Annotated in this window: 101 protein-coding genes and 1 pseudogene (2 of these 102 cut by a window edge); 71 read left to right on the top strand and 31 right to left on the bottom strand. The window is 71.8% G+C overall.

The annotated features are described in order from the left end of the window. Together ACTFTM_RS19905 and ACTFTM_RS19900 are read left to right on the top strand one after the other, a co-directional pair. Positions 1-805 carry the 3' portion of an aminotransferase-like domain-containing protein gene (locus ACTFTM_RS19905; RefSeq protein ID WP_449561986.1) on the top strand. Its footprint begins 518 nt before the window's first position, so 805 of the gene's 1,323 nt are visible here — the last part of the coding sequence; the start codon falls outside the window, past its left edge; its stop codon occupies positions 803-805. After that, positions 802-2,154: a cation:proton antiporter gene (locus ACTFTM_RS19900; RefSeq protein ID WP_449561985.1), complete on the top strand. Its 1,353-nt coding sequence runs from the start codon at positions 802-804 to the stop codon at positions 2,152-2,154. Before ACTFTM_RS19905 ends, ACTFTM_RS19900 begins: the two co-directional genes overlap by 4 nt. 21 nt (positions 2,155-2,175) lie before the next feature. On the opposite strand, the gene ACTFTM_RS19895 is transcribed toward ACTFTM_RS19900, so the two are convergent. Genes ACTFTM_RS19895 through larB form a run of 3 tightly spaced genes read right to left on the bottom strand, consistent with a single transcriptional unit; the run spans position 2,176 to position 5,430 of the window. Continuing rightward, positions 2,176-3,474, bottom strand: coding sequence for a glycosyltransferase (locus ACTFTM_RS19895; protein WP_449561984.1), 1,299 nt, complete (start codon positions 3,472-3,474; stop codon positions 2,176-2,178). Further along, the gene (gene larC / locus ACTFTM_RS19890) at positions 3,471-4,781 is read right to left on the bottom strand and encodes a nickel pincer cofactor biosynthesis protein LarC (protein ID WP_449561983.1); all 1,311 of its coding nucleotides are present in this window, start codon (positions 4,779-4,781) and stop codon (positions 3,471-3,473) included. Before larC ends, ACTFTM_RS19895 begins: the two co-directional genes overlap by 4 nt. Then, on the bottom strand, positions 4,774-5,430 hold the full coding sequence (gene larB, locus ACTFTM_RS19885; protein ID WP_449561982.1) for a nickel pincer cofactor biosynthesis protein LarB: 657 nt from the start codon (positions 5,428-5,430) through the stop codon (positions 4,774-4,776). Before larB ends, larC begins: the two co-directional genes overlap by 8 nt. A 19-nt stretch (positions 5,431-5,449) precedes the next feature. Here larB and larE point away from each other — a divergent pair, with 19 nt between their 5' ends. From larE to ACTFTM_RS19860, 5 genes are all read left to right on the top strand, one after another. Next, the gene (gene larE / locus ACTFTM_RS19880) at positions 5,450-6,343 is read left to right on the top strand and encodes an ATP-dependent sacrificial sulfur transferase LarE (RefSeq protein ID WP_449561981.1); all 894 of its coding nucleotides are present in this window, start codon (positions 5,450-5,452) and stop codon (positions 6,341-6,343) included. Positions 6,344-6,411: 68 nt separating this feature from the next. Further along, positions 6,412-8,736 (top strand): HAD-IB family hydrolase, encoded by a 2,325-nt coding sequence (locus ACTFTM_RS19875; protein WP_449561980.1) that lies wholly within the window; start codon positions 6,412-6,414, stop codon positions 8,734-8,736. Then, positions 8,733-9,992, top strand: coding sequence for a zinc-dependent alcohol dehydrogenase (locus tag ACTFTM_RS19870; RefSeq protein WP_449561979.1), 1,260 nt, complete (start codon positions 8,733-8,735; stop codon positions 9,990-9,992). The genes ACTFTM_RS19875 and ACTFTM_RS19870 overlap by 4 nt, the downstream gene beginning before the upstream one ends. A gap of 50 nt (positions 9,993-10,042) precedes the next feature. Further along, positions 10,043-11,620 (top strand): NPN-dependent hydroxyacid isomerase, LarAH14/15/16 family, encoded by a 1,578-nt coding sequence (gene larAH / locus ACTFTM_RS19865; protein ID WP_449561978.1) that lies wholly within the window; start codon positions 10,043-10,045, stop codon positions 11,618-11,620. A gap of 13 nt (positions 11,621-11,633) precedes the next feature. After that, on the top strand, positions 11,634-12,560 hold the full coding sequence (locus ACTFTM_RS19860; RefSeq protein WP_449561977.1) for a lysophospholipid acyltransferase family protein: 927 nt from the start codon (positions 11,634-11,636) through the stop codon (positions 12,558-12,560). A gap of 184 nt (positions 12,561-12,744) precedes the next feature. Here the strand turns inward: ACTFTM_RS19860 and ACTFTM_RS19855 are convergent, their stop codons facing one another. Next, complete coding sequence (locus ACTFTM_RS19855; protein WP_449561976.1) at positions 12,745-13,197, bottom strand: hypothetical protein; 453 nt, start codon at positions 13,195-13,197, stop codon at positions 12,745-12,747. Positions 13,198-13,428: 231 nt separating this feature from the next. Here ACTFTM_RS19855 and ACTFTM_RS19850 point away from each other — a divergent pair, with 231 nt between their 5' ends. The 7 genes from ACTFTM_RS19850 to ACTFTM_RS19820 are packed head-to-tail and all read left to right on the top strand — an operon-like array spanning position 13,429 to position 22,185. Continuing rightward, complete coding sequence (locus ACTFTM_RS19850; RefSeq protein ID WP_449561975.1) at positions 13,429-14,967, top strand: aldehyde dehydrogenase family protein; 1,539 nt, start codon at positions 13,429-13,431, stop codon at positions 14,965-14,967. Further along, positions 14,964-16,094: an acyl-CoA dehydrogenase family protein gene (locus ACTFTM_RS19845; protein WP_449561974.1), complete on the top strand. Its 1,131-nt coding sequence runs from the start codon at positions 14,964-14,966 to the stop codon at positions 16,092-16,094. The genes ACTFTM_RS19850 and ACTFTM_RS19845 overlap by 4 nt, the downstream gene beginning before the upstream one ends. Before the next feature lie 8 nt (positions 16,095-16,102). Next, the gene (locus ACTFTM_RS19840; protein ID WP_449561973.1) at positions 16,103-17,386 is read left to right on the top strand and encodes an aspartate aminotransferase family protein; all 1,284 of its coding nucleotides are present in this window, start codon (positions 16,103-16,105) and stop codon (positions 17,384-17,386) included. Position 17,387: 1 nt separating this feature from the next. Next, entirely contained in the window at positions 17,388-17,876 is a 489-nt protein-coding gene (locus ACTFTM_RS19835) for an SRPBCC family protein (protein ID WP_449561972.1), read from the top strand. 2 nt (positions 17,877-17,878) lie between these two features. Further along, complete coding sequence (locus tag ACTFTM_RS19830) at positions 17,879-18,394, top strand: hypothetical protein (protein ID WP_449561971.1); 516 nt, start codon at positions 17,879-17,881, stop codon at positions 18,392-18,394. Beyond that, positions 18,394-21,174: an FAD-dependent oxidoreductase gene (locus tag ACTFTM_RS19825; protein ID WP_449561970.1), complete on the top strand. Its 2,781-nt coding sequence runs from the start codon at positions 18,394-18,396 to the stop codon at positions 21,172-21,174. The genes ACTFTM_RS19830 and ACTFTM_RS19825 overlap by 1 nt, the downstream gene beginning before the upstream one ends. 15 nt (positions 21,175-21,189) lie before the next feature. Then, positions 21,190-22,185, top strand: a complete 996-nt coding sequence (locus tag ACTFTM_RS19820; protein WP_449561969.1) for a phosphatidylglycerol lysyltransferase domain-containing protein — start codon at positions 21,190-21,192, stop codon at positions 22,183-22,185. On the opposite strand, the pseudogene ACTFTM_RS19815 reads toward ACTFTM_RS19820, so the two are convergent. Together ACTFTM_RS19815 and ACTFTM_RS19810 are read right to left on the bottom strand one after the other, a co-directional pair. Further along, positions 22,079-22,753: pseudogene (locus ACTFTM_RS19815) on the bottom strand (STAS domain-containing protein). The gene ACTFTM_RS19820 and the pseudogene ACTFTM_RS19815 overlap by 107 nt on opposite strands. Then, a complete protein-coding gene (locus ACTFTM_RS19810) occupies positions 22,750-23,106 on the bottom strand; it encodes an STAS domain-containing protein (protein WP_449561968.1) in 357 nt (118 codons plus the stop codon). The pseudogene ACTFTM_RS19815 and the gene ACTFTM_RS19810 overlap by 4 nt, the downstream one beginning before the upstream one ends. A 150-nt stretch (positions 23,107-23,256) precedes the next feature. Here ACTFTM_RS19810 and ACTFTM_RS19805 point away from each other — a divergent pair, with 150 nt between their 5' ends. The 5 genes from ACTFTM_RS19805 (at position 23,257) to ACTFTM_RS19785 (ending at position 26,548) form a co-directional block, all read left to right on the top strand. Continuing rightward, on the top strand, positions 23,257-23,946 hold the full coding sequence (locus tag ACTFTM_RS19805; protein WP_449561967.1) for a response regulator transcription factor: 690 nt from the start codon (positions 23,257-23,259) through the stop codon (positions 23,944-23,946). Then, on the top strand, positions 23,943-25,298 hold the full coding sequence (locus ACTFTM_RS19800; protein ID WP_449561966.1) for a sensor histidine kinase: 1,356 nt from the start codon (positions 23,943-23,945) through the stop codon (positions 25,296-25,298). Before ACTFTM_RS19805 ends, ACTFTM_RS19800 begins: the two co-directional genes overlap by 4 nt. Continuing rightward, positions 25,295-25,864: a GerMN domain-containing protein gene (locus ACTFTM_RS19795; protein WP_449561965.1), complete on the top strand. Its 570-nt coding sequence runs from the start codon at positions 25,295-25,297 to the stop codon at positions 25,862-25,864. The genes ACTFTM_RS19800 and ACTFTM_RS19795 overlap by 4 nt, the downstream gene beginning before the upstream one ends. Before the next feature lie 115 nt (positions 25,865-25,979). Beyond that, on the top strand, positions 25,980-26,363 hold the full coding sequence (locus ACTFTM_RS19790; protein WP_449561964.1) for a hypothetical protein: 384 nt from the start codon (positions 25,980-25,982) through the stop codon (positions 26,361-26,363). Between the two features lie 38 nt (positions 26,364-26,401). Beyond that, positions 26,402-26,548, top strand: coding sequence for a hypothetical protein (locus ACTFTM_RS19785; RefSeq protein ID WP_355048005.1), 147 nt, complete (start codon positions 26,402-26,404; stop codon positions 26,546-26,548). Positions 26,549-26,605: 57 nt separating this feature from the next. Here the strand turns inward: ACTFTM_RS19785 and ACTFTM_RS19780 are convergent, their stop codons facing one another. Beyond that, positions 26,606-28,105 (bottom strand): FAD-dependent monooxygenase, encoded by a 1,500-nt coding sequence (locus ACTFTM_RS19780; protein WP_449561963.1) that lies wholly within the window; start codon positions 28,103-28,105, stop codon positions 26,606-26,608. Between the two features lie 123 nt (positions 28,106-28,228). Further along, on the bottom strand, positions 28,229-28,849 hold the full coding sequence (locus ACTFTM_RS19775) for a TetR/AcrR family transcriptional regulator (RefSeq protein WP_449561962.1): 621 nt from the start codon (positions 28,847-28,849) through the stop codon (positions 28,229-28,231). A 203-nt stretch (positions 28,850-29,052) separates the two neighbouring features. On the opposite strand from ACTFTM_RS19775, the gene ACTFTM_RS19770 reads away from it, so the two are divergent. The 4 genes from ACTFTM_RS19770 (at position 29,053) to ACTFTM_RS19755 (ending at position 32,957) form a co-directional block, all read left to right on the top strand. Beyond that, positions 29,053-29,928 carry an endonuclease/exonuclease/phosphatase family protein gene (locus ACTFTM_RS19770; RefSeq protein ID WP_449561961.1) on the top strand — a complete coding sequence of 292 codons (876 nt, stop codon included), beginning with the start codon at positions 29,053-29,055 and terminating at the stop codon, positions 29,926-29,928. 72 nt (positions 29,929-30,000) lie between these two features. After that, positions 30,001-30,954 (top strand): cyclase family protein, encoded by a 954-nt coding sequence (locus tag ACTFTM_RS19765; RefSeq protein ID WP_449561960.1) that lies wholly within the window; start codon positions 30,001-30,003, stop codon positions 30,952-30,954. 216 nt (positions 30,955-31,170) lie between these two features. Beyond that, positions 31,171-31,881: a ThuA domain-containing protein gene (locus ACTFTM_RS19760; RefSeq protein ID WP_449561959.1), complete on the top strand. Its 711-nt coding sequence runs from the start codon at positions 31,171-31,173 to the stop codon at positions 31,879-31,881. Beyond that, positions 31,851-32,957: a Gfo/Idh/MocA family protein gene (locus ACTFTM_RS19755; protein ID WP_449561958.1), complete on the top strand. Its 1,107-nt coding sequence runs from the start codon at positions 31,851-31,853 to the stop codon at positions 32,955-32,957. Before ACTFTM_RS19760 ends, ACTFTM_RS19755 begins: the two co-directional genes overlap by 31 nt. A gap of 48 nt (positions 32,958-33,005) precedes the next feature. Here the strand turns inward: ACTFTM_RS19755 and ACTFTM_RS19750 are convergent, their stop codons facing one another. Further along, entirely contained in the window at positions 33,006-33,989 is a 984-nt protein-coding gene (locus tag ACTFTM_RS19750) for an NAD(P)-dependent alcohol dehydrogenase (RefSeq protein ID WP_449561957.1), read from the bottom strand. Between the two features lie 102 nt (positions 33,990-34,091). On the opposite strand from ACTFTM_RS19750, the gene ACTFTM_RS19745 reads away from it, so the two are divergent. The 6 genes from ACTFTM_RS19745 to ACTFTM_RS19720 all read left to right on the top strand — a co-directional run bounded on the left by ACTFTM_RS19745 (position 34,092) and on the right by ACTFTM_RS19720 (position 42,848). Then, positions 34,092-34,808, top strand: coding sequence for a TetR/AcrR family transcriptional regulator (locus ACTFTM_RS19745; RefSeq protein WP_449561956.1), 717 nt, complete (start codon positions 34,092-34,094; stop codon positions 34,806-34,808). A gap of 112 nt (positions 34,809-34,920) precedes the next feature. Further along, the gene (locus ACTFTM_RS19740) at positions 34,921-36,375 is read left to right on the top strand and encodes an alkaline phosphatase PhoX (protein WP_449561955.1); all 1,455 of its coding nucleotides are present in this window, start codon (positions 34,921-34,923) and stop codon (positions 36,373-36,375) included. Between the two features lie 213 nt (positions 36,376-36,588). Then, positions 36,589-39,165: a class III lanthionine synthetase LanKC gene (lanKC, locus tag ACTFTM_RS19735; RefSeq protein ID WP_449561954.1), complete on the top strand. Its 2,577-nt coding sequence runs from the start codon at positions 36,589-36,591 to the stop codon at positions 39,163-39,165. A gap of 5 nt (positions 39,166-39,170) precedes the next feature. Beyond that, positions 39,171-39,290, top strand: coding sequence for a SapB/AmfS family lanthipeptide (locus tag ACTFTM_RS19730; protein ID WP_013734295.1), 120 nt, complete (start codon positions 39,171-39,173; stop codon positions 39,288-39,290). A gap of 76 nt (positions 39,291-39,366) precedes the next feature. Then, positions 39,367-41,094, top strand: coding sequence for an ABC transporter ATP-binding protein (locus ACTFTM_RS19725; RefSeq protein ID WP_449561953.1), 1,728 nt, complete (start codon positions 39,367-39,369; stop codon positions 41,092-41,094). Then, positions 41,091-42,848: an ATP-binding cassette domain-containing protein gene (locus ACTFTM_RS19720; RefSeq protein WP_449561952.1), complete on the top strand. Its 1,758-nt coding sequence runs from the start codon at positions 41,091-41,093 to the stop codon at positions 42,846-42,848. Before ACTFTM_RS19725 ends, ACTFTM_RS19720 begins: the two co-directional genes overlap by 4 nt. A gap of 10 nt (positions 42,849-42,858) precedes the next feature. Here ACTFTM_RS19720 and ACTFTM_RS19715 read toward each other — a convergent pair whose 3' ends face one another. From ACTFTM_RS19715 to ACTFTM_RS19705, 3 genes are all read right to left on the bottom strand, one after another. Then, entirely contained in the window at positions 42,859-43,443 is a 585-nt protein-coding gene (locus tag ACTFTM_RS19715; protein WP_449561951.1) for a response regulator transcription factor, read from the bottom strand. Positions 43,444-43,552: 109 nt separating this feature from the next. Next, complete coding sequence (locus tag ACTFTM_RS19710) at positions 43,553-44,158, bottom strand: response regulator transcription factor (protein ID WP_449561950.1); 606 nt, start codon at positions 44,156-44,158, stop codon at positions 43,553-43,555. A gap of 199 nt (positions 44,159-44,357) precedes the next feature. Beyond that, positions 44,358-45,524: a hypothetical protein gene (locus ACTFTM_RS19705; RefSeq protein WP_449561949.1), complete on the bottom strand. Its 1,167-nt coding sequence runs from the start codon at positions 45,522-45,524 to the stop codon at positions 44,358-44,360. Between the two features lie 197 nt (positions 45,525-45,721). On the opposite strand from ACTFTM_RS19705, the gene ACTFTM_RS19700 reads away from it, so the two are divergent. Next, positions 45,722-46,156: a glutaredoxin domain-containing protein gene (locus tag ACTFTM_RS19700; protein ID WP_449561948.1), complete on the top strand. Its 435-nt coding sequence runs from the start codon at positions 45,722-45,724 to the stop codon at positions 46,154-46,156. A 73-nt stretch (positions 46,157-46,229) separates the two neighbouring features. Beyond that, positions 46,230-46,547 (top strand): hypothetical protein, encoded by a 318-nt coding sequence (locus ACTFTM_RS19695; protein ID WP_449561947.1) that lies wholly within the window; start codon positions 46,230-46,232, stop codon positions 46,545-46,547. Positions 46,548-46,617: 70 nt separating this feature from the next. Here the strand turns inward: ACTFTM_RS19695 and ACTFTM_RS19690 are convergent, their stop codons facing one another. Both ACTFTM_RS19690 and ACTFTM_RS19685 read right to left on the bottom strand, forming a co-directional pair. After that, entirely contained in the window at positions 46,618-47,703 is a 1,086-nt protein-coding gene (locus ACTFTM_RS19690) for a hypothetical protein (protein WP_449561946.1), read from the bottom strand. A 155-nt stretch (positions 47,704-47,858) separates the two neighbouring features. Further along, positions 47,859-49,364 (bottom strand): DUF1996 domain-containing protein, encoded by a 1,506-nt coding sequence (locus tag ACTFTM_RS19685; RefSeq protein WP_449561945.1) that lies wholly within the window; start codon positions 49,362-49,364, stop codon positions 47,859-47,861. A 189-nt stretch (positions 49,365-49,553) separates the two neighbouring features. Between ACTFTM_RS19685 and ACTFTM_RS19680 the strand changes: the two genes are divergently transcribed. The 16 genes from ACTFTM_RS19680 (at position 49,554) to ACTFTM_RS19605 (ending at position 64,039) form a co-directional block, all read left to right on the top strand. After that, positions 49,554-50,195: a TMEM175 family protein gene (locus ACTFTM_RS19680; RefSeq protein ID WP_449561944.1), complete on the top strand. Its 642-nt coding sequence runs from the start codon at positions 49,554-49,556 to the stop codon at positions 50,193-50,195. Between the two features lie 105 nt (positions 50,196-50,300). Further along, the gene (locus ACTFTM_RS19675) at positions 50,301-50,714 is read left to right on the top strand and encodes a DUF6069 family protein (RefSeq protein ID WP_449561943.1); all 414 of its coding nucleotides are present in this window, start codon (positions 50,301-50,303) and stop codon (positions 50,712-50,714) included. Positions 50,715-50,753: 39 nt separating this feature from the next. After that, positions 50,754-51,107, top strand: coding sequence for a YciI family protein (locus tag ACTFTM_RS19670; RefSeq protein ID WP_449561942.1), 354 nt, complete (start codon positions 50,754-50,756; stop codon positions 51,105-51,107). A 20-nt stretch (positions 51,108-51,127) separates the two neighbouring features. Beyond that, complete coding sequence (locus ACTFTM_RS19665; protein ID WP_449561941.1) at positions 51,128-52,327, top strand: RNA polymerase sigma factor; 1,200 nt, start codon at positions 51,128-51,130, stop codon at positions 52,325-52,327. Continuing rightward, on the top strand, positions 52,324-52,902 hold the full coding sequence (locus ACTFTM_RS19660) for a dihydrofolate reductase family protein (protein WP_449561940.1): 579 nt from the start codon (positions 52,324-52,326) through the stop codon (positions 52,900-52,902). Before ACTFTM_RS19665 ends, ACTFTM_RS19660 begins: the two co-directional genes overlap by 4 nt. Before the next feature lie 147 nt (positions 52,903-53,049). Beyond that, the gene (locus ACTFTM_RS19655) at positions 53,050-53,976 is read left to right on the top strand and encodes an NBR1-Ig-like domain-containing protein (protein ID WP_449561939.1); all 927 of its coding nucleotides are present in this window, start codon (positions 53,050-53,052) and stop codon (positions 53,974-53,976) included. Positions 53,977-54,151: 175 nt separating this feature from the next. Next, a complete protein-coding gene (locus tag ACTFTM_RS19650; RefSeq protein WP_449561938.1) occupies positions 54,152-55,009 on the top strand; it encodes a peptidoglycan-binding domain-containing protein in 858 nt (285 codons plus the stop codon). Positions 55,010-55,043: 34 nt separating this feature from the next. Continuing rightward, positions 55,044-55,928 carry a peptidase inhibitor family I36 protein gene (locus ACTFTM_RS19645; RefSeq protein WP_449561937.1) on the top strand — a complete coding sequence of 295 codons (885 nt, stop codon included), beginning with the start codon at positions 55,044-55,046 and terminating at the stop codon, positions 55,926-55,928. A 6-nt stretch (positions 55,929-55,934) separates the two neighbouring features. Beyond that, positions 55,935-56,858: a peptidase inhibitor family I36 protein gene (locus ACTFTM_RS19640; protein ID WP_449561936.1), complete on the top strand. Its 924-nt coding sequence runs from the start codon at positions 55,935-55,937 to the stop codon at positions 56,856-56,858. Between the two features lie 151 nt (positions 56,859-57,009). Next, positions 57,010-57,666, top strand: a complete 657-nt coding sequence (locus tag ACTFTM_RS19635; protein WP_449561935.1) for a GntR family transcriptional regulator — start codon at positions 57,010-57,012, stop codon at positions 57,664-57,666. A 99-nt stretch (positions 57,667-57,765) separates the two neighbouring features. After that, positions 57,766-58,554 carry an Ig domain-containing protein gene (locus ACTFTM_RS19630; protein WP_449561934.1) on the top strand — a complete coding sequence of 263 codons (789 nt, stop codon included), beginning with the start codon at positions 57,766-57,768 and terminating at the stop codon, positions 58,552-58,554. A 196-nt stretch (positions 58,555-58,750) separates the two neighbouring features. After that, positions 58,751-60,553 carry an allophanate hydrolase gene (gene atzF / locus ACTFTM_RS19625; protein WP_449561933.1) on the top strand — a complete coding sequence of 601 codons (1,803 nt, stop codon included), beginning with the start codon at positions 58,751-58,753 and terminating at the stop codon, positions 60,551-60,553. Between the two features lie 38 nt (positions 60,554-60,591). Next, positions 60,592-61,281 (top strand): biuret amidohydrolase, encoded by a 690-nt coding sequence (gene biuH / locus ACTFTM_RS19620; RefSeq protein WP_449561932.1) that lies wholly within the window; start codon positions 60,592-60,594, stop codon positions 61,279-61,281. Between the two features lie 8 nt (positions 61,282-61,289). Then, positions 61,290-61,982, top strand: coding sequence for a cysteine hydrolase family protein (locus ACTFTM_RS19615; RefSeq protein WP_449561931.1), 693 nt, complete (start codon positions 61,290-61,292; stop codon positions 61,980-61,982). A 12-nt stretch (positions 61,983-61,994) separates the two neighbouring features. Next, the gene (locus tag ACTFTM_RS19610; RefSeq protein ID WP_449561930.1) at positions 61,995-63,614 is read left to right on the top strand and encodes a regulator; all 1,620 of its coding nucleotides are present in this window, start codon (positions 61,995-61,997) and stop codon (positions 63,612-63,614) included. A 38-nt stretch (positions 63,615-63,652) separates the two neighbouring features. Further along, positions 63,653-64,039 (top strand): AtzH-like domain-containing protein, encoded by a 387-nt coding sequence (locus ACTFTM_RS19605; RefSeq protein WP_449561929.1) that lies wholly within the window; start codon positions 63,653-63,655, stop codon positions 64,037-64,039. A 108-nt stretch (positions 64,040-64,147) separates the two neighbouring features. Here ACTFTM_RS19605 and ACTFTM_RS19600 read toward each other — a convergent pair whose 3' ends face one another. After that, the gene (locus ACTFTM_RS19600) at positions 64,148-64,429 is read right to left on the bottom strand and encodes a hypothetical protein (protein ID WP_449561928.1); all 282 of its coding nucleotides are present in this window, start codon (positions 64,427-64,429) and stop codon (positions 64,148-64,150) included. Between the two features lie 1,420 nt (positions 64,430-65,849). Between ACTFTM_RS19600 and ACTFTM_RS19595 the strand changes: the two genes are divergently transcribed. The 3 genes from ACTFTM_RS19595 (at position 65,850) to ACTFTM_RS19585 (ending at position 70,388) form a co-directional block, all read left to right on the top strand. Next, positions 65,850-67,313 carry an endo-1,4-beta-xylanase gene (locus ACTFTM_RS19595; protein WP_449561927.1) on the top strand — a complete coding sequence of 488 codons (1,464 nt, stop codon included), beginning with the start codon at positions 65,850-65,852 and terminating at the stop codon, positions 67,311-67,313. Positions 67,314-67,484: 171 nt separating this feature from the next. Then, positions 67,485-69,269 carry a hypothetical protein gene (locus ACTFTM_RS19590; protein WP_449561926.1) on the top strand — a complete coding sequence of 595 codons (1,785 nt, stop codon included), beginning with the start codon at positions 67,485-67,487 and terminating at the stop codon, positions 69,267-69,269. A gap of 39 nt (positions 69,270-69,308) precedes the next feature. After that, positions 69,309-70,388, top strand: coding sequence for a glycosyltransferase family 2 protein (locus ACTFTM_RS19585; protein WP_449566676.1), 1,080 nt, complete (start codon positions 69,309-69,311; stop codon positions 70,386-70,388). Positions 70,389-70,405: 17 nt separating this feature from the next. Here the strand turns inward: ACTFTM_RS19585 and ACTFTM_RS19580 are convergent, their stop codons facing one another. Further along, positions 70,406-71,338: a hypothetical protein gene (locus tag ACTFTM_RS19580; RefSeq protein ID WP_449561925.1), complete on the bottom strand. Its 933-nt coding sequence runs from the start codon at positions 71,336-71,338 to the stop codon at positions 70,406-70,408. 102 nt (positions 71,339-71,440) lie between these two features. Further along, the gene (locus ACTFTM_RS19575) at positions 71,441-73,174 is read right to left on the bottom strand and encodes a cellulose binding domain-containing protein (protein ID WP_449561924.1); all 1,734 of its coding nucleotides are present in this window, start codon (positions 73,172-73,174) and stop codon (positions 71,441-71,443) included. 865 nt (positions 73,175-74,039) lie between these two features. Here ACTFTM_RS19575 and ACTFTM_RS19570 point away from each other — a divergent pair. The 4 genes from ACTFTM_RS19570 to ACTFTM_RS19555 all read left to right on the top strand — a co-directional run bounded on the left by ACTFTM_RS19570 (position 74,040) and on the right by ACTFTM_RS19555 (position 78,095). Beyond that, complete coding sequence (locus ACTFTM_RS19570; RefSeq protein ID WP_449561923.1) at positions 74,040-75,575, top strand: pectate lyase family protein; 1,536 nt, start codon at positions 74,040-74,042, stop codon at positions 75,573-75,575. Positions 75,576-75,777: 202 nt separating this feature from the next. After that, the gene (locus ACTFTM_RS19565; RefSeq protein ID WP_449561922.1) at positions 75,778-76,467 is read left to right on the top strand and encodes a TMEM175 family protein; all 690 of its coding nucleotides are present in this window, start codon (positions 75,778-75,780) and stop codon (positions 76,465-76,467) included. Positions 76,468-76,551: 84 nt separating this feature from the next. Further along, positions 76,552-77,310, top strand: a complete 759-nt coding sequence (locus ACTFTM_RS19560; protein ID WP_449561921.1) for a GNAT family N-acetyltransferase — start codon at positions 76,552-76,554, stop codon at positions 77,308-77,310. Positions 77,311-77,369: 59 nt separating this feature from the next. Continuing rightward, positions 77,370-78,095, top strand: coding sequence for a tetratricopeptide repeat protein (locus tag ACTFTM_RS19555; RefSeq protein ID WP_449561920.1), 726 nt, complete (start codon positions 77,370-77,372; stop codon positions 78,093-78,095). Between the two features lie 13 nt (positions 78,096-78,108). Here the strand turns inward: ACTFTM_RS19555 and ACTFTM_RS19550 are convergent, their stop codons facing one another. From ACTFTM_RS19550 to ACTFTM_RS19540, 3 genes are read right to left on the bottom strand one after another with little or no spacing between them, the layout of a single operon-like run. Next, positions 78,109-78,807, bottom strand: a complete 699-nt coding sequence (locus ACTFTM_RS19550; protein ID WP_449561919.1) for an NADPH-dependent F420 reductase — start codon at positions 78,805-78,807, stop codon at positions 78,109-78,111. A 28-nt stretch (positions 78,808-78,835) separates the two neighbouring features. Beyond that, on the bottom strand, positions 78,836-79,867 hold the full coding sequence (locus ACTFTM_RS19545) for an LLM class flavin-dependent oxidoreductase (protein ID WP_449561918.1): 1,032 nt from the start codon (positions 79,865-79,867) through the stop codon (positions 78,836-78,838). Continuing rightward, entirely contained in the window at positions 79,860-80,909 is a 1,050-nt protein-coding gene (locus tag ACTFTM_RS19540) for an LLM class flavin-dependent oxidoreductase (protein ID WP_449561917.1), read from the bottom strand. The genes ACTFTM_RS19545 and ACTFTM_RS19540 overlap by 8 nt, the downstream gene beginning before the upstream one ends. A gap of 108 nt (positions 80,910-81,017) precedes the next feature. On the opposite strand from ACTFTM_RS19540, the gene ACTFTM_RS19535 reads away from it, so the two are divergent. The 4 genes from ACTFTM_RS19535 to ACTFTM_RS19520 all read left to right on the top strand — a co-directional run bounded on the left by ACTFTM_RS19535 (position 81,018) and on the right by ACTFTM_RS19520 (position 86,848). Further along, positions 81,018-81,509: a MarR family winged helix-turn-helix transcriptional regulator gene (locus ACTFTM_RS19535; RefSeq protein WP_449561916.1), complete on the top strand. Its 492-nt coding sequence runs from the start codon at positions 81,018-81,020 to the stop codon at positions 81,507-81,509. An 83-nt stretch (positions 81,510-81,592) separates the two neighbouring features. Continuing rightward, positions 81,593-82,783 carry an MFS transporter gene (locus ACTFTM_RS19530; RefSeq protein ID WP_449561915.1) on the top strand — a complete coding sequence of 397 codons (1,191 nt, stop codon included), beginning with the start codon at positions 81,593-81,595 and terminating at the stop codon, positions 82,781-82,783. A gap of 79 nt (positions 82,784-82,862) precedes the next feature. Further along, positions 82,863-83,480 (top strand): VOC family protein, encoded by a 618-nt coding sequence (locus ACTFTM_RS19525; protein WP_449561914.1) that lies wholly within the window; start codon positions 82,863-82,865, stop codon positions 83,478-83,480. Between the two features lie 368 nt (positions 83,481-83,848). Next, positions 83,849-86,848: a glycoside hydrolase family 95 protein gene (locus ACTFTM_RS19520; protein WP_449561913.1), complete on the top strand. Its 3,000-nt coding sequence runs from the start codon at positions 83,849-83,851 to the stop codon at positions 86,846-86,848. A gap of 35 nt (positions 86,849-86,883) precedes the next feature. Here the strand turns inward: ACTFTM_RS19520 and ACTFTM_RS19515 are convergent, their stop codons facing one another. Further along, positions 86,884-87,546 carry a response regulator gene (locus ACTFTM_RS19515; RefSeq protein WP_449561912.1) on the bottom strand — a complete coding sequence of 221 codons (663 nt, stop codon included), beginning with the start codon at positions 87,544-87,546 and terminating at the stop codon, positions 86,884-86,886. Between the two features lie 16 nt (positions 87,547-87,562). Continuing rightward, the gene (locus tag ACTFTM_RS19510) at positions 87,563-88,690 is read right to left on the bottom strand and encodes a sensor histidine kinase (RefSeq protein WP_449561911.1); all 1,128 of its coding nucleotides are present in this window, start codon (positions 88,688-88,690) and stop codon (positions 87,563-87,565) included. Between the two features lie 144 nt (positions 88,691-88,834). On the opposite strand from ACTFTM_RS19510, the gene ACTFTM_RS19505 reads away from it, so the two are divergent. From ACTFTM_RS19505 to ACTFTM_RS19495, 3 genes are read left to right on the top strand one after another with little or no spacing between them, the layout of a single operon-like run. Then, on the top strand, positions 88,835-89,824 hold the full coding sequence (locus ACTFTM_RS19505; protein ID WP_449561910.1) for a carboxymuconolactone decarboxylase family protein: 990 nt from the start codon (positions 88,835-88,837) through the stop codon (positions 89,822-89,824). Positions 89,825-89,833: 9 nt separating this feature from the next. Then, complete coding sequence (locus ACTFTM_RS19500; RefSeq protein WP_449561909.1) at positions 89,834-90,286, top strand: DUF6220 domain-containing protein; 453 nt, start codon at positions 89,834-89,836, stop codon at positions 90,284-90,286. Further along, on the top strand, positions 90,283-92,022 hold the full coding sequence (locus tag ACTFTM_RS19495) for a multicopper oxidase family protein (RefSeq protein WP_449561908.1): 1,740 nt from the start codon (positions 90,283-90,285) through the stop codon (positions 92,020-92,022). Before ACTFTM_RS19500 ends, ACTFTM_RS19495 begins: the two co-directional genes overlap by 4 nt. Before the next feature lie 66 nt (positions 92,023-92,088). Here ACTFTM_RS19495 and ACTFTM_RS19490 read toward each other — a convergent pair whose 3' ends face one another. Next, positions 92,089-93,135: a glycoside hydrolase family 11 protein gene (locus tag ACTFTM_RS19490; RefSeq protein ID WP_449561907.1), complete on the bottom strand. Its 1,047-nt coding sequence runs from the start codon at positions 93,133-93,135 to the stop codon at positions 92,089-92,091. Between the two features lie 473 nt (positions 93,136-93,608). On the opposite strand from ACTFTM_RS19490, the gene ACTFTM_RS19485 reads away from it, so the two are divergent. The 3 genes from ACTFTM_RS19485 to ACTFTM_RS19475 all read left to right on the top strand — a co-directional run bounded on the left by ACTFTM_RS19485 (position 93,609) and on the right by ACTFTM_RS19475 (position 97,088). Further along, the gene (locus ACTFTM_RS19485) at positions 93,609-94,061 is read left to right on the top strand and encodes a Fur family transcriptional regulator (RefSeq protein WP_449561906.1); all 453 of its coding nucleotides are present in this window, start codon (positions 93,609-93,611) and stop codon (positions 94,059-94,061) included. Beyond that, positions 94,058-96,334 carry a catalase/peroxidase HPI gene (gene katG, locus ACTFTM_RS19480; protein ID WP_449561905.1) on the top strand — a complete coding sequence of 759 codons (2,277 nt, stop codon included), beginning with the start codon at positions 94,058-94,060 and terminating at the stop codon, positions 96,332-96,334. The genes ACTFTM_RS19485 and katG overlap by 4 nt, the downstream gene beginning before the upstream one ends. 139 nt (positions 96,335-96,473) lie before the next feature. Then, complete coding sequence (locus ACTFTM_RS19475) at positions 96,474-97,088, top strand: dihydrofolate reductase family protein (RefSeq protein WP_449561904.1); 615 nt, start codon at positions 96,474-96,476, stop codon at positions 97,086-97,088. A 67-nt stretch (positions 97,089-97,155) separates the two neighbouring features. Here ACTFTM_RS19475 and ACTFTM_RS19470 read toward each other — a convergent pair whose 3' ends face one another. Then, entirely contained in the window at positions 97,156-98,544 is a 1,389-nt protein-coding gene (locus ACTFTM_RS19470) for an extracellular catalytic domain type 1 short-chain-length polyhydroxyalkanoate depolymerase (protein ID WP_449561903.1), read from the bottom strand. A 276-nt stretch (positions 98,545-98,820) separates the two neighbouring features. On the opposite strand from ACTFTM_RS19470, the gene ACTFTM_RS19465 reads away from it, so the two are divergent. Both ACTFTM_RS19465 and ACTFTM_RS19460 read left to right on the top strand, forming a co-directional pair. Continuing rightward, positions 98,821-99,813: a PaaX family transcriptional regulator gene (locus tag ACTFTM_RS19465; protein WP_449561902.1), complete on the top strand. Its 993-nt coding sequence runs from the start codon at positions 98,821-98,823 to the stop codon at positions 99,811-99,813. 76 nt (positions 99,814-99,889) lie between these two features. Next, positions 99,890-100,708, top strand: coding sequence for an SAM-dependent methyltransferase (locus ACTFTM_RS19460; RefSeq protein ID WP_449561901.1), 819 nt, complete (start codon positions 99,890-99,892; stop codon positions 100,706-100,708). A gap of 36 nt (positions 100,709-100,744) precedes the next feature. On the opposite strand, the gene ACTFTM_RS19455 is transcribed toward ACTFTM_RS19460, so the two are convergent. Both ACTFTM_RS19455 and ACTFTM_RS19450 read right to left on the bottom strand, forming a co-directional pair. After that, positions 100,745-101,116, bottom strand: coding sequence for an ArsR/SmtB family transcription factor (locus ACTFTM_RS19455; RefSeq protein ID WP_422735372.1), 372 nt, complete (start codon positions 101,114-101,116; stop codon positions 100,745-100,747). 161 nt (positions 101,117-101,277) lie between these two features. Beyond that, positions 101,278-102,123: an SDR family oxidoreductase gene (locus tag ACTFTM_RS19450; RefSeq protein WP_449561900.1), complete on the bottom strand. Its 846-nt coding sequence runs from the start codon at positions 102,121-102,123 to the stop codon at positions 101,278-101,280. A gap of 99 nt (positions 102,124-102,222) precedes the next feature. On the opposite strand from ACTFTM_RS19450, the gene ACTFTM_RS19445 reads away from it, so the two are divergent. Continuing rightward, the gene (locus tag ACTFTM_RS19445; protein WP_449561899.1) at positions 102,223-102,690 is read left to right on the top strand and encodes a MarR family winged helix-turn-helix transcriptional regulator; all 468 of its coding nucleotides are present in this window, start codon (positions 102,223-102,225) and stop codon (positions 102,688-102,690) included. A gap of 16 nt (positions 102,691-102,706) precedes the next feature. Here the strand turns inward: ACTFTM_RS19445 and ACTFTM_RS19440 are convergent, their stop codons facing one another. Then, on the bottom strand, positions 102,707-104,173 hold the full coding sequence (locus ACTFTM_RS19440) for a PepSY-associated TM helix domain-containing protein (protein WP_449561898.1): 1,467 nt from the start codon (positions 104,171-104,173) through the stop codon (positions 102,707-102,709). Between the two features lie 306 nt (positions 104,174-104,479). Here ACTFTM_RS19440 and ACTFTM_RS19435 point away from each other — a divergent pair, with 306 nt between their 5' ends. The 3 genes from ACTFTM_RS19435 to ACTFTM_RS19425 are packed head-to-tail and all read left to right on the top strand — an operon-like array spanning position 104,480 to position 108,169. Further along, entirely contained in the window at positions 104,480-106,915 is a 2,436-nt protein-coding gene (locus tag ACTFTM_RS19435; RefSeq protein WP_449561897.1) for a molybdopterin oxidoreductase family protein, read from the top strand. A 3-nt stretch (positions 106,916-106,918) separates the two neighbouring features. Next, positions 106,919-107,377: a hypothetical protein gene (locus ACTFTM_RS19430; protein ID WP_449561896.1), complete on the top strand. Its 459-nt coding sequence runs from the start codon at positions 106,919-106,921 to the stop codon at positions 107,375-107,377. A 54-nt stretch (positions 107,378-107,431) separates the two neighbouring features. Continuing rightward, complete coding sequence (locus ACTFTM_RS19425) at positions 107,432-108,169, top strand: ANTAR domain-containing protein (RefSeq protein WP_449561895.1); 738 nt, start codon at positions 107,432-107,434, stop codon at positions 108,167-108,169. A gap of 51 nt (positions 108,170-108,220) precedes the next feature. Here ACTFTM_RS19425 and ACTFTM_RS19420 read toward each other — a convergent pair whose 3' ends face one another. The 4 genes from ACTFTM_RS19420 to ACTFTM_RS19405 form a co-directional block, all read right to left on the bottom strand. After that, the gene (locus ACTFTM_RS19420) at positions 108,221-108,802 is read right to left on the bottom strand and encodes a hemerythrin domain-containing protein (protein WP_449561894.1); all 582 of its coding nucleotides are present in this window, start codon (positions 108,800-108,802) and stop codon (positions 108,221-108,223) included. Next, positions 108,795-110,009 (bottom strand): hypothetical protein, encoded by a 1,215-nt coding sequence (locus ACTFTM_RS19415; RefSeq protein WP_449561893.1) that lies wholly within the window; start codon positions 110,007-110,009, stop codon positions 108,795-108,797. Before ACTFTM_RS19415 ends, ACTFTM_RS19420 begins: the two co-directional genes overlap by 8 nt. A 61-nt stretch (positions 110,010-110,070) precedes the next feature. Continuing rightward, positions 110,071-110,472, bottom strand: coding sequence for an STAS domain-containing protein (locus ACTFTM_RS19410; protein WP_449561892.1), 402 nt, complete (start codon positions 110,470-110,472; stop codon positions 110,071-110,073). Between the two features lie 279 nt (positions 110,473-110,751). Beyond that, entirely contained in the window at positions 110,752-111,798 is a 1,047-nt protein-coding gene (locus ACTFTM_RS19405; protein ID WP_449561891.1) for a polysaccharide deacetylase family protein, read from the bottom strand. A gap of 983 nt (positions 111,799-112,781) precedes the next feature. Here ACTFTM_RS19405 and ACTFTM_RS19400 point away from each other — a divergent pair. Next, positions 112,782-114,655, top strand: partial view of a PQQ-dependent sugar dehydrogenase gene (locus ACTFTM_RS19400; RefSeq protein ID WP_449561890.1) — the 5' portion only. The gene runs 193 nt beyond the window's last position; only the first 1,874 of its 2,067 coding nucleotides appear in the window; it begins with the start codon at positions 112,782-112,784; the stop codon falls past the right edge of the window.

Below are 114,655 nucleotides of genomic sequence, written 5' to 3'. Positions count from 1 at the left end.
CCCGCTGGGGATCGACCTGGCCGATCTCGCCCGGGTGGTGCGCGCCGCCCGGGCGGCGGGGCAGCGTCCCCGCGCGCTGTACCTCGTGCCCGACTTCGCCAATCCGGCCGGGGCGAGCCTGGACACCGACACCCGGGTGGCGGTGCTGCGCGCGGCCGCTGAACACGACCTGCTGATCATCGAGGACAACCCGTACGGGTTGTTCCACGCCGGCGGCGACCGTCCGGCCACGCTGAAGGCCATGGACGACGAGCGTCGGGTTGTCTATCTCGGCTCGTTCGCCAAGACCGGGATGCCCGGCGCCCGGGTCGGTTACGTGGTCGCCGACCAGCCGGTGGCCGGTCCCGCGGGAACGGGCCTGCTGGCCGACGAACTTTCCAAGATCAAGAGCATGGTGACCGTCAACACCTCGCCGTTGGCGCAGGCCGTCATCGCCGGCAAGTTGCTGGAGCACGACTGCAGCCTCGTACGCGCCAACGAGCGCGAGGCCGGCGCGTACCGGCGCAATCTGCGGCACGTGCTGGACGGCCTGGCCGCGCGCTTCGCGCCGGGTGCCGGCGTCTCGTGGAACACCCCGACGGGCGGCTTCTTCCTCGTGGTGACGGTGCCGTTCGTGGTGGACGACGCGCTGCTGGAGCGCTCCGCCCGGGACTTCGGTGTGTTGTGGACGCCGATGCACCACTTCTACGCGGACGGAGGTGGACGTCACCAACTGCGCCTGTCGGTCAGCCTTCTGCAGCCACCGCAGATCGAGCAGGGGCTCGATCGGCTGGCGGCCCTGATCACGGAGATGAGGCCGGTATGAACGCACCCGTCATGCCGTTGGCTGGCGGGCAGGTCGTGATCCTGCTCGTCCAGATCGCGTCCCTGCTCCTGTTGGGTCTCGCCCTGGGTCGGTTGGTGGCGCGGTTCGGGCTGCCCCCGATCGTGGGCGAGCTGTTGGCCGGCGTGGTGCTCGGGCCGTCGCTGCTCGGCCACGCGGCGCCGGCGGTGCACGACTGGCTGTTCCCCGCCGACCCGGCGCAGATGCACCTGCTGGACGCGGTCGCCCAGATCGGCGTCCTGCTGCTGGTCGGGGTGGCCGGCATCGAGTTGGACACCCGGATCGTCCGCCGCCGCGGCACCTCGGCTCTCCGGATCAGCCTGGGCGGCCTGCTCATCCCGATCGGCTTCGGCATCCTGATCGGATACCTCGCCCCGGCCGTCCTGGTACCGGACACCACCGAACGTCCGGTGTTCGCGCTGTTCCTCGCCGTCGCCATGTGCGTGACGGCGATCCCCGTGATCGCCAAGACGCTGGCGGACATGAAGCTCATCCACCGCGACGTCGGGCAGCTGATCATGACGTCCGGCATGGTTGACGACGCGGTGGGCTGGTTCCTGCTGTCGGTCGTGTCGGCCATGGCGACCGTCGGCGTACGTGCCAACCAGGTCGCGCTGTCGCTGCTGCTGCTGGTGGCGTTCGTGGTCGCCGCGATCGTCGTCGGCCGGCCGCTGGTGAGTGGCGCGTTGCGGCTTGCCGGCCGCTCCACGGAGAACGGACCGACAATCGTCGCGGCCGTGGTGATCGTCCTCGCCGGCGCGGCGATCACCCAGTCGTTGCACATGGAGGCGGTGTTCGGCGCGTTCGTCGCCGGCATCCTCGTCGGGCAGGTCATCCGGGATCGGCGGGCGGTGCTGGCCCCGCTGCGGACCATCGTGCTCACCGTGCTGGCACCGATCTTCCTGGCCTCCGCCGGCCTGCGGATGGACCTCGGCGTGCTGCTCGACCGCGACGTGGCGATCGCCGCCGTCGTGGTGCTCGCAGCGGCGATCCTGGGCAAGTTCACGGGCGCCTACCTGGGTGCGCGATCCAGCCGACTCGGCCACTGGGAGTCCCTCGCCGTCGGCGCCGGCATGAACGCGCGTGGTGTGGTCGAGATCGTCGTCGCCATGGTGGGGTTGCGACTGGGCGTCCTGGACATCGCCACCTTTACGATCATCGCCCTCGTCGCGATCGTCACGTCGATGATGGCGCCCCCGCTGCTGCGCCTGGCGATGTCGCGGGTGGCGCACAGCGCGGACGAACTCCTGCGCAAGGCCGACCACGAGCAGCAGTGGTCCACCGGACCGGTCGTCCGACCGGCGGGAACGGGCGCCCCGCCGGCCGCGTAGCGGGTCCGTCCGCCGGCCGCGTCATCCGAGGACGCCGGCGGGGCCGATGGGATCGGCCTCGCCGGCATCGTGCAGCGCCAGGATGGCCTCGGCCGCGTTCCCGGGCCCGTCGGTGGCCGCGTACCAGCGCCGGACCCGTTCGGCCGCCTCGCGGTAGGACGGGTCGGCCAGCATCTCCGCGGCGAGCGGGGCCAGTCTCGCGCCCACGTGTCTCGGCGCCAGCAGGCGTGCCGCGCCGATCCGTTCCAGCAGCGCGAGGTTCAGGTCCTGCTCCGGTTGGAGCGGAAAACCGAGCACCGGGGTGCCACCCGCCATCGCTGTCTGCACGCTGCCCTGCCCGCCGGCGGTGATCGCCAGGTCCACCTCCGGCATGATCAGGTGGCTGGGCAGCACGCCGCCCACCATGACCCGGTCGCCGGCCATGTCGTGCAGGTCGTGGTGGGTGCCGGCGACCAGCACACGCACCGGCAGGGCGGCGATGGTCGTCACCACGCGCCGCACGAAACCGACCTCCGCCGAGTTGACCGCCACGTAGACCACCGGTCCGGGCTCGGCGAGGAAGCGGGCGACCCGCTCGGGCAGCGGCAGGTCCAGCCGGGCGTAGAGCGGCCCGACACAGCGCAGTCGGGTGCTCGCCCGGTAGCCGGACCGGCCGTCCGGCCGCCAGTCGGCCACCTCCGTGGCGGACACGCCCAGCACCTCCGGAACCTCCGGGATGAGCGCCAGGTCGCCGAGGACGAGCGCGGCGAGGCTGGGCACGGGTGGTACGCCGAGGTCGGCGGCCAGTCGGTTGAACCCGCCGCAGTAGAAGCCGACCCGGGATGGCAGGGAGTTGGACAGCCACCGCAGCAGCGGCGCCGGCAGCAGGCCGAAGTGCGCCTGACTCGGCGCCGGCAGCATCCCGCGCTCGAACAGCGGCGGTACCCAACTGCCGGCGTGCTCGGTGACCAGCCGGGCGCCGGCCAGCCGGGTCGACAACAGGGTGGTCAGCGTGAAACCGGTGACCACCGTCCGGATGTCGTGTCGGCGGAAGTAGTCGGTCTCGGCGGTGACGTAGTCGCGCATCTCCCGGTCGGTGTACATGCTCTGACCGACGTACCCCATGCCGATCTCGTCGCGGATGAACCGTTCGCACCGCTGCGGCGTCATCCGCTCACCGACGATGTCGTACGGCACGCCGACGTCGCGGAGCACGTGCTCGTAGGTGCCGCCGTGCGTGGCGATGCGGGCGGTCACCCCGCGCTCGAGCAGCGCACGGTAGATCTCCAACATGCGCGAGGTGGCGGACAGGAAGCCGCAGTGCGGCATGAGACAGATCATGCGGTCGTCGCCTCCGGGAGCGGGCCGGCCTCGGGGGACGGGCCGGCCTCGGGGGACGGGCCGACGCCGCGGGCCACCGCGCGGACCTCGTCCAGCACCCGGGCGACCGGCACGTCGGTGCGCTGGGCGACCGCGAGGGCGTCGTCGTACTCCGGTTGCACGCTGACCAGACGGTCACCCAGGTAGCCGCGTTTGACCCGCACGGCGGTGTCGCCGTACGGCATGGCGATCTGGTCGCGCCGCAGCCGGCGTCGCTGCACGGTGGACACCCGCACGCCGAGCGTTCCCGTGTAGGTGAAAACCAGCCGGCAGACCAGGTCGAGCTGCGCCGGTGTGGCCAGCACGCTGAGCAGTTGCCCCGGTCGCCCCTTGCGCATCAGCACCGGCGTGCACCAGGCGTCCGCCGCGCCCACGGCCCGCAACCGCTCCAGCAGGTCCGGCCAGATCCGCGGGTCCACGTCGTCGATGGTCGTGTCGACCCGGTGCAGCGGTTCGCCCTGCCATCCCGTGGCGTCAGCCTCCGCAACGGCCGCGGCGCCCACCAGCACCCGCAGGATGTTCGGGTGGCCGGCGGGGTCCCGGGTGCCGGCGCCGACCCCCACCGCGTGGGGCACCAACGCCGGTGGTGGCCCCCAACCGGTGGCGAGCGTGGCGAGCAGGGCCGCGCCCGAAGGCGTGCACAGCTCCATCGCGGCCGGATGGGCGGCGATCGGGGCGCCCACGCCGGAGAGGATCTCCAGGACGGCGGGCACGGGTACCGGCATCGGGCCGTGCTCGGTGCGGACCACGCCGGAGCCCACCGCGACCGGGCCGACCACCCGGATCGGCGCGTCGAGCAGCCCCAGGTCGGCGAGCGCGAGCGCGCAACCGACCAGGTCGACCACCGCGTCGAGGGCGCCGACCTCGTGGAAGTGGATGTCCGCCAGGGGTACGCCGTGAACGCGCGCCTCGGCGTGCGCGAGGGTGGTGAACGCCGCGACCGCGAAGTCGTGCACCGCCGGCGGGAGCGCGGCCCGGGCGATGATCGCGGTCACCGCCGCCAGGTCGCGGTGGGTGCCGCTGTCGGGCGCCGTGACGATCAGGTGGGCGGCGCGCAGGCCGTGTCGGCGTACGCTCTCCAGCTTCAGTGTCACCGGCTCGACCGCGAGTCGCGCCACGCCCTGCTCGACGACGGACAGGCTCGCGCCCGCGTCGAGCAGCGCCGCCAGCAGCATGTCACCTGCGGCGCCGTTGCTGGGATCGACCCACAGGGCGGTGGTCGGCGCCGCCGGGCCGGTTCCGGCGGCCGTCGCCCGCGGCTCAGCCATGCGCGCCTGCGCGGCTCGGCGTGCGGCGGGCGATCCTGGCGGCGGCGACGCCCGCGCCGAAGCCGTTGTCCACGTTGACGGTCAGCACGCCCGGGGCGCACGAGTTGAGCATGCCGAGCCATGCCGTCAGGCCGTCCAGGTGCCAGCCGTACCCGACGCTGGTGGGCACCGCGATCAGCGGGCTGCCGATGAGTCCACCGAGGACCGACGGCAGCGCGGCCTCCATCCCGGCGATGGCCACCACGACGTCGGCGCGGGCGATGCGGTCCCGCTCGGCCAGCAACCGGTGCAGACCGGCCACCCCGACGTCCACCACGAGATCCGCCCTGGCGCCGAAGACGGCCACGGTGGCCGCGCACTCACGGGCGACCGGCAGGTCGCTGGTGCCGCCGCAGGCGATGGCGACCGTGCCCACGGGCGTGCGGTCGGGGCCCACCACCGCCGTCCGGGACACCGTGTCCACGACGTGGGCGCCGAACTCGTCGGCGCACCTCGCCATGGTGGCGTCGGTGAGGCGGGTGGCGAGGATCGGCGTATCGGGGTGGGCGGCGCGTAACGCGTGCATCGCCCCGGTCACCTGCTCAGGGGTCTTGCCCGCGCCGTACACCACTTCGGGGTCGCCGGTGCGCGACAGACGGTCCACGTCCATCCGTGCGAATCCTAGGTCGATGAATTCCGGTGCGGACACCTCACGCTCCTTCCAGTACTGTCGAGCTGTGAGACCTGATGAATGGGCCTGGGGGGCCGCGGATCAGCTCGTCGCGGAATTCACACGATACGGCAAAACGCTCGTCGCATTCTCCGGTGGCGTGGACTCCAGCGTCGCCGTCGCGGCGGCCGCGCGGGCTCTGGACCCGGCCGATGTCGCTGCGGTGACGGCGGTTTCGGCCGCTGTCCCCGCCGCCGAGGTCGCCGCCGCCCGGGACTTCTGCGCCCGGCTCGGCGTGGCGCACCACATGCTCGGCACCCGCGAGTTGGAGGTCGAGGGCTACCGCGAGAACGGCCCGCGCCGGTGCTACTTCTGCAAGAGCACGCTCATCGACACCGTCCGCGAGCTGGCCGACCGGCTCGGCTTCACGACAGTGGTGACGGGCACCAACGCCTCGGACCTGGCCGCCGGCTTCCGGCCGGGGATCGCCGCCGCGGCCGAGCGCGCGGCCCGTACGCCGCTTGCGGACCTCGGACTGGACAAGCCGGCGGTACGCGCGATCGCGGGGCTCTGGGGGCTCGACACAGCCGCCAAGCCGGCCGCCGCGTGCCTGGCCAGCCGGATCGCGTACGGCGTGCCGATCTCGCCGGCCCGACTGGCCCGGGTGGAGCTGGCCGAGCTGGCCGCCCGTCGCCTGCTGGACCCGCACGGGGTGGTCGACCTGCGGGTCCGTGACCTGGGTGACGGCGTACGCCTCGAGGTCGACGCGCCCATCGTGGAACGGGCCCGCGCCGACAAGGGGCTCGCGGCGGCCATCCGCGCGGCCGGGTTCCCCGACGTGCCACTCAGCGTGGAGGCGTTCCGGTCCGGATCGATGAACGAGCTGCTCGACGATCCGGACCGCTGGCGCTGACCGACGGCGTCGTTTTTTCCGCGCATCGGTGGGCTGACGCGCGGCCCGTTAGACGCTATCCTCAGCTGGTGAATTACAACCCGGGTGACCGACCCGCCACGCCGAACTGGTCTCTCGATGGTGCCCACGTCCTGCTCACCGGGGTGACCGGGTTCCTCGGGCAGGCAGCTCTGGAGCGGCTCCTCGCCGACCACCCCAACACCCGGGTGACGGTGCTGGTGCGTGGGCGCGGCGCGACGTCGGGCGCCGACCGCGTCGCCGGACTGGGGCGCAAGCCGGTGTTCCGCACGCTGCGTCGCCGGATCGGCGGTCCGGCCCTCACGCAGCTGCTGGCCGAGCGGGTCAGCGTTCTCGAGGGCGACCTCACCGACTCGGTCCCGGCGCTGCCGGACGACCTGACCGCCGTCCTGCACTGCGCGTCCACCGTGTCCTTCGACCCGCCGATCGACGAGGCGTTCGAGGTCAACGTCGGGGGTCTGGTCAACCTCTACGACGCGGTTGTCGCACTGCCGCGACGTCCGCACGTGGTCCATGTCTCCACGGCGTACGTGGCCGGCGCCCGCAAGGGGGTGGTGCCGGAGGCCCCGCTGGACCACGACGTCGACTGGCAGGCCGAGCTGACCGCCGCGCGGGCCGCCCGCGCCGAGGTGGAACGCGCGTCCCGCCGTCCCGAGGCGCTGCGCGCGCTGCTGGCCGAGGCCCGCGCCGAGCACGGCAAGGCCGGACCGCAGGCGACCGCACGGGCCGCCGAGGAGGCGCGGCGTCGCAAGGTGACCGAGCGGCTGGTCGACTACGGCCGGCTGCGGGCGCACAGCGTCGGCTGGCCGGACGTCTACACGTTCACCAAGGCGCTGGGGGAGCGGGTCGCCGAGCAGTACGCGCGCGACGAGGGCCTGCGCCTGTCCGTGGTGCGCCCGGCGATCGTGCAGAGCGCCCTGCGTCACCCGTTCCCCGGGTGGTTCGACTCCTTCAAGATGGTGGATCCGATCATCCTGTCGTACGGGCGCGGCACGCTTCCGGACTTCCCGGGCCTGCCCGACGCGGTGGTGGACATCGTCCCCATCGACCTGGTCACCAACGCCCTGCTGGCGGTCGCGGCCGTCGAGCCGGAGCCCGCCGAGCCGGTCTACTACCACGTGGGCACCGGCGCGCGGAACCCGCTCACCCAACGTCAGCTCGACGAGAACATCCGCAACTACTTCCGCCGTCATCCGCTGCCCGAGGCGGGTCGTGGGCACATCGCGGTGCCGACGTGGCGCTTCCCGGGCGCGAGTCAGATCGAGCGCAGGTTGCGCGCCGGCGAGCGGGCCGTGTCCCTCGCCGAACGGGCGCTGCTGCGGCTGCCGGCCTCGCCGCGCACCCGCGACTGGATGACGAAGGTGCACAAGGAGACCAAACGGATCGAGTCGCTGCGCCGGCTGTCCGACCTCTACGGCGTCTACACCGAGGTGGAGGCCATCTACACCGACGGCAACGTGCTGGCGCTGCACCGCCAATTGCCCGACGAGGTGGTCAGCCGGGGCAGCTTCGACGTCGCCGAGGTGGACTGGCCGCACTACCTCCAGGAGGTGCACTGCCCGGCCATCACCGCGCTGCTGCGGCAGTCGGTGAGCCGGCGTCCCCGCTCCGCCGGGCGCGGGCCACTGCCCGAGGGCCGCGACACCGTGGCCGTCTTCGACCTGGAGGGCACGGTGGTGGCGTCCAACCTCATCGAGACCTTCCTGTGGGCCCGCCTGTCCGACCGGCCGAAGGGCGGCTGGGCCCGGGAGTTCGCCGCGCTCGCCGGCGCCGCGCCGCGTTACCTGCGCGCCGAGCAGCGCAGCCGGGGTGAGTTCATCCGGACCTTCATGCGGCGGTACGCCGGCGCCTCCGAGGAGGCCCTGCGTGAGCTGATCCGTGAACGGATGGGTGACGCGCTGCTGCGTCGGGCGCTGCCGGAGGCGATCCGGCAGATCCGCGCGCACCGTGCGGCCGGCCACCGCACCATCCTGATCACCGGTACCGCGGACATCCTCATCGAATCGCTGCGGCCGCTCTTCGACGACGTGGTCGCGAGCCGGTTGCACGTGCGCGACGGCGTCCTGACCGGCTTCCTGGCCTCACCGCCGCTGGTGGGCGAGGCCCGCCTGGCCTGGCTCCGCCACCACGCCGACGACATCGGCGCGGACCTGCGCGGTTCGTACGCGTACGGCGACAGCTTCTCCGACCGATCACTTCTCGAGGGGGTGGGCAACCCGGTGGCCGTGAACCCCGATCCCAAGCTGTACCGCCACGCGAAGCGCCAGAACTGGCGCATCGAGGAGTGGGGCGGGCACACGGTCGGCGCGGTCGAGACCATGGTCGAGCTGACCGCCTCGGCGGCCGGCCCCGGCGCGCGGGGAGCGGCCCGATGATGCCGGCCCTGGAGTACCGCCAGTCGACTCCCCGCTTCCTCGCCGCCCGTGGCGCCAGCTCCACCAAGTTCGGCGGTCGGATGTCCGGGGTGCTCGCCAGCAACGTCGCTCCGCTGCGCCTGGTGCACCGGGCCGAGCCCACCCTGCCGGCGGGCGACTGGGTCCGGCTGCGGCCGTTGCTGTCCGGCATCTGCGGCTCGGACGTCAGTCTGCTGACGGGCCGCTCGTCGCCGTACTTCGGCGCGGTCGTGTCGATGCCGTTCGTGCCGGGGCACGAGGTGGTCGCGGAAACCCTGGACGACCTACCCAACCTGCCCAAGGGCAGCCGCGTCGTGGTCGACCCGGTGCTGTCCTGCGCCGTACGCGGTGGGGAGCCCTGCCGCTGGTGTCTCGCGGGGCAGCACAGCCGGTGTGACCGGGTGACCGCCGGTCGCGTCTCCGCCGGCCTGCAGACCGGCTACTGCACCGACACCGGCGGCGGCTGGGGTCGGCAGATGGTCGCGCACGCGGCTCAGCTGCACCCCGTACCGGACACGATGGACGACCGCCGGGCGGTGCTCGTCGAGCCGCTGGCCTGCGCGGTGCACTCGGTCCACCGGGCGCAGGTGCCGGCGGGGGCGGCCGTGCTGATCGTCGGCGCGGGCACGGTCGGCCTGCTGACCCTGCTGGCGTTGCGTGCCCTGACCAAGGCCGGTCCCATCTACGTGGTCGCCAAGCACGCGCACCAGCACGCCCGGGCCCGCGAGCTGGGGGCCACCGAGGTGTTCCAGCCGTCCCGCGCGGCTCGCGCGGTACGGCGGGCGTGCGGCGGAACGCTGGAGCAGCCCATGATCGGCGGCGACTTCCTGCTCGGCGGGGCGGACGTGGCCTTCGAGTGCACCGGTGCCGGGGCCGGCCTGGACATGGCGCTGCGGCTGGTCCGGGCCGGTGGCACGGTGCTGCTGTCCGGGATGCCCTCCGGCGGGGTGGACCTGACACCCGTCTGGTTCCGCGAGTTGAACCTCGTCGGGTCGTACGCCTCCAGCGGCAGCGCGGCGGCGAGCCCGACCGCCGGGCCCGACACCGACGCGCAGCAGTCCGACGAGCCTGTCGGCGGCACGTTCGCCGAGGCGATGGCGCTGGCCGCCGAGGCGCCCCTGGACGGCTACGTCGACGCGATCTACCCGCTGACGCGCTGGCGCGAGGCGCTCGGCCACGCCGCCAAGGCTGGGCAGTTGGGCGCCGTCAAGGTCGCCTTCGACCCCAGCCGCAACTGACCCAGCAGCCCGACGCACACGCACGAGCCGGAACGACGAAAGGACAATTCATGAGCAGACCTGGCTTCGTGCTCGAGGTCGACGAGCGTACGCCGCCGCTGCTCGTCCACCAGGGGGAGGGTTTCCTCCTCGAGCGGTTCCCGCTCGGCACGCGGGTGGTGTACCCGCCGGACTCGCTTCCGCCCATCGCCAACGTCGACGCCGCCATCCAGCGCGCGCTGCTGCACCCGGTGGACTCCCCGCCGCTGCCCGACCTGCTACGGCCCGGGATGCGACTGACGATCGTCTTCGACGACCTGTCGCTCCCGTTGCCGCAGATGCGCCCACCGGACATCCGGCAGCGGGTGATCGAGAACGTGCTGGAACTGGCCGCCGAGGCCGGTGTGGACGACGTCGAGCTGATCGCGGCGAACTCGCTGCACCGGCGGATGACGCCGGCCGAGCTGAAGCGGATCGTCGGCGAGCGGGTCTTCCGGGCGTTCTTCCCCAAGCACCTGCGCAACCACGACGCCGAGGACCCGGACGGTCTGGTGCACCTCGGCACGACGCCGCACGGCGAGGACGTGGAGATCAACCGGCGGGCGGCCGAGAGTGATCTCATCGTGTACGCCAACATCAACCTCACCGCGATGAGTGGCGGGAGCAAGTCGGTCACCGTGGGGCTCGGCTCCTACAAGAGTCTGCGGCACCACCACAACGTCCACACGCTGCGCCACTCGCGCTCCTTCAACGACCCGCCGAACTCGGCCATGCACCATTCGTACGACCGGATGGCGGAGGTGCTCGGCGAGGCGGTCAAGGTCTTCACGGTCGAGACCACGCTGAACCTCGACTCGTTCCCCAACCAGGTGGGCTTCCTGAACCGTCGGGAGTGGGAGTGGGGGATCGGCGACCAGCTCTCCTACCTGGCCGCCAAGCGTGCCAACGACCTGACGCCGGCCAAGCTGCGCCGACGCGTCTGGCAGAACAACGACGCGCCGTACGGGGTGACCGGGGTCAACGCGGGCCGGCCCGACTCGGTCCACCCGCTCACGCTCGCCAACGTGCATCGTCAGCAGCTCACCGAGGTGCAGGGTCAGAGTGACATCGGCGTCTGGGGACTGCCCTTCATCTGCCCGTACAACGTCAACTCGATCATGAACCCGATCCTGGTGATGTCGCTGGGGCTGGGCTACTTCTTCAACCTCTACCGCAACCAGCCCATCGTGCGGCGCGGCGGGGTCGGCATCTTCTACCACCCGATGCCCAAGGAGTTCCACCCGGTGCACCACCCCAGCTACATCGACTTCTTCGAGGAGGTTCTGCCGCAGACCACCGACCCGGCGGCGATCGAGGCGAAGTACGAGCAGCAGTACGCGCAGGACCCCTGGTACCGGCACCTGTACCGGACCAGCTACGCGTACCACGGCGTGCACCCGTTCTACATGTGGTACTGGGGGGCGCACGCGATGGAGCACCTCGGCGACGTGATCTTCGTCGGTGCCGACCGGAAGACGGCGGCGGTGATGGGCTTCCGGGCGGCCTCCTCGCTCGCCGACGCGCTGGAGATGGCGCGTGACACCGTCGGGTCGAGCCCGAGCATCACCTACCTGCACGCCCCGCCGGTGACGCTGGCGGACGTCCGATGACCCGGGAGGCGACGTGCGCCTGATCGACGAGGTGAGGCTGCTGCGCGGCCGTCGCGACTGGCGTGGCCGGGCGACGACGCCGCGCTCCGCCGAGCCGTACGAGATCCGCCGTGAGCGCTCCGAGTTCCCCACCGCCTGGGCGCGTACCCGGGCGGCGGGGGCGGTCCGTTTCGGTCTCCAGCGGGGTGTGCTCAAGTCGGTGGCCTGGACCCAGACCCACCCGGTCGTCCGCGGCACGGAATACCTGGACGGCTTGCAGGGGCCGGCCGTCTTCGTCTCCAACCACGCGAGTCACCTGGACACGCCGCTGATTCTCGGCTCGGTGCCGCGCCGGTTCGCGCGGCGGATGGCCGTCGGGGCCGCCGCCGACTACTTCTTCGACGCACGCTGGCGCGCGGTCGTGACGTCGCTGGTGTTCAACGCCTTCCCCATCGAGCGGCAGGGCGACCGGCGGCTGCGCAGCCTCGCCACGAAGCTGCTCGGCGACGGTTGGAGCCTGCTGCTCTTCCCGGAGAGCAGCAGGTCGACCGACGGCTGGATGAGCGGGATGCGGCTGGGCGCGGCGCACCTGTGCTGCACGCACGGGGTGCCGGCGGTGCCGGTCGCGCTGCGGGGCACGTTCGGCGCCATGCCGCGCGGACGGAACTGGCCCGTGCCCGGCCGGCGCACCGTCGTGGTGCGCTACGGCCGGCCGCTGTGGCCGCGTGAGGGCGAGGGGGCGCGGGCGTTCCACGAGCGGATGACCGCCGCGATCGGTCGGCTGTGGGTGGAAGAGGAGGTCGGCTGGTATCGCTCGCTGCGGACCGCGCCGGCCGAGGCGGTCGCGTCCACTGCCGGGCCGCAGGCCGCCGAGTGGCGGCGGTTGTGGGAGTCGACGCGCCCGCTGCCCGCGGCCGACGGCCGGCCGGCCCGCCGCATCTGGCCGACCAGCCGATCCTGACCCTCGGACGACTTCCGCTCGGACGGAGACCGATCAGCGTCGGGGTCCGCCCGCGCGGCCCGTCCGGCCGGGCCTGACGACGCCCGCCTCACCCGCGCTCGCTCGCGTCGACCGTCCGGGCGGTCCGACCGCATCCGGCCACGCCGCATGCCAGCGTCGACCGTCCTGGCGGTCGGCGTGCGGGCTACGGCCGTTCGCGCGGGAGATCGGTGGGTGCCGGCCCGGCGTCGGCGTTGCCGGCCGGGAGACGGTAGGCGGCGAGGAAGACCGCCAGCCCCACCACGACGGTGAGCGCCAGCAGGGCGTTCTCCGCGACGCTGTCGACGGTCGGCAACGCCTCGGCGTGGGCCAGATGGAACAGCAGGTGGGGTGTGTTCGCGACAATCGACGCGGCCGCTGCGGCGAGACACAACTCCCGCGCCGGCCGCGCGGCCGCCCACCCGAGGACGACCGCCAGCGCCAGGTAGGCGTAGCCCAGGTCGGACAGCAGGTGCTCGTTGTACGGGCCGCCCGCGGCCACCCAGCCCGCGCCGAACGGGAACCAGTCGAAGAACCAGCGTGGTGCCACGGACGCCGGCGCGCCGAGGGCGAGCAGCTGCGCGGCCAGTACCGCTGATCCGATCCGAATCCACCGCATGGGGCGTTTCCTGGGCGCTTGCGCGTCGTGTGTCGGCATGTTGCCTCTGCTCAAAGGTTCGTTGACACCCTTCAACGCGGGCATCTATCGTTCGACCGTTCCTCGGCCAATGAATTAGTAGCACAGACTCGCTCACGGGAGGGGGCTGCGACGTTGCGATCGTACGGGTCCTACATCGCAGGTCAGGACGTTCCAGCGGACAAGTGGGTACATTGCCTGCGCGCCTCGGCGGTGCTCGACGACATGCTGCCCCAGCTTTCTCTCAAGCGTGACCTGGACCGCGGCCGTCGCCACGACGGCGACGACCACGCGAGCGTCCTGGCCCGCTGCGCGGTGGCCGACGACGCCGTCGTCGAGCAGGCCATCCAGGCCGCCGCGGCCGCCGCGCCCGTCTGGGGCGCGATGCCTCTTCGGGTACGGCTCCAGGTGGTGCACCGGCTCCACGAGGAGCTGCGCCGGCGGCACGACGAGGTGGTGGAGGTCCTCGTCCACGAGGGACACCCCCGCGCGCTCGCCGAGTGGGAGCTGGCCGGGTGCCTGCACGGCACCAGCCCCGAGACGATCGGGCTGTGCGCGGAGCAGATGCACCGGGAGTACGAGGACGCGAACCGGCGTCTGCTGGTGGTGCGCAAGCCCGACGGGGTGGTCGCGCTGAGTCCACCGCAGAACGCGGCGGCGGTCAACTCGCTGCTCGGCGTGCCCGCGCTCGCCGCCGGCAACGCGCTCGTCGTGAAGGCGCCGCGCGGAAGCCCGTACGGCGTGATGTTCGTGCTCCGCGAGATCGTGGCCCCGATCCTCGACGAGGTCGGCGCGCCGCCCGGCACCCTGAACGTGGTCTGCGGCCCGCCCAAGCGGATCCTCGACCAGTTCCTGGCCAGCCCGCTCGTCGACGACATCTTCTACTTCGGCAGCAGCGAACTCGGCATCCCGCTCGGTGAGGAGGCGGTACGCCGGGGCAAGAAGCCGATCCTGGAGTTGGCCGGCAACGACGGTTGCGTGGTGTGGCACGACGCCGATCTCGACCGTGCCGCCGAGGCGCTCACCGAGAGCTTCTTCGGGTCCGGGCAGATCTGCATGGTCCCCAACTACGTGGTCGCCCACCCGGCCATCGCGGACCGCCTGCTGGCCCGCCTGATCAGCCACGCGCGCAAGATCCGACCGGGCTATCCCGAGGACCCGGATGTGCTGCTGTCGCCGGTGCTCAAGAGCGACCAGTTCGGTCGGTACGTCGAGCAGGCCACCGGGTGCGGTGGTGAGGTGCTCGCCGGTGGGAACCGGATGGAGCTGGACGGCTCGATCTCGTCCACTGGGGTCTTCGTCGAGCCGACCGTTCTCCGGGTCAACGGCCTGGCCGAGGCGCGGGCGGTGTGGGCGGTGGCCCGGGAGACCTTCTTCCCGCTGCTGCCGGTGGTGGTGCCCGACCAGGACCACGGCGACGGCCTGCTCGACGACGTCATCGCGTTCCTCAACGCCAACGAGTACGCCCTGCGCAACTCGGTCTGGACCGGCGACGAGGCCACCGTCGAGCAGTTCGTGGCCCGGGTGCACAACGGTGGCCTACTCAAGATCAACGATTCGCACATCGGTTTCGTCCCGTACCTGTCCACCCACGGTGGCGCCGGCCTGACCGGCGGTCCGCTGGGCGAGAGCAACTATCCAATGCTGCGGACGTCGCACCTGCAGGGCATCAGCATCGGCCGCGACGTCCAACCCCGGCGGGCGGCACTCGCCTCCCCGCTGCGTGCCGAGCGGGAGGGTCTGGCCGCATGAGTTTTCTCGACACCGAGCGGGACACCTGCGACATGCTGCTTCCGGGCCTGCTCAAGAGGCTCGGCGAGGTTCCCCTGATGGAGCTGGAGCGCCCCGGTGGCCCGGGCGTCGCCCTCTTCCGGGAGGCCGGCGGAGCGGGTCTGGTGGTGCCCAAGACGTACCAGGGGCTGGGCGCGTCCGCCCTCCAGGCCGTGCGCGTCACCCGCGCCCTGGCCGCCCAGGCGCCGTCGCTGGCGGTCGCCACCACGATGCACCAGTTCTCGGTCGCCGGGTTGGTGGCCCTGGCCCGGGCGAACGTCGGGTTCGAGTGGATGCTGCTTGAGGCGGTGGCCACCGATCGCCGGCTGGTCGCGTCCGGCTTCGCCGAGGGACACGCCGGTCGCGGCATCCTGACGCCGACCATGACGGCACGGCGGGACGGCAACAACTGGCGGGTCACCGGAGCGAAGCGACCGTGCAGCCTCTCCGCCTCGATGGACCTGCTGACCGCGAGCGTCGCCGTGCCGACCGAGGACGGCGGCACCCGCCTGGGGGTGGCGCTCATCCCGGCGGAGTCGCCGGGCATCACGATCGAGCCCTTCTGGGCGACGTCGGTGCTCACCGGCGCCGAGTCCGACGCCGTACTGCTCAACGACGTCGAGGTGCACCCGGACCTGTTCGTCTACCCGGAGGTCGCGCTCGACGGTCAGCTCGACGACCTGCAGACCATCGGCTTCGTCTGGTTCCAGCTCCTGGTGACCGCGTGTTACCTCGGGGTGGCGTCGGCGCTGGTGGAGCGCGCAATCACCAGCGGGCGGGGACCGGTCACCGAACGGGCGGACGTGGCGACGGCCGTACAGGGCGCGGCGATCATGTTGGACGGCGCGGCACGCAGCCTCGACGACGGCGACGGCGGCAACGACGCCCTCGGCCGGGCGCTCGTGGTGCGGTTCGCCGCCGCCAACGCGATCGCCACGGCGGTGCGCGGCGCGGTGGATCTGCTCGGTGGGATGGCGTTCATCTCCTCGCCCGAGGTGGCCTATCTCGCCGCCGCGTCGCACGCGGTCGCCTTCCACCCACCGTCGCGGGCGAGCACCGCGGCGGAACTGACGGCCTGGTTCGGCGGCCAGCCGCTCGTGGTGAGTTAGGGGGAGTGGTGACCACCAGCAGCGTAGAGACCGATCACCAGGTACGGGAGCAGGTCCGGGACAACTACCGTCGGTTCCTGTCCCGGGGCCGCGCGAAGCTCGGCGACATGTTCGGCGGGCACGTCGAGGTCGGTTCCGAGGGCGCGTGGGTGTACACGTCGGACGGCGACCGTTTCCTCAACGTCGGCGGCTACGGCGTGTTCCTGCACGGCGCGCGGCATCCGGCCGTGGTCGCCGCCGTCGTCGCGCAGATCCAGAGCCATCCGATCGCCACCCGGATGATGTTGGAGCCGTCGGTGGCCGAGGCCGCGGCGGCGCTCGTCGCGGTGGCGCCGCCCGGGCTCACCCGCGTGCACTTCGCGGGCTCCGGCGCGGAGGCCGTGGAGGCGGCCATCAAGATGGCCCGCGTCCAGGGCCGGCGCAGGCTCGTCTCGACCGTCAACGGCTACCACGGCAAGACCATGGGCGCCCTCTCCGTCACCGGGCAGGATCTCTACCAGCGCCCTTTCCGCCCGCTGTTGCCGGACGCCACGCACGTGCCGTACGGCGACCCCGAGGCCCTGGGCGCGGTGCTGGCGGCCGGGCCGCCGGCCTGCGTGATCATGGAGCCGGTGCAGGGCGAGGGCGGGGTGGTCATTCCGCCACCCGGGTACCTGCGCGAGGTGTCCCGGCTGTGCCGGCAGCACGGCGCGTTCCTGGTGCTCGACGAGATCCTCACCGGCGTCGGCCGTCTCGGTCACTGGTGGGGCGCCCTCCGCGAGGGCGTGACACCGGACGTGCTGCTGGCCGGCAAGAGCCTGTCCGGGGGCATCGTGCCGGTCTCCGCGGTGGTCGCCACCGCCGAGGCGTTCCAGGCCTTCGACAAGGACCCGTTCCTGCACACGTCCACGTTCTCCGGCGCGCCGATCGCGATGGCCGCCACCCGCGCGGCGATCGCGGCCGCCACCGAGGAACGGTTGGTCGAGCGCGCGGCGACCCTCGGCGACGACCTGCTGACCCGCCTGCGGGCGGTGGCCGCCGGGTACCCGCACCTGGTCCGCGACGTCCGCGGCGTCGGGCTGCTGATCGGCGTGGAGTTCGCCGGTCCGGGGCTGGCCGGCGAAGCCATCCTCGAACTCCTCAACGCCCGGGTGATCGTGAACCACTCGCTGAACGCCAGCGCCGTGCTGCGCCTCACTCCACCCGCGGTGCTCTCCGGCGACGAGGTCGCCCTCCTGGTCGACGCGTTCGACGGCGCGCTGCGCACGCTCGGCCACCGCTATCCGACAGCAGACCGGCTGGGGGTCCACTGACATGCGACAGGTCGAGATTCAGGCGTTCCTACCGGGTGGGGACGGCGGCGCGGTGTTCGACCAACTGGTCGACTTCGAGCGCTATCCGCAGCTGGTCGACGTGGTCCAGACGGTGACCGTACAGTCACCGGCCGACGCGCGACGGGTCGTCAGCTCCTGGGAGGTCCTGTTCCGCAACGGGATCCTCGCCTGGACCGAGGCCGACGACCTGGACCGCGATCGTCTCACGATCGCGTTCGACCAGCTCGACGGCGACTTCGACGAGTTCTCCGGCGCCTGGACGCTGCGCCAGGACCCGGACGGGGTGGCGATGACGTTCGTGGCGAGTTTCGACTTCGGCGTGCCCAGCCTCGCCAGCATCATCGACCCGGTCGCCGAGCGGGTGCTCACCGAGACGATCCACCACGTCCTTCGGGGACTGTTCCCGGCGGTCGTCATTCCGGACGGCGTCCTGGCGACCGCGGCGGCGGGCACCGGTGGGAAGGACTGACGATGGACCAGTTGAACACCTTCGACACGCCGACGACCGCCCGGCTGCACCGCGCGGAGTGGTTCGCCGGGCTCGCGCTGGCGAGCGGTCTCTTCATCGCGCACTGGGGCGAGATCCGGTGGCTGCCGGCGATCGGGCTGTTCCTCTACATCGACCTGATCGGCTACATCCCCGGGGCGATCGCCTACCACCGCAGTCCCGACGGACGGATCCCGAAGGCGTACTACGTCCTCTACAACAGCATGCACAGCCTGCTCAGCGGCGGACTCGTGGTGGCCCTGTGGGCCTGGCTGATCGGGCCGGAGTGGGCGCTGCTGGCCGTACCGATCCACCTGTTCGGTGACCGCTCGCTCTTCGGCAACCAGCTCAAGCCCTTCGGTGTGCCGTTCGAGCCGAAACGCCTGCCGGCCTTCGACGCGCTGCTGCGTGAGGTGACCGGCCGCCCGTCGCCGTCCGCTGCGGGGCGGGCCGACTCGCCGGTTCCGGCGGCCACGTCGAGACCCACCTCGGTGGCCTGATGAGCCGGCCGGGCTCCGCGCCGAGCGGGTGGCAGCGCGACGACCCGCGGGCCGCGCGACAGCCCGCCCTCGCCGGCGACGAGGAGGCGTCCGTCGTCATCGTCGGCGGTGGGCTGGCCGGGCTGGCGCTGGCGTACCAGTTGACGAACCACCTGCCCGCGCACGACATCCTGGTCCTGGAGGCCACCGAGGTCGGCGCCGGCGCCAGCGGACACAGCACGGGCATCGTCGGCCCCGGGGTCGGCGGCCCGATCACCGCACTGGTCAAGCGGTACGGGCGGGACCGGGCTCGGACCATGTTCGCCGCCACGCTCGACGGGATCGCCGCGCTGCGGCGGCTGGCCCGGGCCCTGCCCGACGGCTGTGAGCTGACCGACGGCTTCCAACTCGTGGCCGCGTCGGCGCCCGGGCACGCCGGATCGCTCCGACGCCAGGCGCGGACCCTGCGCGACCTCGGCTTCGACGCCTCCTACCTGGACCGCGACGGCACCGCCGGGCGGCTGGGCAGCGCCCGCTACCACGGCGCGTTGTGCTATCCCGACGTGGCGCTGGTCAACCCGTGGCTGCTGGTCCAGGCGCTCCGGGCGGCGCTGCTCACGGCCGGGGTACGCATCGCCGAGAACACGCCGGTCACCGCCATCACCGGCGGTGACCCGGTCACGGTGACGGCCGGTGGTCATCGGGTACGCGCCAGACGGGTGGCCCTGACCACGGACGGCTTCACCACCGGGCTGGGGCTGTTCACCCGGAACGTCGCGGTGATCCGCACCCATGTCCTGCGCACCGCCCCCGTACCCGCCGACCTGCTGGCGCGGACCGGCTGGGACGGGCGCGGCGCGGCCGTCGACAGCCGCTCGTTCTTCAACTACCTGCGGATGACCGCCCGGGGCCGGCTGCTGTTCGGCGGCGGTCCCGCCCTGCTGGAGCCGCGCGTCGACGAGCGCGGGGTCGCCGCCGTGCGGGACCGGCTGGTACGCGAACTCGCCGCGACCTTCCCGGCGCTTGCGGACGTGCCGGTGACCGACTTCTGGTCCGGCGTCACGGCGTCCACGTTCGACCGCCTGCCGATCGTCGGTCCGGTGCCCGGCCGACCGGGCGTGTGGTTCGCGGGCGCGTGGTGTGGTCACGGCCTGGCGCTCTCCGCCCTGACGGCCGAGCTGCTCGCGCCCCGGCTGGCCCACGACCCGGATCCGCGGGCGGCCGATCCGACCACGCCGCTGCCGGAGCTGCCCTTCCTGCGCGGCACCGCGGGTCTGATGCCGACCGGCCGGGTCGGCAACCTGCTGCTGGCCGGCTACCTGCGCGGACTGGACGCGGCCGACAGGGTCGCCGCCGTCCGCCCAGGGCCACGGCCGACCCCGCCGGCCGAACCGACGGCACCTGCCGTGCCGGCCGAACCGACACCGGCCGCCGCGACGGAGCCGCCGGCCGTACCGGCGAATAGTGCCGCTGCGGCGATGGCCGGGAGTCGGGCGGTGGAGCAGCAGGTCGACGTCGTGATCGTCGGGGCGCGGGTGGCCGGCTCGGCGCTGGCGGCCCGGCTCGCCGCCGCCGGGTTGTCGGTGGCGGTGTTCGACCGCGGCGACCTGCCCGCGCCGACCCTGTCCACGCACATCCTGCACGGCACCGAGGACCTGCGGATCGAGGGCGTGTACGACACCGTCGTCGCGCACGGCGTGCCGCCGCTGCACGACGTGTGGGTCCGGCTGGACGACGTGAAGCTGCACTTCCGCCACCCCGACGACCCCGGGCTGTGTCCGCCTCGGGACGTTCTCGACCAGGTCCTGCTGGACCGGGCGGTGGCCGCCGGCGCCAAGACCTCCACCGGCGTGGCCGTGGTCGGTCTGCGGCGCGGCGCGGACGGCGTGGTGAGTGGTGTGACCGTGCAGCGTGCCGACGGGTCGGTCCGGGACGTGTCGGCGCGGCTGGTGGTGGGCGCGGACGGCCGTAACTCGTCGGTGGCCCGGTGGGTGGGTGCCCGGCAGTACCTGACGGCGCGCAGCGAACGGGCCCTGCTCTGGCGGTACTTCACCGGCGTCCGGATCCCGCCGGCGCTGCTGTGGCACCGCGTCGGGGTGCACATCGTCTCGATCCTGCCCACCGGTCCCGAGGACTTCGTGGTCATCGCGCAGCCCCCGGAGCGCCTACAGGGCGAGTTGGCCGGTCGGCAGGTGGCCGGCTTCCTGCGGCACGTCGAGTCGGTCAGCCCGGAGGTGGGCCACCTCGCCGCCGCCGGCGAGCCGGTGGGGGACCTCAACCGCGTGGTGCGGTACCCGTCCTTCTTCCGGCAGGCGTTCGGGCCGGGCTGGGCCCTGGTGGGCGACGCCGGGCACGCCAAGGACGCGACCCTGGGCCACGGGATCAACGACGCGCTGCGCAACGCCCGCGCACTCGCGGCGGTGCTCACGGCGCACTGGGAGCAGCCGGCGGCGCTGTCGTCGGGGCTGACCCGGTGGGCCCGCGACCGGGACCGGGCCGAGCTGCCGAACTACTGGTACGGCCAGGACATCGGCCGGGGCGGCCCGGTCACCGCGATGGAGCACGCGTTCCTCGCCGGCATCCAGCGTGACTCCCGGGCGGTGGGCCGGCTCGACGACGTGATGGGCGACCGGCTCGACGCCGACCGGCTGCTCACCCTGCCCCGGCTGGTGGGCGCCGTCGCCCGCCGCGTCACCGGCGGCGAGCCCGCCTCGGCCGTCGGACGCGAGGCCGTGGACCTTGTGCAGCTCGCGTGGGCGCGCCGCCGCGCGGCGACCCGCCACGACCCGTCCGCTCCCTGAGAGGTGGAGGCCGCCATGGAACCGACGACCGCCCTGGCCGTCCTGCGCCGGCACGCGCAGCACTCCAGCGCCGCGCTGGCGCTGAACAGGGACACGCGGCACTTCACGGTGCCCGACCTCGACGGCTTCATCGCGTACCGGCCGGCCGGGCGGCGGCACGCCGTGCAACTGGGCAGCGTCTACGCCGACCCGGAGGACCGCAAGCGGCTGCTCGGCGCGTTCCACGGGTGGGCACAGCAGGAGGGCCGGCGGCTGTGCGCGGTCCAGCTCACCCCGGACGACCTCGACCTGTACGCCGAGTTCGGCTACCAACTCAGTCAGCTCGGCGCCGCGTACTCGATCGATCTGGACAGTTTCACGCTGCGCGGCCGCAAGTTCGAGAAGGTCCGCAACAAGGTGGCGCGTTCCCGACGGGCCGGGGTCACGGTGGTGGAGGCCGGACGGGACGTGCCGTACGACGCGGCGCTCGCCGCGCGGCTGGACGCCCTGGACGCGCGGTGGCTCGCGGACAAGGGCCGGCACGTCAAGCAGATCGAGTTCCTGGTCGGTGAACGTGCCGGCCAGGACGACCCCGTACGCCGGCTGTTCCTCGCGATGCACGGCGGTGAGCCGGTGGCGTACGTGTCGTACTCCCCGGCGTTCGGCCGCGAGGCCGGATGGCTGTACGACATCACGCGCCGCGAGCCGGACGCCCCGCCCGGCGCGGTCGACCTGGCGTTCGTGGTCGCGTCGCAGCGCTTCCAGGCCGAGGGCGCGCGGTGGCTGCACCTGGGCCTGACGCCGTTCCGGGAGCTGTCGGCCGCGCACCGGCCGGCCGGCGGCAGCCACCGGGGCACGGACCGGCTGATCGGGTTCATCGCCGAGCACGGCGACTGGATCTACCCGGCCCGCAGCCAGGCCGAGTTCAAGGAGAAGTGGCAGCCGAGGGTGACACCCGAGTACGTCGGCTTCTATCCGAGCGTGTCGCTACGTACCGTCTGGCGGCTGCTGCGGCTGACCCGGGCGGTGTGACAACTCGGGGCATTCGGGCGAGGGCGTCGTCGCGACTGTCGTAGATCGGGAAGACCCCGTCCAGGCGCATCGTGTGCAGGACGGTCCGGATGAACCGCGACGGCGCGGCGAGGCAGAGCGTCAGACCCCGCTCGCGGGCGTCGAGGTGGGCGCGTACCAGCAGGCCGAGGCCGGTGGAGTCGATGGCGTGTACGCGACTCAGGTCGACCAGCACGGGTGCGCCCGTGTCGGCCGCCTGCCGCAGCGCGGCACGGAGCGCGTCGCCGGTGGCGACGTCGATGTCGCCGCTGGCGGTGACGACGGTGACGTCGTCGAGGTGGTCGATGCCGAGGATCCCGCCGGGACCGTGGACGTCGGCGCTGGACCGGCCGGGCCGCGTGGGCGGCAGCAGGCTGCAGTGGGGGCAGCGGTGCGGGCCGGTGGCGAACGGGGAGCCGCTCCAGCCGTGCTCCGACACGAGCGTTCAGACGACCTCGGCGTCGGGGAGTACGCAGGCGGTGGCGGTGAGACTGTCGCCGCAGATGTCGCAGATGAGTGTCATCAGGTTGTCGTCCGGGACGACGGTCATGCCGCTGATCCCTCCCGTCCGGGTACGTCGGCCGCCGACGGCGGTCCGGTGACGATCGGCAGGACCTGGTCCAGACGGGCGTGGTGCAGGATGCGGTGGATGCGCCGGTTGGGGTTGCGCACGACCAGGACGCCGTCCGAGCGGGCCAGCCGCCGATGGACGTCCAGGAGCAGGCCGATGGCGGCGGCGTCGATGTACCGGCACTCCGACAGGTCGACGACGACCTGCCCGGGGCGCAGCGCCAGCAGCCGGTCGAACGCGGCTCCGCTCTCGTCCAGGCAGCTCAGGTCCAGTTGGGTGATGCTGACCTCCACCAGCGGCAGCGCGTACGGAGGTTTGAGCGGTCCTGTCACTGTCGTACCCCTTTCGCGTGGCTCCTCTCGCCTGCCACCGTGCCGGTCCGGCGTGGCGGGCGCCGCGCGGATCTATGACAGTTGCGTGACAAATCCCCAGGCCGGCGGACGCGATTGGCCGTGCCGTCGTGGCCTGGGGATGATGCGGTTATGACGGCCGTACTGGTGATCGAGGACGACGACCGGATCCGCCTGGCGCTGCTGCTCGCTCTCCAGGACGAGGGGTACGACGCGGCGGGCGCGGCCACCGCCGAGGAGGGGTTGCGCGCGCAGCGCCGTGACCCGGCGGACTATGTGCTGGTCGACCTGATGCTGCCCGGCCTCGACGGCTTCGAGTGCATCCGGCAGCTCCGTCGCGACGACGACGTGCCGATCGTGGTGGTCAGCGCCCGGGACGACACCCACGACATCGTCGCCGCCCTGGAGGCCGGCGCCGACGACTACCTGGTCAAACCGGTGGCGATCAAGGAGCTGACCGCGCGGTTGCGGGCGCTGCGCCGCCGTGCCCGCGCCGTCGTCGGGGGACCGGCGGCGGAGCCGGTGCCCGTGCTGGCGTTCGGCGAGTTGGAGATCAGTCCCGACGCGGGCGAGGTGCGCCGGGACGGCCGGCTGGTCGCGGTGACCCGTACCGAGTTCCGGCTGCTGTGCGAGCTGGCCGAACACGCCGGCCGGGTGCTGTCGCGCCAGCAGCTGCTGCAACGGGTCTGGGGCTACGACATCGGCGACGAGCGGTTGGTGGATGTGCACGTCGGCCGGTTGCGACAGAAGATCGAGCCCGACCCGGCGACCCCTCGGCACCTCGTCACCCTGCGGGGCATGGGCTACAAGTTGCAGCGATGAGACGCCTCGGACTCCGTACCCGGGTCACCGCGGCGTTCGCCGTCGGCGCGCTCCTGCTCGCCGCCTCGATGGCCCTGGTCTCCTACGAACTGACCCGCCGATCCCTGATCGGCGAGCGGGAACGCACCGCCCTACGTGCCGCGTACTTCGACGCGACGGTCGTGCGCGCCGGGATCGACACCGACACCCCGGACGTCGTGGAGGTGCTGCGGTCCCTGGACACCGGCGGTGGGCGTCGCCCGGTGCTGCACCTCAACGGCGAGTGGTACGCCCGCACGGCCGACCCCGGACCCACCACCGCCATTCCCCAGGACCTGCGCCGCGTCGTGGCGTCCGGGCAGCCGGCGGTGCAGCGGGTACGGGTGGACGGCCAGTCCGTCCTGGTGGTCGGCGTGCCGCTGTCCGCGACGGCGACGTACTTCGAGGTCAACTCCCTGCGCGAGCTGGAGCAGACGTTCCAGGTGCTGGCGCTCGCGCTGACCACCGTGGCCATCATGATCGCCGGTTCCGGCGCCGCGCTGGGGTGGCACGCGACCCGGCACGGGCTGCGTCCGTTGACGGCGGTCGCCGACGCGGCGGAGAAGATCGCGGCCGGCGACTTCACGGCCCGCCTGGACCCGGCCACCGACCCCGACCTGACCCGGTTGTCCTCCTCGTTCAACCAGATGGTCGACCGGCTCGCCCACCGCATCGAGCGCGACCGGCGCTTCGCCGCCGACGTCAGCCACGAACTGCGCTCGCCGTTGCAGACCCTCGCCGCCGCGGCGAGCGTGCTGGCCCGTCGCCGCGAACACCAGGACGAGCGGACGGCGATCGCGGCGGGGTTGGTCGCCGACGAGATCGACCGCTTCCAGCGACTCGTCAACGACCTGATCGACCTGGCCCGTAGCGATCAGCCCGCACGCCGCGCGCCGGTCGACCCGGTGGCGTTGGCCCGCGCGGCCTGCGAATCGCTGGACCTGCCGGCGTCGATCGTGCGGCTCGCGCCCGGGGTGCCCACGACGTGGCGGGTCGAGCGGCGGCGTGTCGCGCAGATCCTGGCGAACCTGCTGGACAACGCCGTGACCTACGGGGGCGGCCCGACGGCCGTCCTGCTCGACCGCGACGGCAGCGCCGCCGTGGTCGAGGTCGACGACGACGGTCCCGGCGTACCCGTCGAGGACCGGGAGGCGATCTTCGACCGTTTCGTGCGTGGACGTGCCGCCCACACGCGCGGCGCGGGCGACGGCACCGGGCTCGGTCTCGCCCTGGTGGCCCAGCACGCCGCCGCGCACAGCGGGACCGTCACCGTCACGGACCGCCCCGGCGGCGGCGCTCGATTCCGTGTCACCCTGCCGGAGAGCCTGACATGAGCCGTCGACGTCTGCTCGGGCTGGGACTCGTCGCGCTGCTGGCCGGCTGCGGCATCCCCACCGACGACGCGCCCCGCACCGTACCGCCGCCGCGCGGGCCGTTCCCGAGCGCCGTCGACACCGCCCCCGCCGACTCCGCGCCGGCCGGCCCCGCCACCGAGACCCTCTGCCTCGTCCGCGACAACCGGATCGTCCCGGTGCTGCGCAGCGTCGACCGTCCACCCACCATCGAGGAGCATCTGCGGCACCTGTTCGCCGGCCCCACCACGGCCGAACGCGACACCGACCTCACCAGCGCCCTGCCGGGGGCGGTCAACGCGGCCGGAGCGACGGCGAGCGCCTCCCAGGCGCGGGTCACGGTCGACGAACCTGGTGACGACGCCGGCCGTAGCGACGAGGTTCTCGCCTTCGGGCAGATCGTCTGCACCCTCACCAGCCGCCACGACGTCAGCACCGTGACGTTCCTGCGCGACGGACGGCCGCTCGGAGTGCCCCGCGCCGACGGGTTGCTGTCGGCGCAGCCGCTCAGCCGTGCCGACTACGCGCCCCTGATCGCTCCACAGTGAGCGGTCCCGCTCCCGAGGCCGCCCGAGGTCGATCGCCGGATGTCGTTTCAACCGGACAGGTCAGTGGGTATCTGCCCGCCGGCTGATCGTCCGATCGACGGAGACCCTCGTGATCATGGCTTTGCTGCTCGACCTCGCCAACATCGTCGGCGGCTTCCTGCTCGCCGTGGCCGTGCTGCGGCTGCTGCCGCGCGTCGGTGACGACCTGGGCCGCCTCGCCGGCCGGGCGGCGCCGATCGCGTGGGTGGTCGGGCTCGTGGCGCTCGTGACCGGTGGCTACTACCTGATCGTCCACCTGGTGTCCGGACCCCGGGTGTTCCACTTCGAAATCGTCGGCATCGGTGTCGGCCTGGCCCTGTTGTGGGACCGCCTGACCGGTCGTCCCGCGCCTAGGGCCGAGCGGTCGGACGCCGCCACCGGAGTCCGCCTGTTGCTCGCGATCTTCGGCCTGATCGCGATCGTCGTCGGCATCCAGGGGCTCTTCACCCCGGACGGCTGATGGTTTTCCCTGCTCGCCCCCTGATTGAGGAGACCTTTATGTCCGCCCAGGCATTTCTCTACATCATCGCCGTCATCCTGATCGTGCTCGCGGCTCTGCCCCTGCCCACCCGGGGCATCTCGTTCGCGCTCCTGGGTGCCGCCTGCGCGTTGCTCGCCTACGCCTGGCCGGTGATCACCAACTGACCCTGCGCCGTCGACAGCCGGTGGCCGGGAGCGCGAGGCGTTCCCGGCCACCGATGCTCAGAGCGGTCGGCCGAAGTGGCGGGTGAGCGCGGCGCGCAGCGCGTCGGCGTCCCCGGCCGACCAGGCCACGAAGCAGTCGGGGCGGACGAGCAGCCCGGTCGCGCTGGTGCCCTCCAGGTGTCCGGTGACCACGTCCACCCGGTCCCGCCAGGGCGCGGCGACCTCGGCCCAGACGCCCGTGGAGTCCAGCAGCAGCGGCCGGGCGCTGCGGGTCAGCTCGGCGAGGCGTACGGCGCCCCGATCGCCGTGGACGACCACGTCGGGCGCGGACCGGCCGGCCATCGGGTCGGCGGGGTCGGCGGGGTAGCGGACGTCCGCGCCGGACATCAGCGCCGCGATGTGCCCGGTCACCTCCGGTATGCGCAGCAGCTCGGCGAAGAGTTCCCGTAGCCCGGTGATCTCGTCACCGGGGCCGATGAGCGCCGACTGGGCCTGGGTGGACATGACGACCCGTCGGGCGACCGGGCGACGTTCGGTCTCGTACGTGTCGAGCAGGTCCTCCGGCGCCCAGCCGCACACGGTGGCGGCGAGCCTCCACCCCAGGTTCACCGCGTCCTGGAGGCCCAGGTTGAGGCCGGGGCCGCCGATCGCGGGGTGCACGTGCGCGGCGTCGCCGACCAGCAGCACCCGGCCGGCGCGGTAGCGGGCGGCGATCCGGGTGTTGCCACCGGTCAGCCGTCGGAGCAGGCCCGGCCCGTCCGAGGGACCGAGGGGGAGGTCGACACCGAGTACCCGGGTGACGCTGGCGCGCAGCTCGTCCAGGCTCATCGGGGTCTCGTCGCTCGTCGGCGCGTCGGGCCACTCCGTGGTGCTGACCAGCGCCGGACGACCCGGGAAGGGCGCCCAGGCGATCATGCCGCGCGGGGTGCGGGTGTGCTGGAAGGGCGGCACGATCCCGTAGCCGGGAGCGAGCAGGCCGCCCGTGTCGGGATCGAGGGATGACGCGGGGACGGTCACCGTGGCGGTACGGGACACCGACCGGTCGTTGGTGACGCCGGGGAAGTCGATGCCGGCGATACGGCGTACCACGCTGCGTCCGCCGTCCGCGCCGACGAGGAAGCGGGAGGTGAGCTGCGTACCGTCGGCGAGGTCGACCTCGACCGCGTCGGGCCGTTGGCGTAGGTCGACGACCTCGTGGTCGCGGCGCACGTCGACGCCGAGTTCGGTGGCGCGGGCGGCGAGGGTGGCTTCGAGCTGGGCCTGCGGCACGCCGAGCGCGTAGTGCGGGTTGTCCGCGAGCATCGTGAGGTCCAGCGGGAACGCGCCGAAGACGAAGGCGGGTTGCGGGGTCGGCGGGGTGTTCTCGCCGCTGAGGCGCGCGTACAGGCCGCGTCGGTCGAGGAGCCGGACGACCTGGCCGATGAGGCCGTTGGCGCGCGGCTCGCCGCCGGGCGTCGGGCGGCGTTCGAGGACGACGGGGTGGACCCCGGCGAGAGCCAGCTCGCAGGCGAGCATGAGGCCGTTCGGGCCGGCGCCGACGATGAGAACGTCGATCACGGTCGTGATCCCTTCGGGGCGTGCGTCATCGCCACGGCGGGCGCGGCGTACGGCCGGCCCGCCGCGGAGGTGTGACGCGGCTGAGGATGGTGGGTGAGCGGCGCCCGGGTGCGGGCCGGGATGTCAGCGGGGCGGCGCGGGGAGGCCGGCGGCGACCTGGGCGAAGGCGTCGGTGATGAGGTGTTCGATCGGGGTGGGCGGGTCGGGGCTGTCGAGGTAGTGCTGCATGGCGACGGCGACGGCCGCGCTGGCGGCGGCCGCGACGAGTCTCGGGTACATGTCGGTGGCGGGGTCGGTCCCGGTGCGCTCGGCGACCGCCTTGACCAACTCGGCCTCGGCGGTCGCGACGGCGCGTAGCCGCTCGCCCTGGAGGGCGGGCTCGGCGAGCATGGTGCGGACGCCGGCCACCCACTGGGCGTGTGCGGGGGAGGGCATCGCCTCGACCTCGGGGCCGCGCGTGAACTGTGCCAGCGCGGCCTGGGTGAGCGCCTCCCACAGCGGCTCGTCGGCGGGACGTTCGCGCAGCGCGGCGGCGGTGCGCAGGCTGCGGTCGAGGTGGCGGGAGGCGATGGCCTCCGCCTTGCTGGAGAAGTAGTTGTTGAAGGTGCGCGGGGAGACGCCGGCCGCCTCGGCGATGTCCTCGACGCGGACGTTGTCGTAGCCCCGCTCGGCGGTGAGGTGGATCGCGGCCCAGCCGAGCGCCGCCCGCGTCTCGGCCTTCTTGCGTTCCCGTAGCCCCGTCATGCCACCACGCTAGCACTTTTTGCGTCGCCCGCAAAGATGCGTGACGCGCAAGTAACTCGCGCCTCGGGTCGGCGGCGCCCGTGGCCGCCCGGAGCCGACCTGTCGACTCCCCGTTCCCCGACGTTCGGCGTCACGTCGGCTGGGATCGATAGAGTGCGCCGACCGCCACCGACGGCGGTTCTCCTGTGTGCGAAGGGAAGTCGATGCCGACGACAACACGCCGCCCAGCCCGTGCCCTCGGTGCTCTCGCCGGCGCGATCGCGCTGGTGGCGGCCCTGCTGCCGGCCACACCGGCGGCCGCCGCGACCACGACCTTCCGGGCGGCGACGCTGAACATCTACAACGGGTTGAGCCAGGCCGACTTCGCGCACGACCTGAACCTCATCGCGTCCCGGGCGGACCTCGTCGGTCTCAACGAGGTCGGCAACCGCAAGGACTTCCTGGAGAGCTGGGCCGCCGACAACGGATGGTGGTTGTACGCGCCGGGCGGCACCAACCAGGCCGGCGAGGCGCTGATCGCCCGCAGGAGCATGTTCGACGTACGGGACAAGGGCTCGATCTTCGTCTGTGACACCAACGGCCCGGGCGAGGTGCCGCCCGCGCGGTACAACAACTGGGTCACGTACCGCCACAGGGCCAGCGGGCGCACCGTGACACACATCAACGCCCACGCGGTGGCCGGGATCGAGGACGCCGGCCGGCCGGAGGACCTGCCGCGCACCCGGTGCGCCGAGGCGCAGTTCCAGGGCCTCAAGGACCTGGCGGTCGACAAGCAGGGACAGGGTCAGGTCATCGTGAGCGGCGACCTCAACGTCGACTTCAGCGCCGACCGCGGCTACGGGTACGCGAAGTTCCCGTGGCGGGTCTTCGAGACCAACGAACTGCCCAACCTGCGCTCCACCTACAACCTCTACGGCGAGAAGGGCACCGGTACGCACGGCAACCGGCACATCGACTACATCTACTTCTGGAAGCGGCTGCCCGAGTACCAGCTCATGTGGATGACCGGCTACGACATCGTCGGCGGCACCGCGTCCGACCACAACGGTGTCGTCGCCACGTTCTCCATCCAGACCTGACGTGCCCGCTCCCGGCCGACCACCGGATACCCTGCCAACGGAACACCGGGCGTGTGACAGGAGACGCGGGCGATGACGGCAGGGCGGATGATCCCGAGCCAGGAGGACGTGCTCGGGTACTTCGACAAGCTGTCGAACTGGGGTCGCTGGGGCGACGACGACGAGCGCGGCACGCTGAACCACATCACCGACGCCGTCCGCCTGGCGGCGGCGCGGGCCGTGCGCCACGGCAGGAGCGTGTCCTGCGCGTGGGAGGTCGCCGTACCGGGGGAGATGGAGCGGTCGACGACCACGTGCCCGTACGCCGTCGACATGCCGGGCGCCGAGAACATGCCGGCCGCCTTCCACGCCGACCGGCGGTGGGGCTTCTCGTCGGAGCGACTGGGCATCACGTTCCACGGCAACACCATCACCCACCTCGATTCACCGTGCCACCTCTACTGGGACGGCGCGATGTACAACGGGCGGTCGCATTCGTTGGTCGAGGAGACGACGGGTTCGGCGTGGGCGGCCGTCACGGCGGCGGCGGACGGCATCGTCACCCGCGGTGTCCTGCTGGACGTCGCCCGGGCCCGCGACGTCCCCTGGTGGGAGCCGGGCCAGGGTGTGTTCCCCGACGACCTCGAGGAGGCCGAGCGCCGCCAGGGCGTACGGGTGGGCGCCGGCGACGCGGTGCTCCTGCGTACCGGTCACGGGCGCTTCCGGCGCGAGGGTCGCGCGGCCAGCGGTTTCGCGCAGACCGGTTGGCACGCGTCCTGCCTACCGTGGCTCCACGAGCGCGGCGTCGCGCTGATCGGCGCCGACTCCCCGCAGGATGTCCAACCCTCGGGGTACGACGACGTGTTGATGCCCGTGCACGCCGTCGGTCTCGTCGCGATGGGTCTCTGGCTGTTGGACAACTGCGACCTGGAGGCGTGCGCGACGACCGCCGCCGAACTCGGTCAGTGGGACTTCCAGCTTGCCGTCGCGCCGGTGCGCTTCGCCGGCACGTCCGGCAGCCCGGTCAACCCGATCGCCACCTTCTGACCGGGCGCGGCGCGCGGGTCTGACCGGTGACGCGTGGACAATCGGCCTTTCCCCGGATGAGCCCGGGCTGTCGTGCCGAGCCCTCGCCGGTCCCGCGTTGTCACCTCGCGCGATCTTGGACAGAATGGTGGTGATCACTGCGGCCCGTCGCAGACCCGACGCAAGCCGGGGCGGAAGCGGCCGGCCCGGTGGCGACCGACGGTGGGAGGAGCGACGGTGGCGCAGCCGAGAGCACTGGTGGTCCGAGGCGGATGGGAGGGGCACCAGCCGGTCAAGGCGACCGAGTTGTTCATCCCCTTCCTCGAACGGAACGGCTACGCGATCCGGGTCGAGGAGTCGACGGAGATCTACGCCGACGCCGACGAGCTGGCCGGCACCGACCTGATCGTGCAGTGCATGACGATGTCGGAGATCACCTCGGCCCAGGTGGCCGGACTCGCCGCGGCGGTCGTCGCCGGCACGGGCTTCACCGGCTGGCACGGCGGCATCGTGGACGCGTTCCGCGCGTCGTCGGAGTACCTGCACCTGGTGGGGGGTCAGTTCGCCACCCACCCGGGCAAGGAGCCGTGCGAGCGGCACGGTGGCGAGGAGGACAACTTCCTGCCGCACACCGTGCGCGTCACCGACCTCGGCCGGGAGCATCCGATCACCGCGGGGATCGAGGACTTCGACCTGGTCACCGAGCAGTACTGGGTGTTGCACGACGACCTCATCGACGTCCTGGCCGTCACCACCCACCCGACGCGGGAGTGGCATCCGTGGCACCGGCCGGTCACCTCACCGGCGATCTGGACCCGGCAGTGGGGCGCGGGCCGCGTCGTCGTGACGACTCCGGGCCACAACCTCGACGTGCTGGAGCACCCGGCCGTGCGTACCGTCATCGAGAGGGGGATGGTGTGGGCGACCCGCACGGCATCGGCATCGTAGGTCTCGGGGTCATCTCCCGCGCGTACCTGGAAACCCTCGCGCACCACCCCGCGGTGCGCGTCGCCGCGCTGGCCGACCTCGACGCGTCCCGGTCGGCCGCCGCAGCGGCCGCGATCCCCGGTAGCGCGGCGATGAGCGTCGATCACCTGCTCGCGCACCCGGACGTGGACACGGTGCTCAACCTGACGATCCCCGCGGCGCACGCCGACATCTCGCGCGCCGCGATCGACGCCGGCAAGAACGTGTACGGCGAGAAGCCGCTCGCCGTGACGTTCCCGGACGGCCGTTCGATCATCGAACGGGCCGCCTCGGCGGGCGTGCACGTCGGCTGCGCGCCGGACACCGTCCTGGGCACGGGCACGCAGACGGCGCGCGCGGCTGTCGACGACGGCCTGATCGGCCGCCCGATGTCCGCGACGGCGGTCATGGTCACGGCCGGCCACGAGCGCTGGCACCCGCACCCCGACTTCTACTACACCCCGGGTGGCGGCCCCCTGTTCGACATGGGGCCGTACTACATCTCGGCCCTCGTGCACCTGCTCGGGCCGGTCCGCGCCGTGGTCGGGGCCGCCAGCCGGCTGCGCTCCGAGCGCGTCATCGGCTCGGGTCCCCGCGCCGGCGAGCGCATCGGAGTCGAGGTGGACACCCACGTCACCGGCGTCCTCGAACACGTCGACGGCGCTCTGTCCACCATCACCACGAGCTTCGACGGCATCGCGACGACCGCCGCGCCCATCGAGGTCCACGGGGAGACCGGCTCGCTCGCCGTACCCGACCCGAACTACTTCGACGGCGAGGTGCGCCACTTCGCGCTCGGCGGCACCGAGTGGCGTGCCCTCCAGCCGCGCGCCGGGTACGCCGAGAGCGGCCGGGGTATCGGCCTGCTCGACTTCGTTCTGGCCGACGCCCAGCGGGCGCCGCGCGCCGGCGGGGACGTCGCGTTGCACGTCCTCGAGACGATGACCGCGCTGCTGGAGTCGGCGGCGCAGGGCCGGCGGATCGAGCTGACGACGGCGGCGCGGCGGCCCGTGCCCGTGCCGCTGACCCCGGCGGCGCAGTGGAAGGCCGCCGGATAGCGACACTGGTGGGCGTCCGTCCCGGCGGGTGCGGTCGGCCGGTGGGCGTCAGACGGTGATGACGACCTTGGCCCGCGCGTGCTCGCCCTCGACGTACCGGATGGCGTCGGGCACCTGGTGCAGCGGGTACGTCCGGTCGACGACCGGTGTGACGCGGCCGGCCTCGACGTGGTCGCGGAGCGTGTCGAGGTGTCGCCGGCTCGGGGTCGTGGTGAGTGTGACGATGCGCTGTCGGACCAGTGGCGCGAGCAGCCGTCCGCGGGCGATCAGCCACACCGGTCCGACGACGCTGCCGCCGCCGTACACGCCGCCGCCGGAGAGCACGAGGGTCCCGGTCGGCGTCAGCGCCCGCCGCAGTTCGGTGAGTGAGCGGTTGCCGACCAGGTCGAGCACGACGTCGTGGCGGCGTGTGCCGTCGGCGAAGTCGTCCCGGCGGTAGTCCACGACGTCGTCGGCGCCGAGGGAGCGGACCAGGTCGACGTTGCGGGTGCTGCACACTCCGGTCACGGTCGCGCCGAGCGCCTTGCCGAGTTGCACCGCGAGGGTGCCGACGCCGCCCGAGGCGCCGTTGACGAGCAGGCGCTGACCGGGCTCGACCCGCCCGACGTCGCACAGTCCCATGAGCGCGGTGCTGCCGGCCAGCGGTAGGGCCGCGGCCTGCTGGGGGGTGAGGTTCGCCGGCATGGGCGCGACCTGCGTCGCGGGCACGCACGCGTACTCCGCGAACGCGCCGTTGGCGTCGCCGAGGTCGCCGAAGACCGCGTCGCCCACCCGGATGTCGCGCACGTCGGCGCCGACGGCCTCGACGCGACCGGCGATGTCCCGTCCGCGAATGCGGGCGCGAGGCCGCGGCAGGCCCATTGTCAACCGCGCCATCCGAGGATCGCCGCGCATGGCATGCCAGTCGTACGCGTTGAGCGAGGCGGCCCGCACCCGGACGAGCACGTCGTTCGGGGCGGGCGTCGGCGTGGCGACCTCGCTGAGAACGAGGGTCTCCGGGCCGCCGTACCGGTCTTGAACGATCGCCTTCATGGCCCCTCCCTGGGGTGTACGGTGTACACCAACGGTAGGTGTACGCCGTATACCTGTCAAGGTGGTTATCGTTCAACGACCGCCGGACAGGACGAGGACGACATGGCTGAGCAGGCTGAGACGCTGCGCCGGATGCCGCTGAGCAGGGACCGCATCCTGCGGGCGGCCGTGGCGCTCGCCGACGAGACCGGCATCGAATCCCTCAGCATGCGCAACCTCGCCCAGGACCTGGGCGTCGTGCCGATGGCTCTCTACAAGCACGTGGCCAACAAGGACGAACTGCTCGACGGCATGATCGACGTGGTCGTCGGCCGGATCGCCCCGCCGGAGGCGGGCGCCACCTGGAAGGACGCCATCCGCCGGCGCGTCCTCTCGGCGCGGGAGGTGCTGCGCCGGCACCCCTGGGCGCCGCTGGCCATCGAGTCCCGCACCATGGCGACGCCGGCCGTCCTGGCCTACCTCGACTCGGTGGTCGGCGATCTCCGGGCTGGCGGGTTCTCCGCGAACCTCGCGCACCACGTCATGCACACCATGGGCAGCCGCGTGCTCGGCTTCAGTCAGGAACTGTTCGACGACTCCCGCCGCGCCGGCCGGTCCGGCTCGGCCAGCCCCGAACCCGCCGCGGCGATGCCACCGGAGTTCGCCGCCCGGTTCCCGCACCTGGCGGAGATCGCGACGGCGGCATCCCACGACGACGAGTCGGTCGTGGGGCAGGGCTGCGACGACCAGTTCGAGTTCGAGTTCGCGCTCGACCTGCTGCTGGACGGCATCGAACGGCTGCACGAACAGGGCTGGACGGCACCGCGACGACCCCGGTGACGCCGATTCTTCACCCCGATGTCACCGGTGGACCCCACAGGTGACGCTTCGACGTCTGTCGGTGGGGGTTGGCTGTCGCCCGTCGCACTGTCTTGATCAGGAGCTGATCCGCGTGCCTTCCTCCCGTCGCACCTTCCTCGCCAGCGGCGCCGCCGCCGGTGTGGGCCTCGCCGTCGCCGGTGGCCTGCCGTCCCTGGCGCAGGCCAGCCCCGCCCGACCGCACTCGCCGGGCCTGGGCGGTCGCCTTCCCTTCCCGCCGCTGGTGGACGACCCCAAGGGGATCCTCGCCCTGCCCGAGGGCTTCCGCTACACGATCGTCACCCGTACCGGCGTCACCCGCCTCGACCGTGGTCAGGGCCTCACCCCGGCGGACCACGACGGCATGGCCGTGTACGACGCCGGACACGGCCGCTACACCCTCATCCAGAACCACGAGATCGACCCCGGCGCCGAGTTCGGCGTACCGCACGTCAAGGGCACCGTCTACGACCCGGGCGCCGTCGACGCCGGTGGCTGCACGGTGATCACGACCGATCGCGCGGGCCGCAACCTGGGCGAGTTCGTCGCCCTCTCCGGCACCATCTCCAACTGCGCCGGCGGCCCGACCCCGTGGGGCACCTGGCTGACCTGCGAGGAGACCGAGGACCGCGCCGGCGACGAGTGGGAAGAGGGCGGCCGGACCGGCACCTACGCCAAGGACCACGGGTACGTCTTCGAGGTCTGGGCCGACGGCAGCGCGGACCCGCGGCCGATCAAGTGCCTCGGCCGCTACTCCCACGAGGCCCTGGCGATCGACAAGGACCGCACCCACGTCTACCTCTCCGAGGACGCCGACGAGCCCAACGGCCTCTTCTACCGCTGGTCCGCGCCGCGCGGCGTGAAGCTCGGTCCCGGTGTGCTGACCCGCCTCGCGCCGGGCGCCGGTGTCCTCGCCGCGATGCAGATCATCATGGACGACGGGTCCGTGCTGCCGGACGTCGCCTACCTGACCTCCGCCCAGCTCGGCCGCCCGTTCCCCGTCCGGTGGATCGAGGTGCCGGACCGCGACGCGCGGCACACCTCCGTCCGCGAGCAGTTCGCCGACGGTCAGGTCACCCGTGGCCGCAAGTTCGAGGGCGTGTGGAGCACCGACGAGGGCGTGTACGTCGTCAACTCCTACGCGTGGGACGAGGGCGACCTGCCGGCCGACGCGGCGCCGCACGACGGCATGGTCTGGTTCTACCACTTCAAGAACCAGACCATCCAGCTCGTGACGTACTTCCCGCACCAGACCGCCGCCGAGGAGGGGACGCCGGTCAGGTACACCGACATCACCTTCGACGGCCCGGACAACGTGACGGTCACGCCGTGGGGAAGCCTCGTGCTCGCCGAGGACGGCAAGGGCGCCTCGCACGTGCTCAGCACCATCCCGGGCGGTCCGACGTACGCGATCGCCCGCAACCAGCTCAACGACTCGGAGTTCTGCGGACCGACCTTCAGCGCCGACGGCAAGGTGCTGTTCGTCAACATGCAGGACCCGGGTCTGACCCTGGCGATCACCGGCCCGTGGGAGAAGTACCTGGGCTGACGACGACGAACCCACAGGTGGGGAGCGGGCTGCGGCCCGTCCCCACCTGTCGTCTTTTCAAACCTCGGCAGTGCCTGACTATTGTCACGAGTTCGTGTGCACCTCGCATCACGGTCGGTGACTAAGCGCACTGGAGCCCACCGGGGCCCGTCGATGAGACTCGATGCAACGCCGGACGACAGCAGCCGGTCGGATTCGAGAGGTGGCGGGACAGTGGACGAACGCTACGACAGCTACTGCGCCGCGGATCGCCTCTTCTACGACTCGCTCGGCAGCGCCGTCGCGCAGCCCGTCTTTCCGGCCGTCGACCGTCCGATCCCGACCGGCTGGCGCCGCGAGCCGCTCGACGACTGGCTGATCTACGCCCCCGACGGCGGTTCGCTGCCACAGCAGGGCTGGAAGATCCACGTGTCGGCGGGTCTGGCCAACGCCGAGCGGGTGCTGGACGCCGTCTGGGACTACTGCGTCCCCCGGGGCCTGTCCTTCAAGTTCCTCCGGGGGCCCCGCACGCTCCTGCTGCGCAACTCCAAGTACGCCTCCCGGGCCGCCAGCGGCAAGTTCATCACCGTTTACCCGCACGACGAGGCGGAGCTGGAGCTGGTCTGCAAGGAGCTCGACGAGCTGCTCACCGGCGAGCCCGGGCCGTACATCCTCAGCGACCTGCGCTACGGCGCCGGCCCGGTCCACGTGCGCTACGGCGGCTTCGCCGCCCGCTACTGCCACTCGGCCGACGGCCAGGTGGTGCCGGCGATCGAGGACGACTCGGGCACGCTGGTGCCGGACCGCCGCGATCCCGTCTTCCACGTGCCGGACTGGGTCACCCTGCCCGACTTCCTCGGCCCGCACCTCGCGGCCCGCGGCGGAACCAGCACCGACCAGGTGCCGTACCGGATCGAACGGGTCATCCACTTCTCCAACGGCGGCGGCCTGTACGTGGGACGGGACCTGCGTACCGACACCGAAGTGGTGTTGAAGGAGGCGCGGCCGCACGCCGGCCTGGACGCCGACGGCGTCGACGCCGTCGCCCGGCTGGCCCGGGAGGCCGACGCCCTGCGGCAGCTCGCCGACCTGCCGCAGGTGCCACGGGTGCACGACGAGTTTTCCCTGGGCGAGCACCGGTTCCTCGCGCTCGAGTTCATCGAGGGCCGACCGTTGAACAAGGTGCTTGTCGACAGGTACCCGCTGATCGACGCCGACGCGACGGACGAGGACCGGGCCGCGTACGCCCGCTGGGCCCGGCACGTCCACGAGCAGGTCGAGACCCTCATCGCAGCGATCCACGAACGCGGCCTGGTCTACGGCGACCTGCACCTGTTCAACATCATGATCCGCCCGGACGACCGGGTCGCCCTCGTCGACTTCGAGGTGGCCGCCCCGATCGACGGGCACCGCCGACCGGGGCTGCGCAACCAGGGCTTCGCGGCGCCCCGCGACCGGACCGGGCCGGCGGTCGACACGTACGCCCTGGCCTGCCTGCGGCTGGCGCTGTTCCTGCCCCTGACCCAGCTGGTACGGCTCTCCCCGGTGAAGGCGGCGCACCTGGCCGACGTCATCGCCGCGAACTTCGGAGTCCCGAGGTCCTTCCTCGACCCGGCGGTCGAGGAGATCACCGGCGGCCCGCAGGTGACGGGTGCGCACGACGCGCCCGTCACACCGGACAGGCTGGCGACGGCGATCCTGGCCAGCGCCACCCCGACCCGCGACGACCGGCTCTTCCCCGGCGACATCGAGCAGTTCCGCAGCGGCGGCCTCAACCTCGCCCACGGGGCGGCGGGAGTGCTGTACGCGTTGCACACCAGCGGCGTCGGACGGTGGCCCGAGCACGAGGACTGGCTGGTACGGCGGGCGACCGCGCCCCCGTCCGGCACCCGCTGCGGCTTCTACGACGGCCTGCACGGTGTCGCCCACGCCCTCGAGAGCCTCGATCGACGCCAGGACGCGCTGGACGTGCTCGACATCTGCCTGCGCGAGCCCCTGGACGGACTCGACCACAGCCTGGCGAGTGGGCTGTCCGGGATCGCGCTCAACCTGGCCGAGTTGGCCGCCCGTACCGGGGAGGTGTCGTTGCGCGACGCCGCGTGGCGGGCCGCCGAGCGGGTGATCGGGCAACTGGCCGACGACCCTGGCCCGGACATCAGCGGCGGACGTCACCCGTACGCCGGGCTGCTGCGCGGCCGGACCGGCCCGGCGTTGATGCTGCTACGGCTCTACGAGCTCAGCGGCGACGAGGACCTGTTGGGGCACGCCGCCACGGCGTTGCGCCAGGACCTGCGCCGGTGCGTGCTGCGACCGGACGGCGCCCTGGAGGTCAACGAGGGCTGGCGGACCATGCCGTACCTGGCACAGGGCAGCGTCGGCATCGGTCTGGTCCTCGATCAGTACCTGCGCCACCGCGACGATGAGAGGTTCGCCGAGGCCAGCGCCGGCATCCGCCGCGCGGCACGGTCACCGTTCTACGCGCAGACCGGGCTCTTCGCCGGCCGGGCCGGGATCATCGCCTACCTCGCCGCCTCGGTCCACGACGACGACCGCCGGGAACTCGACGCGCAGGTGGACCGGCTGGCCTGGCACGCGCTGCCGTACCGGGAGGGGACCGCCTTCCCCGGTGAGCAGCTGCTCCGGCTCTCCATGGACTTCGGCACCGGCACCGCCGGCGTGCTCTACGCGCTGACCTGCGCGCGGCAGCACGACGCGCCGGTGCTGCCCTTCCTCGCGCCCCTGCCGGGCGCGCAGAGACTCCCTCGCCACCGCGAGGGCGACAGGATCGAAAAAGGAATGGAAGGGAGGTGAACGACATGGCGCTTCTGGACCTCCAGGGCCTGGAGATGGCTCCGGCCGACCGCACGGGTGGCGGTAGCCGGGCGAGCCTGCTGCTCTGCGGCGACAGCTCGCTCTCCGTCACGACCTGCAACTGATCCGTCGCAACAACGTGATCGCCCTGGGTGGGCAGACGTGCCCACCCAGGGCGACCGCGTAGCACCGGGAGGACCGATGTCGACGTTCGACGCGGGGGACCGGCTGCTGCGGCGGACGGTCCTGGCCGGCGGAGGCTGGACGGCCGGCCTCGCGGCGGTCGCGCTACTGGGCGCGGCCGCCGAACTGTTGCTTCCCGCAGCCCTGGGCCGCGCCGTCGACGCCGCCCTCAGCGGCGGCTCGATCTGGTGGGCGGTGGCCGCCTGCGGCCTGGTGGTCGCCCTCGTCTGCGTCGATGCCCTGACGGACCTGGCCAGCGGATTCGGCGCGGCACGCGCCACCGCCGGGTTGCGCCGCCACCTGCTGCGCCACCTGTTCGCGCTGGACGTCCGTACCGCCCGCCGGTATCCGGTGGGAGATCTCGTCGGCCGGCTGGTCGGCCAGGCCGCCGACGCGGGACAGGCCGGCAACGCCGTGGTGCTGACCGCCGTGGCGGTGCTGCCCCCACTCGGCAGCGTCGTCGCGCTCGCCCTCCTGGAGCCGGTCCTGGGGATCACCCTGCTCGCCGGCCTCGGTCTGCTCGCCGTCCTCATGCGTGCCTTCGTGGCCGACGCCTCCGCCGCGACCGCCGGCTACCAGCGGGTCCTCGGCGTCATCGCCGGCCGACTGCTGGAGTCGCTGACCGGCGCCCGGACCATCGCCGCCGCCGCCACGGTCCACCGCGAGGAGGCCCGCGTGCTGGCGGCCCTGCCGGAGCTGGGCCGGCACGGCCGACGCACGTGGAACCTGCTCGCCCGGGCCAGCGCGCGTACCTCGGCCGTCGCGCCGCTGCTGCACCTGAGCGTCATCGCGGTCGGCGGGTACGCCCTGACGGCCGGCTGGCTCACGCCCGGTGAACTGGTCGCCGCCGTCCGGTACGCGGCCATGGGCGCCGGCCTCGGTGCGGTCCTCGCCACGCTCAATCACCTGGTACGCAGCCGCGCCGGGGCGCACCGCGTCGCCGAACCGTTGCGACAGCCCGTCGCGACCAGCGGCGACCGGCCCCTTCCGCCCGGCGGCGGCGCGCTGCGACTTCGTGACGTGCACGTGTACGGCGACGACGGCCGCCCGGTCCTGGACGGCATCGACCTGGACGTACCGGCCGGCGCGACCGTGGCCGTCGTCGGCGCGTCCGGCGCCGGCAAGTCGACCCTCGCGGCGGTGGCGGGACGGCTGCACGACCCCGACCACGGTGAGGTGCGCCTCGATGGCGTACCGCTGCGTGACCTCGACGCGTCGGCGCTGCGCCGAGCCGTCGGCTACGCCTTCGACCAGCCGGTGCTGATCGGCGCGACCGTCCACGACGCGATCGGCCTGGCGCTGCCGGGTGCCGCCGCGACGCCGCCGGCCGACGGACGCCCGGCCACACCCGCGGTGCTGCGGGCGGCCCGCCTGGCGGCGGTCGACGACGTGATCGACCGGCTGCCCGGGGGTTACCGCACCCCGCTGGTGGACACGCCGCTCTCCGGTGGTGAGACCCAGCGCCTCGGCCTGGCCCGGGCGTTCGCCGCCGAGCGGCTGCTCATCCTGGACGACGCCACGTCCAGCCTGGACACCGCGACCGAACACCGCATCTCCGAGGCGGTCATCGGACGCTCCGGCGAGCGGACCCGACTCGTCATCACCCACCGGACGGCGGCGGCCGCGAGCGCCGATCTCGTCGCCTGGCTGGACGGCGGTCGGCTGCGCGGTCTGGCGCCGCACCGGCGACTCTGGTCCGACCCGGACTACCGGGCCGTGTTCGAGCCGGCCGGCGGTGGATCATGACCCCGCTGACCGTGCGCCAGGTGACCTGGCGGGCACTGCGGGCCCGCCGGGGGGATCTCGCGCGGCTCTGCGGGTGGTCGCTCGTCGAGGCGCTGCCCGCGCTGCTCGCCGGCCTGCTGGTCGCCCGTGCCGTCGACGACGGTTTTCTGGCCGGACGCCTGGTCGACGGCCTGGCGTGGTTGGGGGGTCTCGCCGTGGCCGTGCTGGTCGGCGCGGCGGCGACCGGCCGGACGTACCGGAGCCTCGGCGCGGTGGTCGAGCCGTTCCGCGACGAGGTGGCTACCCAGGTGGTGCGGGGCGCGTTGCGCGGCGCCACCCGTGCCGGTGGTCGTCCGGACAGCGCGGCGATGGCCCGGCTGACCCACCAGATGGAAATCGTCCGGGACACCTTCGCCGGTCTGCTGATGGTGACGCGTGGGTTCCTCTTCTCCGCCGGCGCGGCCCTGCTCGGCCTCCTCGCGCTCGCGCCGGTGGCGGCGGCGCTGGCCGCCGCGCCGCTGGTCGCCGGCCTGGTCGTGTTCCTCGCCGCGCTGCCGGCCATGGTCGCGCACCAGCGGGCGTACGTCCGTGCCGGTGAGCTGCTGGGCCAGTCGGCGGCGACGGCGCTGGCCGGTCACCGGGACGTGCTGGCCTCCGGCGCCCAGGCGCGCGTGACGTCCGAGGTGGAACGCCGGGTGTCGGCGCAGGCCGCCGCCGAGCGCACCCTCGCGCGGATGGCGGTGATCCGCAGCCTCAGCCTCGGTATCGGCGGCTGGTCGCCGTTGGTGATCCTGCTCGTCGCCGCCCCGTGGCTGGTCGACCGTGGGATGACGGCGGGCGCGATCCTCGGGGCGCTGATCTACGTGTCCACCGGGCTGCAACCGGCCCTGCACACGCTCGTGCAGGGCCTCGGCGGCGGCGGGCTGCGCTACGCGGTCACCCTGGAGAACATCCTGCGCGTCTATCCGGACCTGCCGCCGTCCGCGGGGGAGACCCCTGGCCCGCGCCCGTCGACCAGGCCGGTCGGGGGCGCACCGGCCGCCGAGGTCCGGGGACTGACCTTCCGGTACGGCCCGAGCGCCGCGCCGATCCTGCGGGATTTCTCGCTGACGCTCGCCGACGGCGATCACCTGGCCGTGGTGGGACCCAGCGGCGCGGGCAAGTCCACGCTGGCTGCCCTGCTGGCCGGTCTCGTGCCACCCCAGGAGGGCACGGTGCACCTGGCCGGCGCTCCGGTCGCCGACGCCGCGCCGGGCGGTCTGGCCCGGATGCGGGTGCTGCTTCCCCAGCAGGCGTACGTCTTCACCGGGACGCTCGCCGACAACCTGCGCTACCTGCGGCCCGACGCCGACGACGACACCCTGGAGGTCGCCCTCCAGGCGCTCGGCGCGCGCCCCCTGGCGACCCGCCTGGGGGGCCTGGACGCTCCGGTCGTACCGGCCCTGCTCTCCGCCGGTGAGCGGCAGCTCGTCGCGGCGGTCCGGGCCTGGCTCGCGCCCGCTGCACTGGCGATCCTCGATGAGGCGACCTGCCACCTCGACCCGGCGTTGGAGGCGACGGTCGAGGCCGCCTTCGCCGGGCGGGCCGGCAGCCTCGTCGTGATCGCCCACCGGATCAGTTCCGCCCTGCGGGCCTCTCGGGTGCTGGTGCTCGACGGCGACGCGCCCGTGCTGGGCACGCACGAGCAGTTGCTGACCCGATCGGCCACCTACCGGGCGCTCGTCGGCTGCTGGGAGCAGCCGACGACGCCGTTCCCGGCGACGCGGCGGGGCTGACCGCCTCCGATCAGATCCAGCCCGCCTCGCCCGCCAGCCGCACCGCCTCCACCCGGGTGCGGGCACCCACCTTGTGGGCGATCCGAGCGAGGTGGTTGCGGACCGTGCCACGGCTGAGCCCGAGCGACACCGCCACCTCGGCGACCGGCGCCCCCGCGGCCGTCAGCGTCAACACCTCACGTTCACGCTCGTTCAGCGGGTTGTCCGAGTGCAGGGCCGCGACGACGAGGTCCGCGTCGAGGACGGGCTCCCGGCGGGCCAGCCGGCGGATGCCGTCGACGACCCGCTGGGGAGCGGCGTCGTTGCGCAGGATGCCGAACGTCCGGGACGGACTGAGCAGCCCCCGCAGCCGGCGGGCCCGGTGCGGGTGGACCAGCATCAGGACGGGGCAGAGACCCAGGCGTTCGGGCACCTCCTGCTCGACGAGGTCGAGGTCGGCCACCACCACGTCCGGGCGTTGGGTACGGACGGCCGCGTGGATCGCGTCGCCGCGATCCACTTCCGCCACGACTCGGATGTCCTCCTCGGCGGCGAGGACGAACGACAGTGCGCCCAGCACCAGAGCCCCGTCCAGAGCGAGCAGGGTACGGATCACGACGAACCTTCCCGCGCGTGGATAACGATCACTCAACGTCAATATTCAAACACGCATCCGTTCGCGCCGCACGGCGACGGGGCGGGTCCGCAGGGACCCGCCCCGATGGCTACAGCCAGCCGTTGCGCCGGGCGTGCCACACCGCCTCCAACCGGTTGCGGGCCCCGATCTTGCGCAGGATCGCCGACAGGTGGTTACGCACCGTCCCGTGGGCGAGGAAGAGGCGACCGGCGATCTCCTTGAGCGGCAGACCCTCGGCAGCCATCCGCAGCACGTCCAACTCCCGAGGCGTCAACGGCATCTCCGGGGGACTGAGCGCCGCCACGGCGGCGGCCGGGTCGATCGCCCGCTCTCCGGCGGCGAGCGCGCGGATCGACCGCACCAGCTCCACGAGGGGACTGTCCTTGCCGACCAGACCGCGCGCGCCGGCCGCCAGCGCCGCCTCCACCAGCGCCGGGCTCCACCGGGGGCTCATCGCCAACACGGCGGCGTGCGGCACCTCGGCGCTGATCCGGGCGACCAGCTCCACGGGGTCGGGCAGCTCCGGTGTCAGCGCCAGCACCACCACCTGGGGCCTGCACCGGCGGACCGCCGTCAACAGTTCGCCGGCGCCATCGACGTCGGCGACCACCTCCATGTCCTCCTCACGGGAGAGCGCGGCGCAGAGCGCTCCGCGCAGCAGACCCATGTCCTCGGCGACAACAACGTGGATCACCGTGCTTCTCCGATCTCGGGTGCACGTCACGACGGTCAGCGAGCCCGGCGTCTCCACGGGTCGAGCGCGATCGTCGTACGCGAAAAGTCGGGCGGCCATGGGCCCACGACGCCGTCAGGGCGCGCGGGCGGGCTCCATTGACCAGGCCAGCGGGCAGGGACCGACCGTGCGGGCGAGCAGCCCGGGTCGGCGGCCGGCCTCAGCCCGGGCGGGCGATCGCAGACGGAGTTCGGGTCTCGACGAAGAGCGGCACGAGGTGACAGGGCGCGGCGATGCCGGGGTGTGACTGCCGGTGAGCGGGCCGGACCAGACCCGGCGTGGGCGTGACGCCCCCGTCGGCGCCGGCGGCGTCCTGGTCGGCCGGGGTGACGGGCTGACCCGGAGAGTAGGCCGCTACGGCCGGCGGTGCCGGGCGCGCGGCGAGGTGGCCCGGTGGGGCCGTGGAGGGCAGGTGCGCGGCCACGGGTGTCGGCGGCGGTGCGGCCGGGCACGGTGTCGCCGCGGCGCGTACGGGCGGCAGGGCCGGACCCGGCGGCGCTGGCGGGGCCGGCGCTGCCGCCGGGCCGGGGGGTGCGGCGGCCGGTTCGGGCGCCGGGGGAGCGAAGGGTGCGCGCGGCGCGGGTACGACCACGTCGAGGGCGGGTGGCAGGACGGCGTCGACGACGCGCAGGAGCGCCATGACGACAGGGGCGATCGGCAGTGCGCGTACGACGCCGACGGCGGGCCGCAGGACCGGGGTGAGCAGATCCGCCACGGCGGGCGGGACGAGGGCCCCGGGCAGCTCTCGGTGATCGGGCCCGGCGGTGGCCGGTTGCCGTGCGGAATCTGCCGCCGATCGAGGTGGGCGGGCGCGGTGGGCGGGACGATGAGTCGCGCGGGCCGTGGTCGAGGTGCGCAGCCGTTCGTGGCGCGCGGCGTCGGACCGGACGGGTGCGCTCGCCCGGGACGGCGGCACGGACATGCGCGCGGTGTCCGTCGGGCGGCGGGACGCGGTCGGGGACGGTACGTCGCGTGCGCCGACGACACCGGCCACCACGCCGGTCAGCGGAGCATGGCGTCCACCATGGCGGTGGTCGCCGGCGCGCACGTCGGACCCTGGATCACGGTCGGAGCGCTCGATGGTGGCGACCTGGCGGACCGGCTCCACCAGGGCGCCGAGCTGCCGATGGAGCTCGTCGCCGGAACTGCCGCGCGTGCCGTCGGCGCTGGCCGGCCCCTGGAACGCAAGGGCCAGGAGGAAGCCTCCTCCGACGGCCACCGCGATCAGCGCCAGACGCCGGGCGAGCCTGCGCAGGCGGTCGGCCACGACCGGCGCGGGTCGACCCGGCGCGGACGTCGGCGCGGTTCCGTTGACGGGACTTCGCACGCGGGCACTACCCCCTTGCCTCGAGACTGACCCATAGTAGCGATGCGCTTACGTATTCGCATCCGGTGATGCGCACGGTCAGCGGCCGGGCGTGTCCCGCGCGTGCGCGCGACGTGTGCCGGGCAACGCCCGATGCCGGGTCGGTCTCCACCGGGGCAGCGCGGGCGCAGCCTCCCGTCGACGGTAGTGTTCCCAGCGTGGTGCGGCGGTGGGCCCTGACGGTGTTGACGGCGACCTTCGGCGTGGTGGTCCTGGCGTCGCAACTGGCCGCCGGGTTACCAGTGGCCGGCGTTGTCGAGTTTCTGATCTTCCTGGCGGTGGCGTTCGGGGTGTCGCCGCTGGCTTTTCCCCGCTCGACGGGGGCCGCCGAAGCCCAGCGGGCCAGCGCGGCGGACGGGCTGCCGATCGTGTACTGGCGCCCCGGCTGCCGCTACTGCCTCCAGCTCCGCTTCTCGCTTGGCCGGCTCGCTCGGCAGGCCCACTGGGTCGACATCTGGCGCGACCCGGAGGGTGCCGCGGCCGTTCGGGCGATCACCGGCGGCAACGAGACGGTGCCCACCGTCGTGTTCGACGCTCAGGCCGTGGTGAACCCCGACCGAGGCTGGCTCCGCGAGCGGCTCCGCCGGCTCTGATCCTCCCGCCGCTGCTCGAGAGCGGACTGCCCGCACCGCCGGGACCGACGGCTGTCCGACGCGTCGCGCTCGTGTGGCGAGCCCGGGGATCATCGACGCGCTCGTCGACGGCGGCGGCGTCTACAACGGCGGGGGCGTGGTCGTCCTGCGGCGCACCCTTGTCAGCCGCAACAAGGCCTTCGGCGCCAGCTCGCGGGGCGGCGGGATCTACAACAACCGCACCCTCACCTTCACGCAGGCCAAGGTCACGGAGAACGTCTCCGTCGTGGCGCCGGGTGGGGTCTTCAACGACGGTGGCCAGGTCACCGTGGACGACAAGACGGTCATCAGCGGCAACCGACCCACCAACTGCGCGCCGAGCGCACCACCCGTACCCAACTGCTTCGGCTGACCACCGCGGCACCCGGTCCCGCCCGGACCCGATCACCAGATCGGGTCCGGGCGGGACCGGCCGTGTGCGCTCAGAGGCGGGAGGTGAAGGTGGCCAGGAAGCGGTGGGGGGTGATGACGCCGGCGTTGTCGAAGCAGATCACGTCGACGTCGGCGTTGGTGGTGTACGTCCACGGTTGGGTGAGGTGGCAGTAGTTGCTGCCACCACCCTGCGCGACCACCTGGGCGTGCGTCTCCTTGAGACCGATCTGCGGGAAGGTCGCCAGGTAGCGGCCGGCGGGCGCGATCGCCGCCACGGTGTTCGCGCCGACGCCGAGCACCGAGTTGTCGTTGGTGGGCCCGCCGACGGCGGTACCCAGGTAACCGAAGTACGACGGCGGACCGAGGGAGCCGATCACCGGCCGCCGACGGTGGTACGAGAGCACGAAGTCGGTGTTGACGGCGGCCCCGGCCTGGTCGTAGCAGAAGACGTAGACCTGCACCTCGGTCCCGACCGCGCCCCAAGAGTTGACCTTGCACCGGCGCGGTCCGGCGTTCGGCTGCACGGCGGTGACCTGCACGTCGCCGGCGAGCACTCCGGCCAGCCCGACACCGGGCAGCCGCACCAGATACTGCCCGACGCCCACGGGGCCGGCCGCGTTCACCACGCCCGTCGAGTTGTACGACTGCACCACCAGACCGCTGGTCCACTGCACGTACGCGTGGGAGGTGCCGGCCGGCAGCACGCCGGAGCTGGTCGTCCAGAGCACGGTGAACGGGGTGTCCTCGCGCGTGCCGCCGGGCCGGTGGCACTGCACGTCGACGATCTCGTCGGCGCCGGACTGGAACCAGCGGACCACCTCGCAGTAGTGCCCGGTCCGGTTCACCGGGGTCACGTGCGGCACGCCCCGCGAGCTGGCGCCCACCTGCGGGAACCGGACCTGGAACCGGCCGGGCGCGAGCTTGACGCCGTCGGCCCAGGCGGCCGGGAACGCCGTCTTCCAGCTACCCCACTGCCGGCTGGTGTCCAGCACGGTCCAGACCGCCACGGTGGGGTCCTTGACGTACGCGAAGCCCCAGCGGTCGGCGGTGGCGGCGGCGGCCGGCGCCGGTGGTGCGAGCGCGCTGGCGGCCAGGACGGCGGCCACCGCGGCGGTGACGAACGTTCGGAGACGCATGTGTTCCTCCACTCGACAGGGACGTGTCGGGGAGGAGTGTGCTTTTGGTGATTGCATGGTCACAGTCGGCTACTGCACGTTGCGATGTCGGGTGTCCGCTACCGACGGACGGCCCCACGCCTGCGCGTGGGGCCGTCCGTCGGGTACGGGTGGGGTCAGCCGCCGGCGAAGGTCACCTCGGTGCCGCACTTGGCCTTCTGGTTCAGGCAGGACTTCACCAGGGGTCCGAGGCGGGCCGGCTCCCAGGCGTTCATGAAGTCACCGTGCATCGAGGACGGCTTGCCGGAGGACAGGCTCAGACCGTTCCCACCCAGCGACTGGTAGTTGACCATGAAGGACAGGTTCGGCACCGCCACCGGGTACTTGCCGGTGCAGACGCCGTTGACCGGGTCGCCCATGTGTGACTTGTGGTCGGGCGAGTCGATGTTCTTGCCGTCCCAGCAGTCCTTGAAGACGAGCTGGAAGATGAGGTTGCCGCCGGAGGCGCAGACCGGCCAGTTGCCGTCGGAGCTGCGGCCGGTCTCGGCGCTGCCGGCGCACCAGAACTGGTTGCTGCCGGCGTTCTTCGGGGTGTCCACCTGCTTCTTGGCGTCGCCCTCGACCATCCGCAGGCCCGGGGGGAAGGGCTTGACGGTGGACGGGTCCTTGACCCGCGAGCCGTAGTAGACCCGGAAGCTCTTCATCGGTACGGGCTTGCCGTCCTTGCGCAGCTCCGGGGTCCAGTAGGCGCTCAGGTCACCGGGTGCGTTGCAGGTGGTGGTCGAGGAGAGCAACGTGTCGGTCGTGGTGAACGCGTCGATCTTCGGGCCGAAGAAGGTGTGCATGTGCGACGCGCCCGGCAGGCCGGGAACGACGATCGGGTCGTCCGGCGCCGAGTTGGCCAGCTCGCAGTCCGTGTGGAACTCGGGAACGCGGGTCGTCCCCGGCGTCACCGGCTTCGGCGTGATCGCGTTGAAGGCGGCCAGTTCCCGGTCCCACCGGGCCTGGTCGACCGGCACCCAACCGGCCACGGGCGCGGTGCTCGGCGTGGTGGGCGTGGCGCCGGGGGTGGTCGGGGTGGCGCCCGGGGTCGTCGGCGCGGCCGGACTGGAACTCGGCGCGCCCGGCGTGGCACCCGTCGCGGAGCCGAACGTGAACCAGTTCAGGTTCACGAAGTCCGACCGGGAGGCGCTCTTCATGACGGCGAAGACGGTCTGTGGGCCGGTCGGCACGCTGGACGCCGTGGCGGTCACCGTCGTCCACTTCTGCCAGTCGCCGGTGTGGGCGATCGGGAAGCTGGCCAGCAGGGTGCCGGTCTGCGTGCCGAGGCGCAGCTCGACGGCGCCGCCGTCGGTGTTGTTGGCGGCGACCCGGGCCTTCAGGTCGGCGTCGGTGATGGACACGCCGTCGTACCGCAGCCAGTCGCCATTGCCGAGCCAGCCGACGTTTTTGCCGCCGTCGGCGTCGCCGGTGTTCTCGGTCTGCGCGCCCGACTGCGCCGCGAAGGACTCCGCCTGGACCCGGCCCGGCACGGCGACCTCTTCGGCCTGGGCGCCGGCGATGTAGATGCCACTGCCAACCAGGGCGGCGGCTACGCCCGAGGCGAGCGTGATGCGAGCGAGGCGGCGGCGCTTGCGCGCCCGGTCCGGCGGTGCGACGTGCGCGGGGGGAGGAGTCCGCATTACCAGTGTTTTCCTTCGAGTCGACGATAACGCTCTGTCGGATGAAGTATGTGCACGTCCGGGACCTGCGGCAACGTGCGGAAAAAGAATTAAGGAGGGTCGTGGACAAGTGTCCTGGTGGCCGTCGAGCCGGCCCCGGATAACAATTTTTTGCCCTCGTACCCTTAAGTTTTTATTAATACTGATGGCATGCCCTCCAGGACTGGCGTCCCCCGGCTCACGCGTCAGCCGGGCCGGCTGGTTGCCTTCAGCGACGCCGTCTTCGCCATCGCCGTCACGCTCCTCGTGCTGGAGATCCAACCGCCGAAGGACTTCGGAAACCTCCTGCGGGGCCTCGGCGCGTTGTGGCCGTCGTACCTCGCCTACGCGCTGAGCTTCCTCCTGGTCGGTCAGGTGTGGGTCAACCACCACGTCATGTTCGACCGCGTCCGGCACGTCGACCGTCAGGTCCTGTTCCTCAACACGTTGCTCCTGATGGTCATCGCGTTCCTACCGTTCTCGACGTCGCTGCTCGCCGAGGCGCTCCGCGCGGAGCAGGGGCTGCGGACAGCGGTGGTCGTCTACGGCACCACACTGTGGGTGGCGGCGGCCCTGTTCAACGTCATCTGGGCCCATCTCCGGCGGGCCCGACTCCTGGATCCCGACCTCGGCCCTCGCGGCGTCCGGGCCGTTGGCCGCCGGTTCGCGCTCGCGCTGGCCTGGATCGGCTCCGGCATCCTCGTCGGCGCGTTCCTGCCGATCGCGGGCGTCGTCATCATCGCGGCCTTCCTGCCCGCCTACTACCTGCCCATTCGCGGTGAGGACGGCGAGTCCACCGACCACCCCGGATGACTGGGCGAAAAGATCTGGACGTGGCTGTCGATCGGGGCCGGATCCGTTCGTAGCCCTGGTGAGAGCCCGGCACCGAGCCGGGCCACCCACCCGCTGGAGGGCTCGATGACCACGACGGCACCCACCACCCGCTCGACCACGTCGACCCTTGGCGCGCTCATCCGCACCGGTGTCGTCGCCACGATCACCGCGAGCGCCGCGACCATGATCGTCGCCGCCTCCGGCCGAGCGGCGGGCGTCAGCCTCGACGTGAGCGGCGCTCCGATACCGGTGGCCGGATTCGGTGTGCTGACCACCGTCTTCTCGCTGATCGGCGTCGTCCTCGCGGCGCTGCTGTCCCGGTTCGCGCGGCGACCGCGGCGGGCGTTCGTCCGTACGACGGTGGCGCTGACGGTGCTGTCGCTGGTGCCGGACGTCATCGCCGACGCCGACACGGCCACCAGAGCGCTGCTGATGCTCACCCACCTGGTCGCCGCCGCGATCGTCGTCCCGGCCGTCGCCCGCCGCCTGGCCGGCTGACCTGTCACCATCGGACCGTCACACCACCGGAGGACCGTCATGAAGCAGTACCTGTTGTCCGTGCACGTCGTCGAGGGCGCAGCCGCCATGTCCGACGAGGAGTTGGAGATCATGTTCGCCGAGACCGGCCGCATCAACGACGAGATGCAGGCCGCCGGGGTCTGGGTCTTCGGCGGCGGGCTCGTGTCACCGGAGAGCGCCACCGTCGTCCGGATCGAGAACGGGGCCACCACCATGAGCGACGGGCCCTTCGCCGAGACGAAGGAGCACCTCGCCGGATTCTGGGTGCTCAAGTGCGCGGACCTGGACCAGGCGCTCGTGTGGGCCGAGAAGTGCGCGGCCGCCTGCGGCCCGATCGAGGTACGCCCCTTCGACGACCTGTCCCAGGCCTGACCCGGAGCCGGTCGACCGACATGGACCTGGCGAGCATCTACCGCGCGGAGTACGGCCGCTGCGTCGCCACCCTGGCCCGCCTCCTCGGCGACATCAACCTCGCCGAGGAGGCGGTCCAGGACGCCTTCACCACGGCCGTGCAGAAGTGGGACACGCTGCCGCCCAACCCGGGCGCCTGGATCGTGACCACCGCTCGCAACCGGGCCATCGACCGGCTCCGTCGGGAGTCGTCCCGCGAGGCCCGGCACGCCCAGGCCCTTCTGCTTCAGCAACAGGACGCGCCCCAGGAGGTGGGACCCGTGAAGGACGACCAGCTACGACTCATCTTCACCTGCTGCCACCCGGCGCTCGCCGTCGAGGCGCGGACGGCCCTCACGCTGCGCCTGCTCGGTGGCCTCGAGGTCCCGGAGATCGCCCGTGCCTACCTGGTCCGCGAGACGACCATCGCGCAGCGGATCGTGCGCGCGAAGAAGAAGATCCGGGATGCCGCCATCCCCTACCGGGTACCCGCCGAGCACGAGCTGCCGGATCGTCTGCCGCCCGTGCTCACCGTGCTCTACCTGATGTTCAACGAGGGCTACGTCTCCACGGCAGGCCCGCTGATCAGGACGGACCTCTGCGCCGAGGCGATCCGGCTCGCCCGCGAGCTGGCCGCGTTGATGCCGGACGAACCCGAGGTCCTGGGCCTGCTCGCCCTGCTGCTGCTGATCGAGGCGCGTCGCCCGGCCCGGCTCGGCCCGGCCGGCGAGCTGGTGCTCCTGGCCGACCAGGACCGGTCGCTGTGGAACGCCGCGCTCGTCGCCGAGGGGCACGATCTGGTCCGGCGGTGTCTGCGGCGCAACCAGCCCGGCCCGTACCAGATCCAGGCCGCGATCAACGCGGTGCACACCGATGGCGCGGCCACCGACTGGCGGCAGGTTCTGGCGCTGTACGACCAGCTCCTCGCGCTCACGCCGAACCCCGTCGTGGCGCTCAACCGCGCGGTCGCGGTGGCCGAGGCACACGGCCCGGAGGCGGCCCTCGCCGCGCTGGAGACGGTCGACCTGCCCGGCTACCACCGGCTGCCCGCCACCCGGGCCGAGCTGCTGGCCCGGCTCGGGCGCGACACGCAGGCCCGCGCCGCCTACGACGAGGCCATCGCACTGGTCGGCAACGAGACCGAGCGCGCCTTCCTCGAGGCGCGTCGCAGCGAACTCACCCACACGAGGAGACCAGCGTGACCGCCACCTACACCTTCGACGTCTTCACCAGCCTCGACGGCTTCGGCAGCACCACCGGCAACTGGGGTGGCTACTGGGGCAAGCAGGGCCCCGAGCTGCTGGATCGTCGCCTCGCCCGCTACGACGGGGAGCACCGCATGGTCTTCGGCGCCCGCACGTTCGAGTTGTTCCGACAGCTGCTGGCCGACAGCACCGAGGAGTCCGGAATCCGCGACGCCTGGGTCACCCGGATGAGGAGCCTGCCGGCGACGGTCGTGTCGAACACCCTTGCGGGCCCGCTCGACTGGCCGGACGCCACCGTCGTACGCGGCGACGCGGTCGACGTGGTCGCCCGGCTCAAGGAGGAGTCCGAGGTGCCCCTGCGCTCGCACGGCAGCCTGTCGATGAACCGGGCACTGATGGCCGCCGGTCTGGTCGACCTCGTGCAGGTGACGCTGTTCCCGGTGATCACCGGTCAGACCGGAACCGAACCGATCTTTCACGGCGCGGCCGACTTCGACCTGGAGCTGGTCGAGAGCCGCACGCTCGACGGTAGGACCCAGGAACTCGTCTACCGACCGATCCCGCACAACTGAGTCCTGGCCGCCGGGTTCGTCCCGGTGTGGGCGGGGCCGTTGATTCCCGTGTCGTCGATGCACCACATTGATACTCGCCGCAGCTCGTTCGGTAGCCTCTGACACGCTCTGACAACGTCTGACAAAGTCGTCTGACCTGGGGGACTGATGAGGGACCAGCGTGCCGCCGACGAGTCGAGTCAGGACGGACGGCCCGCCGAACGGTTCGCCGAGCAGTTGCGGACACTGCGCAGCGCCGCCGGAGACCCCTCGTTCCGGAAGATGGCGGGGCGATCAGGGCGGATCTCGCACACGACCCTGCACGAGGCCGCCGCCGGGACCCGGTTCCCCTCGTGGGAGACCACGCGGGAGTTCGTCCGGGCCTGCGGGGCGGACGAGGCCCTGTGGCGGCGCCGATGGGAGGAGGCGCAGCGCCCGGGGACGCCCGCCCGGCCGAGCGGAGACGGTGACCTCGCGCCGGCCGTCGCCGCGTCCGCGCCGAAGGAGCAGGGCATGGTGCAGGTCATGGAGTATCCGCGGGCCGAGGAACGCGTCGTGCTGACGCGGCGGCGCGGTCTGCGGTGGCTCAACACCGCCGCGGTGGTGCTGGTGGTGGCGGTGGTCGCCGTCCTGGGCGTGATCGTCCGTGGCCGGTCGGGCGCGGACGGCTCCCGCCCGCCGACGGCGTCACCGTCACCGACCGCGTCACCGTCCGCGACGGCGTTCTCGGACTCCCTGATTCCCGGGGACTCGAGCAGGTTCGTCGCCGACGTCACCATTCCCGACGGCACCCAGGTCAAGGTGAACGCCCAGTTCGACAAGGTGTGGGCTCTCGCGAACGTGGGAGAGGTCGACTGGCACAACCGGTACCTGGCGCGGATGGACCCCGCCGCCGACGGTTCCGGCTGCCGGACACCGGATCGGGTGCCGATCGGTGACACGCCACCCGGCGAACAGGTGATGATCCGTGTCCGGGTCACCGCGCCGAGCCGCCCTGGCAAGTGCTGGGTCAGTTGGAAGATGGTCGACGAGGCCGGGCGGGAGTACTTCCCGACCCGGCGGCCGGTGTACTTCATGGTCACCGTGACCGCCTGAGGTCAGGTCGCGATGTCAGATCCGGGCTTCGAGCCAAGCTGACAACACCGCATTCATCGAGGTCGGTGACGGTCTGACGGATCTGACAGTCCACCGGGGGTACCGAACAGCGGGGCACTTCTCGCAGGGTGATGTCGAACCGAGAACGACTCACCAGCTACGAGGAGGACCCACCTTGCGCCGTCCCTGGTTAATCGCCGGACTCGCCGCGCTCTGCGTGGCCGTCGGCGTCCCGGGCCACGCGGTGGCATCCGGTGCCACAGCGCAGCGGACCGCCACCGCGGCCGCGTTGCCGATCGTGGACATGGAGGCCACCGTCCTGGCCGCTCAGATCGACCCCCGCCGGGCCGACAACACGCTGACTCCGGGTGCGAAGAACTCCGTGCTCGCCGTGGAGCAGGCGTTGCAGGCGCAGGGCCTGCTGAACGCGCAGTGGGTCGACGGCTACTTCGGCACGGTGACCGTCTCGGCGTACGCGGCGTACCAACGCTCACTCGGCTACACCGGGCTGGCCGCGAACGGGCTGCCCGGCACGACGTCGCTGACGAAGCTCGGGCAGAACCGCTACACCGTCGCCCACACGATCGGGCCGGGCGCGAAGGTCCCGCGCGACGGGTACGTCGTCAACGCCCGAACCCAGGCGATGCTGGCCGAGGCGCAGCGTCTGCTGGGCCAGACCCTGGTGCTCGAGCAGGGCTCGTACAACCCCGGGGGTGACCCGACCTCGGCCGGCACGCACGACGGCGGGGGTGTGGTGGACATCGCGGTCGCCGGCATGACCGCGACCCGTCGCACCGCGGTCGTCCGGGCGCTTCGCCGGGTCGGCTTCGCCGCCTGGGTCCGTAACCCGAGTCAGGGCGACTGGCCGTGGCACATCCACGCTGCGGCGATCAGCGACACGGACCTGTCCAGCCAGGCGCAGCACCAGACCGGTGACTACCACCTCGGCATGAACGGACTGGCCAACCGTGGCCCGGACGACGGCCCCCAGGTCCCGATCCAGACCTGGGAGCAGTACCAGCGCGGGCAGTGACCCGCACCCCCCTCACCGTTCCCGAAAGGACACCATGAACATCCGCAAGAGCCTCGCCGCCGTCGGCGTCGCGCTGGCCGCGACCACCTCGATCGTCAGCGTCGCATCGCCCGCATCGGCGGCGGCCCGAGACGGGGTCTGCGACAGCGGCGAGTTCTGCTACTACTACAACAGCGACAACGCGGGATCGCTCTCGGACTTCACCGGTTCGCTCGACGACTACGGCACCGAGCAGCCCTCGTGCTACGACTTCAAGGGCGCCGGCGCGGGCAAGGGCCTGTGCATCAAGAACGAGGCTGCGTCGGTCTGGAACCGCAGCACCAAGACGGTACGTGTCTACTACAACAGCGGCTACGCCGGTTCCTACCAGGACTTCGCCGCCGGTGCGAAGGCCAACCTCAACGCCACGCTGAAGAACAACAACGCCTCGCACCAGTTCTCGCCGTCGGCGCGCACGAACCTGTCGTACGCCCTGTACCAGGCCAGCGGCGGGTCGGTCACGTGCGGCTTCGACGGGTACACCACGACGCCCGGCCGCCACGAGGGCATCGACATCGCCCGCAGCGTCGGTTCGGACGTACACGCCCTGGTCTCCGGAACGGTCACCTACGTCGCGCAGGGCAGCACCGGCAGCGGCGGCCTGTCCACGATCTCGGTCTACAACTCCTCGCTCAACAAGACGGTGATCTACCTGCACACCGCGCCGAGGTCCGGGGTGAGCGTGGGCGACGCCATCAGCAAGGGCGAGATCATCGCCGACGAGTCGTGGCACGGGGTGTCGTCCAGTTCCGGCGCGCACACCCACGTCGAGGTACGGGCCGGCCGGCAGACCCACGCGTCGGTCAGCGTCAACGACCCCGTCCTGGACAACGCCGACCCGACCGCGTTCTGGAACTCCCAGGGCTACAACGAGAAGTAGGACGCCGTGAATATTCGCAAGGGGCTCGCCGTCGTCGGCGCCGTCCTCGCCATGTCCACCTCCATCCTCAGTGTCGCCTCGCCGGCAGCGGCGGCCGAACGGGACGGAACCTGCGACAGCGGCGAGTTCTGCTACTACTACAACAGCAACCAGGCCGGCTCGGTCTCCGACTTCACCGACTCGCTGGACGACTACGGCACGACCCAACCGACCTGCTACGACTTCAAGAGCGCCGGCGCCGGCAAGGGCCTGTGCGTGAAGAACAACGCGGCGTCGGTGTGGAACCGGACCGGCAAGACCGTGCGGGTCTACTTCAACAGCAACTTCGCCGGTTCACACCAGGACTTCGCGGCCGGCGCGACTGGCAACCTCAACACCACGCTGAAGAACAACAACGCCTCGCACGAGCTGCTGAGCGGACCGACGGGTTGTAGCACCGACGGCACCAACAGCAAGTTGCCGAGCACCATCCTCGTCTACCGGGTCGGTCTCGGGCGCGTCGACCGGGTCGACTTCAAGACGTACGTCAAGAACGTCCTCCCGAACGAGTGGATCACGAGTTGGCCGGCCGCCTCGCTGGACGCCGGTGCCATGGCCGTGAAGAGCTACGCCTGGTACTGGGCGCTGCACTCGACCCGGAAGACCTCCGGCGGCCAGTGCTACGACGTGCGGGACGACACGGGCGACCAGGTCTACCGGCCGTCGTCGGCCCAGACGTCGACGTCGGCGGCGGTGGACCGGACCTGGTCGACCCGGATGACCCGGAGCGGCAACATCCTGCGGGCGCACTACTGCGCGACCACCACCGCGTGCGGTGGCTGGGTCGACGGGGACTGGATGTCGCAGTACGGCTCGCGTGATCTGGCCAACTCGGGCAGCGGCTACCAGGCGATCCTGCGCCACTACTACCGCGACGTGGTCATCTCCTGACGTCACGGGTCAACCGTGCCGCCCGTCGCGCTCGCGCGGCGGGCGGCACGCTCGTGGGCAGCGCGGTGCGGCCGGCTCGGTCGCCGGGCCGCGGGGACGCGCCCACGCCGCTCTCCCGGCGACAGGTGGCAGACTCGGCGGGGTGAACGACATGGCCGCACCGACGATGGACGGTGAGCTGGAGAGCGTCAGTCTGGTGGACCTCGCCGTCTCCCGGTTGACCCGGGAGATTCTCAGCGGCAGGAGCGATCCGGGGGAGCGCCTCGTCGAGGAGCAGCTCACCCGTCGGCTCGGCATCAGCCGTGCGCCGCTGCGGGAGGCGCTGCGGTTGCTGGCCCAGCAGGGGCTGGTCGAGCACGTGCCCCGGCGGGGTGTCCGGGTGGCCACCCTCTCCGACCGGGACGTGCGGGAGCTGTACGAGCTGCGTGACGTCCTCGAACGCTTCGCCGTGCGGGCGGGGATCCCCGTCGCTCGGGAGAGTGATCTGGCGGGGTTGCGGGGGACGCTGGACGCGATGCGGGAGGCGACCCGGGTCGGCGACCGGATGCGGGTCGCCGAGGCGCACCGGGCGTTCCACGTCGCGCTCGTCGGGCTCGCCGGCAACCGCCAACTGTCCGCCGTGTACGGCTCGATCCTGGTGAAGTTGCAGCTCTACATGGCGATCAACCTGCGGCGTGAGGCGGAGATGGCGCAGCCCCTGGACGGGGTCCACCGGCACGAGCGGTTGTTCGAGGCGGTTGCCGGGGGAGACCCCGAGGAGGTTCTCGCCGTGTTGTCCGGGCACGGCGCGCGCTCCTACCTGGACTAGGTCCAACCGGAGCAGGCGCGCTTCGACCGGAACGACCCTCTTCCCGTCAGCTGTACGAGGCCGTTGCCGCTCCCGACTCGCCCGTGGGAGCATGCATCGATGAGGGGAAATCTCTTGCGTCGCAACGGGTCCCGCCTGTTGCTGACCGTGGCCGCAGCGGCCATGTCCATCGCGTCCCTGGGCCTCGGTACGCCGGCCGCCGCCGCGACCCCCGACGGCCACTACTGCTGGTACGTCCTGCCGGACAGCGTGCCGTGGAAGGCGGCCAACAACATCGTCAACTACACCGCGACGGTCACGTGCGACGGCGCGGTGCGGCGCGTCGACCTCTCGGTGGAGTTGCTGTACCACGGGACGAGCGGCGGCGCCGGCACGACCGTGAACGGCCGGACGACGCTGTGGACCGACGGCACCTCGATCCCCGTGGTCGCGCTCGGCGTCACCACCCCGAACACGCTCTGCGACTCGGGCTTCTACTCGGGTCGAGCGACCGCCACCGTCCAGTACCGCTCGGGCGAACCGGAGTACATCACCAGATCGATCGCGTCGCAGCAGGTATCGCTGAACTGCTCGTTTCCGGAAATTCCGCCCACCGGCCCGAATCCCAGCACGGTGACGGTCACCAACCCAGGCACCCAGAGCTCGCTCAAGGGCGACAACGGGGGGCTGCAGATGCAGGCCACCGGCGGCAGTTACTCGTACACCTGGACGGCGGTCAACCTACCTCCCGGGCTGACCATCGAACCCGGGACCGGCCGGATCAGCGGCACGCTCACCCAAATCGGCTCCTACAATGTCACGGTCACCGCCGACGACGGATTCGGCAGCCTGGGCAGCACCACCTTCACCTGGAGCGTCCGCAAGGACTCTCCCTGCACGCGCTGCTGATCAACGCCGGCGGCGCCCGTCCGGCCCGGACGGGCGTCGCCTGGCCGCGCCACCGCGCCCTGCCGGATCGCCGCCCGACTTCGCCCTCGGCTCGGCCGCCCCTCGTGAAACAGGCCCAGCCGGCGGTTGGTCGGCCGTCATGTCTCCGTTACAGAACGCGCCGTCCGCTGTAACAGAACGGTCGACAATCGACTGTATGCCAGAGCCAGTCGGATCCATCTCGGACCTGCGGACGGCGTACCGCGAGGGTCGCCTGACCCCGACGGACCAGGTCGAACGCGTACTCGACGGGCTGGCCGGGAGCGCCGACGGGCCGGTCTGGATCAGCACCGTGCCGGCCGACGAGCTGCGGGCCCGTGCCGAGGCGCTGACCCGCCACGGTGATCCCGCGTCCCCGCTGTACGGCATCCCGTTCGCGGTCAAGGACAACATCGACGTCGCCGGCATGGTCACGACGGCCGGTTGCCCCGACTTCGGGTACGAGGCGGCGAAGGACGCGCCGGTCGTGCGCCGACTGCTCGACGCCGGCGCGCTGCTCGTCGGCAAGACCAATCTGGACCAGTTCGCCACCGGCCTGACCGGCGCCCGCTCGCCGTACGGCAGTTGCGAGAGCGTCTTCGGCGGCGGCCTCATCTCCGGCGGCTCCAGCTCCGGTTCAGCGGTCGCGGTGGCCGCCGGCCAGGTCAGCTTCGCCCTGGGTACGGACACCGCCGGCTCGGGCCGGGTGCCGGCGGCGCTGAACGGGATCGTCGGCCTCAAGCCCACCCGCGGTCTGCTCGGCACGGCCGGCGTGGTCCCCGCGTGCCGATCCCTCGACTGCGTGTCGGTCTTCGCCCCCGACGTGGCGGGCGCCGTCGACGTGCTGCACGCCGCCCGTGGCGTCACCCCGGCCGACCCGTGGGGTCGTCCGTTACCGGCGGAGCGGGTGGTCGCCCGCATGCCCGGCACGCTACGCCTCGGGGTGCCCTGGGCAGAAGACCTCGAGTTCTTCGGTGACACCGGGCAGGAGGCCCGCTTCGCCGCCGGGGTGCAACTGCTGCGTACCCTCGTCGGATCTCTGCGGTCGGTGCCGCTCGGCCCCTTCTTCGCGGCGGGTGACCTGCTCTACCAGGGGCCCTGGGTGGCCGAGCGGCTCGTCGGCCTGGGTGACTTCCTGCGGTCCCGCCCGGAGTCGGTGTTGACGGTCACCCGGACCGTGCTCGAGACCGGCCGGCGCTACGACGCGGTCGACGCCTTCCGGGCGCAGCACCGCCTGCGGGAGCTGCGCGCCCAGGTCGAGCGGCTCTGGCAGGACGTCGACGTGGTGGTCGTGCCGACCGTCGGCACCACGTTCACGCTCGACGAGATCGCCGAGGACCCGATCGGGCGCAACGCCACGCTGGGCCGCTACACCCAGTTCGCCAACCTGCTCGACCTGGCGGCGGTGACCGTACCCAACGGCTTCACCGCCAGCGGCCGCCCGGCGAGCCTCACCCTGCTCGGCCCGGCGTTCAGCGACACCACCCTGGCCCGGCTCGCCGCGACCCTCACCACGGGCGGCGACGCCGTGCCCGGACCGGCGGTCGGCGCGACGTCCGCCGCGCCCCCGGCCGAGGTGCTGATCGCCGTGGTCGGCCGGCACCTGAGCGGCGAGTCCCGCAACAGCGAACTGCTCGGATACGGCGGGACTTTCGCGGGCGCCGCCCGTACCGCGCCGCTCTACCGGCTCTACCGGATGGACACCGCAGACGGCGAGGGACTGCCGGGGCTGGTCCGGGTCGCCCCGGACACCGCGACGGGTCACCCGATCGAGGTCGAACTGTGGCGGCTGCCCAGCGCCGCGCTCGGTGGGCTGCTGGCCGGCGTGCCGGCGCCCCTCTCGCTCGGCTGGGTCCGGCTGCACGACGGGCGCGACGTGCTCGGCTTCCTCTGCGAGGCGTACGCCGCCGGCCCGCCGGCCGAGGACATCAGCGCCAGCGGTGGATGGCGGGCCTACCGCCGCTCGGCGGCTCGGCGTTGAAGCGGGCCGCACCAGCGAACACGACAGGAGGCGAGAGGATGGGAAGCATCGGGCCGGTACCGGCCAACCCCTACCCGTGGCCGTACGACGGAGTCGTCGACACCGCGCGTACCGCGCTGCTCTGCATCGACTGGCAGACCGACTTCTGCGGGCCGGGCGGTTACGTCGACGCCATGGGCTACGACATCGGCCTCACCCGGGCCGGCCTGCCGGCCACCGCCCGGCTGCTGGAGCACGCCCGGTCGCTCGGGATGCTGATCGTGCACACCCGCGAGGGACACGACCCCGACCTGTCCGACCTGCCGGCGAACAAGCGCTGGCGCTCGGCCCGCATCGGCGCGGAGATCGGCGGCGCCGGTCCGGCCGGCCGGATCCTCGTACGCGGCGAGCCGGGATGGGAGATCGTGCCCGAGGTCGCCGCGCTGCCCGGCGAGGTGATCATCGACAAGCCCGGCAAGGGCGCCTTCTACGCCACCAACCTCGACCTCGTGCTCCGGACCCGGGGCGTCACCCACCTGATCCTCACGGGCATCACCACCGACGTCTGCGTGCACACCACGATGCGCGAGGCGAACGACCGGGGGTACGAGTGCCTGATCCTGGCCGACTGCACCGGCGCCACCGACAAGGCCAACCACGAGGCCGCCCTGCACATGGTCACCATGCAGGGCGGCGTCTTCGGCTGCGTCGCCACATCCGACGACGTCATCGCCGCCACGGCGAAGTGAGGTGAGCCATGCCGACCATCGCCGCCGCGCGACCCGGCCCGTACTCCTTCGACATCTCGACCACCGCACTGCTCGTCATCGACATGCAGCGGGACTTCCTGGAGCCGGGCGGGTTCGGTGAGAGCCTCGGCAACGACGTGAGCCAGTTGCGTCGTACCATCGCGCCGCTCGCGGCCCTGCTGGCCGACGCCCGCGCGGTCGGCCTGGCCGTCGTGCACACCCGCGAGGGCCACCTGCCCGACCTGTCCGACTGCCCACCCGCCAAGCTCACCAGGGGCGCGCCGAGCAAACGGATCGGCGATCCCGGACCCACAGGCCGGATCCTGATCCGTGGCGAGTACGGCCACGACATCATTGACGAACTCGCGCCACTGCCGGGCGAACCGGTCGTCGACAAGCCCGGCAAGGGCGCGTTCCACGCCACCGACCTGGACGTCCTGCTCGCCGAGCGGGGCATCCGGAGCCTCCTGGTCGCCGGGGTCACCACCGAGGTGTGCGTGCACACCACCGTCCGCGAGGCCAACGACCGTGGGTACGAGTGCCTCGTACTCGCCGACTGCGTCGGGTCCTACTTTCCCGAGTTCCACCGGGTCGGGCTCGACATGATCGCCGCCCAGGGCGGGATCTTCGGGTGGGTCGCCGACTCGACGCAGGTCCGCGCCGTGCTGCCCACCACCTCCGCGTTGCAACCCTCCTCCTGACCGGGAGTAGCCATGGTCTCCTCGAAGCCCACCGTCGTCCCGCTCCCGTTCTGGGTGCGCGGCGACACCAACGCGTTCTTCGGTTTCGGCGTCAACGTCCTGGTCAACGTGCTCACCCTGACCGGGCTCTGCATCGGGGTGGTGAAGCTGCCCGAGGGGGAGGTGTTCGGCACCATCCTGCCGGCGCTCGGCATCGCCCTGGTCGCCGGCAACATCTACTACACCTACCTGGCCCGCCGCCTGGCCCGTCGGGAGAACCGCGTCGACGTGACGGCACTGCCGTACGGGCCGAGCGTGCCGCACATGTTCATCGTCATCTTCGTCATCATGCTCCCGATCTACCTGCGTACCCAGGACCCGGTGCGAGCCTGGGAGGCCGGGCTGGCGTGGGCCTTCATCATCGGCGTGATCGTGCTGATCGGCGCGTTCGTCGGGCCCTACATCCGCCGGTACGCGCCCCGGGCGGCGCTGCTCGGCACGCTCGCGGGGATCTCGATCACCTTCATCTCGATGAACCCGGCCGGGCAGATGTGGCGGATGGCCTGGGTGGCCCTGCCGGTCTTCGCGTTGCTGCTCATCGGCCTGCTCACCGACGTGAAACTGCCGTTCAACTTCCCGATCGGGCTCGCGGCCCTGCTGGTGGGCACTGCGATCGGCTGGGTCGGCGGGGCGATGTCGGTACCGGACGTGACAGCGGCCGCCCGGGACATCGCCGTCGCCGTACCCTCGTTCAAGCTCGACCTGCTGTTCACCGGGCTGTCCGACATGGCGCCGCTGCTGGCGACGGCCATCCCTCTCGGCGTCTACAACTTCACCGAGGGCATGACGAACGTGGAGAGCGCGGCGACGGCGGGGGACAACTACAACCTGCGCAGTGTCCTGCTGGCCGACGGCGCTGGCGCGGTGATCGGCGCGGCGCTCGGCTCGCCGTTCCCGCCCGCCGTCTACGTCGGCCACCCGGGCTGGAAGGCTGCGGGTGGCCGCAGCGGCTACTCGATGGCGACCGGCGTGGTGATCGCGGTGCTCTGTTTCCTCGGCATGTTTGGACTGCTCGCGGCGATCTTCCCGACGGCGGCCATCGTGCCGATCCTGCTCTACATCGGCCTGCTGATCGGGGCGCAGGCGTTCCAGGCGACGCCGCGGGCGCACGCCGCGGCCGTGGTCGCCGCGTTGGTGCCGAACATCGCGGCCTGGGCGACCGGGCAGATCGACAACGCGCTGGCGGCGGCCGGCACCAGCGCCGCCGCGGTGGGTGACGACGCGCTCAACGGCGCCGGCGTCGTGTACGACGGGCTGTTGGTGCTGGGTCAGGGCGCCATCCTCGCCGGCCTGGTGCTCGGCGCGGTGGTGGTCTTCGTCATCGACAAGCGGTTCGTCCGCGCCGCGATCTTCGCCGGCTCCGGCGCGGTGCTGTCGTTCGTCGGGCTGATCCACGGCGAGCGGATCGAGTGGAACGCCAACGGTGAGGTGGCGCTCGGCTACCTCTTCGTCGCGGTGATCTGCGGGGTCTTCGCGCTCGGCCGGCCGACGCCGCGTGAGCCCGACCCGGGGGAGGCCGAGATGGACGAGGCGTCCGTGCCCGCCGCCGATCGGGCGGCCGACGAGCAGCAGGCCGCAGCGGTGCGGGGCTGAGGGTCGGGCCGGGCGAGGAGATGGAGAGGACGTACCGGATGGAGATCGATCGCGCGGACGTGGTCACCGAGGTGGCGGCGGCCTTCGCCGGATACGAACGGGCGCTCGTCGACGGTGACGCCGAGGCGATCTGCGGGTACTTCTGGGACTCCGACCGGACGGTGCGGTTCGGCCTCGCCGACCATCAGTACGGGCTGGACGAACAGCGCAAGTGGCGGGCCGTGCAGCCACCGCTGCCGCCCGGCCGCCGGCTGGTCGAGACGAGGATCAGCACGTTCGGCGCGGACCTCGCGGTCGTGACGACCCGATTCGGGTACGCCGGCAGCGGCGTCACCGGACGGCAGAGCCAGACCTGGGTACGCCTGCCCGTCGGTTGGCGGATCGTCACCGCCCACGTGTCCGAGCCCGCGCCGACGCCCGACTGACCCGCCGGCGGGCCGGCACCTGTCGGACGTGGTCGCAGCCCGGCGCGGCCCGGCCACCGACCGCACGACGAAGCGCCCCGTCCGGTGTGGACGGGGCGCTTCGTGGCGTCAGCCGAACGGCGTGTCGAGCGTCGGACGGTCCTCGTCCGTACGCGGTGGCGACGTGGCCACCTCGATCCGGGGCGACCGGTCCGGCGGGAGGTGGGCGGGGTCGGCGATGACGACCACGTCCACCTCGCCGTCGACCATCTTCTGCTCGACGGTCTCCCACGGTGCGCGGATGATTCCGTTCAGCCGGTAGTCGTGTCGGCGCAGGTGGTCCAGACAGGTCGCGATCGCGTGTTCCGACGGCTCGATGTCGGCGGGTACCCAGATGATGGCTAGCTCCATGATCTCTCCTGATCAACGTCGTGGACGTGGATGGGTGATCAGGAGCTGCCGGGGTGGCGGGGGACCCCGTTCGACGGGTCGACTGGTGGCCCGACTGTCGAGGGGACCGATGGCACGTCCTCGGCGCAGCGGCCCGACGGACGGCGGCGCATCGGTCGTCGACGCTTTCAGGTCGGCGCCCCCGCCGCCGGTGTTGGTGGGCGCGGACACGACTGCCGGTACGAGCGCCGGTTGCGCCGGTAGGGGAAGAGGGAGAGGGACCGGCGTCGGTGACGGTTCGGCCGTCATCTCCGTCCGCCTGCGCACGGGCACGCGACGGTCGGCGGGGTCGGCGTGGGATGCGCGCACCGTCACCGGTGGCGACGACGGTGGGGTGGGACGCGCGACCGGCGTGCGGGCGTCGGGTGGCGGTGACGGTCGTCGGGTACGGGGTGTGCGGGTGGGCGGTGCAGCGGTTGTTTCGTCCGCCGACGCCGGTGGCACGGTGACCTTCGGCAGCGGCAGGGAGGTGGCGGTCGGCAGGGGGACCGCCGTCGGCAGAGGAACTGCCGAAGGCACCGGGACAGTCGTCGGCAGGGGCAGGGGAAGCGCCGTCGGCAGTGGCAGGTCGATCCGCGGCGGAGTGTCGAGGAGTCCCTGCACCAGCGATCCGGCGATCCCCGAAGCGGTGGCGGTTCCCGTCGGGCCGGTGGTCGCCGGTGTCCGGATCGGCGTCGGCTCGGCCGAGGCGGGTTCGGCGCCCAGGGCCACCGCCAGCGCGGCCGCGCCGAGCGCCACCGCGCCGAGCGCCACCGGCGGCGGGCAGTGCTCCGGCGGCGTCACGCGGGCGCCGCCGACGGTCGCGTCGGATCCGCCCCGGCACGTCGACGCGCCCGTCCGAGCCGTCGCTCGGCGATCCGCGGCGTCCCACCCATGCGCGGATTGTTGCCCCTCGGGAACTCGTGCTACACCTGTCGCCGGCCGATCGACGTCCTTCGCGGTGTACGAGCGGGCAGGTCGGCCCTGTGAGCGATAACAAGGATCGTGTCCGTCGTGCCGACGACGCGGTTCCGCCGCTGTGATCCCGCTGCGGCATCGTCGTGAGCCGATGTCGACCACGGGGTGTATGTCCGGCTCGTTACGTCTTGACGAACAGCATGTTATCGCTCACTCTCGATGCAGAGGTCGACGGCGTCGGTGGCTCACCGGGCGGGTCCCGTGGTCGCGCCTCGACGTACGGCGTCCCACGGGCAACGGACGCCGTCTCAGGACTCGTGTGGTTTCCGGCGAACGTCGGCCGATCACGCGTGCGCCGGTGCGAGGTGGCCCAGGATGACCGTCCCGGATTCCTTGGTCCAGCCGGCGCGCGCCGCCGGGAACAGGTCGTCCTGAGCGAAGTGGCACCGCACCACCGCCGATGCACCCACTGAGAAGGATCGACATGAGACCTAGAAAAGCTCTGCTGGCGACGGCGACCCTCGCGGTCGCGCTGACCGCGGGTATGACGGTCGCGCTGGCGCCCATGGCGAGCGCCGGAACGACGTTGAAGGCGTCGGCGGCCGAGAAGGGCCGCTACTTCGGCGCCGCCGTCGCGACGGGCAAGCTCTCCGACGGCCAGTACGTCAGCATCCTGAACGGCGAGTTCAACAGCGTCACCCCCGAGAACGAGATGAAGTGGGACGCCACCGAGCCCCAGCAGGGTCGGTTCAGCTACACAGGTGGTGACCGTCTCGTCAGTCACGCGCAGGCCAACGGCATGAGCGTGCGGGGGCACGCGCTGTTGTGGCACGCCCAGCAGCCGGGTTGGGCGCAGGGCATGTCCGGCACCGCGCTGCGCAACGCCGCCATCAACCACGTCACCCAGGTCGCCACCCACTTCCGCGGCAAGATCTACGCCTGGGACGTGGTGAACGAGGCGTTCGCCGACGGCGGCAGCGGCGGCCGACGCGACTCGAACCTGCAACGCACCGGCAACGACTGGATCGAGGCCGCGTTCCGCGCCGCCCGCGCCGCCGACCCGGGCGCCAAGCTCTGCTACAACGACTACAACACCGACGGCGTCAACGCGAAGTCCACCGGCATCTACAACATGGTCCGCGACTTCAAGTCCCGCGGCGTGCCGATCGACTGCGTCGGCTTCCAGTCCCACCTCGGCACCACGGTGCCGGGTGACTACCAGGCCAACCTGCAGCGCTTCGCCGACCTCGGCGTCGACGTCCAGATCACCGAGCTCGACGTGATGACCGGCTCCAACCAGGCGAACATCTACGCCTCGGTGACCCGGGCCTGCCTCGCCGTCGCGCGCTGCACCGGCATCACCACCTGGGGCGTACGGGACAGCGACTCGTGGCGCGGCTCGGACAACGCCCTGCTGTTCGACCGGTCGGGCAACAAGAAGGCGGCGTACACCTCCGTCCTGAACGCCCTCAACGCGGGCAGCGGCACCCCGACCACCCCGCCGCCGGGCTCGCCGGTCGACACCACCGCCTGGTACGTCCTGATCAACCGCAACAGCGGCAAGGCCCTGGACGTGTACGAGCGGGCAACCGGCGACGGCGCCCGGATCGACCAGTGGAGCCGCAACGACGGTGCGTGGCAGCAGTGGCAGTTCGTCGACTCCGGCAGCGGCTACTACCGACTGAAGTCCCGTAACTCCGGCAAGGTGCTGGACGTCTACAACCGCTCGACCGCCGACTCGGCCGCGATCGTGCAGTGGACCGACGGCAACGGCACGAACCAGCAGTTCCGGCTGGCGGATTCCGGGGGCTACGTGCGCCTCATCAACCGCAACAGCGGCAAGGCCGTCGAGGTGCAGGGCGCGTCCACCGCCGACGGCGGCAACGTGGTGCAGTACGCGGACTGGGGCGGCAACAACCAGCAGTGGCAGTTGATCAGAATCGGCTGATCGTCCGTCGGTCGGATCGGCAGCGCGGTGGCGCGGACGCTCGTCGTCCGTGCCACCGTCGCCGCTCCCCACGACGTCTATTGGTGTGCGGCCGTTGCGTGGTGCGCGAGAACACGCCACGCTTCGGACAACGCATGGACAAGCCCGGCACTATTGGAGAGCATCGATTTCATGATTATCCGGTCCGCCACCCCTCCGCCAACCTCGGAAGACGTACCTCCCGAGGAGATCCCCGACGATCGGCCACCGGCCGACTGGGGTCGATGGAACTGGGCGCGTTCCGAATGGACCGTTGCGGTGGCGGCGAGTCTGCTGCTGGCGGTGGTGCTGACCTGGCCGACCATGCGTCACCCGGCGAGCACGATCCCCGGCGATCTGGGTGATCCGCTGTTACAGGCGTGGCAGGTCGCCTGGGCGGGGCACGCTCTGCTGAGCAGCCCGGCCGATCTCTGGAACTCGAACACGTTCTACCCCGAGACGTACACGTACGCCTACAGCGACACCCTGCTCGGTTACGCCCCGATGGGGATGCTCGGCTCCGGCTTCACGGCCGCCGTGATCCACTACAACCTGCTGTACGTGCTGCTGCACGCGCTGGCGTCGTTCGGGGCGTACGCCCTGGCGCGGCAGCTCGGCGCGAACCGGTGGGGCGGCGCGGTCGCCGGCATCGCCTGGGCGTACGCGCCCTGGCGGCTGGCGCACTCGGGGCACCTGAACATCCTGTCCAGCGCGGGTATCGCGCTGTCGCTGGCCATGTTGGCCCGTGGTCACGGCTGGTCGCTGCGCCACGGGTACCGGCCCGAGCTGCGCAGGCCCGGCTGGGCGGTGGCCGGGTGGCTCGTCGCCGCGTGGCAGGTCAGCCTCGGCTTCGGCATCGGCCTGCCGCTGGTCTACTTCCTGCTGGCCACGGTCCTCGTCGCGGCCGGCTGCTACGGCTGGTCCTGGTGGCGCAAGCGGGAACGGCCCCCGTTCGGCCGGCGACTGCTGGTCGCGGATCTCGTCGGCGGCGGGGTGTTCGGTCTGGTGACGCTGCTGCTGGGCATGGTCTACCTGCGCGTCGTCGACCTCAACCCGCAGGCCGAGCGGACACTGGACTGGACGAAGATGTTCTCGCCCCCGCTGATCGGGTTCGTCACCGCGCCGGCCGACTCGTGGTTGTGGGGTGAGCGGCACGCCGGCGCGCGCGAACAGCTCTCCTGGCCGCCGGAGATGGCGCTGCTGCCGGGCATGATGGTGATCGGGCTGGCCGCGGCGGGGCTGTTCCTCTCGGCGTACCCGCTGCGGCACCGGGTCGCGCTGGGGCTCGGCGTGGTCGGCACGGTGCTGCTGGGCCTCGGCGCCACCCTCGGCGGTGACGGGGACCCGGGTTACCTGACCCTGTCCACGCTCCTGCCGGGCTGGGACGCGCTGCGGACGCCCGGCCGGATGATGCACTGGACGAGTCTGCTGCTCGCGGTGCTGGCCGCCGGCGCGGTGACCGCCCTCGCCGAGTCGTTGCGGCAGTCCACGCCCCGCCAGTGGGCGCGGACCATCACTCCGCTGGTCCTGCTGATCCCCCTGACGGTGGTCACCCTGGAGGGCGTCAACAACACACCCCACCCGACCGTGCCACAGCCCCCGGCCGCGATGCGGACGGTGCAGGACCCGATCCTCGTGCTGCCCGCCGGGGGGTTGGGCGACCTTACGTACATGTTGTGGACGACCGACGGATTCCCCCGGGTGACGAACGGTCTGGCCGGCTTCGAGCCGGTCAGCCAGGCGCAGACCCGGACGGCGGTGGCGTCGTTCCCCGATCCGGTCAGCGTCGCGCACCTGCGGGGGATCGGCGTGCGGTCGGTGGTGGTCGTGCCGAGCCGCGTCGCGGGGACGCCGTGGGAGAGCATCGCGACCCGGCCCATCGACGGGTTGGGCATCACCCGGGAGGATCTCGATGGCACGCTGGTCTACCACCTCTGACCGGGTGGGCGGCGGATGCCCGGGTACGGGCGGGGTGAGGTGACGAGCATGCGACTGTCCGTCGTGGTGCCCTGCTTCAACGAGGAGGCGTCGGTCGAGCGGCTGCACGAGACCGTGCGCGCCGCTCTCGCCGAGCTGCCCGACGTCGAGGTCGAGGTGGTGTACGTCGACGACGGCAGCGAGGACGGCACCCTCGACGCGCTGCGCCGGCTCGCCGCCGCCGATCCGACCGTCTGCTACACGTCGCTGAGCCGCAACTTCGGCAAGGAGGCGGCGATGCTCGCCGGCTTGCAGCGCGCCACCGGCGACGCGGTCGTCATCATGGACGCCGACCTGCAGCATCCGCCCCGGCTGCTGCCCGAGATGGTGACGCTGTACCAGCAGGGCTTCGACCAGGTGATCGCCCGGCGGGACCGGCGCGGCGACCGGTTCGTCCGCATGGTCGCCTCCCGGTCCTTCTACCGGATGATCAACTGGTGGATCGACGTGCGCCTCCAGGACGGCGCGGGCGACTTCCGCCTGCTGTCCCGGCTCGCGGTCGACGCGATACTGGCGATGCCCGAGTACAACCGCTTCTCCAAGGGGCTGTTCTCCTGGATCGGCTTCCGTACCGCCGTGGTGGCCCACCCCAACGAGACCCGGCAGGCCGGGCGGAGCAGGTGGACGCTCAGCAAGCTCTTCAACTACGCGTTCGACGGCCTGTTGTCGTTCAACAACCGGCCCCTGCGCCTGGCCATCTACGGCGGCATGTTCCTCACCCTCATCGCGCTGGCCTACATGGCGTGGGTGGTCGCGGACGCCGTCGAGAAGGGCATCGACGTTCCCGGGTACACGACGATCATCGTCAGCGTGATCGGGCTCGGCGGCATCCAGATGACGATCCTCGGCGTGATCGGCGAGTACATCGGCCGGATCTACTACGAGACCAAGCGTCGACCGCACTACCTGGTGCAGGAGACCGAGCACCTCGTCGCGGAGACGGGCGAGAGGCCGCGCATGCCGGTCCCGCCCGCGCCACGCTCCGCGGTGCGGGGCCAGCGGACGACGTCGGCCCGGGAGAATCCCCTTGCCCGGCCGGCGTCCGGTCGGCGTGAGGTCGGCGACCGCGACCGGAGCTGAGCGGGGCCTGCGGCCGGTCACCGGCCGCAGGCCCGGCACGCCTTTCGGGTACGCAGGTGGTAGTCGCTGGACGCGGCGAGGAGGCCGAGCCCCACGAGGCAGTACGCCGACATGGCCACCCAGAGGAACGCGTCGGAGAACTCGCTTTCCGACCCCGACGCCACCTGCGCCATCCCCATGCCGAAGTAGGCGACGATGGCCGCCCCGAGCCCGAAGCCCGGCACCAGCAACAGACGGCGGGGGATCGTACGGCCGGCGAGCAGAGGCACCCAGCGCGGCCACACCTCGCCCCAGGGCCGCACCATGGCCAGCGGCAACAGCACCCCGGCCAGCACCAGGCCGATCTCCAACCCGATGATGGAGGCGTTCTGCGCGATGTCGTCGAAACCCACCACGGCCTGTGCCGCGAAGCGGGTCACGAGCCCGGCCACCGCCACGTACGCCCCCCAGCGTGCCCACGGCGCGGGTGTGGAGCGCCGTTGGCCGGGTCGGATGGTCCGGCAGCAGTCGGGGCAGTCGCCACGGGTGCGGCGCTGATAACCGAAGACGGCCAGGCCGAGAAGCGCTGCGCCGGTGGCACAGGCGAGCCGACTGGCGAACGCCAGCGGGTTGAAGGACGGGCCGGGCGCGAGCAGCAGCAGGCTCACCAGCTCCGGCAGCAGGATAGCCGCCGCCGCGACCAGCGCGCCGGCGACCGTCCAGGCCAGTCCCGCGAGCGCCGGTCGCCAGGTCGTCGCACGGTCCAGGGCGACCGCCACCGCACCTGCGGCCAGGCACAACGCCACCGACCACCAGCCGGTGAATCCGAGCAGGTCCAACCCGAACGGTGGGAACTCCGGCGGCTCACCGACCGTCCACACCAGGCGTAAGCCGCCGTAGGCCACGGCCCAGCCGAGGATGGCGTACGTCAGGCCGTGGCCGCTGCTGCGCGTGCGGGGCGCCGTCGTCATGCCTGTGATCCTCGCGGCGCTCCCGCCGCAGGGCTTCCCTCCGGTCGGGGAGGGTGCTCCCCGACCGGAGGGAACTGGCTCACGCTCGCCGCCTCGCGGCGGTCAGAGCGTGAACACGAGGGTCGAGATGCTCCGTGCGCCGACGTTGATGGTGGCCTGGCCTCCGTTCACGCTCGTCGGCTGGCTCGCCGCGTTGGCGTTCTGCGAGGTCAGGTAGTACTCCGCCTTGCTCACGTTCTGCGGCGCCTGGATCACGGCGTTGTTGACCGCGCTGTTCGACCGGTTGAGGATGACCAGCGTGATCTTGCCGTCGCCCTGGTAGGCCGTCACCTCCAGCGGGGAGGCCTTGGAGCTCTTGGTCAGGGCCACGCGCTGGTAGCCCGGTCGGACGTACTTCGCGTACTGGGAGAACGCGTACCCGCGCTTGAGCGGGGCGCCGGCCGTGGTGCCGTAGGCCGCCTCGCCGTCACCGATGAACGAGTAGTAGCGCTTGCCGTACCACCAGATGTAGGCGCTCCAGTTGGCCTCCATCGACCTGTGCACGGTCCGCATGATGTCGTCGAGCGTCTCGTTCCAGACGGCCAGGTTGCTGGGGTTGCCCCAGATGTTCGAGCCGCCACCGTCCGCCGCGTGCAGGTTCCACTCGGTCATCCACACCGGCTTGTTGTACGTCGCGGCAAGGTTGTACGGGGCCAGCCGTCCCGCGGACTCGGTGCCGTACAGGTGCCCGCCGATGTAACCGATGTTGTTCCGGGCGGTCGCGTCGTTCAGGGTCGGGTCGGTGTAGCCGTAGTTCAGGTTGACCGCCTCGGCGACCATCAGCTTGGTGTTCTGCACCTTCGCGCCCTGGTCGCGGACGAAGGTGCGCAGCTCGGTGCCGCTCCAGTCCATCGAGTCGTAGTCGGGGTGCCAGTCCGGCTCGTTCTGCACGGACGTGACGTCGATGGTCACGCCCTGACCCCGCATGTACTGGACATAGCTGTTCAGATGGTTCGCGTAGTCGTCGTAGTAGTCGGTCTTCAGCTTGCCGCCGTTGGTCCTGCTGTTGTTGGTCTTCCAGGCAGCGGGCGCGGTCCACGGCGAAGCGAGGATCTTCACGTTCGACCCGTACGCCTTCGCCGTCTTCAGCGAGTTGACGTGGGTCGCCCACTCGCTGGACTCCGGCGAGAGGCCGGTACGCACGATGGACAGGCCGAGCTGGTTGGCGCCGAGACCGACGAGCGTCTGGGTGTCGGTGGTCGACCAGGCGCTACCCCAGATGGACTGCGCGGCCCCGAACCCGTCGACCGTCTGGTACCGGGTGCCGCTGTTCACCGTGATGTCCGCCGGGCCGGTGGGCGGCGGTGTGGTCGGGGGTGGGGTGGTCGGAGGCGGTGTGGTGGGCGGCGGTGTGGTCGGGGCCGGTGTCGTCGGCGTCGTGCCGCCGGTGCAGGTCACCCCGTTGAGCGTGAAGCTGGACGGATCGGGGTTGCTGCCCGTCCACGAGCCGTTGAACCCGAACGACACGGTGCCGTTGGTCGCGATGCCGCCGTTGTAGCTGACGTTCCTGGCGGTGACCGCGGCGCCGCTCTGCGTCAGAGTCGTGTTCCAGGCCTGCGTGACGGTCTGTCCGGCGCTGTAGGACCAGTTCAGCGTCCAACTGCTGACCGCGTCGCCGAGGTTGGTGATGGTGACGTTCGCGCCGAAGCCGCCCTGCCACTGCGATGACACGGCGTAGTTGACGGCACAGCCGGCGGCTGCGGCGCCGGCGGGCGCGGCCAGCGCGACCGCCGTCGACGCCAGCAGGACGGCGCCCGCCGACACCAGGGCGGTGTTGGTGACCCTTCGTTTTCTCATCAGACTTCTCCCGAGGTGGTGGTGGCGGCCGACGCGTCCGGGCTGGTCGGTTCGGAGAGCGTCGGGCGGTATGTCAGGCGTCGCCGGGAGCGCTCCCAAGCGCGCGACGGTGGGCGGTCGGATCCGCTGTCCTGATCAGCCGTGCCGGTCACCCTCGACATGCCGTGTCAGCCGCCGATCCCCCCGCCGCGCGACGCTTCACGGAGGGTGCACCGGGGGAACGCCGGTGCGGCGGCCGGGAGTCGACGCCGGATCGGCCCGCGCGCCGGCGGTGGAGCGGGGACGGCGACGCGAGGATGACGATGCGGCGAGCGGGTCCGGCGGGACTGCGGCACCCTCCTTTGTCGACCGGCTCGCGGGGCGGGCGGCCGCTCTGCTCGTTCGCGGCTCGCGGGTGAGTGCCGCACAGCGAGCGCGCGAAACAGTTTCTCGTAACCAGGAATTTATTTCTTTCGATGCCCCCGTGTCAACGCCACACCACCACTCCCGGACCCTCCTCCCTCCCCCCTCCCCGCCCCCGCCCCCAACCCGTCGTGGCGGTCGGCGTGTCGTGGCGATAACTTCATGATCACTGGAGCCTGGGGGCGTGCTGCAACAAACCTGCAAACGGTAGGTGTTGCTTCCCGGAAAACGCTTTCCTACGATCGTGTCACGTCGATGTTTCGTCCCCGGAATGATCGGGTGCGCCTCGGGGTGCTGCCGATCGCGTGCCGCTTGGCCAGCGGCTCCGCCTCGGACGTCAGGGCAACAGTATTGCCGATGATCGATGTGTAATTGAATGTCGCCTATTCCGGGTGGTGCGACGGCCGTCGTCTGACGCCTTCCGGCATCGACGCGTCACTCGATTCTTCGAAAGTGAGGCGAGATGAGACCAACACTCGTACGCCGTCTTCCGGCGGCACTCGTGACGGTGGCCGTCGGGGTCGCGGCCGGCGTGACTCTGCAGGGTCCCCGGCCGGCGGCGGCGGTGGGCGCCGCCACCGGTTACGCCACCCAGAACGGCGGGACCACCGGTGGCGCGGGAGGGCAGACGGTGCGCGCCAGTACGGGCACCGCGATCCACGCGGCCCTGTGCGGACGGGCCAGCAGCAGCACCCCGCTCACCATCGAGGTCACCGGGACGATCAACCACGGCAACACCAGCAAGGTGTCGGGATCGAGCTGCAGCACGGCGGACGGCGTGATCGAGCTGAAGCAGATCAGCAACGTCACCATCATCGGGGTCGGCAGTGGAGCCGTCTTCGACCAGGTGGGCATCCACATCCGTGACTCCCGCAATATCATCATCCAGAACGTCACGGTCCGGAACGTGAAGAAGTCGGGTTCGCCGACCTCCAACGGCGGGGACGCCATCGGCATGGAGAGCACCGTCCGCAACGTCTGGGTCGACCACGTGACGCTGGAGGCGTCCGGCGGGGAGTCGGAGGGGTACGACGGCCTCTTCGACATGAAGAACGACACCCAGTACGTGACCCTGTCGTACAGCATCCTGCGCAACTCGGGGCGCGGTGGTCTCATCGGGTCGAGTGAGAGCGACCTGTCGAACGGCTTCGTCACGTTCCACCACAACCTGTACCAGAACATCGACTCCCGTACGCCGTTGCTGCGCGGCGGCGTCGCCCACATCTACAACAACAGCTACGTGAGCCTGAACGAGTCCGGCATCAACTCCCGGGCCGGTGCCCGAGCCAAGGTCGAGAACAACCACTTCCGCAACTCGAAGGACGTCCTGGGGACCTTCTACACCGACGAGCGCGGCTACTGGCAGGTCAGCGGCAACATCTTCGACAACGTCACCTGGTCCACCCCCGGCGGCGACAACTACCCCGCCGGCCCCGATCCGACGTCCACCACCACCGTCAGCATTCCGTACTCGTACCGGCTGGACGGCGCGAGCTGCGTGCCGAATGTCGTCGGCCAGACGGCGGGCGCCAATACGGGTCTGCGGGTGTCCGACGGAAGCTGCTCGCCGCAGACGCCAGCGCCCACCACGCCAGCGCCGACCACCCCGCCACCGACCACGACGCCACCCAGCGGGACGAATCTCAGCCTGGGTACCGGCGCGGACGGTTCCAGCAAGGCCAGCGGGACCAGCTACGGCAACGTGCGCGACGGCGACATCGCCACCTACTGGTCGCCGGCCGGCTCGACCGGTTCGATCTCGATCAAGTGGGGATCCGCCACAGGGGTGTCCCGCGTGATCATCCGGGAACCCTCCGGGACCCAGGGCTCCATCGGGTCCTGGCAGCTCGTCAACCACGACACCGGCGCCGTCCTGGCCTCTGGTTCGGGTGCGGGTGCGATCACGTTCGCCGCGACGACGCTGAGCAAGATCACTTTTAAGATCAACAGCTCCAGCGGTACGCCCCGGGTCGGCGAGTTCGAGACGTACGCCAGCTGACCATCCAGTGTCGGGCACGCGCTGAGGAGCGGTATTCCGCAGAGGCATGAATATGACCCTGCGGAATGCCGCTCTTCAACCCGTCGCCATGGCGGGCAGGCAACGGCCCGTCGCCGGGCTGAAGACCGGCGACCGGCTCGGGTCGGGTGTCCCGACGTGCAATCACGGTCGGTCGTCACGGCGTCACTGTTAGCATGCGGCAATGTCCGCAGGTCAACGGGGGATCCAGGCAGGCGACAGCGATCCCGCGGTGACCGACGCGGGTCGTCTGGCGGCGTTCAGCGACGGCGTGTTCGCCATCGTCATCACCCTGCTGGTGCTCGACCTGCGGGTGCCGGATTTCCACGAGGGCGGGCTGGCCGAGGGGCTCCTCGGCGAAGGGCCGTCGTACCTGGCCTTCGTCGTGTCGTTCATCTATGTCGGGGTGCTCTGGCTGAACCATCACGCCGTGCTGCAACTGGTCCGGGGCACCACCCCGGCGTTCAGCTCCATCAACCTCGGCATCCTCTTCGGCGTGGTGATCATTCCGTTCCCCACCGCCGTCCTGGCGTCGGCGCTGGCCGACGGCAACACCGACGACCTGCGGGTGGCGGTCGTCCTGTACGCGTTCGCCGCGTCACTGATGTCGGCGCCCTGGTGGGTGCTCTTCTCCTATGTCCGCCGCCACCCGGCGCTGCGGGCCGACACCATCAGCCAGGACCAGGTGCGGGTGCAGGAGGTCCGCCCGATCGTCGGCCTCGTCCTCTACGGCCTGACCGGTGTGCTCGGCTGGCTGGTGAACCCGTTCCTCGGGCTGGTCGGCGTTGTCGTGATGATCATTTTCCACGGCGCCACCAGTCAGGGCGTGCGCTCCGGGCTGCGGTGGCCGAGGCGCGACACCCGCCGGCGCTGACCCCTCCGCCGTACCTCGGTTCGCGCAGGTCGCGGCGTTGCGGCTATGTTTGCCCACGCTCGGGGGAGCGTCAGGGGGTAAGGCATGAACATCATCGGCGATCGGATGGCGGCGGCGTACGACGTGGCCATCGAAGATCTCTGTGGGGCGACGCCGAAGGGGCACTACGCGCGGCGGGGCACCGCCCGCGCGGCGGTGACCCAGGCGGGTGCGGCGACGCTGAACGTGGCGTACGACCTGTCACGGGATCCGGATCTCGAAGCCCTGCACGAGATGGCCGTTGAGGTGTCCGGGCAGGTGGAGGCGTGGTCGATCATGGTCCGGGTCGACGCCGACGGCGCGGTGGCCGATCTCGCGACCCGCCACGGGCTCACCGCGCGCAGCGAGCTGCCCCTGCTGGCCTGCGGGGTGGACGAGCTGGTCCTCCGGGCGGACGAGGCGCAGCGCGAGCACGTGCTGCGGGTCGGCGCGGCGGACAGCGATCGGTACACGGACGTCCTCACCCGGGGCTTCGACGCACCGGACGGTCTGTTCGGGTCGCTCATGGGCGGCGCGGTGCTCGACGCCGAGCGGATCGACGGCTACCTGTACGAGGAGGACGGCCAGGCCCTCGGCACCGGTCTGGGGATGCGCACCCGAGATGTGGTCGGCGTCTTCAACATCGCCGTCGTACCGGATGCGCGTGGTCGTGGCCTGGGCCGCGCGATCACCGAGAAGGTGGTGCGCGACGGCATCGCGGCCGGCGCGGACGCGGCGTACCTGCAGTCCAGCGCGCTCGGCCGACCGCTGTACGAGTCGATGGGCTTCCGCTTCCAGGAGAACTGGATCGCCTTCCATGCCTGAGCTGCCACCGCCCGGGCCGGACAGCCGCGACCAGCCGGGACGGACGAGGGGAACCGACCGTGAGCTTCAGTGACGACGTCCGCTCGGCCTTTCGCCGGGGGGAGACCGACGCGGTGGTACGGATGAGTGCGGCCGAGATCGAGCGCGCTCGGACCGTCGGCGACGCGGCGGGTGAGGTGGAGGCCCGTTACAGCCTGGCCCGGGTGGCGATTCGTGGCGGGGACCTGGCGCTCGGCGAGACGCGGGCGCGGGAGGCCCTCGACGTCGCGGTGCGCTCGGGCGACCGTGCCTTGGAGGAGCGGCCGAGGCACGTGCTGGCGGCGGTGGCGCGGATGGCCGGCGACCTGGACCGGGCGCGGGATCTGTACCGCGCGAGCATCGCGCTGAACGAGTCGCTGGGCCGGCCGGAGACCGTGAACTCCGAGACGCACAACCTGGCCTTCTGCGAGCTGGGTCTCGGCAATCTCGCCGAGGCGCGGAGGCTGTTCGCCCTCAGCCGTACCCGGGTGTTCGCGCACGGCTGGGACGACTTCGTGCCGTACGTCTGCGTGGCGGGCGCGGCGCTCGCCTCCGCCGAGGGTGACCATTCGCGGGCGGCGCTCATGGTCGGTCTCGCGGACGCGGCGTTCGCGGCCATCGGCCAGGTGCCCGACCCGGACGACGCCGCCGACCTCGCCGCCGTGCGCGACGCCGCGATCGGGGCGCTCGGCCCCGCCGCCTACGCCGCCGCGCAGGAGCGGGGTCGCCATCTCGATCCCCGTACGGCGTTCGACGACGGGCACTGAGAGGCCCCGCGGGTCAGGCCGACCGGGCGGCGGCCACGGCCTGGCCGCGCGCCGACTCGGGAAACCGCCGGAGCATGGCGCGCACCTCGTCGGCGCTGACGTTGGCGCCGAACAACTCGCTGCCCGGTTCGAGGCGTACGCCCTCGGCGAGCGGGCCGGCGACGACCGGGTCGAAGCCGAGGGCGTCCACCAGCGAGGCCACCGGCGCGAGGTCGGCCTCGTCGTCACCGGCGATCGCGATGGCCTTGCGGCCGGCCGTGCCCGTCGGCCGCGCCTCGTCCTCGAGATCGTGGTAGCCCATGTGGTTGAACGCCTTGACGACCCGCGACCCGGCCAGGAACGCCTGGACGATTTCGCTGGACGAGGTGCGCGGATCGGTCAGGTCGTCGCGGATGCCGTCGACCTCCCACCAGTAGTTCATCGCGTCGACGACGAGCTTGCCGCGCAGAGCCTCGACGGGGAGCGCACGGTACTTGCCCAGCGGGAGGGCGAGGATGACGATGTCGGCGTCCGCCACGGCGTCGGCAGCGGTGGTCGCCACCGCCCCGGGCGTGAGCACCTCGATTGTCAGGGCGATCTTCGCCGGATCGCCGGAGCCGGCGACGAGCACCCGGTAGCCGGCGGCGAGCGCGAGCCGGGCGAGGACGGTGCCCACCTTGCCGGCGCCGAGGATGGCGAGGGTCCGTGGTCGGTCGGAGCCGCTGTCGTTCATGTCTTCCTCTCCGAGGGTGGCCGGCGGGTCAGCTGGCCAGGATGTCGCGGACCATGGGGATCACCCGGGAGCCGTACAGCTCCACGGCGCGCATCCGGGCGCTCACGGGCTGCGCCCCGGCGGTGTAGATGAGGTCGAAACGGCCGACACCGAGGCCGCGGATGGCGGCGGCCATCCGGCGGGCGACCGTCTCCGGCGAGCCGATGTAGAGCGAGCCGTGCTCCACCTCCGAGTCGAACTCCTGGCGGCGGATCGGTGGCCAGCCGCGCAGCGCGCCGATCCGGTCGCGCATGACCCGGTAGTACGGCCAGTACAGCTCCTTCGCCTCCTCGTCGGTGTCGGCGACGAAGCCGGGCGAGTGCATCCCGACCGGGTGCGCGGTGGTGCCGAGCTGGTCGGCGGCCCGGCGGTAGAGGTCGATGTAGGGCGCGAAACGCTCCGGAGCGCCGCCGATGATGGCGAGCATGAGCGGCAGACCGTACCGGGCGGTCCGTACCACCGACTGCGGTGAGCCGCCCACGCCCACCCAGGTGGTGAGGTGTCCCGACTCCGTCTTGGGAAAGACGTCGGCGTCGGTGAGCGGGGCGCGGGTGGTGCCGCTCCAGGTGACCGGCTGCTCGTCGAGCAGCTTCGCGAACAGCTCGATCCGCTCCTCGAACAGCACGTCGTAGTCGGCCAGGTCGTAGCCGAACAGCGGGAAGGACTCGGTGAACGAGCCCCGGCCGAGGATGACCTCGGCCCGCCCGTTCGACAGCGCGTCGACCGTGGCGAAACGCTGGAAGACGCGGACCGGGTCGTCCGAGCTCAGTACGGTGACGCCGGAGGAGAGCCGGATCCGCGAGGTACGGGTGGCGATGCCCGCCAGCACCGTCTCGGGTGTCGACACCGAGTACTCCGGTCGGTGGTGCTCACCGAGGGCGATGACGTCGACGCCGAGCTCGTCGGCCAGCACCGCCTCGTCCACGACCTGCCGGATGGCGACGGCGTGGGAGACGGGCTTGCCGGAGTCGTCCTCCGGCACGTCACCGAAGGTGTCGAGGCCGAACACGAGATCAGACATTTGTGGGCTCCTTCGTCAACAGCTCCCGGACCCGTGGCGCGACCTCGCTGCCGAGCAGCTCGATGGTGCGCGCCCGCGCCTCGCGAGGCAGGTGCATAATGTCGTACTTCAGGTCGAACCGACTCAGCCGCAGGTCGCGGGCCATTGTTGCGATCTTGCGAGCGACGGTCTCCGGCGACCCCACGAACAGCGCCCCGTGGTCGATCTCGGCCTCGTAGCGCGCGCGGTCCGGCTTGTAGAAGCCGCGCTCCTCGGCGAGCCGCGCCACGGTCGGCTGCCAGTACCGCCACCACGTCTCGACGGCCTCCTCGTCGGTGTCCGCGACGAGGCCGAGCGAGTGCTGCCCGACCGGCTGTGCGGCCTGCCCGAACTGTTCGAGTGCCCGGTGGTAGAGGTCGACGTGGCCGGCGAACCGCTGCGGACGTCCACCGATGACCGCCAGCATGAGCGGGAGCCCGTGCCGGGCGGCGCGGATCACCGAGTTGGGGCTTCCTCCGACGCCGATCCAGGTCGGGATTCCGCCCGGCCGCATCCGCGGGTGCAGCCGTTGCGCGACCAGAGGGGTGCGGACGGTTCCGGACCAGGTGACCGTTTCCTCCTGCTGAAGCCGGAGGAAGAGGTCCAGCTTCTCCTCGAACAACCGCTCGTAGTCCGCCAGGTCGTAACCGAACAGGGGGAACGAGTCGGTCGCCGATGCCCGCCCGAGGACCAGCTGGGCCCGGCCGTCGCTGACCGCGTCCAGGGTGGCGAACTCGTGGTAGAGCCGTACCGGGTCGTTCGTGCTGAGGACGGTGACCGAGGTGCCGAGCTTGATCCGGTCGGTCGCCGTGGCCATCGCCGCGAGCAGGACGGGTGTGGCCGAGTCGTTGTGCCCCTCCCGGTAGTGCTCGCCCAGGCTGAACACGTCGAGCCCGACCGACTCCGCGAGTCGGGCCTCGTCCACCAGCAGCCGGACGGTCTCGGCGTCGCTCAGGATCCGGTCGCCGTCGGTGGCCACCTCGCCGAACGAGTTGAGCCCCAGTTCGAAGGATGCGGCGGACATGTCTCCTCCTCGGCGTTCCTCGCCGTCGACACGCGGGAAGTGGCCTCCCCGGTTGACGTGTCAATGATGCTAACCTGCTAATTGACACGTCAATTCCCGGAGGGTTCGATGGTCGACACCACACCCGGACGGCGTAGGGGTCGCCAGTTGCCGACGGCGGAGGAGCTGCGGATCTGGCGGGACTTCGTCGAGACGACGGAGGTGCTCACCTCCCGGGTCGGCTCACGTCTCCAGGGCGACTCTTCCCTCTCGGCCGGTGACTACGCCGTCCTGCTCGCCCTCACCGAGGCGCCGGGTCGACGGATGCGCTCCTCCGCCCTGGCTGCCCACATCGGGTGGGAGCGGAGCCGGCTCTCGCATCACCTGGGACGGATGGAACGGCGCGGGCTGATCCGTCGCGAGGAGTGCGCGACGGTCCCGCGCGGGGCGGAGGTGCTCCTCAGCCCGGCCGGGGCCGAGGCGTTCCAGCGGGCCACCTACCCGCACCTGCGCACCATCCGGGAGTTGTTCGTCGACGCTCTCACGCCGGACCAGCTCCGCGCGGCCGGCGACATCGCGCGGGCGCTGCGCGAGCACCTCGGGCCGCGCGACGACGAGTAGTCGGCGCATGGTGGGCGGCACATCGGGTACGCGCCAGCGGCCGTCGAGCCCGACGAGCGCCGCCCAGCCCGAGGAGCGCCGACATGCCGATCGCGGGACGGATACGACTCGCGCCGAACGTCTCCCTGGTGCTGCTGGCGTCGATCCTCGTGTCGTTCCTGGCCGCCTCGGCCGCCCCGACCCCGCTCTACGGGATCTATCAGGAGCGCTGGCACTTCTCGCCGGTCACGACCACCGTGGTGTTCGCGGTCTACGCGCTCGCGGTGCTGGCATCGCTGCTCACCTTCGGCAAGCTCTCCGACCACGTCGGCCGGCGTCCGGTCCTGGCCGCCGCGATCGCCGTGCAGATCCTGTCGCTGCTGGTGTTCGTCCTGGCCAACGGCGTACCCGCGCTGCTGGTCGCCCGCCTCGTGCAGGGACTTGCGGCAGGGGCCGCCACGGGCGCCGTCGGCGCGGCCATGCTGGACATCAACCGTGTCCGCGGGACGCTCGCGAACTCGATCGCACCCGGCCTCGGCACCGGCAGCGGGGCGCTCCTCTCGGCGCTGTTCATCCGCTATCTGCCCGCGCCGACACGGCTGGTGTACGTCGTCCTCGTCGCGGTCCTGCTGATCCAGGCCGTCGGGGTCGCGCTGATGCCGGAGACCGTCACGCGGATGCCGGGCGCGCGCCGCAGCCTGCGGCCGGAGATCCGGCTGCCGCGCTCGGTACGCGGGCCGGTGCTGGTCGTCGCTCCGGTGCTGTTCGCGGTCTGGGCGCTGGCCGGTTTCTTCGGCGCGCTCGGCCCGGCGCTCGTGCGTAGCCTCATGGACACGTCGATCGTGGTCGCCGGTCTGGTGCTCTTCGTCTTCGCGCTCTTCGGGTCGGTCGCTGTCCTGCTGTTGCGCGACACCGCCGCGCGTACGGTGATCCTGACCGGGATCGTCGCCCTCATCCTCGGCATGGTCGTCACGGTGGTCTCGGTCATGGCCGGGTCCGTACCCGGGTTCTTCGTCGGTCTCGCGCTCGGCGGCGTCGGCTTCGGCGGTGGTTTCCAGGGCAGCCTCAAGACGATCATGCCGTTGGTCGAGGCGCACGAACGCGCCAGCGTGCTGTCGCTGCTCTACGTCGTCAGCTACGTCGGTTTCGGCCTTCCCACCGTGATCGCCGGCTTCCTCGTCGTGTACGCCGGGGGCCTGCCGCGGACCGTCGACGAGTACTCCGTCGCCGTCATCCTGCTCGCGGTGGTCGCCCTGTTCGGGTTGCGGAGGGCGGCGAGGGCGGCACCGGTCTGATGCCCCGAACGCCGCACCTCGCCCCGGCGCAGGACGTAGCGTGGTTGTCGACGGTGGGCGGCACACCCGGGAGGTCGCGATGAGTCCGAAGGCCGGCCGGGGAGACCCGGGCCTCGCGAGCCTCGACGTCAAGGTCGAGGTAATCGTCATCGCGGTGTCGGACGTCGACCGCGCGAAGCGTTTCTACCAGGGCCTCGGCTGGCGACTCGACCAGACGCCGCCCGGGATCGTCCAGCTCACCCCGCACGGCTCCGCGTGCTCGGTGCAGTTCGGCGAGCAACTCACGTCGGCGGCGCCGGGTTCGGCGACGGCGTACCTGGTCGTGTCGGACATCGAGGCGGCTCGCGACGCGCTGGCGGCCGCCGGCGTCGAGGTGGGCGACGTCTTCCACGTCACCCCGAACGGGCCGGCCGACGGCCCCGACCCGGAGCGCCGCAGCTACGTCTCGCGCGCCACGTTCCGCGATCCGGACGGCAACACCTGGCTCATGCAGGAGATCACGACCCGCCTGCCCGGGCGCGTCGAGAGCGACCTGACGTCGTACCGGTCGGCGACCGATCTGGCGGGCGCGCTGCGGCGCGCGGCGGCGGCCCACGGCGCGCACGAGGAGCGCACCGGCCAGCGGGACGACAACTGGCCCGACTGGTACGCGACGTACATGGTGGCCGAGCAGTCGGGGGCGACGCCGCCCGAGTGAGCGGCACCCAGCCGCGCCGCCGGTCCACGAGGGCCGTCGCGGCGCGGCTGACGCATTCATCGGACGTATGGCTGACCGTCGCCGGACTCCTGCGGGTGCCGTGAACGCGTCTCGCGATCCCGGCCCCGGCCCCGGCCGCGGCCGCGCCTCGATCGTCACACGCGACCACCGAGCGGCAATCCGCCAGCGATCGACCGTTGCCTATTGCGTGACGCCGGAGTAATCTTCCCGAAACACATCGGACGTTTGGTCGTCCACGGGTCTGCCTACGACCTGCGCTGCACGGTCGGTGCCACCGCGCGGATCCACTATCGGGGGTCGTCGTTGTCGCGCTTGGGTGGCCGCACCGGTCACCGTTTGGAGGATCGATGTCAGACCTGACCCGGCGGCAGGCCCTCAAGATCGGCGCGGCCGGCGCGGGTGGCGCCCTGCTGCCGCTGCCGTGGACGGCGACCGCCAACGCCGACTCCGTCGCGCCGCCGCAGGTGCTGGCCGCCAACGACCTCGCCCTCTGGTACGACGAGGGCGCCGGCACGGACTGGCTGCGGGCCCTGCCCATCGGCAACGGCCGGCTCGGCGCCATGGTGTTCGGCAACGTCGACACCGAACGACTTCAGCTCAACGAGGACACCGTCTGGGCCGGCGGCCCGCACGACCCCAGCAACACCAGGGGCGCGGCCGCGCTGCCGGAGATCCGGCGCCTGGTCAACGCGAACCAGTGGACGCAGGCCCAGGACCTCATCAACCAGACCATGATGGGCAACCCCGGCGGGCAGTTGGCGTACCAGACCGTCGGCAACCTCCGGCTGGCCTTCGGGTCGGCCAGCGGAGCGTCCCAGCACAACCGCACGCTCGACCTCACCACCGCGACGGCCACCACGTCGTACGTGCTGAACGGCATCCGCTACCAGCGTGAGGTCTTCGCCAGCGCGCCGGACCAGGTCATCGCGATGCGACTGACCGCCGACCGCGCCACCTCCATCAGCTTCACGGCCACCTTCGACAGTCCGCAGCGCACCACGGTGTCCAGTCCGGACGGCACGACGATCGGCTTCGACGGCGTCTCCGGCAGCCAGGAGGGCGTCACCGGTCAGGTGCGCTTCCTCGCCCTGGCCAATGCCACCGTCACCGGCGGCAGCGTGTCCAGCTCGGGCGGCACCCTGCGGGTCACCGGCGCCACCAGCGTCGTCCTGCTGATCTCGATCGGCTCCAGCTACGTCAACTACCGCAACGTCGGCGGCGACTACGGGGGCATCGCCCGGCAGCGCCTGAGCGCGGCGCGCGCCTACAGCTACGACCAGTTGCGCACCCGGCACGTCGCCGACTACCAGGCGCTGTTCGGCCGCGTCACTCTGGACCTGGGCCGCACCTCCGCGGCCGACCAGACGACCGACGTGCGCATCGCCCAGCACAACAGCGTCAACGACCCGCAGTTCTCCGCGCTGCTGTTCCAGTTCGGGCGGTACCTGCTGATCTCGTCGTCGCGGCCCGGCACCCAGCCGGCGAACCTCCAGGGCATCTGGAACGACTCGCTGACCCCCTCCTGGGACTCGAAGTACACGATCAACGCCAACCTGCCGATGAACTACTGGCCGGCCAACACGACCAACCTGGCCGAGTGCCACAACCCGGTCTTCGACATGGTCCGGGAGCTCGCCGTCACCGGAGCGCGGACCGCCCAGGTGCAGTACGGCTCCGCCAGTGGCTGGGTCACCCACCACAACACCGACGCGTGGCGGGCCACCGCCGTCGTCGACGGCGCGTTCTGGGGCATGTGGCAGACCGGCGGGGCCTGGCTGTCCACGTTGATCTGGGACCACTACCTGTTCAACGGCGACATCGAGTTCCTGCGGACGAACTACCCGGCCATGAAGGGCGCCGCGCAGTTCTTCCTCAACACCCTCGTGACCGAGCCGACCCTCGGTTACCTGGTCACCAACCCGTCGAACTCACCGGAGCTCAGCCACCACTCGAACGCCAGCGTGTGCGCCGGACCCACGATGGACAACCAGATCCTGCGGGACCTCTTCGACGGCGTCGCCCGCGCGAGCGAGATCCTCGACGTGGACAGCACCTTCCGGGCCCAGGTGCGGGCCACCCGGGACCGCCTCCCACCGATGAAGGTCGGCTCGCGCGGCAACATCATGGAGTGGCTCTACGACTGGGTGGAGACCGAGCCCAACCACCGGCACATCTCCCACCTGTACGGGCTCGCGCCCAGCAACCAGATCACCAAGCGCGGCACTCCGCAGTTGTTCGAGGCCGCCCGGCGGACGCTGGCGCTGCGCGGTGACGACGGCACCGGCTGGTCGCTGGCCTGGAAAATCAACTTCTGGGCGCGGATGGAGGAGGGCAAGCGGGCCCACGACCTCATCCGCTACCTCGCCACCACCGCCCGGCTCGCCCCGAACATGTTCGACCTGCACCCGCCGTTCCAGATCGACGGCAACTTCGGCGCCACGGCCGGCATCGCCGAGATGCTGCTCCAGAGCCACATCGGCGAGCTGCACATCCTGCCCGCGCTGCCGCCGGCCTGGCCCAGCGGCCGGGTGACCGGCCTGCGGGGTCGCGGTGGACACACGGTCAGCATCACCTGGGCGAGCGGCGCGGCCACCGAGGTGCTGGTACGACCGGACCGCGCCGGCACTGTCCGCCTGCGGTCGCGGTTCCTGACCGGCACCGTCAGCGTCGTCGACACCGCCGACGGCACGTCACCCCGGGTCACCCGGGTCGAGTCCGATCTGGTCGAGGTGACCGTGCAGGCGGGACGCACCTACCGGGTCACCAGCACGGGCGCCGCCACGCCGACGTTGGAGCAGAGCTTCACCAACGCGGGCATCACCAACGACAGCAACACCAACGTCGGCAACTTCGACGGCAACGGGGCCACCCTGTCGGCGCAGGCCCTGGCGCAGGCGGGCGCGAGCCCGGGCAGCACGGTGAGCCGCAACGGAGTGAACTTCCGCTGGCCCAACGTCAGCCCCGGCACGGCCGACAACGCCATCGCCTCGGGCCAGACCATCGGCATCAGCGGCACAGGCAGCACGCTCGGCTTCCTCGTGACCGGCACCTACGGGGCCGTGTCCGGCACCGGAACGGTGGTGTACGCGGACGGCACCCGCCAGACGTTCACCCTCGGCGCTCCCGACTGGTACGGCGGCCCGGTGTCGGGCGCGACCGCCGCCATCGTGTCGGCGTACCAGAACCGACCCAACAACGGTCGACAGGCGACGGCGGCGTGCATCTACTACGTGGGCGTCGCCCTGCAGAACAAGGCGGTGACCCAGGTCGTGCTGCCCAACATCAGCGCCCGGGCGGCGGCCAACGTGCCGACGATGCACGTCTTCGCCATCGCCATCGGGTCCTGACACCGGCCCGCGTCGCGCCGCCGGTGACGGCACGGTCACCGGCGGCGCGGCGTGACCAGTCCCGACTCGTACGCCCACACGACCAACTGGGCGCGGTCCCGGCAGTGCAACTTCGTCATGGCCCGGTTCACGTGCGTCTTGGCGGTCAACGGGCTGATCACCATGCGCTGCGCGATCTCGTCGTTGGTCAGTCCCCGGGCGACCAGCTCGACGATCTCCTGCTCCCGGGCGGTCAGCACGTCCCGGCCGGCCGTCGGTACGACCGGCGGTGGCCCGGCCACGAACTCGCTGATCAGCGTACGGGTCACGGCCGGCGCGAGCAGCGCGTCGCCACCGGCCACGACGGCGACGGCCTGCAACAGGTCGGCGGGGTCGGCGTCCTTGAGAAGGAAACCGCTCGCGCCCGCGCGGAGGGCGGTGAAGACGTACGAGTCGAGCCCGTAGTTGGTGAGGATGAGGACGCGGGTCGCGGCGAGGTCCGGATCGGCGGCGATACGCCGGGTGGCCTCGATCCCGTCGAGTCCGGGCATCTGCACGTCCATCAGCACGACATCCGGGCGTAGACGTCGTGCGAGCTGTACGGCCGACGCGCCGTCGGTGGCCTCGCCCACGACCTCCAGGTCGTCCTCGGCGGCCAGTAGGGCCCGGAAGCCGGCCCGCATCAGCGCCTGGTCATCGGCGAGCAGGACCCGGATCATCGGTGCGAGCGCCCGGTCATGCCGGCCCGTCCAGCGGGAACGTGGCCCGCACCGTGAACCCGTGGTCGTCGTTGGCGGTGGCCACCAGGGTGCCGCCCAGCCCGGTGACCCGCTCGCGCATACCGCGCAGTCCCACGCCCGGCGTCGGGGGACGGGCCCGCGAGGCCTGCCCGTCGTCGCTGACCGCGACGGTCAGCCCGGCCGGCGCGTACTCGACGTGGACGCGTGCGGTCGCGGGACCGGCGTGGCGGGCCACGTTGGTCAGGGCCTCCTGGACGACCCGGTAACCGGCCTGGTCGACCTCGTCCGGCAGACGCCGTGGCGGACCGGTGACGGTCACCTGGACCGGCACGCCGACCGCCCGGGTCCGTTCGGCGAGTTCGTCGACCCGGGCCAGCCCGACGCGGTCGTCGTCGGGCGCGCGCAGGACGTCGAGGGTGGTGCGCAGTTCACGCATCGCGGCGGCGCTGGCCTCCTGGATCGCCAGTAGCGTGGCCGAGGGCTCCGTGCCCTGCTTGCGGGCCAGGTGCACGGCGATCCCGGCCTGCACCTTGATCACCGAGATGCTGTGCGTCAGGGAGTCGTGCAGGTCGCGGGCGATGCGCAGCCGCTCCTCGCCGGCTCGCCGCAACGCCGCCTCCTCGCGGGTGCGTTCGGCCTCGACGGCCCGCTGCTCGACCTGCTCCAGGTAGGCCCGACGGTGCCGGCCGACCAGCCCGGCGACGTTGGCCGCCACGAACCATCCCAGCAGCAGCGCCGTCCGCTCGACGATGAGCTGGTTCGGACGGTCGACCGGCGCCACCGAGACGTCGCGGGCGAGGAAACCACCGAGGAAGACGACGCTGGCCACGATGGCCGCGAACCGGTGCCCCCGCCACGCGGTCACGTAGACCGCGCCGAGAACGGGGAACGCGGCGGACACTCCGGAGTGCACCCGGACGTGCAGGGCCAGCATGGCGACGGTCACCACGCCCAGCGCGAGCACCGGATGCCGCCGGCACACGCCCAGGGCCGCGGCCATGACGAGGACCAGGGCGACGTCGAGGGCCCCGACCGTCGCGGCGTCCGGTGCGAGCGCGGCGTTGCCGAGCAGGAGACCGCCGAGGGCGAGGCCGCTGAGGACGTACGGCAGGTCGCGGCGCATGGTCGCACTGTAGAACGGCCGCCGTCGCTGGAGCATCCCGCGCGTGCGGTAGATCAGGCGTACCACGGTCGTGGTATCCCGGCGGCGTGAAGTGTCTGCGCCGGCACGACGTGTTCCGCGGCCGTCGCCGCGAGCATCGACCGCATGACATACCGCTTCTTCACCCCCGTCCCCCCGAGGGCGGCCACCGGCCGCACCGCGGAGGTCTACCAGCAGCTACGCGAGGACTTCCTCGGACCGCTGCCCACCTTCCAGGCGCTCTCGGCCGTGCCCGAGGTGCTGGCCGCGACCTGGTCGCTGCTGCGCGAGGCGCTGCTCGCCGGCGACACGTCCCGGGTCGACCGCGAACTCGTCGCGGCCGTGGTGTCCCGGGCCAACGGCTGTCAGTTCTGCCTCGACGCCCACGTGCTGCTGCTGCACGCCCTGGGCGAGCACGGGTTGGCCGAGGTCGTCGCCCGGGGCGAGACTCCGGCCGAGCCGGGACACGCCGAACTCGCCCGCTGGGCCCGGGCCAGCCGCAGCCCTCGCGCCGGCGACTGGACCAGTCCGTACGGTCCCGAGATCACCGGCACCCTGCTCGCGTTCCACTTCGTCAACCGGGTCGTCTCGGCGCTGCTCGACCCCGACCTGCTCCCCGGCGGGCTGCAACGCGCCCCGCTGGTGCGCTCGGTCGGTGGACGGCTGTACGCCAGGTCCGCCCGCGAGCCGAAGGCGCCCGGACGCAGCCTCGGGCTCCTGGACGCCAGCACGACGCCGCCGCCGGCCTGGGCCGGGGACAGTCCGGTCGGGCTCGCGTACGCGTCGTTGCGGGACGCCGCCACCCGGGGCGGCGAGCTGCTGGGTGACGTGGCCCGCCAGACCGTGACGGCCACCGTGCGCTGGGAGGACGGGCGGTTCCCGACCCGGCCCGCGGACTGGGCCGTCGACCTGGTCCGGGACGTGCCCGGCCGGGACCGGGTCGGAACGCGGATCGCGTTGCTGGCGGCGTTCGCGCCCAGCGCGCTCAGCCAGGGCGACGTGGCCCTGTGGAAGCTGTCGCACCCCGCCGACGCCGACCTCGTCCGGATCGTCGCCTACGGGGCGATCACCGCCACCGACCACGTCGCCCGGGCGTTGACCTCGGCGCAGCTCTAGGAGCCCAGCATGCGAAAGGCATTCGTCGTCAGCAGCGGCCTGCTCCTCGCCGCGTTCGCCCTCCAGTTCGTCTTCGCCGCCGTCGGCGCGTTCACCAAGCCGGCCGGGGACGGCGCGTACGCCCTGCACAGCGTCAACGGCATGGCGGTCATCCCCGTCCTCACCCTGCTCACCGTCCTGTTCGCCGCGCTGGCCAGGGCGCCCGGTCGGCTCGTCGGGCTGGCGGTCCTGCCGCTGGGCCTGGTCGTCGTGCAGGCGCTGCTCGCCATGCTCGCCAACGCCGGCACCGACGCCGTCGGCGTCAGCACGCCGTTCGGCCTGACCATCGGTGGGCTGCACGCGGTCAACGGCATCATCGCGGTGCACGTCGTGGTCGGCGTCATGCGGGGAGCGCGCCGGCTGGCCGCCGGCACGCCGACGGGCGACGCGCCTGCGGTCGTACCCCAGGGGGAGCCGGCATGACCACCGCGTCGCTGCTCGCGGCGGACCTCGTCCTGGCGATCCTGGTCGCCGCCGGCTGGCTGGGCGGCGGCGCCGCGGCGGCCGCCCGGCGTCGGCCGCTGGCGCTCGCGCTGGCCGCCGTCGCGCTGCTCGCCACGCTCGCGCGCGTGACCACAGTGGTCGCGCTCGCCCGGGCCGGCTGGTGGTTTGCCGCGGAGAAGGTCGTCGTCGCCGCGCCGCTGTCGCTCGCGGCGGTCGCCGTCGCCGGGCCGCGGCTGCTGCGGGCCGCGGGCGACATCCGGTCCGTCGCGGTGCCGCTCCTGTTCGCCGGGTACGCCGGGAGTGCCGCCCTGCTCGTGACGGTCCTGCACGGCTACCCGGTGTCGGCGTCGGTGGGGCTGCTGGCGGTCGCCGGGATCGTGGCGGCGACCGGGCTGTCCTGGCGTCTGCTCGACGCGCGCCCGTCCCGGACGGTGTCCCGGGTCGCGGTCGCGGTGGCGGTGGCGGCGCTGCTGGCCGGTACCGGATTGGCCGTCACCCCGGGGGCGGCACCCGCCGCGCCGCACGACCACGGGTACCCGCAGGCCCGGATCCCCGACGAACCCACCCGGCGGTTCACCCTGACGGCCGGTACCGCCACGGTGCGCGTCGGTGGCCACGACGTCGCGGCGTGGGCGTTCGACGCGCAGGTACCCGGGCCGGAGTTGACCGCCTCCGTCGGCGACGTCGTGGAGGTGACGCTGCGAAACCGGGACATCGGGCGGGGCGTCACCCTGCACTGGCACGGGTACGACGTGCCGAACGGTCAGGACGGGGTGCCCGGGGTGACGCAGCCGGCGGTGCTGCCGGGTCAGGAGTTCGTCTACCGGTTCCGCGCCGACCAGGCCGGCACGTACTGGTACCACACCCACTCGGTGTCCGACGTCGGCGTACGGATGGGCCTCTACGGCGTCCTCGTGGTGCGTCCCGGGCCGACGAGCGGCCTCGACGTGACGGTGCCGGTGCACACCCTGGCGGGTCGTCCGCTGCCGGACGCGCGGGTGGAGCAGGTCGAGGCCGGCGTTCCGGTCCGGCTGCGATTGATCAACACGGACAGCACCACGCACCGCTACGCGCTGGCCGGGACGGATTTCCAGGTCGCCGCGATCGACGGCTACGACCTGGGCGGTCCGACGTCGGTGCGGGACACCGCCGTGCTGATCCCGGCCGGAGGGCGCTACGACCTGGTGTTCACCGCCCCGGCCACACCGGTGGCGCTGTACGTCGACGGACGCCGGGTCTACTCGACCGGCGCGGTGTCGACGGCGACCGACGGCTGGCCCGTACTCGATCCGCTCAGCTACGGCCGGCCGGCCCCGACGCCCTGGTCCCGGTTCGACAGGGAGTTCACCCTCGTCCTCGATCGCGGCCTGGACCTGCGCGGACTGCTCCCGCGGTACGCCCACACCGTCAACGGCGCCGCCGATCCGGACATCCCGCCGCAGGTCGTCCGCCGTGGTGACGTCGTCCGGTTCACGATCGTCAACCGGTCGCAGACCGTGCACCCGTGGCATCTGCACGGCCATCACGTGCTCGTGCTGTCCCGCGACCGGCGGCCCGCCACCGGAAGCCCGCTCTGGTTGGACTCGTTCGACGTCCGGCCCGGTGAGGTGTGGGAGGTGGCGTTCCGGGCCGACAATCCGGGAGTGTGGGCCAACCACTGCCACAACCTGGGGCACGCCGACGCCGGGATGATGCTGCACCTCGTGTACTCGTGAGCAGCCGGGCAGCGCCCGGCCCCCGTCGCGTGGCGGCGGGGGCCGGGGCGTGGTGCGGTGGTGCGGTCAGCTCGTGCGACAGCTGATCGTCGGCCAGGTCCAGTTGCCGTTGGCCATGATCGTGATCCCGAAGTTGTTGCCGTTGCCGTTCGGTCGGGCGGTCACCGTCCCGCTGGTGCCGCTGACGGACGCGTTCCAACTGTTCTGGATGGACTGACCGCCGTTGAGGTTGAGGCTGACGATCCAGTTGTTGGTGCCGCTGACCGCGACGTTCAGGTTGAACCGGTCACCCCACTGCTGACCGGCGGAGAGCGTCGCGGTGCAGTTGCCGCCGCCCGGGTTGCCGGTGGTGGGCCCGGAGGTCGGTCCGGAGGTCGGGTTGCCGCCGCTGCCCTCGGACACGGTGACGTCGGAGCTGCCGGCGCTCTGGTAGCCCTCGGTCGCCATGATCTGGTACGCGTGGTTCGTGCCGAGGTTCAGGCCGGCGCGGGCCCAGGCGTCGAAGTGGTTGGCGGTGGTGATGGTGCCACTCGAGCGCTTGTTCTGGCGGACGCTCCAGTACTGGTAGAACGTCTGGTTGCCGTCGATCGACGGGGCGTTGGTCCGCAGGCTGCGCAGGATGTCGTAGGTGCCGCCGTCGGTGGTGACCGTGCCCAGTCGGGTGGCGCCGTTGCTCGGGTTGTAGCTGCCGAAGTTCTCGACCACGTAGTACTCGATCAACGGGTTGCGCGTCCACCCGTACAGGGCGAGGTAGGTGTTGTTGTTCCCCGGGTTGTAGTTGGCCGAGTAGGTGACCGTCCGCCGCGAGCCGGTGGCCCAGCCCTTGCCGCCGACCCAGTTGTTGGTGCTGCGGTCCCAGCTGCTGGAGTACCGGCCGTTCTCGCGCAGCGTCATGCTGGCGTTGCCGCTGTCCTTCCAGAAGGAGAAGTAGTAGCCGTTGTGCGTGCCGGTCAGGCTCGAGGTGAGCGTCCGGTCGGCCTCGGCGTACGCGCTGGTGGCCGTGACCGCGACCGTGCCCGTGACGGCCAGGACGACCGCACAGGCGGCGCCGAGGAGCAGCCGTATCCGGCCGCGCCTCGGTGCTGCGGTGGGAGTGTGGTCGGTGTCGATCATGTAGGTGTTTCCTCCTCGTCACGGCTGGCGCGGGGCCAGCGGTGCGGTGCGACCCGGCGGGCTGTCGGCCACGGAGTCGTGCCGCGTGGTGGTGGTTGACCGGATGTTCCGCACGACGACCGGAGGCGGCAGTCGTGGCGCGGATGGTGACGGCAATTGAGTGTCGTCGATGGGGACGGTATTGAGCCGGTCGTCCACTTGTCAACATTTTCCGGAAGGTCTGCGCCGGTGAGCGTCCCGCTGCTGTGCCCGCTCCGGCGGGCATATTTCGAGGTCAGTTGTCGATCAGGGGCGGTGCCTACGAGGGTGATGGTCGGCCGGTCCCGGGACAACATCAGACGAATCTCGCTCGGAACTTCCGGAGACTTTCCGGACCCTCGACTGCGACGGAGGAGCCCCTGGGTGGTCCGCGCGACGCGCGATCGGGGAAAACTTGATCCGTTCCAGAAAAGTGAGCTAGTGTGCAGCGCGTGATGTCCGACCTCGAAGCGCAGCTGAGAGGGGTCTCGTTGCGAGTGACGCGACCCCGGCTGGCCGTGCTCGCGGTGCTGCGGGATCACCCCCACGTCGACACCGACACGGTGATCGCGCTGGTCCGGGCGGACCACCCCACCATCTCGCACCAGGCGGTGTACGACGTGCTGCGCGCGCTCACCGACGCGGGTCTGGTGCGGCGCATCCAGCCGGCCCGCGCGACCGCCCGCTACGAGTCGCGGGTGGGGGACAACCACCACCACGTCGTGTGCCGCTCCTGCGGCGCCATCGCCGACGTCGAGTGCGCCGTCGGCCACGCACCCTGTCTCACCGCCTCGAACGACCACGGGTTCGTGGTCGACGAGGCGGAGGTCGTCTACTGGGGCACCTGCCCCGGTTGCGCGGCCGACCGCACCTCCCAGCGATCCGCCAGTTCGGAAGGAAGTACATGAGCGACACCCAGGACAACGCCCCCACCAGCGCGCAGGGCGTGGACCAGAAGGCCGCGGCCGGCTGCCCGGTCGCGCACGACTCGGTGACCGCGCACGGCAGCGAGAGCGAGAACCCGGCGATCGACTCGCCGACCCCGAAGACCGGTGGTCGTCCGCGCACCAACCGGGACTGGTGGCCCAACCAGCTCGACCTCTCGGTGCTGCACGCCCACTCGCCCAAGGGCAACCCGCTCGGGCCGGACTTCAGCTACGCCAAGGAGTTCGCCAAGCTCGACGTCGAGGCCCTCAAGCGGGACATCACCGAGGTCCTCACCACCTCGCAGGACTGGTGGCCGGCCGACTTCGGCCACTACGGCGGCCTGATGATCCGCATGAGCTGGCACGCCGCCGGCACCTACCGCATCGAGGACGGCCGTGGCGGCGCCGGTGACGGTGGGCAGCGGTTCGCCCCGCTCAACAGCTGGCCGGACAACGCCAACCTGGACAAGGCCCGCCGCCTGCTGTGGCCGGTCAAGCAGAAGTACGGCCAGAAGATCTCCTGGGCGGACCTGCTGGTGCTCGCCGGCAACGTGGCCCTGGAGTCGATGGGGTTCAAGACGTTCGGCTTCGGCTTCGGTCGTGAGGACGTGTGGGAGCCCGAGGAGATCTTCTGGGGTCCGGAGGACACCTGGCTGGGCGACGAGCGGTACGCCTCCGAGAAGGAGATGGCCGCCGGCGTCGGTTCGACCGAGATGGGCCTCATCTACGTCAACCCGGAGGGCCCGCGCGGCAACGCGGACCCGGCCGCGGCGGCGCACTTCATCCGTGAGACCTTCGGCCGGATGGCGATGAACGACGAGGAGACCGTCGCCCTGATCGCCGGTGGCCACACCTTCGGCAAGGCCCACGGCGCCGGTGTCGCGGACAACCACGTGGGCCCGGAGCCCGAGGGCGCCCCGATCGAGGCGCAGGGTCTGGGCTGGCTGAGCACCCACGGCAGCGGCAAGGGCGCCGACACGATCACCAGCGGTCTCGAGGTGACGTGGACCGACGTGCCGACGCAGTGGAGCAACCGCTTCTTCGAGATCCTGTTCGGCTACGAGTGGGAGCTGACCACCAGCCCGGGTGGCGCGAAGCAGTGGGTCGCGAAGGACGCCGAGGAGATCATCCCGGACCCGTTCGACCCGTCGAAGAAGTACCGGCCGACGATGCTCACGACCGACCTCTCGCTGCGCGTCGACCCGGCGTACGAGAAGATCTCGCGCCGCTTCCTGGAGAACCCCGACCAGTTCGCGCTGGCCTTCGCCAAGGCCTGGTACAAGCTGCTGCACCGCGACATGGGGCCGATCGAGCGCTTCCTCGGGCCGTGGGTCGCCGAGCCGCAGCTCTGGCAGGACCCGGTGCCGGCCGTCGACCACGAGCTGGTGGGTGACGCCGACGTCGCCGCCCTCAAGGCCAAGGTCCTCGACTCGGGCCTCACGGTCGAGCAGCTGGTCTCCACCGCCTGGGCCTCCGCCGCGAGCTTCCGCAACACGGACAAGCGCGGCGGCGCCAACGGCGCGCGCATCCGCCTGGAGCCGCAGCGCAGCTGGGAGGTCAACCAGCCCGAGCAGCTCGCGACGGTGCTGAGCACGCTGGAGGGCATCCAGCGGGAGTTCAACGCCGCCGGCGGGGCGAAGATCTCGCTCGCCGACCTGATCGTGCTGGCCGGCTCGGCCGCCGTCGAGAAGGCGGCGCGCGACGGGGGCGTCGAGGTGACCGTGCCGTTCCGGCCGGGCCGCACCGACGCCACCCAGGAGCAGACCGACGTCGACTCCTTCCGGGTCCTCGAGCCGCGCGCGGACGGTTTCCGCAACTACCTGCGCGCCGGCGAGAAGACCCAGCCGGAGGTGCTGCTCATCGACCGTGCGTACATGCTGAACCTGAGCGCGCCGGAGATGACCGTCCTCGTCGGCGGCCTGCGCGCCCTCGGGAACAACGTCGGAGGCGCGTCGCACGGCGTCCTCACCGACCGGCCGGGCGTGCTCACCGGTGACTTCTTCGCCAACCTGCTCTCCCCGGGCACCCGGTGGAAGGCGTCGGAGACCGACGAGCACGTGTACGAGATCCGCGACCTGGCCACGGACGAGGTGAAGTGGACCGCCACCGCGGTCGACCTCATCTTCGGCTCCAACTCCCAGCTGCGCGCCCTCGCCGAGGTCTACGCCAGCCAGGACGCGCGCGAGAAGTTCGTGCGCGACTTCGTGGCCGCCTGGACGAAGGTCATGGAGCTCGACCGGTTCGACATCGCCTGATCCCGCCGTACCCGACGAGCCCCGGCCAATCGGCCGGGGCTCGTCCGCGTTCGGCGCGGAGGGCGGTATCCGTCGTACGAGTTTGCGATGCTGTGCCCGTCTACGAGCCCGACAGCATCTGACGTGAAGGAGTACCGCGATGGCGAAGGTCATCTCCACGCTGTTCATCTCGGCCGACGGCGTGGCCGAGATCGACCCGGACTGGCACTTCCCGTACTTCGACGAGAACATGGGCCGTGCCGTCACCGAGGACTACGACACGTCCGACGTGCTGCTCATCGGCCGGGTCACCTACGACAGCTTCGCCGGGGCCTGGCCCGACCGGGAGGCCGCCGGTGGCGAGGACGCCGGGTTCGCCAAGCAGCTCGGTGACGTCCGCAAGGTCGTCGTCTCGCGCCAGCCGTTGGACTTCTCGTGGCGCAACTCGGAGGTCATCGCCGGCGATCTCCCCGAGGCCGTCGCCGCGCTCAAGGCCGATCCCGGGATCAGGGGCATCCTCATCCCCGGGTCGATCTCGGTCGTGCAGCAGCTTCTCGCCGCCGGGCTGGTCGACGAGCTGCGCCTGCTGGTGCACCCGGTGGCCGCCCGCAAGGGGCGCCGGCTCTTCGACGACGGCGATACCCCGTACCACCTGCGGGTCATCGCGACCGAGTCGTTCCCGACGGGCGTGCTCCGCGTGATCTACGCGCCGACGGCGGCACCCGGCGCGGTCGGCTACGACGAGGTCGTCGAGAAGGTGCCGGCCGGCAAGTGAGTCGAGCCGGCCCCGCCGCCGCGGGCGACGGGGCCGGCTCGATCTGGTCGCGACGGGTCGCTGCCGGTCAGGCGAGCGCGCAGGTCGCGCCGTTGAGGGTGAACGAACTCGGCCGTGCGGTGTTGCCGGTGTGTGTGGCCTGGAAGCCGATGGTCACCGACCCGTTCGGTCCGATGCTGGCGTTGTAGGCGGCGTTGCGGGCCGTCACCTGGCCGGACGTGGGGGAGTAGGTCGCGTTCCAGCCCGAGGTGATGCTCTGGCCGCCGGGCAGGGTGAACACGAGCGACCAGCCGTTGACGGCGCTGGTTCCGGTGTTGGTGACGGTGATGTTCTCCGTCAGGCCGTTGTTCCAGGCGTTGATCGCGACACCCACCCGGCACGCGCCCGAACTCGGCGGCGGCGTGGTCGGGTTCGGTGGCGGGGTCGTCGGGTTCGGGGGCGGCGTGGTCGGGTTCGGCGGCGGGGTCGTCGGGTTGGGCGGGGGCGTCGTCGGGTTCGGCGGCGGCGTGGTCGGGTTCGGCGGGGCGGTCAGGCCGAAGAAGGCGACGGCGGCGGCGGCCATGCCGCCGGCCGGCAGGGTGTGCCCCGCGCCCTGGATGCTGTACGCCTCGACCTGGACGGTCCCGTTGGCGTCGGCGTACCGGCGGCGGTTCCAGTTGGTCTGGGGCGTGTCGGTGGAGGTGGGTGTCTGGCTGAGCCCGAACACGTTGGTCCACTGCTCGATCGTCTCCTGCAACAGCGAGAACGGGACGAGCGTGTCGCTGGTGCCGTGCCACAACTGCACCCGTGGGCGGGGACCGGAATAACCCGGGTACGCCCCGCGCACGGCGTCACCCCACTGCTGCGGGGTCCGGTTCATGTTTCCGCCGGTGCACTGGCTGCTGCCGGGCGGGTAGTCCGCCGCGTTGGCGAAGCAGTTGTAGGGGACACCCATGAACGCCGCGCCGGCCTTGAAGACGTCGGGGTACAGGGCCAGCATGTGGTTGGTCATCATGCCGCCGGACGAGCTGCCGGTGGCGTAGACCCGGTCGGGGTCACCGCCGTACTGCTGCTGCGCGTAACGGATCATCGAGATGATCGACACGGGGTCGCTGCCACCGCCACGGCGCTTGGCGGCGTCGGACCAGGTGTCGAAGCAGTTGCCGAAGCCGGCCTGCTGGGTCGCCGTCGGGTAGATCACGATGAACCCGTACCGGTCGGCCTGGGCGGCGAACTCACTCCCGGAGTAGAAGCCGGGGCCGGACCCGCCGCAGCCGTGCATGGCCACGACGATCGCGGGCTTGGCCGGGCGGGTGTCCGGCACGTAGACGTGCATACGCATCCGGCCCGGGTTGTCGCCGAACGTGGTCACCTCGGTGAGCGAGGCGGCGTACGCGGGTTGGAGCGCGGGGGCCACCAGGCCGGCTGCCACGAGTGACGTGACCAGGCCGAGCAGCAGTTTCCTTCGGATCTTCACGGGGATGACTCCTTCGATCACCTGTGCGGGGTGGGTGTGGGGTGGCGCGCTGTGCGGTCACGGGTGCGCCCGACTCCCGTGGTGATCGCGCCTCGCCCACGACGTGTGCTCGCCCTGTGCCCGGCTGCGTACGGCGTCGCGTAGCAGATAGTGTTCCTCGCGGTCGCTGAAGTGTCAATCGATGCGTCTCGATCGAAAGGGGCCGGGGTCGACACCGCCGTCCGGGCGGTCCGTCTACAGTCGGTGCACCGTCCCTGAGTCGAGCCGGGAGCGCCTGTGGCAAACCCCTTCACGATCGAGGAGATCTATCCCGACGACGGGGACGAGCCACCGCGACTGCCCCGGCGACAGGCCGGCAGCTCCCCGCAGGACCTCGCGGTGACCCTGCTGGCCGACTACACGCTGCGGACCCGCGCGCGGGTCCCGTCCGCGGCCCTCGTCGCGCTGCTCGCTGAATCCGGTGTGAGCACGGCCGGCGCGCGCGCCGCGATCAGCCGCCTGGCCCGTCGCGGTGTGCTGGAGGGCAGCCGCGAGGGGCGACGCAGCTCCTACCGGCTCAGCCGCGCCGCCGCCGCGAACCTGTCCAGCGGCGGGAGTTGGATCCTGGCCGCCACCACCGAGGTGGCCGCGTGGGACGGCTGCTGGACCATCGTCGCCTTCTCCCTGCCCCAGGACCGGGGCGCGCAGCGACGGGCCCTGCGTGGCCAGCTCCGCTGGCTCGGGTACGCGCCCCTGTACGACGGGCTGTGGATCTCGCCGTACGAGCTGAGCCCGCAGGGCAGGGCCCAACTCGCCCGGTTCGCCCCGGGCGCCGTCACGGTGTTCCGCGGACGGCAGGCCGACCTCGACGCCATCGCCCAGCGCTCTCCGATCGACGCCTGGGACATCGAGGCGATCAGCCGGCACTACGAGGAGTTCCTGCGACGGTGGACTCCCCTGGTGCCGCAGGCGCGGTCGGAGGGCGTCGTCGGCGCGGCGGCCGTGCGGACCCGTACCGAGGTCATGGACACCTTCCGCCGCTTTCCCACCCTCGACCCGCGGCTGCCCCTGGACCTGTTGCCGGCCGGATGGCTCCGGCGGCCGGCGCGGGAACTCTTCGAAGCCATCTACGACGGCCTCGCCGCTCCCGCCGAGCGGCACGTCCGAGCGGTCGTCGCCCGGTTCGCCGAGGAGGCGCAGGCCGGCATCCGGGCGCACACCGCCGCCGACATCCTCGCCGGGGTACGCGACGTCGAGACGGTCGAGGCGGCGCAGGGCTGCGCGTCCTGAGCGCGGCGCCGGCGGGCACCCGCCGCGCCGCCGACGTGTGTACCTTGTGGAGAACGCGCGACGATGGGGAGGCCGGATGACGTCGCACGGTGGACACCCCGCGCTCACCGACCGGATCGACACGTCGGTCGCGCACCCGGCGCGCAGGTACAACTACCTGCTGGGCGGCAAGGACAACTTCGCCGCCGACCGGGCGTCCGGCGATGCCCTCGCGGCGGCGATGCCCACCATCCGGCTGGCCGCGGTCGAGAATCGGATGTTCCTGCGACGCGCGGTGCGCTTCCTGGCCCGGCGCGGCGTTCGGCAGTTCCTCGACATCGGGACCGGCATCCCGACCGCCGACAACACCCACGAGGTCGCGCAGGCCGTCGATCCGTCGGCCCGTGTCGTCTACGTCGACAACGACCCGATCGTCCTGGCCCACGCCCGCGCGCTGTTGTCCAGCACGCCCGAGGGGCGGACGGCGTACCTCGACGCCGACCTGCGTGCGCCGGCCGAGATCCTCGCCCACCCCGACCTGCGCGCGACGTTGGATCTGACCCAGCCCGTCGCGCTGATGCTGGTGGCCATCCTGCACTTCGTCCGCGACGACGAGGATCCCAAGGGCATCCTCGATCGGCTCGTGGCCGCGCTGCCGTCCGGCAGTTACGTGGTCGCCTCGCACGTGACCTGGGAATATCTGCCGCTCTCGGTCACCGCCGAGCTGGCCGCCAACAACCGCGACGGCCGCTTCCAGGCGCGCAGCACCGAGCAGTTCGCGGCCCTGTTGGACGGGCTGGACCTCGTCGAGCCGGGCATCGTCTCGGTGGCGCGATGGCACGCCGACGACGCGCCGCAGCCCCGTCCGTCCGTGCGGGACGTGTCGTTCAACGGCGCGGTCGCCCGCGTCCGCTGACGACCGGCGTCACCCGTCGCCGACGAGGCGACCCGCTCAGCGGGTCTTCTTCGTCGGCCGCTTGCGGGGCGGGGTCAGCAGGTCGGCTATCGCGGCGATCGCCGAGGGCACGATGCGGTAGTACGCCCAGACCCCGCGCTTCTCCCGCTCGATCAGGCCAGCCTCGGTGAGGATCCGCAGGTGATGGCTCACGGTCGGCTGGGAGAGGTTGAGCGGCGCGGTGAGGTCGGTGACCGAGGCCTCGCCGTCCGGGGCGGCCTGGATCAGGCTGAGCAGGCGCAGTCGGGCCGGATCGGCGAACGCCTTCAGTACCCCGGCGAGTCGTTCGGCGTCGGCGCGCTTGATCGGCTCACCGGCAAGTGGCGAGATGGCAGGCATGGCGGTATCGGCAGTTCCCACGACAGTCATCGTTCCACCAACTTGGCTGATCGAGCGGCCGAACCGGACAAATCGCCGGACTGATGATGTGCTTCGCGCGACACCGACGCGTCGGCCACCGCCGATGCGCTCTCCGGCGCGGTCACCGAAGAGCGCATCGCGTGGGCGTGGCGGCTGCGCCGTGCCGGCGCTCAGGCCGTCGCGAACCGCTCGCGGTAATCGTGCGCGAACTCGGCGAAGGTTCGTGGCGGTCGGCCGGTCACCCGGGCGACGTGGTCGTTGGTGAAGTCGCCCCAACCGTTGCCGTAGGCGACCCGGTACTCGGTGAGGACCTCCGCCGACCACTCGTCCAGGCCGGCCGCGAGGAGCCCGTCACGCGTCTGCTCGGGGCTCTGCGGGACGTACCGCACCGGGCGGGCGATCGTCCGGCCGATGTCCTGCGCCGCCTGGTCCAACGTGATGCTCTCCGGGCCGGTGGGCGTGTAGATCATGCCTTCGTGCGGCTTCGGCGCGGCGAGGATCGCGGCCCCGACGGCGGCGATGTCCCGCGCGTCGACGAGGCCGACCCGCGCTGCGCCGAAGAGTCCGTGGATCTGCTCACCGGCCAGCGACCCGAGCAGGTTCTGCATGAAGTGACTCGGTCGCAGGATCGTCCAGGGGATGCCGGACGCCTGTACCTCGGCGTCGGACAGGGCGTGCAGACGGCCGTTGCGGGTCGGGGCGTCGTGCGCGGCGCCGATCGCGGAGAGCCGGACGATGTGCTGCACGCCGGCCTGTCGCGCGGCCCAGACCGCGTTCATGCTCTGGCTGGGCGCGATCGGACCCATCGGCGTGAGCAGCCACAGGGTGTGTACGCCCTCGAACGCCGGCGTCAACGTCGAGGGGCGGTCCAGGTCGCCGACGACGTACTCGACGCCGTCGAGCGCGGGCGCTCGTGACGGGTCCCGCACGAGCGCCCGTACCTGCTCGCTGCCGGCGAGTTCGCGCAGCACCTCCCGGGAGACCGTGCCGGTCGCTCCGGTGATCAGAATGGTCATGGTCGTCCTTTCGGATTCACGCGGACCCGGTCGGGCCCGCTGTTCACCGGTGAGACGCTATAGTCCAAAACTTGTACCGTCCAATGATTGGACCAAAATATGAAGCGCAGCACACGTAAGGAGCAGGATCCCGATCTCGGCATCCTGGCCGTGCAGCTCTCCGGGCGCGTCCAGCGGGAGATCTTCACGCGCGCCGCCGAGGAGGGCTTCGACGACGTGCGACCCCGCCACGGCGCCGTCCTCGCCTACCTGGACCCGGAGGGGACGCGCCCGGGCGAGCTGGCGCGACTGGCCGGGCGGAACAAGCAGACGATGGGGGCGATCCTCGACGAGTTGGAGCGGCTGGGCTACGTGCGGCGTGCGCCGGACCCGGCCGACCGCCGGGCGAAGCTGATCGTGCCGACCGAGCGGGGGCTCCGGCTCATGGCGGCGTCCGACGGCTTCGTGGCCGCAATCGAGCAGCAGCTCTCCGACGCGCTCGGCCCCGACCGGTACGACGACTTCAGGACCGCGCTGCGCGGCAGCCTGGCGGCCCTGCCGCCGAGCGGCCACGACATCGAGGGCTGAAGGCTCCCGGGACGGGTCAGCTCCCGGCCGGCGCCGGAGAGACGGGCATGCCGCCGGGACGCCGACGTCGCGAGACCACGCCCGCGGCGACGTCGACAACCAGGAAGGTGAGCAGGCTGAGGCCGAACAGGGGTACGGCCCAAGCCACCGCCACGAGCACCGGCACGCCGATGAGCAGCGCCCAGAGTGGCAGCCGACGTACGCCCCCACGGGCCGGCGGGGCGCCCACGGGCGCGCGGCGGTCGGCTCGGGTCGGCCGGCGCTGCCACCACATCCGGTAACCCCAGACGACGACGCAGAGCAGCCCGAGGGCGAGCGCGGCGAGCAGGATCTGGTTGACCGGGCCGAAGAGCACGCCCATGTGGGCCTGGGTGCCGAGACCGCTCAGTTTCGCCAGCAGGGGCCAGTCGGCGAAGTCGCTGCGGGCGGTGACCGTGCCCCCGGCGGGGTCGACGGCGACCCGGTCCTTCGCGACCGGCCAGGTGTTGTCGATCTGCGTGACGGTCCACGCGGTACCCGACCCCTGGGCCGGGGTCATCTCGACCGGACCGGAGAGACCCGCCGTACGGGCGGCGGCCAGGACCCGGTCGAAGGCCGCCGGGTCGACGACCCCGTCCGCCGGGGCGTCGCCGTGGTGGTGGCCCCCGCCGGTCTCGGCCGCAGCGGCGGTGAGGCTGGTGGAGATCTCGGGGGAGCGCGCGTCGAGGGCGTCGAGGCCGGCGCCGAAGTTGGCTCCGGCGTAGCGGGACCAGGTCAGACCGGTCACCGAGAGGAACAACAGGCCGACGACCAGCCAGACGCCGGTCGTGGCGTGCCAGCCCCGGGTGCGGCGGACGCCCCTGGCGGTGGACAGGTTCGGTACGAACAGGTGCCGCGCGGCGGACCGGGCGGCGCCCCGTCGTCGCCACCACAGGACCAGGCCGCCGAGGGCGAGCACCCACAGCCAACTCGCCGCCAGCTCCGAGTAGTGCCGGCCGACTGCACCCAGGTGCAGGTTGCGGTGCAGGTCGTCCAGCCAGGTGGTGGCCGGCGTGGAGCCGAACCAGGTGGTCAGCTGACCCCGGACCTCGGCGGTGTACGGGTCGACGTAGACGGTGTGTACCTTCTCGCCGAGTTCCGGGAGGGCGAACGCCACCCGGGTGGTCCGGTCACCGTCCCCGGGCTGGACGGTGGCGATGCTGCCGCCGGGGTGCGCGGTGCGGGCGGCGGCGATCTGGTCGGCGAGGGGGAGCGGACGGTCGCCGCGCGCGCCCACGGTCAACTGGTCGCCGTAGAGCGCGGCATCCAGTTGCGGCGCGACCGTGTAGGCGAGCCCGGTCAGCGCGGCGACGACCAGGAACGGCGCGACGAGGATACCGGCGTAGAAGTGCAGGCGGACCAGCAGCGCCCCGAACGGCGAGGCACGCCGGGTCGGCGGGGTGGAGGGTCCCGCCGACGTGGAGTCCTCCGGCGTCGGCGTGCCGGACAGTTCGGTCAGCGACATGTCTGGTAGTCGCGACATCGGCCCCTGTGGTTCCCGCCACTTCCCGGATCGGGGCGAGCCGCGGTCAGGACGAGATCACGCCTCGGGTGCACGTCACGTATCCGAGGTCCCCCGCGCGGACGACGACAGGTGCCCGTACGCACCCAGGTAGCGCTGCCGGTGCCGTTCGTGCGGGTGATCCGGAGCGAAAAAGGGTGGTGGCGTCGCGCCCGAATCACCACCGCGTCGTTTCGACCCCCTCCGGCCGGGTTAACCGGACACGTCAGGGGTGACACCGGGTTCGTCCGGAACGAGAGGGAGGACCACATGGTGGACCGGATCGCGGATCCGTGGGGTGAACGGACCCCCTACGGGCCGGGCGAGCGGTGGCCCGTGCGGGTCGACCGGTTTCTCGACGGTGACCTGACCGACGACGACGTCGACCGGTGGGTCCAGTCGGCCTCGGTGCTGCACTCCAACGGTGACGCCATGGACATCGCCGTGCGCGGCGACCGGATCGTGGGGGTGCGCGGCCGGGCGACCGACCGGGTCAACCACGGGCGGCTCGACCCGAAGGACCTGTACGGCTGGCAGGCCAACCACAGCGCCGACCGGCTGACCCGGCCACTGGTCCGCGACGGCGACCGCCTGGTCGAGGCGGACTGGGACACGGCGATGGGCCGGATCGTCGACCGCTCCAAGGAGTTGCTGCGCGAGCCCGGCGGCTGGGGTCGGTTCGGCTTCTACACCAGCGGGCAGTTGTTCCTGGAGGAGTACTACACCCTCGGCGTGCTCGGCAAGGCCGGCCTCGGCACCCCGCACATGGACGGCAACACCCGGTTGTGCACGGCGACGGCCGCTGCGGCGTTGAAGGCCAGCTTCGGCACGGACGGGCAGCCCGGCTCGTACACCGACGTGGACCACTGCGACGCGATCGCGCTGTGGGGGCACAACGTCGCCGAGACCCAGACGGTGCTCTGGATGCGGATGCTGGACCGGCGGCACGGGCCGAACCCGCCCGTGATGCTCGCCGTCGACCCCCGCGCCACCCCGGTCGCGCGGGAGGCGGACGTGCACCTCGCCGTCCGCAACGGCACGAACGTCGCCCTCGTGAACGGGTTGCTCCGCGAGATCATCCGGCGCGGATGGTACGACTCCGACTACGTCGACGCGCACACGCTCGGCTTCGCCGACCTGTGCCGGATCGTCGACGGCTACCCACCTCGTCGGGTGGCCGACATCTGCGATGTCCCGGCGGCCGACGTGGAGCGGGCCGCCGAGCTGCTCGGCGCGTCCCAGCGGCTGCTGTCGACCGTCCTGCAGGGCTTCTACCAGTCAAACCAGGCCACCGCCGCCGCGTGCGCGGTCAACAACCTGCACCTCGTCCGCGGCATGATCGGCCGCGCCGGCGCGGGGATCTACCAGATGAACGGCCAGCCGACGGCTCAGAACACCCGCGAGGCCGGTGCCGACGGCGACCTTCCGGGCCTGCGCAACTGGGACAACGAGCAGCACGTGGCCGAGCTGGCGCGGCTGTGGAATGTCGAAGTCGACACCATTCCGCACTGGGCGCCGCCGACGCACGCCATGCAGATCTTCCGGTACGCCGAGCAGGGTTCGATCAGGCTGCTGTGGATCAGCGCCACCAACCCGGCCGTATCGCTGCCCGACCTGGCGCGCATCCGACGCATCCTGGCACAGCCGGGACTGTTCGTGGTGGTCCAGGACCTGTTCCGCACCGAGACCGCCGAGCTGGCCGACGTGGTGCTGCCCGCCGCCACCTGGGGTGAGAAGACCGGCACCTTCACCAATGTGGACCGTACGGTGCACCTCTCGGAGAAGGCGGTCGATCCGCCGGGCGAGGCCCGCGCGGACCTCGACATCTTCCTGGACTACGCCCGCCGGATGGACTTCCGCGACCGCGACGGCGCGCCGCTGATCGGGTGGACCACCCCGCAGGAGGCGTTCGCGGCGTGGCAGGAGTGCTCCCGGGGCCGGCCTTGCGACTACACCGGCATCACCTACGAGCGGCTGCGCGGCGGCTCCGGCATCCAGTGGCCCTGCACGGACGAACACCCCGACGGCACCGAACGGCTCTACGCCGACGGACGGTTCAACACCGACCCGGACTACTGCGAGACGTACGGCCAGGACCTGGCCACCGGGGCCGAGTTCACCGAGGCCGAGTACCGGGCCCAGGAGCCGGGCGGACGAGCGTTCCTGCACGCCGTCGACTACCAGTCGTCGCCCGAGGTGCCCGACGAGGAGCACCCGCTGCTGTTGGGCACCGGGCGTACCGTCTACCAGTTCCACACCCGCACCAAGACCGGCCGCGCGCCACAGCTCGATCGCGCCGCACCCGACGTGTGGGTCGAGCTGAATCCGGCCGACGCCGACCGGTTCGGCATCGGCGAGGGTGACCTGGTGGCCGTCGAGGGCGCGCGTGGCGCGGTCCACGCGCGGGCGCGGCTCTGCGGGATCCGCCCCGGCGTGGTCTTCCTGCCGTTCCACTACGGCTACTTCGACCAGGATCCGTCCGAGCGGACACCCCGCGCCGCGAACGAGCTGACGATCACCGCCTGGGACCCGGTCTCGAAGCAGCCGCTGTTCAAGGTCGCGGCGGTGGCGGTGCGCAAACTCGCCGACGGCGGAGACACGCCCTCGCCGGCTCCCACGGTCGGCGGCAGCCAACCGGCCCCGGGGATCCAGGTTCCGCCGACCGTCGGCGGACCGACGGCCCAGGCCACCAGCCGGAAGGAGTGAACCGTGCACCTCGCCCACTACCTCGGCCTGCTGCACCGGGCGCAGACGAACCTCGCCGACGCGTTCCGGCAGGTGGCGGAGGCCCACTCGGACGAGCCCGATATCCGGTACCTCTGCCAACGGCAGGCCGAGCGCTGCGACGGGCACGCCGAACGGCTGCGGCCGTTCGCCGACCGCTACGCCGAGGAAGCGCCCGCCGAACCGGACCGGCTGCACTCGGAGCTGTTCCGCGGCACCCGCACCGGCGGTCTCGGCCTCCTCCGCGACCTGCAGGATCTCTACCTGATGGCCGCCGAGTGCGACATCACCTGGACCGTCGTGGGCCAGGCCGCCCGTGGGCTCCGGGACCACGACCTGATCGAGACGGTACGGGAGTGCGAAGGCGAGACGGCGATTCAGCTCACGTGGCTGCGTACCCGGATGAAGCAGGCGGCTCCGCAGGCCCTCGTCGTCGCTGACTGACCGTCGTCCCGCACCCCGGGTGTGAGCTGCTGACACGCCGGGTAGGGGACTGCCATGGATGCCCCCGACACACTGGCCGAGCTGGGTCGGATCAGACTCGACGAGACCAGCCTCGACGACATGCTGGGCCGGGTCGCCGGGCTGGCCCGCCAGGCTGTCACCCCGGCCCGGCACGTGTCGGTGACCCTGCTGAGCGGCAGCGCCGGGAGGACGGCGGCGTTCACCTCGGAACTGGCCCATGACCTCGACGGCTGGCAGTACGAGCTGGGCCGCGGCCCCTGCCTCGATGCCTCCACCAGCGGCGACACCCTGTCCCTGCCCGACCTGTCCGCCGAGCAGCGGTGGCCTGCCTGGGCGAGGCGAGCCCACGCCGCCGGCGTGGGAAGCTCCGTGTCCATCGGGCTGCCGATCCAGGAATCGGTGGTGGGTGCGCTCAACGTCTACGGCGGTTCGGCCAACGCCTTCGACCCGGCGGCGATCGTCGTCGCGGAGCGCTTCGCATCGTACGCCGCGGTGGCGATCGCCAACGCGCACCTGTTCGACAACGCGGCCACGATGGCCGAGCAGATGCGGCAGGCGATGCGCAGCCGGGCCGTGATCGAGCAGGCCAAGGGGATCATCATGGGCGAGCGGCGATGCTCGCCCGAGGAGGCGTTCGCGCTGCTGTCGAAGGTCTCGCAAGACAGCAACCTGAAGGTCCGCGAGGTCGCGGAGGCCCTGGTCGCGAAGGCGGTTCGAGGTGACGCGGGTGGGCGCACCGATCCTGGGCGTGGGGGTGCGCGGGGTCGCTGACGCTGAGGGGCCGCCCGGACACGGACGGCCCTCAGCGATCATCCCGCCGAATCAACTGTCCGACGGCTTGCGGAACGCGTCGCGGACCCGGTCGATGACCGCCAGCGCCGGCCCGGCCGCGATGGTGCCCGTGGCCGACTGGGCACTCGGATGCGGTCGAGTGGGTGCCGTGGTCTGCGCGGCGCGTACGGCGGTGGCGAGGCTGCGCAGCCGGTCGGCCGGGACGTGCTGGCGCAGCTGGGGAAATTCGTAGCGTTCCTCGTATCGGGCGTGGGTGAGCACAGCGTCGCGCAGCAGGATGATGCCGGTGTCGAAGCCGTCGGCGTCCACCCCGCCGTCGATCAACGTCTTGAGCGTCTGCTTGGCCTGTCGCTCCTCGTCGAGCCTGTCGTCGACCATTGCGTCGCCGCCCCCGCCGGGCAGCGTCCGGGCGAGGGGGTGGATGACCTCCTCCTCGGCGGTCTCGTGGGCGGCGAGGAGCCTGACCAGGTCGTCGAAGGCGTCCCGCCGGGTGTCGCCGGTGCCGCCGATGACCAGCAGGAAGAGCTGCTCGACCTGGGCGTGCTGAGCGAGGAGCAGGTCGACCACGTCCTCCTCGGGCCCGGGGGTGGCCGGGGTGCCGGTGTCAGGCATGGCTGCCTCCCTGGTCGCGCAGCGCCTCGACCGGGTGCGGTCCCTCGGTCTCGATGCGGTACTCGTCGCCGAAGCGTTCGCGGTGCATGTCGATTACCTGCTCGCTCGGTGGCTGCTGGCCGTCGTGCAGTTGCTGCTGCATCCACTCGAAGCGCTCGTGGGCGTCACGGACGTAGCCCTCGCCGAGTTTGGTGAGGTCGATCTGGGTGGCCAGCAGGTGGCGCAGGTAGTCCTTGTTGGGCTCGAACGTCAGCGGTTCGGGCAGGCCGGCGCTGCCGACGATCTCCTCGGGCTCCCGGCCGTCGTGGCGGCGCAGCAGGTCGGCGGCCTGCTGGAGGTGGGCCAGCTCCATCTGCAGATGCAGCTCCCAGATCGCCTTGATGCGGGGGTCGCTCTCCTGCTGCAGGAAGGAGTAGTAGAGCCAGCACTCGTTGTACTCGTGCGTGAGCAGCCGCTCCCACCAGTTCTCGCCCGGGTCCAACAGCGACTCGTAGTGGGTGACGTGCTCCTGCTCGATCAGGCTGATCTCCTGGTAGAGCTGGCGTGCGATCGGTTCCATGTACTGCGGGCCGACGTTCATGTAGTAGAACATCACCTGCTGCTCGGCCGAGAGGATCGTCAGCGCGTGCAGTTTGGAGCGCGGGTCGACGGAGTTGCGGTCGTACGGGGTGCGGACCTCGTCGAAGGGGTGCCGGTGCTCGACGATTGTCGGCCGCCCCGGCATGACCTCGGTGAGGCCGTCGACGATCTTCTCCGCCTTGCGGCGCTCGACCATCTCGTAGAGGTTGGCGTAGCGGTAGAGGTGGTCGAAGTCCTCCAGCACACCGAACTCGTACGCCTGCTTCAGGTAGGTGTCGGGTTCGTGCCGAGCGACCCAGGCGGTGAGGTCGACGGCGACCTGCTCGTAGCCGAGCGTGGTCTCCAGGACGCTCGCGGCGCCGGGCAGTAGCCAGTTCACCACCCGCTGCTGCTGGCTCTCCACATACCGGACGTAGGCGAGCTGCCGGCGGACCTCCTGATCCGGGCAGTTGCGCGCGAACTGGTGCTGAAAGTTGATCGCCTCGACCTCGATGCCGTTCATCGTGATGATCCGGCAACGGGTGTACGGGTCTACCGCCTCGGGATCGATCGGATCGACGTTCAGCTCCCGCCAGTTGCGGAGCTGACTCTCCAGCGGCAGACCCTTGTGATCCAGTGGATTGAACATACCTGTCCTTTCGGGGGGAAACCTGTCCGTACCCGTGTGAACGCGTCGAAAACGACGGCGCTCAGATCGCCTCGACCGCCCCGCATCCGCGCCTGGGCCGTCCGGGATGTGCCGGTCGCGGAACCAGGGCGTTGAGTGAGGGAGTGGCCGGGGACGACGGGACGTCGAGCCCCAGATGTCGCAGCACCCGGCAGACGGCGAGGACGCGCAGCACGAACGGAGAGGGATCGCGCAGCGTCAGCTGACCTCCCGCCGACACGGCCAGCTCACGGGCCCGCAGCAGTGCGCTCACGCCGCGGGCGCCGAAGAAGCGGACCTCCGACAGATCCACCGTGATCAGCGGAGCGGGAAGGGCGCAGAGTGAACCCACCAGCTCGGTGAGCAGGTGGGCGTTGCTCATGTCGATCTCGCCGGCCACCGCGATCGACAAGGTCGGGCCGTCGTCCCGCAGCACCAGGGACATCAGGGGCGTGCGAGGCTCGATCCCCTGTGGGGAGCGGAACTCGTACGGCTCGGGCCGAAGCGGGGGACGCTGACCAATCACATGACACCTCCACCCGTCAAAGGGTTGGTTCGCCGTCCGCGACTCGTCTCGTCGCGCGGTCGACCACTGGAGGGCACATGTCTTGACCCGAAACCCACCCTACCCCGTCACTAACAAACCCGCACAAGGTGACAACGGGCGAACACGCGGGTCCCGCGTGGCGCTGCCGTGCGCGCTACGCGGGACCCGGCCGGGGTGTCAGCCGGCGCTACAGGAGCGGATCTGTGGCCGGGCGCTGCTGTTGCCGTTGAACATCGTGGTGAAGCCGAAGGTGTTGCCGCTGCCGTTGGACCGCACGGTCATCACCGTGCCGCTGCTGTCCCAGGTGGCGTTGCCGTTCCAGACGGTGGAGACCCGCTGCGGCGAGGTGAGGGCGACGACCACGGTCCAGGTGTTGCTGCCGCTGACCGTCACCGAGGTGTTGTACCGGTCGCCCCACACGTTCGTGGTCGACGCGGTGGCGGTGCAGGATCCGCCGCTGGGCGGTGGGGTCGTCGCGCCGGGAGGCGGCGTGGTGCCGCTCGGCGGCGGGGTCGCGCCGTCGGGCGCGACCGCCCGTCCGGTGGACGGCGAGATCATGCCCGGGCAGAGGTTGCGGCTGGTCAGGTTGGCCATGATCTGACCGATGGCGTCCCGGGTGTTCTGGATGCCGTCGTGCATGAGGATGACCTGACCGGCCTGGAGACGACTGGCGTTCGACACGATCTGGCTGACGCTGGCGCCGTTCCAGTCCTGGGAGTCGACGTCCCAGATCACCTGCCGCATCCCGAGCGAGGAGGCCACCGACTGGAGGGTGGAGTTGGTCTCTCCGTACGGGGGCCGGAACAACTGGGGTCGGACGCCGGTCGCCGACTGGATCGCCGAACTCGTCTGGGACAGGTCGGACTGCATCTGGGACTGACTCATCGACGTCATGTGGGCGTGGTTCCAGCTGTGGTTACCGACCCACATGCCGGCGGACACCTGCGCCTGCGCCGCCGACCGGTTGTTCTGCACGTTCTGCCCGACGTTGAACATGGTGGCCCGTACGCCGTTGGCGCGCAGCACGTTCAGCAGAGCGCTGGTGCTGCCGGTCGGACCGTCGTCGAAGGTGAGGCCCACGTAGCCGTTGCAGGTGGCGGCGTTCGACGGGGTGGCGGTGGCCACGACGACGACGCCGCACGCCGCGACGGCGGTGACGAGGATGGACAGCGCCGCCCGTAGTGGCCTGGACCGTACGAGCGTGCCAGCGGAGACAGTGCTCATCTGTGCCCCTTCTACCGGCCCGGTCCCGCCCCGGTGTGGAAGGAGAGCACGGTCCGGACGTGTGGGTGGTGGGTGGGGAGATCGACGGCGACCGCAGGACACCGAGTCGCATCGATCGCAGTGGATCGGAGTATTGCAGCGCAAATTCGAGGCCGTCAATAAGTTCCGGAAGTCCTCCGGGAGCGCTGGGGGATCGTCTCGGGTCGGTCATCCCGGCGCGGAGCAGTGCTGATCCGCCTGCGACGACGCCCGTCCCGCCGGCGCGCCGGCCGCCGAGGATCGAGCGTCGACAGCGGCGGTCCGGAAATTCATCGGAACTATCGGTGTCGATCTGGTCTCTCGACCATGCTCTCTACTGCCGGTTGTGAGTTCAATCGCCTGGCCGGTGCCAGGGACCAGTGCGGACGACTATTGGCCTGCCCCGCGTATGCCGTCTGACCTTTCGCAAAGTTTCCGAGAAACGTTGACATCGCGCTTCGCCCGTACCAATACTTTCGCCACCGACGGACCTCGATGAGTGTCGATCAGGGTCGTTTACGGCGACCCGCGCGCCGGCCGCCGATGGCGGGGCGGGCCGGCCGACACCATCGCGTCGCACGACGTCGGTGCGCGCAGGAATCCACCCGCCGGGAGGCCCGCCCGGCCGTGTGGAGACTGCGCTGCGGGGCCGCCCGGAGCGGCGGACCGGGCGGTCCGGCTCGGCGCCGACAGGCGCTGGTGGCGCGGCGGTTGCTGGGCCGCCGCGCCACGCCACCCGCCACTACACATCGCCACCGGTCCGCTACACCATTGCGCCGCATGAATGCCGATCCGAGGAGAGCCGGGCCTTGTTGACGCGGTATGTCCTCGATCGAGCTGGATCGTTGACATGTGCCGGGATTCCATCTTTGATGGTCGATGTTGCTTTCTCGTCGGTCTGGTCGGGCGCGCTGGGTCGCCCGGCGTCGGGTCGGGCCGGTCGATGCCCCGACCTTGGAGGACGGATGAGCGTTTTCGCGCGGCTCAGACCACGACGGCTCCTGCCGCCGATGACCGTGGCAGTGCTGGTGGCCGTGACGCTCGGCGTGCCGGCGTCGGCGGCCGGCCCGTCGACAATCGTCAGCGCGGCGTCCGGCCGCTGCCTGGACGTGGTGGGCGGCGGGCGGACCGCCGGCACCGGGATCAATATCTATGACTGTGGTGGACAGGCCAACCAGGCGTGGACCCTCACCGCGGCCGGCGAGTTGCGGGTGTACGACGCGACGATGTGCCTGGACGTCGTCGGACAGGACACCACCGCGCCGGCCGCCGTGCAGATCTACGGCTGCACCGGCGGCGCCAACCAGCGCTGGCGGATCAACACCAACGGGACCATCGTCGGCGTCCAGTCGGGACTCTGCCTCGACGTGACGGGTGGCGGCACCGCCAACAGCACGACCGTCGGTCTCTGGACCTGCAACGGGCAGGCCAACCAGCGCTGGACGTCGTCGTTCGGCAGCGCCGACAGCCAGCCACCCACACCGCCTGGCAACGCACGGGTGAGCGGACAGACCTGCAACTCGGTGACGTTCGCCTGGAACGCCTCCACCGACAACGTCGCGGTGGCGTTCTACGACATCTACCACGACGGTCAGCTCATGACCTCGGTGAGCGGAAGCACGCTGTCCGCCAACCTCACCGTCGTACCCGGCGCGACCTGGGGGCTGTACGTCAACGCGCGGGACGCCGCCGGGAACGTGTCGCAGGCCAGTTCCACCGTCACGATCACCCCGCCGCCCTGTCAGGCCGACACCGTGCCGCCGAGCACGCCGACGCAGCTCACCGGCACCGCCTCGGGGACCACCGTGACGCTGCGCTGGACCGCGTCCACCGACAACGTCGGAGTCCGGGCGTACGACGTCTACCGGGGCGGCGTGAAGATCGGCGCCGTCACGGGCGCTCCGCCGGTGACCACCTTCACCGACAGCGGCCTGGCCGCGAACACCACCTACCAGTACCAGGTGGTGGCCCGCGACGGGCAGGACAACGCCTCGGCACGCAGCGCCTCCGTCGCGGTGAGCACCGGCGGCGCCTGCGCCAACCCGGTGTGCACGGTGCGGCAGGTCACCACCGACACCGACGTCCCGTGGGGTCTGGTGACGCTGCCGGACGGGACCGTCCTCTACAACCGCCGCGACGCGCACGACATCGTCCAGCTCGACCCGGCCACGGGGGCGAAGACCACCGTCGGGACCGTGCCGAACGTGCAGAGCACCGACGGTGAGGGTGGCCTGCTGGGCCTGGCGGTCTCGTCGAGCTTCGCCAGTGACCGGTGGCTGTACATCATGCACACGTCGCCGAGTGACAACCGGATCGTGCGGATCAAGCTGGAGAACGGTCGGTTGACCACGTCCGGTGAGCAGGTCCTGGTCAGTGGGATCCGGCGGAACAAGTACCACAACGGTGGCCGGTTGCGGTTCGGTCCGGACGGCAAGTTGTACGCCAGCACGGGGGATGCGCAGAACGGGGCGTACGCGCAGGATCGTGCCGCTCTGGAGGGCAAGGTCCTGCGGTTGAACCCGGATGGGACGGTGCCGTCGGACAACCCGTTCGGCAACTACGTGTGGAGTTACGGTCACCGCAATCCGCAGGGGTTGGCGTTCGACTCGCAGGGTCGGCTGTGGGAGCAGGAGTTCGGCAACTCGGTCATGGATGAGACGAACCTGATCACCAAGGGCGGGAACTACGGCTGGCCGGCGTGTGAGGGCACGAGCGGCACGTGTGGCACGGCGGGTTACATCGCGCCGGTGCGCACGTACCCGACGGCCGAGGGTTCCTGCTCGGGTATCGCGATCGTGCGTGACGCCCTCTACGTCGCCTGCGCCCGTGGTACGCGGAT

It is taken from the genome of Micromonospora sp. RB23, assembly GCF_053585025.1.
Note: the sequence above shows the minus strand (reverse complement) of the source record. Positions and strands in the feature narration are given on the sequence as shown.

Coding starts and splice junctions, on each gene's coding strand:
- ACTFTM_RS19900 (WP_449561985.1), top strand. CDS start 802: ATGAACGCACCCGTCATGCCGTTGGCTGGCGGGCAGGTCGTGATCCTG.
- ACTFTM_RS19895 (WP_449561984.1), bottom strand. CDS start 3,474: ATGATCTGTCTCATGCCGCACTGCGGCTTCCTGTCCGCCACCTCGCGC.
- larC (WP_449561983.1), bottom strand. CDS start 4,781: ATGGCTGAGCCGCGGGCGACGGCCGCCGGAACCGGCCCGGCGGCGCCG.
- larB (WP_449561982.1), bottom strand. CDS start 5,430: ATGGACGTGGACCGTCTGTCGCGCACCGGCGACCCCGAAGTGGTGTAC.
- larE (WP_449561981.1), top strand. CDS start 5,450: ATGAATTCCGGTGCGGACACCTCACGCTCCTTCCAGTACTGTCGAGCT.
- ACTFTM_RS19870 (WP_449561979.1), top strand. CDS start 8,733: ATGATGCCGGCCCTGGAGTACCGCCAGTCGACTCCCCGCTTCCTCGCC.
- larAH (WP_449561978.1), top strand. CDS start 10,043: ATGAGCAGACCTGGCTTCGTGCTCGAGGTCGACGAGCGTACGCCGCCG.
- ACTFTM_RS19855 (WP_449561976.1), bottom strand. CDS start 13,197: ATGCGGTGGATTCGGATCGGATCAGCGGTACTGGCCGCGCAGCTGCTC.
- ACTFTM_RS19845 (WP_449561974.1), top strand. CDS start 14,964: ATGAGTTTTCTCGACACCGAGCGGGACACCTGCGACATGCTGCTTCCG.
- ACTFTM_RS19835 (WP_449561972.1), top strand. CDS start 17,388: ATGCGACAGGTCGAGATTCAGGCGTTCCTACCGGGTGGGGACGGCGGC.
- ACTFTM_RS19830 (WP_449561971.1), top strand. CDS start 17,879: ATGGACCAGTTGAACACCTTCGACACGCCGACGACCGCCCGGCTGCAC.
- ACTFTM_RS19825 (WP_449561970.1), top strand. CDS start 18,394: ATGAGCCGGCCGGGCTCCGCGCCGAGCGGGTGGCAGCGCGACGACCCG.
- ACTFTM_RS19820 (WP_449561969.1), top strand. CDS start 21,190: ATGGAACCGACGACCGCCCTGGCCGTCCTGCGCCGGCACGCGCAGCAC.
- ACTFTM_RS19805 (WP_449561967.1), top strand. CDS start 23,257: ATGACGGCCGTACTGGTGATCGAGGACGACGACCGGATCCGCCTGGCG.
- ACTFTM_RS19800 (WP_449561966.1), top strand. CDS start 23,943: ATGAGACGCCTCGGACTCCGTACCCGGGTCACCGCGGCGTTCGCCGTC.
- ACTFTM_RS19795 (WP_449561965.1), top strand. CDS start 25,295: ATGAGCCGTCGACGTCTGCTCGGGCTGGGACTCGTCGCGCTGCTGGCC.
- ACTFTM_RS19790 (WP_449561964.1), top strand. CDS start 25,980: ATGGCTTTGCTGCTCGACCTCGCCAACATCGTCGGCGGCTTCCTGCTC.
- ACTFTM_RS19785 (WP_355048005.1), top strand. CDS start 26,402: ATGTCCGCCCAGGCATTTCTCTACATCATCGCCGTCATCCTGATCGTG.
- ACTFTM_RS19775 (WP_449561962.1), bottom strand. CDS start 28,849: ATGACGGGGCTACGGGAACGCAAGAAGGCCGAGACGCGGGCGGCGCTC.
- ACTFTM_RS19770 (WP_449561961.1), top strand. CDS start 29,053: ATGCCGACGACAACACGCCGCCCAGCCCGTGCCCTCGGTGCTCTCGCC.
- ACTFTM_RS19765 (WP_449561960.1), top strand. CDS start 30,001: ATGACGGCAGGGCGGATGATCCCGAGCCAGGAGGACGTGCTCGGGTAC.
- ACTFTM_RS19750 (WP_449561957.1), bottom strand. CDS start 33,989: ATGAAGGCGATCGTTCAAGACCGGTACGGCGGCCCGGAGACCCTCGTT.
- ACTFTM_RS19745 (WP_449561956.1), top strand. CDS start 34,092: ATGGCTGAGCAGGCTGAGACGCTGCGCCGGATGCCGCTGAGCAGGGAC.
- ACTFTM_RS19730 (WP_013734295.1), top strand. CDS start 39,171: ATGGCGCTTCTGGACCTCCAGGGCCTGGAGATGGCTCCGGCCGACCGC.
- ACTFTM_RS19725 (WP_449561953.1), top strand. CDS start 39,367: ATGTCGACGTTCGACGCGGGGGACCGGCTGCTGCGGCGGACGGTCCTG.
- ACTFTM_RS19720 (WP_449561952.1), top strand. CDS start 41,091: ATGACCCCGCTGACCGTGCGCCAGGTGACCTGGCGGGCACTGCGGGCC.
- ACTFTM_RS19690 (WP_449561946.1), bottom strand. CDS start 47,703: ATGCGTCTCCGAACGTTCGTCACCGCCGCGGTGGCCGCCGTCCTGGCC.
- ACTFTM_RS19685 (WP_449561945.1), bottom strand. CDS start 49,364: ATGCGGACTCCTCCCCCCGCGCACGTCGCACCGCCGGACCGGGCGCGC.
- ACTFTM_RS19680 (WP_449561944.1), top strand. CDS start 49,554: ATGCCCTCCAGGACTGGCGTCCCCCGGCTCACGCGTCAGCCGGGCCGG.
- ACTFTM_RS19675 (WP_449561943.1), top strand. CDS start 50,301: ATGACCACGACGGCACCCACCACCCGCTCGACCACGTCGACCCTTGGC.
- ACTFTM_RS19670 (WP_449561942.1), top strand. CDS start 50,754: ATGAAGCAGTACCTGTTGTCCGTGCACGTCGTCGAGGGCGCAGCCGCC.
- ACTFTM_RS19665 (WP_449561941.1), top strand. CDS start 51,128: ATGGACCTGGCGAGCATCTACCGCGCGGAGTACGGCCGCTGCGTCGCC.
- ACTFTM_RS19655 (WP_449561939.1), top strand. CDS start 53,050: ATGAGGGACCAGCGTGCCGCCGACGAGTCGAGTCAGGACGGACGGCCC.
- ACTFTM_RS19645 (WP_449561937.1), top strand. CDS start 55,044: ATGAACATCCGCAAGAGCCTCGCCGCCGTCGGCGTCGCGCTGGCCGCG.
- ACTFTM_RS19635 (WP_449561935.1), top strand. CDS start 57,010: ATGGCCGCACCGACGATGGACGGTGAGCTGGAGAGCGTCAGTCTGGTG.
- ACTFTM_RS19630 (WP_449561934.1), top strand. CDS start 57,766: ATGAGGGGAAATCTCTTGCGTCGCAACGGGTCCCGCCTGTTGCTGACC.
- atzF (WP_449561933.1), top strand. CDS start 58,751: ATGCCAGAGCCAGTCGGATCCATCTCGGACCTGCGGACGGCGTACCGC.
- biuH (WP_449561932.1), top strand. CDS start 60,592: ATGGGAAGCATCGGGCCGGTACCGGCCAACCCCTACCCGTGGCCGTAC.
- ACTFTM_RS19615 (WP_449561931.1), top strand. CDS start 61,290: ATGCCGACCATCGCCGCCGCGCGACCCGGCCCGTACTCCTTCGACATC.
- ACTFTM_RS19610 (WP_449561930.1), top strand. CDS start 61,995: ATGGTCTCCTCGAAGCCCACCGTCGTCCCGCTCCCGTTCTGGGTGCGC.
- ACTFTM_RS19605 (WP_449561929.1), top strand. CDS start 63,653: ATGGAGATCGATCGCGCGGACGTGGTCACCGAGGTGGCGGCGGCCTTC.
- ACTFTM_RS19600 (WP_449561928.1), bottom strand. CDS start 64,429: ATGGAGCTAGCCATCATCTGGGTACCCGCCGACATCGAGCCGTCGGAA.
- ACTFTM_RS19595 (WP_449561927.1), top strand. CDS start 65,850: ATGAGACCTAGAAAAGCTCTGCTGGCGACGGCGACCCTCGCGGTCGCG.
- ACTFTM_RS19590 (WP_449561926.1), top strand. CDS start 67,485: ATGATTATCCGGTCCGCCACCCCTCCGCCAACCTCGGAAGACGTACCT.
- ACTFTM_RS19580 (WP_449561925.1), bottom strand. CDS start 71,338: ATGACGACGGCGCCCCGCACGCGCAGCAGCGGCCACGGCCTGACGTAC.
- ACTFTM_RS19575 (WP_449561924.1), bottom strand. CDS start 73,174: ATGAGAAAACGAAGGGTCACCAACACCGCCCTGGTGTCGGCGGGCGCC.
- ACTFTM_RS19570 (WP_449561923.1), top strand. CDS start 74,040: ATGAGACCAACACTCGTACGCCGTCTTCCGGCGGCACTCGTGACGGTG.
- ACTFTM_RS19565 (WP_449561922.1), top strand. CDS start 75,778: ATGTCCGCAGGTCAACGGGGGATCCAGGCAGGCGACAGCGATCCCGCG.
- ACTFTM_RS19560 (WP_449561921.1), top strand. CDS start 76,552: ATGAACATCATCGGCGATCGGATGGCGGCGGCGTACGACGTGGCCATC.
- ACTFTM_RS19550 (WP_449561919.1), bottom strand. CDS start 78,807: ATGAACGACAGCGGCTCCGACCGACCACGGACCCTCGCCATCCTCGGC.
- ACTFTM_RS19545 (WP_449561918.1), bottom strand. CDS start 79,867: ATGTCTGATCTCGTGTTCGGCCTCGACACCTTCGGTGACGTGCCGGAG.
- ACTFTM_RS19540 (WP_449561917.1), bottom strand. CDS start 80,909: ATGTCCGCCGCATCCTTCGAACTGGGGCTCAACTCGTTCGGCGAGGTG.
- ACTFTM_RS19535 (WP_449561916.1), top strand. CDS start 81,018: ATGGTCGACACCACACCCGGACGGCGTAGGGGTCGCCAGTTGCCGACG.
- ACTFTM_RS19530 (WP_449561915.1), top strand. CDS start 81,593: ATGCCGATCGCGGGACGGATACGACTCGCGCCGAACGTCTCCCTGGTG.
- ACTFTM_RS19525 (WP_449561914.1), top strand. CDS start 82,863: ATGAGTCCGAAGGCCGGCCGGGGAGACCCGGGCCTCGCGAGCCTCGAC.
- ACTFTM_RS19520 (WP_449561913.1), top strand. CDS start 83,849: ATGTCAGACCTGACCCGGCGGCAGGCCCTCAAGATCGGCGCGGCCGGC.
- ACTFTM_RS19515 (WP_449561912.1), bottom strand. CDS start 87,546: ATGATCCGGGTCCTGCTCGCCGATGACCAGGCGCTGATGCGGGCCGGC.
- ACTFTM_RS19510 (WP_449561911.1), bottom strand. CDS start 88,690: ATGCGCCGCGACCTGCCGTACGTCCTCAGCGGCCTCGCCCTCGGCGGT.
- ACTFTM_RS19505 (WP_449561910.1), top strand. CDS start 88,835: ATGACATACCGCTTCTTCACCCCCGTCCCCCCGAGGGCGGCCACCGGC.
- ACTFTM_RS19500 (WP_449561909.1), top strand. CDS start 89,834: ATGCGAAAGGCATTCGTCGTCAGCAGCGGCCTGCTCCTCGCCGCGTTC.
- ACTFTM_RS19495 (WP_449561908.1), top strand. CDS start 90,283: ATGACCACCGCGTCGCTGCTCGCGGCGGACCTCGTCCTGGCGATCCTG.
- ACTFTM_RS19490 (WP_449561907.1), bottom strand. CDS start 93,135: ATGATCGACACCGACCACACTCCCACCGCAGCACCGAGGCGCGGCCGG.
- ACTFTM_RS19485 (WP_449561906.1), top strand. CDS start 93,609: ATGTCCGACCTCGAAGCGCAGCTGAGAGGGGTCTCGTTGCGAGTGACG.
- katG (WP_449561905.1), top strand. CDS start 94,058: ATGAGCGACACCCAGGACAACGCCCCCACCAGCGCGCAGGGCGTGGAC.
- ACTFTM_RS19475 (WP_449561904.1), top strand. CDS start 96,474: ATGGCGAAGGTCATCTCCACGCTGTTCATCTCGGCCGACGGCGTGGCC.
- ACTFTM_RS19460 (WP_449561901.1), top strand. CDS start 99,890: ATGACGTCGCACGGTGGACACCCCGCGCTCACCGACCGGATCGACACG.
- ACTFTM_RS19455 (WP_422735372.1), bottom strand. CDS start 101,116: ATGACTGTCGTGGGAACTGCCGATACCGCCATGCCTGCCATCTCGCCA.
- ACTFTM_RS19450 (WP_449561900.1), bottom strand. CDS start 102,123: ATGACCATTCTGATCACCGGAGCGACCGGCACGGTCTCCCGGGAGGTG.
- ACTFTM_RS19445 (WP_449561899.1), top strand. CDS start 102,223: ATGAAGCGCAGCACACGTAAGGAGCAGGATCCCGATCTCGGCATCCTG.
- ACTFTM_RS19440 (WP_449561898.1), bottom strand. CDS start 104,173: ATGTCGCTGACCGAACTGTCCGGCACGCCGACGCCGGAGGACTCCACG.
- ACTFTM_RS19435 (WP_449561897.1), top strand. CDS start 104,480: ATGGTGGACCGGATCGCGGATCCGTGGGGTGAACGGACCCCCTACGGG.
- ACTFTM_RS19425 (WP_449561895.1), top strand. CDS start 107,432: ATGGATGCCCCCGACACACTGGCCGAGCTGGGTCGGATCAGACTCGAC.
- ACTFTM_RS19420 (WP_449561894.1), bottom strand. CDS start 108,802: ATGCCTGACACCGGCACCCCGGCCACCCCCGGGCCCGAGGAGGACGTG.
- ACTFTM_RS19415 (WP_449561893.1), bottom strand. CDS start 110,009: ATGTTCAATCCACTGGATCACAAGGGTCTGCCGCTGGAGAGTCAGCTC.
- ACTFTM_RS19410 (WP_449561892.1), bottom strand. CDS start 110,472: ATGTCCCTGGTGCTGCGGGACGACGGCCCGACCTTGTCGATCGCGGTG.
- ACTFTM_RS19405 (WP_449561891.1), bottom strand. CDS start 111,798: ATGAGCACTGTCTCCGCTGGCACGCTCGTACGGTCCAGGCCACTACGG.